Consider the following 99,975-nt stretch of genomic DNA (forward strand, 5'->3'; position numbering starts at 1 on the left):
AGGAACTGGCCGCGATCAAGGCGTCCGGCGAGTTCGCGAAGATCATCGAGCCCTACGGCTTCTCGGCCGCCGCCGCGATGTCGACGACGCGCGAGAAGCTTTGCGCCGCGCAGTGACCTGACGGAGGGGCGGCGGGGCGACGATCCCGTCGTCCCCGATGGCAAGGCGATCATGGACATCTGGTTCGGCTATCTCAGGCTCATTCTCGACGGCGCCCTCGTGACGGTACAACTCACCGTCTACGGCTGCGCCTTCGCGCTGGTCATGGCCTTTCTCGCCGGGCTCGGACGCACCTCAGCCATCGCGCCGGTGAAGTGGCTGGCGGTCGCCTATATCGAGTTCTTCCGCGGCACCTCGATCTTCGTCCAGCTCTTCTGGGCCTATTACGTGCTCCCGCTGATGGGGCTGGAACTCTCGCCGATGCAGGCGGGCGTCCTGGCGCTCGGCCTCAACGTCGGCGCCTACGGCGCCGAGGTGGTTCGCGGCGCCATCCAGGCGATCGGGCGCGAGCAGCGCGAGGCCTGCGTCGCCCTCAACCTGACGCGCGCGCAGTCGCTGCGCCACGTCATCCTGCCGCAGGCGGTCGTCGTGATGCTGCCCACCTTCGGCAACAACGCGATCGAACTCCTCAAGGCGACGGCGATCGTCTCCCTCGTCTCGCTCGGCGACATGACGTTCCAGGCCCAGGTCGTGCGCTCGCAGACCGGCTCGACGGCCTTTCCGTTCCTGACGATCCTGGTTCTCTACTTCCTGATGTCGTCCGTCATCACGCTCTTCGTGCGCGCAATGGAGCGCCGCATGTCCCGCGGCTTCGAAGGGACGCGCGCCTGATGGAATGGGATTGGGACTTCGTCTGGCAGATCATGCCGCAGCTTCTCGATGGCGCAAGGATCACGGTGCTCGCGACGCTGCTCGGCTTCGCCTTCGCCGCCGTGTTCGGCCTCGTTCTCGCCATGCTCCGTAGGTCGTCGAACCGGGTCCTTTCCTGGCCGACGGCGGCGTTCGCCGAGTTCGTGCGCGGCACGCCGCTTCTCGTGCAGCTCTACTTCCTGTTCTACATCCTGCCCGACCTCGGCCTCACCCTGTCGCCCCTGACGGCGGGCGTGATCGGCCTCGGCATTCACTACGGCACCTACACCGCCGAGGTGTATCGCGCCGGGATCGACAACGTGGCGCGCGGCCAGTGGGAAGCCGCCAAGGCCTGCAATCTCACCGCGGCCCAGACCTGGCGGCACATCGTCCTGCCGCAGGCGATCAAGCCCATGGTGCCGGCGCTCGCCAACTACTTCATCGCCATGTTCAAGGAGACGCCGCTCCTGTCGGCCATCACCGTCCTCGAACTCATGAACCAGGCGCGCTCCATCGCGAACTACAACTACCGCTACATCGAGCCCATCACGATGGTGGGCGCGTTCTTCCTCGCGATCAGTCTCGTCTCCGTGGTCGCGATCCGCCTCATGCAGCGCCACTGGGGCCGGCTCAGCCGCCTCGGCTCGGCCCGGCGCGAAACCGTGATGCCGTCATGACGCCCTCGCTCCTGTCCCTGCCGCTCGCGTTCGACGCGCGGGCGATCGAGAAGCGCGTCGGCCTGATCCTCCTGTCGACCGACCATTCGACGGAAGCGGACTTCGCCCGCCTCGTCGCCGGACCGCGGGTCGGCCTGTTCGCGACGCGCGTCGAATATGCCAACCCGGTGACGCCCGCCAATCTGCGCGCCATGGAACCGCGCCTTGGCGCCGCGGCGGCGTTGCTGCTGCCGGACGAGCCGCTCGATGCGATCTGTTTCTCCTGCACTTCCGCCTCCGTCGCGATCGGTGACGCGGCGGTGGAGGCGGCGATCGCGGCGGCCAAGCCCGGTGTGCCGATCGTCACACCGCCGGGCGCTGCGGCCCGTGCCCTCGCGCAGTTCGGAGCGCGGCGCATCAGCCTCCTGACGCCCTACACGGTCGAGACCACGGCCGGCATGGCCGACTATTTCGAAGCCCGGGGTTTCGATCTCGCCTCCGTTTCCTGCCTCGGGCTCGAGGACGACCGGGAGATGGCCCGCATCGCTCCGGCCTCGCTGGTCGAGGCGGCGGTCGCCGCGACGGATCCGCAGGCCGAGGCGCTCTTCGTGTCCTGCACCGCCCTGCGCTCCGCCCTGATCGTGTCGGCGGTCGAGGCGCGGATCGGGCGCCCGGTCGTGACCAGCAATCAGGCCACCGCCTGGGCCTGCCTTGGCCTCTGCGGCGTGGTCCCGGCGCCGGGGTTGAAGGCCGGGCGCCTGTTCGACATGCCCTACGACGTGGCGGGCTGATCCGATGCCGCTCGTGTCCCTTGCCGACATCCAGCTTGCCGCCGCGCGGATCGGCCCGGTGGTGGTTCGGACCGCGCTCGAACCCTCGCCGAGCCTGTCGCGGCTCGCGGGCGTCCCGGTCCATCTCAAGATGGAGCATCGCCAGCGCACCGGCGCCTTCAAGCTGCGGGGTGCGAGCAACGCCGTCCTGTCGCTGCCGCCCGGCACGCGCGGCGTCGTCGCGGCCTCCACGGGCAATCACGGCCGCGCGCTCGCCCATGCCGCGCGCGAGGCGGGGCTCGCCTGCACCATCTGCCTGTCGCGCCTCGTGCCCGCCAACAAGGTCGCGGCCGTGGAGGCGCTGGGAGCGCGGGTTCATATCCGAGGCGACAGCCAGGACGACGCGCAGCGCGAGGCCGATCGCCTTGCTGCCGCGGAAGGGCTCGTCGGCGTGCCGCCCTTCGACCATCCCGCGATCGTGGCGGGGCAGGGCACGATCGGCCTGGAGATCGTCGAGGATCTGCCGGATGTCGAAACGGTCCTCGTGCCCCTTTCCGGTGGCGGGCTGATCGCCGGGGTGGCAGCGGCGGTGAAGGCGCTTTCCCCCCGGGCGCGCGTCGTCGGCGTGTCCATGGAGCGCGGGGCCGCGATGGCCACGAGCCTCCAGGCCGGGCGCCCGATAGAGGTCGAGGAACTCCCGACGCTGGCCGATTCGCTGGGCGGCGGCATCGGCCTTTCCAACGATTGGACCTTTGAGGCAACCCGGCAACTGGTGGACGAGGTGGTGCTCGTCACCGAGGCCGAGATCGCCGCCGGCATCCGCCACGTCTACCAGGAGGAACGCGAGATCGTGGAAGGAGCGGCGGCCGTCGGCATCGCCGCGCTCCTGTCCGGTCGCGTTCGGCCGCGAGGGGCGACCGCGGTGCTCCTGACGGGTCGCAACATCGATCCGGGCCTTCATCTTCGCATCCTCAACGGCGCGGATGCGCTGGAGCAAGACGCCTGATGCCGACGATCCGCATCCTTACCGAGGCCGACCTGCGCGCGCTCGTGCCGCTCGATCTGGCGGCCGTCGCCTGCGTCGAGGAGGCCTTCGCGGCGCTGGCGACGAAGGCGGTCGCCATGCCTCCGGTCCTGCGGCTCGACATACCCGAGCATCGCGGTGAGGTGGACGTGAAGACCGCCTACGTGCCGGGTCTTTCGGGGTTCGCGATCAAGATCAGCCCCGGTTTCTTCGACAACCCAAAGCTGGGCCTGCCGAGCCTCAACGGCATGATGGTTCTGTTCTCGGCCTTCACCGGGCTCGTCGAGGCACTGCTCCTCGACAACGGCTACCTGACGGACGTTCGCACGGCGGCGGCGGGCGCGGTGGCAGCCCGGCACATGGCGCGCGAGGACGCGGCCGTTGCTGCGATCCTCGGAGCAGGCACCCAGGCTCGACTGCAGCTCAAGGCACTGGCGCTCGTTCGCCCCCTGCGGGAGGCGCGGATCTGGGCGCGCGATCATGCGAAGGCCGAAGGCGCGGCTGCGGAGCTGACAGCCGAACTCGGCATCGCGGTGTCCGCCGCGGCGGAGGCGAGCGCGGCCGTGCGTGGCGCCGACATCGTCGTCACCACGACGCCCGCCGAAAGCCCGATCCTCTGGGCCGACTGGATCGCACCGGGAACCCATGTCACCGCGATGGGCTCGGATGCCGAGCACAAGAACGAGATCGACCCGGCGCTGATCGCGGGCGCAGCGCCCTACGTCGCCGACCGTCTCTCGCAGACGCGCCGCCTCGGCGAACTGCGTGCGGCAATCGCGGCCGGTACGGTCGCCGACGCACAGGACTTCGCCGAACTCGGCGCCGTCGTCGCCGGCCTCGCGCCCGGCCGCGCCTCGGCGGCGGCGGTCACGCTGTGCGACCTGACCGGCACCGGCGTCCAGGACACCGCCATTGCGGCGCTCGCAGCCGCCCGCGCGGCTGAAAGCGGCGCCGGCACACCCTTCACCACCTGATCCACCACCCGGGAGACATTCCATGAGCGGACCCGCTCTGAACTTCACGCGCGAGGAATACGCCGCGCGCCTCGCCAAGACACGGGCTGCCATGCAGGCCAAGGGCGTCGAGCTGCTCTTCGTCTCCGACCCCTCGAACATGGCCTGGCTGACGGGCTACGACGGCTGGAGCTTCTACGTGCACCAGGGCGTGCTGGTCGGGCCCGAGGGCGAGCCGGTCTGGTGGGGCCGCGCCATGGACGGCCACGGCGCGCGCCGCACCGCCTATCTCGCGGAACACAACATCGTCGGCTATCCCGACCATTTCGTGCAGTCCACCGAGCGCCATCCGATGGACCACCTGTCCGGCGTCATCGCCGAGCGCGGCTGGGACAGGCTCTCGATCGGCGTCGAGATGGACAATTACTGGTTCTCGGCGGCGGCCTTCGCCTCGCTCCAGCGCCACCTGCCGAACGCCCGGTTCCAGGACGCGACGGCGCTCGTCAACTGGCAGCGCGCGATCAAGAGCCCGACCGAACTCGGCTACATGCGGATCGCCGGTCAGATCGTGACGAAGATGCACGAGCGGATCTTCGAGACGATCGAGCCGGGCATGCGCAAATGCGACCTTGTCGCCGAGATCTACGATGCCGGCATCCGGGGCACGGGCGAGCATGGCGGCGACTATCCCGCCATCGTGCCGATGCTTCCCTCGGGCGCGGACGCCGTCGCACCGCACCTCACCTGGGACGACAAGCCGATGCGCGCGGGCGAAGGCACGTTCTTCGAGATCGCCGGCGCCTACAAGCGCTACCACTGCCCGCTGTCGCGCACCGTCTTCCTCGGCACGCCGACGCAGGCCTTCCTCGACGCCGAGAAGGCGACGCTGGAGGGCATGGAGGCCGGTCTCGAAGCCGCTAAGCCCGGCAACACCTGCGAGGACATCGCGCTCGCCTATTTCGCGGTCCTCAAGAAGCACGGCATCGTCAAGGACAGCCGCACCGGCTACCCGATCGGCCTGTCCTATCCGCCGGACTGGGGCGAGCGCACCATGAGCCTGCGCCCCGGCGATAGGACCGAGCTGAAGCCCGGCATGACCTTCCACTTCATGACGGCGCTCTGGGCGGAGAACATGGGGCTGGAGATCACCGAGACGCTCGCCATCACCGACACGGGATACGAGCTTCTGGCCGACGTGCCGCGCAAGCTCCTGGTGAAGGGCTGAACCCATGACCGGGACCCTCAGGCCCTCGCCGATCGCGGCCACGATCGACTTCGAGGAGAACGGCGTCCGGCACGGCTTCCTGCGCCTGCCCTACAGCCGGGACGATTCGGCCTGGGGCTCGGTCATGATCCCGATCACCGTCGCGAAAAACGGGGAGGGGCCGACCGCGCTCCTCACCGGCGGTAACCACGGCGACGAGTACGAAGGGCCGATCGCGCTCTTCGATCTCGCGCGCTCGCTGAAAGCCGAGGACGTCTCGGGCCGCGTCATCGTCGTGCCGGCCATGAACTACCCTGCCTTTCGCGCGGGCACGCGCACCTCGCCGATCGACAAGGGCAACCTCAACCGAGCCTTTCCCGGCAGCCCGGACGGCACGGTCACGCAGAAGATCGCCGACTATTTCCAGCGTACCCTCCTGCCGATGGCCGACATCGTGCTCGACTTCCATTCGGGCGGGCGCACGCTCGACTTCGTGCCCTTCGCCGCCGCCCATATCCTACCGGACAAGGATCAGGAGGCGGCGAGCTTTGCGGCGGTCGCGGCCTTCGGCGCGCCCTTCTCCATGCGTATGCTGGAGATCGATGCCGTCGGCATGTACGACACCGCGGCGGAAGGGATGGGCAAGGTGTTCGTCACCACCGAGCTTGGTGGCGGCGGCACGGCAACAGCCAATACGGCGGGCATCGCCAAGCGCGGCGTCCGCAACGTCCTGCGGCATGCGGGCATTCTGAAAGGCGCGGTGGAGACGGCCGAGACGCGCTGGCTCGACATGCCCTCGGGCGACTGCTTCACCTTCGCCGAGGACGAAGGCCTGATCGAGCCCCTCGTGGACCTCGGCCAGCCGGTGCGCCGCGGCGACGTCCTCGCCCGGGTCCATTCCGTCGGGCGCACGGGCCTTGAGCCGATCGCCTTTCATGCCAAGCTCGACGGCATCCTCGCCGCCCGCCACTTTCCGGGCCTCGTGAAGGCGGGCGACTGCGTCGCCGTCGTCGGCGTGACCGAATAGTCGATGTCGATGAAGCCCGGCCCCGCTTCGAACACGTCCGCGAGCGGGCTTTCCCCGTCCCGGTCCGATCTCCTGGCGCGCGTCGCGCCGGTGATCTTCCTCCTGTTCTGGGCGTCGGGCTTCGGGGTCGCCAAGATCGGCCTCCGGCATGCCGAGCCATTGACCTTCCTCAGCCTGCGGTTCGGCCTCATCGTCGCGCTGTTCCTGCCGGTCTTCCTGGTTCAGCGCCCATCCGTGCCGACGAGCCGGGCCGGCTGGGGGCATCTTGCCATTGTCGGCTTCCTGATCCAGTCGGTCTATTTCGGACTGGCCTACCTCGGCATGAGCCTCGGCGTCTCGGCCGGCACCGCTGCCGTCATCGCCTCGCTCCAGCCGCTCGTCGTGGCCATTGCCGCGCCCATCGTCTCGCAGGAGCGGGTTCGGCCGCGCCACTGGGCCGGATTTCTCCTGGGCGCTGCGGGTGCGCTTCTGGTCGTATCGGCGGGCGAGGGGTTCGAGGCCTCTCTCGATGCGGGCGTGTGGCTCTGCGTCGGCTCCGCCATCGGCATGGCCGGCGCGGTGCTCTACCAGAGACGTTTTCCCGTGGCGGCCCACCCCGTCACCGTCAATCTCGTTCAGTATGCCGTGGGGCTCGCCACGATCGCACCGATGGCGATCTGGCTGGAAACGGGGCGGATCGACTGGACCGCCGAATTCGTCCTGTCGCTCGGCTGGCTGATCGTCGCCAACTCGATCATCGCCGTCTCGCTTCTGCTTTTCATGATCGGGCGCAGCGAGGCCGCCCGCGTCTCGGCGCTGTTCTTCCTCGTGCCGCCCGTCGCCGCCCTGTTCGGTTGGTTGCTTCTCCACGAAGACATCGGCGTTCAGGCTTGGTGTGGTATCGGCCTGGCGCTTGTCGGCGTGCGTCTCGTGTCTCTTTGACGGGAGTGCATTCGCCGTGCCGGACGGAGACGATCGAGACGCGACCGCTTGATTCAGACCGCTTTGATATACTGGAAAAAATGGAGCGGGCGATGGGATTCGAACCCACGACCCCAACCTTGGCAAGGGAAAAATTGCGGAGATGAAGCGGTTCATTCTGGTGCATATCACTGCACTCCATTGCCCGTAGCGTCGGTGCTCAGACCATTCGGAATAATGGACGCGCGTGGACTGCTCTGAACCGTTGTGGAGCGGTAGCGAGGTGAATGTCCGCAACCGTGCGGTAACCGGCGACGCGCCTCGGTTACCGGTAATGGGGCGAAACCTTCCGTAATTCACGAGCAATGGCCGCCACAAAAGCGAAACCCTACTCGCCTGTACGCAAACCTCCGCGTGTCATGTGTTCCATGAGGAGTGCGCGGTAGAGATCCATGCGCACATTTGGGGTGCCCTACCGCCGAAATGCACTTGCGCCGACCTCCCAGCATGGCACCACTTCTCAATGAGCATGAAGATCGAAGGTGAGTGCCGTGAAGGGAGCAACGCTAGGATCGCTTGTACGGATTTTGGCAATTTGCTCATGTATGCCCCTCCAATCGCCTTCCTGCATGATCACGAGGCCTTCCGAAATTTGAGTTGTCTTGAAACCAAAGGTGCCACTTTTCTCATTGTCGTATTCGTAAAGGTCGACGGAAGACGGCTCTACTGGGTTTCGCTGCAATCCCCAGAAGTATAATGGGCTTAAGGGTAGCGCTCGTCCACTGGATGGTTCTATAAGGTAAACGAGTTCATCGGAGAACTGCTGTACGCCCTCGTAGTCGAGGACATCCACGAACGTCTGAGACGGGCCATGTAGGGCTCGGAAGATTCCAGTATACGCGCCGGGGTAGAAACGCTTCGCGACTACTCCTTCAAAAACGCCTAATTTTTTACCATCAAACACGCGCGACAGCTGGTTAGCCAGCAAGCTCAGAAAGCCCACCCAGTCTACTATTTGTTTTCGCCCATGCTTCTCTGCATTTAACCCCGCTATCCAAGCGTCGATCTGCGTAGAATTCTCCGGCTTCAAAAGTGATGTAAGAGGCAAAGAGAAATCTAATTTTGATTCATTTCCCTTGATGCAGGCTTTAATCAGTCCCCAAAGAGGACCAGATGATCTGTGATTGAAGCCCTTGAACAGGAATCCACCATTTTTGATGATGCATAAATCCATATAAACTATATATGCCGACAAGGTGAGTAAGGCGTCCGCGGCATCGCGCCCTCTCTGCTGTCGTCTCTCAGTATCCATTTCGGATATAAAACGGGCCAGCGGTGCCGCAACCGGATACGGTAGATCGGACAGCAATTCCGAAAGCTCTCTCCACCCTTGTGAACGACTACGTTCTTGGATCATCTGAACATCGGTGCTGTCGACGAATGAACATGATGACGCGCTTGTACCAAAATCGACGCCGAGATAAGTCGAGCTACCCATCTCGTCCGATGCGAATGTCATGTCGATATGGAATGGTCTTCCCTCTGCAACGACTCCTTCGGAGCGATCATTGCGTCCATAGATGAATCTCGGGACTGCAGTCCCGTCTTCGCGAACTGTAAGTTCGACTTCGATTGCAGCCGCGAACCGTGCGTTGCGGGGTGTAACCACCCGAGTTTCGATGATGTTGTGACGGGCTTCCAGATCCTCGGGATCAAGGGATGATCGCATGAAAAAATACTCGAGAAGTCGCCGGGGTGGGCGATCGAGACGGACCTTCCATAGAAGAGGGGTGCCTACTAGTCCTCGAAGGCTGCTTGCAGATGGCAACAGGACTCCGGCATCCAAGCTGTCAGCTGCCATACTAGCAAGATCTGGGGTCAGCGGGCGAGCTCGCTTAACTTCGATCTCACCATCGTCCGGGCGCAGCGATAGGCAGAGCCTGTTATAGGTGACGGCACGAAAATCGCCTTCGCCCTCCGTATAGAACCGACGCGCGCATTCTGTTGCCAAGCCCTTAGCCACAATTTCTTGAAAGCTTTCGCTGAGCTGCAGTATTTCCGCTTCATGAAGGTCGGTCGCTCCCAGATCCCGCTCCAGCAGCTTACCAAGCCAGCGAATGTTCGATGACCCACCTGATAGGAGAACAACCGATATGTCTTGACCCTTAAGTTCTCTTGAGGCGCGTTCGATTGTTTTTTTGACAGCATCACGGATTTTTGCTGTCCATACGTTTGCTTCAAAAACTCGTCGAAGTAGTCCGGCGTCCAAGTTTATGTTTGCAAGCCGCGAGGCGGGATCATAGGGATTAGTCGGTACAGATATCGGGAATGGTGCGAGTCCAGATAGATCGGCGGATAGACTCCAGTTGGCAATAGAGTTGCAGACGGTGATTTTTGCAACCTCGATCGTTTGTAGGAGCTTGCGATAGTGTCTATAGAAGGCCTGCTGACGGTCATTGACCTCAGCGAGATCGTCTGGGGTCTTGATCTTTGCAGCGAGCTCTAGTGATTTTCTCACATCGCTCCGAATTGCTCTGTCAACAGATTTCATCAAAAGTTCCTCGACGAGGACGCGGTTGATATAAAAGCCGCCGACTTGAACGGATTTCGCGCCGAGAGGGCGGGAATTAGTGCCGGACTTGCTAACGTCTCCAGTCTTGGTTGTTTCAATTACCGAAATATCAAAGGTTCCACCCCCAAAGTCGAGAACCAATGCAATATGCTTGCGTTGCTCCGCAATGACAGGGTGCCGCAGGCCATACCTGTAGTACTGAAATACGGCAAATGGCTCCGGGAGGAAGTCGATCTGATCGAAGCGCCCATGCAGGATGCGGCGAATGGCTCGACGGTAATTGGAGAGCCAGTTTTCCTCCGCCATGTCTATGCCGCTAAGCGCGAGCGGTTCTGCAATCAAAATGCTTTTAGGTATTTGTCGTCCCTGACGTTCCAGCCAGACATTTACCTTGGCGAGAAGCTCATGAAGATAGTCCTGGGCGACGCCTACAACAGTAGTGCGTGGGGCATGGGACGTGCTTACGGTTCGCTTCGTGACTGCATCTGGATCGTGCTGACCGAGCTCGATCTTGAAGTCTTCAATCAACTGTTCCGGGGAACCGCACCGCTCGCGTGCATCGAATCCTATATGGGGCTTCTTGTCTGCACCATAAAAGATTGCGGTTGGTGCTACATTCCGGCCGTCAATCTGCGCAAGATTCACGGATGAGATGAAAGGCAGTTTTTTGACGGACAATTTCGCTCCCCACAAGGGCGCAATGGCAAGTTGCGCGGTCCTTATGCATCATAGATTGTGGGATCGATCAACATTCCGAGCGTCGAGCGTGCCCGCCATTCCAGCGCTGAATCTCCAGCCGTTTGAGCCGACGTCGATCGAAATGGGCGGAAGGCCGAACGGAATGAAAGTGTTTGATGCGAAGGATTGCTGGTCAGGCAGCACAACGTGGGGATCAGGGGTGCAAGTTGTGTCCTGTGGACTCACGGCGATGTGGTCAAGGCTCTTCTGAGCGCCCTCCAATGCGTTAGGCTCGCAGCCGACTCGAGGTAGCGCTGGAAGAGGGCAGGGATGCGGATCAGCCGAGAAGAACTCTATCAACTTGTCTCATCTATCCCGCTCAGCAAGCTCGCTCCCCGCTTCGGCGTCAGTGGTACGACGCTAGCTGCGCTGTGCCGGCAGCATGATGTGCCTTACCCAGGATCTGGGTACTGGACCAGAGTGGCTTTGGGGATACCGGTCGAATTGCGACCTCTTCCCGTCGGCGCCAATGAAGTGGCAATCGAAATTGAGCCTCACCGGCCGAAGCAGACATCGGTGGTCGAGAAGCCGCTCGACGAAGCGCTGCCCTTAAAGGTTGAGGCGAAGCCTGAGGAGCCGCATCGCTCGACAGAGCAACCGCCAAAAAAACGACCTGCTCAGCTGCATCCGATTGTCCGCGACTGGCTCGCACAGCACGAGAGGCGACGAGCGGAGGCCCGAAGCAGCCGCGGTTCGCTATGGGGTTCGCCGGCGCAACCACCGCTGTCCGGCATCAACCATCGACGACATCAATTTTGCGACGCATTGTTTCGAGCTTTGGAGGATCAAGGGGCGAAGCTGGAGCAGGTACCCAAAGGGGGCATCGCGGCGCACATCGGTGGCGAGACAATCAAGTTCACCGTCCGCGAGAAAATGCGGCAGGTTAAGCATGCCGCCGGCGTGGGCGGTTACCCATATGCTCGGACCGAACTTGTCGGCACCGACCGGTTGGTGCTGTGCTTTGATACGTACCTGCGCGGGCCTCACCATGAACAGGTCAACGAGACCCCCAAGTCGTCCTTGGAGGGCCGGATACCTCGGATCGCCGAGCGGTTTATCGAAGGAGCGGCGATCCTCCGCGACTGGCGTGCGGAACGGGAACGCGAGGAAGAGCGGTGGCGGCAGGAGGCTGTCCGACGAGCCGAACTGGAGCACCTCGCCAAACTCGAAGAAGGCCGCCGGCAGATGCTTTTTCGAGTGTCAGAGGATTTCGAGAAGGCTCAGCGCATCCGCGCGATGATGGCAGCGCTCCAATCGAGAGTCCCAGGCGGATATGTCGAGATCGGTGAGCGGAGTCTCGGCGACTGGTTCAAATGGGCCGAAGCGGTGGCCGCGGAGCTTGATGCCAGTGCTGGAGGAGCCGACACGCTGTTCGGGCGGATCGCGGAGGTGAGGGTCGATCGGTCTCCGTGGGGCTGAGGCGCCGACGTCTACCGACCGCTCAGGCCGGTCATCGCCATGACGTCCGCTACGGACCTACCCGCTCAACCCCCACAGCAGGCTACGCCAGCTTTTCTTTTTTCGCAGGGCCGGCGCTACGCGTGCGGGCGTGTGGGGCGGTGCCGCTTAACCCCTCCCCCTGCCGGTGCGCTGACTGCTGCCGCGCCGAAGCCGCTGTCACCAGCGGCACGCCGTCACGCGCTGTGTTGAACTCGGTTTACCCCGTGGCGGTGTGCCGGTGGTGACGGCAACTGGTAGCCGCACGGTGCCGGCCTGCGGTAGGGGGGGGGGGTCTTGTCGGTCAGAGGATGCAGATGCCCCGTAAACCAAAATCCGTCCCTGAATTGCTGCTTCCTCGAAACGAGCGTGCGCTCCGACTGTTGGCCAGATCGATCATCATGGCCCACCCCGACACAGAAGGGCGATCCGATGAGAACCGGGTTGGGCAGGTCGTTGCGCTGCTGCTTGGGCGTAAACCGCCGGCTGGGCCGTCCCAGGTAGATCGCGACGACCTTCTGGGAATGATGGCCTTTGATTACTCGGTGCAGGTCTATTCGGAAGGGCGAGATGACGTAACGCCGACGGAAATTGCCCGGAAACTTGTTGAATACCATCCAACGGCATCGAAGCTTGCACACAGGGATGCGATTGTTCGTAATCTCGTCCGAAAGTTCAAAGAAAACGCTGTCAACCTGCTTCGGGACCATTCCTATGATGCTGATGCCGGCCCAGATGTCGCGGAGATGATGTGGCCTGTTCTCGAAGGCTTGGAAAAGCTTGAGGTAAAGATTGAGCCGCACGTCATCCCGCCGGGATACCGTCAAGGAAAATAACTGCGCGATTTGAATCCGTCGCGATGGGCAGTGTGTATGGCTAATCAAAGGACCGTCTCAACCAAACGAGAGGGTCACCAATGCCTGAACACCTTCAGAAACCTGAAAAACTGCTCACACTCCAGGCTGCCGCCAAGGCGCTGGGCCTGCATTACTGGCAGCTCCAACGCGCGGTGAAGCGCGGCGACCTTCCGGCCTACCAGCCGTTCAACAGCCGTAAGCTCGTTAAGCTGTCGGACATCCAGGCTTCGATCGAAGCCTCGAAGATCGGCGGTGCAGCGTGAGCGGGAGCATTTTTGAAGAAGCAGCACCGAAGTTCTGGTTGCTCGGCCTGAAATGCGTTCCGCTGGAGCCGGGCTCGAAGCGCCCCGCTAAGGAGCTCAAAAGCTGGCAAGGGTACCTTGCCGCCGTTCCCAACGAGGTCAAGCGCAAGACTTGGCTTGAGACCTATGCCGACAACGGCATTGGCCTACTGATGGGCGGCGAGGCCAAACCCGGCCATGCTTTGATCGCCTTGGACGTCGACGACGACCGCTTGGTCGCGCCCGTTGAGCGATTTCTCAAGTCCAAGGGCGGCGTCATCTCCGGCAAGAAAGGCAAGAAGGGCGCCACCTACTTCGTTCAGACGCCGAAGGGCACCAAGTCGACCGTTCTGAAGGGCACGGACGGCTTGGGCGACATCGACGTGCTCGCTGGTGGCAAGATGACGGTCATGCCGCCTTCAATTCATCCGGAGACGCAAAAGCCGTATGTCGATTGGGGCGCGTCGCTTCTGGAAACGTCCTTAGACCAACTCCCCATCGTGACTCCAAGCGAACTGAAAATGCTCGGTGTCGCGCTTGGTTCAGCGGAGATCCTGGTGATCTTGGACGGCAAGGGAACACACGAAGCCGGGCTGCCGCTTGTCGGCCGTTTGGTCGCGAAGGGAGCGACGGACAACGAAATCACGGCCATCATCACTGCGTTTTTGCCAGAGGGCTACGAGGGTAACGCCTTGGACGAACTTCCCGGCTGGGTCGAGTCGGCCCGCGATAAGGGCTTCGATGCCGGCGGGGAGAAACAACGTCAGACCCTCGTGGAAACCCTCGTCAACATGACGTTCGCCACCGATTGCTCATACTTCAATGACGGCGATGGGACCGCTTACGTCACAATTCCCACCGGTGAGGGCGTGCTGACCTACGCGGTGCGCTCCAGCAGCTTTGAACAGTGGATTCGCCATCAGGCTTTCACCCGACTTGGTAAGCCGGCGAGCCGCAATCCCGTTTCGGAGGTGATCGACACGTTGGAGGCGAACGCTCTCTTCTCGTCTCCCACGCTTCCCGTCTTCCGGCGTGTAGGCGGTGACATGGACCAAGTGGAAATCGATCTCGGCCGCCCGGACGGAAACGTCGTCGCGGTGACAACGAACGGTTGGCGGATCGAAGCGGTGGCAAATCATCGGTTCATCCGCGGGGCCGGCTTCCGTGGTCTTCCCAACCCGAGAAATGGCACATCCCTAGCAAAGCTCCAGCGTCTGCTGGGCCTCGGGGACAATGTCTTCCGCCTCCTCTCGGCATTTCTCCTCAACGCCCTGAAGCCCTCCGGCCCCTACCTCGTCCTGCTGATTGAAGGCGAACAGGGCTCGGGCAAGAGCTTCCTGATGGATGTCATCAAGCGGATCATCGATCCCAATGCTGCGAAAGGTATCCGCCTCCCGGACAACGACCGGGACCTCATGATTCAGGCCAAAGAGTTCTGGTTGCTCAACTTTGACAACGCATCGGGGATGAAGGGCGATATCTCGGATGCGCTCTGCTCGCTGGCGACCGGTGGCGGTATCGCCATCCGCAAGCTCTATACCAACGGCGAGTTGAACATCATCTCCTACGCCCGCCCGTTCGTCATCAACGGCATATCCAACTTCGTCAGCCGTCCCGATCTGATGGAGCGGGCTATCCCCTTACGGTTGTCGCCGATGCTGGAAGGCGGCCGGAAGGAGGAGGCTGTCCTGCTGGCGGAGTTTGAGGAGATGCTGCCGGAAATTCTTGGTGTTCTCTACGACGCTGTGGCTTGCGCGATGCGTAACTCAGCTAACGTCACGCCGCCGACCAACGTCCGCATGGCGGACGCGGCCCGGTGGATTTTGGCAGGTGAGGAAGCTCTAGGCCTCGGCGGCTCTTCCACGATCGACGCGATCGTGGAAGCCCAGGACGATGTGATGATCGAACGTGTCAACGACGACCCCCTCGTCATCAAGCTGCGGGAGTCCACCCTCCTAGGCAAAGAATACGAAGGGACGATCGGTGAGCTATTCGTGGCATTGGGCTGCGATAACAATTCCATGCTACCCAAAACACCGTCGCAACTGTCGAAGGCACTTGCCCGTCTTCGGCCAATCATGGCGCGTGTTGGCATCAAGGTAGAAGAGTTGCCGAAGACAAATAAGGGCAAGCGTGTCCGCATCACGGTTGAGGCGAAGGGTCCTCCGCCGTTCACCAAGTTCTGACGTGACGCCCTGACGGCGGTGACGACGCTTGCGCGTCGTCACCGCACCTCGCCCCGGGGGAGGGGTAGTACCCTGGGCAGTGCTGGCCCGCGCGCCGGCCGGCTACCGTCACCAGCGGCACACCAGCACTCACCGCAGCCGTCTGCTCCGCGACTTCAACCCTGGCGGGGACGAATTCCGGAATATCGCGAGGCCCGCTCCGACGGGCATCGTCCTGCGCCAAAGCATCCTTGGTTACACGCGTGGTTTCTCGTCGGGCGTATACGTCGTCCGAGCAGGGCCGCTGCGATTAATTGTGTCGGTTGCTTCTGCGTGTTTTCCTTTTGCTTTTTGCCCTCATTCTGTTCCGGAAGTGATCTCTCCTATGGACTTCACCGTCAAGCTCACCAAGCGCACCCGCAAGCGCAAGCTGACCAGCGGCGCCATCGTCATGCAGGACCGCTACGTCCTGAACTACGTCGACCCGAAGTCGGGCGGGCGCAAGCAACTCTTCTTCGAGAAGAAGAAGGAGGCCGAAGCCCGCCAGCGCGAACTGCTGGCCCAGGTCGCCGAGGGGACCTACGTCGATCCGAAGGCTGTCCCGATGATCGGGGAGGCGATCGACCACTGGCTCGCCGACAAGGAGGGCAAGGTGAAACCCTCGACGTTGATGGGCTACAAGATAGTGGCGAACTGCATCCGGGGCCCACTGCTGGAGGGCTCGCCGCGCGAGCGCTTCGAGCTTACCGCCAACGGCAAGAAGCCGAAGAACGCCCAGTTCGTCGCGATGCTGGGCGCTCTGAAGCTCACCGACCTCACGACGGCGGCGATCCGGGCGTGGCACCGCACGCTGGTCGAGATGGTCGGCAACTACACCGCCAACCGCGCCAAGGCGCACCTGAAGTCGATCCTAGCGCTCGCCGAGGAGGACTTCGGCACCCGTGCCCCGTCGATGCCGACCGGCCTCGCCCGCGCCCGGCACAAGCCGAAGAAGACCATCCTTGCGTCCAAGGACATCCAGGCGCTGATCAAAGCTGCCAAGCTCGACGACGAGCACGGCATCTACTACGCCTTCCCCTTCCTCGCTGGCACGCGCCCCTCCGAGCAGTTGGGCCTTCTGTGGGAGGACGTCGACTTCGAGGCCAACGTCATCCGCATTTGCCGCATCCAGGAGCGGGACGGCTCGCTCACCGAGATGACCAAGACCGAGGCCGGCACACGCGACATCCCGATGGGGGCGACGCTCCGCGAGATGCTCCTGTCCTGGCGCCTGCGCTGCCCGCGCAAGGACAAGGCGCTGCACCGCGTCTTCCCCGGCCCCGGTCGCCTGCAGGAATGGCCGAAGCCCCGGATCGGCGGCGGTGGTCCGCTTCTCTACCAGAACTTCCGTCGGCGCTATTGGGAGCCCGCCTTCGAGCGACTGAAGCTGCCCTACGTCACGCCACACTCGGCCCGGCACTCCTTCATCTCGACGCTCCAGGCGGAGGGGATCGAGGTCGGGCTCGTGGCCCAGATCGCCGGCCATGCCAACCCGACGGTGACGCTAGGACACTACACCCAGGCTGTTCGCGGCGGCAGCGCGGCCGTGGCGGCGCTCGACCGCGCCTATGCGTCGTGAGGTAGAATGGCACTGGCTCGCTTGCATGTGCGGCCGGGGTGAGGGCAGGGGCATGCCGCCCTGCCTACCCATGGCTACGTCTCGAGGCGCCGTGCCTACGCGGGGCGCGGTGGCGGCCGGCGCCGCTATGGTAGCACCCACCGCGCCGCTGCGCGCGCCGGTGTGCCCCCCGTTCGCCTCGCCACATATGGCTCGCTTGCCACAATGCCGCCGCGCCCATGCGCCTCGCGCCATCCGATAAATTGTGCCGCCAGTTTCGCCGTGTTTCAATTTCTCTATTTCGAACATGGAGATAGCGCGATGAACTACCTGATGATCGAGGACCGCAACACCGGCGCCACCGAACTGGTCAGCCTGGAGGAGGCCGAGCGCCGCTCCGGGATCAGCGCCGACGAGATCGAATGGGCGCTGGAGGAATACGGCGTCTGCGACGGCATCGACCACACCATCACCGACACCCGGCCGGCCGAGGAGATCGTGGCGGACGATATGGAGGCCTGCCTCGCCGCCTGAGGGGCGGTAGAGCCCAACGTCCTGCGGCGCGGCCGGGACTCATCGCTCCGGTCGCGCATCGCTGTGTCTCTCTCCGGGGCGCCTTGCTGCCGCCTCCCCCACCTATGGTGGCGGCAGCGAAAGCGACGGGGGACCCGTCCGAACGTCGGAAGGGTATCGGATATCCTACCCTGGTGGGCATGACCTTTCGCGCTGGTCACTCAACGTGCCATTCTGGCAGCGCCGAAGCTGCTGACGGGCGACGCCGATGCCACTCCAGAACCGCGTGAACCCGTTCGGCAAGATTGTCGCCGTGGCCGCCAAGGGCGATCTCATGGGCAATCGCGGCTGTCTGCACAACGACCGCCGCGAGGTCGTGCGCAACTATCGCAGCAAGGCGTGGATCGCCTGCGTGACGTCGTGGCCGGGTGTCCGGCGCCAGCTCATGACGCCCGGCAGCTACACCGAATTGTTCTTCCGCGATGAGGCGACAGCATTGTCGGCCGGGCACCGCCCATGCGCCGAATGCCGACGCGACCGCTTCCGCGCTTTCCAGGCAGCATGGGTCCGCGCTGGTCTGTCGGGCGAGCCGCCGCGCGTCACGGTGATGGACGACCGTCTGCACCGGGAGCGTTCGGAGACCGAATGCCCCATCGTCGATACCGTTGCGGAGCCTGATGGCGTCATCCTCTCGCCGGTCGGCTCTGCGGATTGCTTCCTCAAGTGGAAGGGCCGTCTGCATCGTTGGTCGTTCGATGGTTATGGGCCGGCCGCACCTCCGCCGAACGAGGCAATGCGCCGACTCACGCCCGTGAGCATCGCGGCGGTCTTGGCTGCCGGCTATGTTCCTGGCGTCCACATCTCCGTGGACGCGAGCTGACACCGTGACGGAGAAGGCGCCGACGCTCCTTCAGTAGCAGCGTGTGACGTTGCCGTCCTGAATGCAGGTGAGCTTAGCCGGTGGAGGAGGGTTGAGGCCCTGGGCCATCATGGCAACGCCATCGGTGACCATTTTCTGCCGCCGCTGCTGCTCGACCTGAACCGCCACAGGCTTGAGTTGGCTCATGCAATAGTCGTGATAGCGCGTGCCTGGACCATGTCCGCCGCCCGTGCAGACCTCCAGCGTTCGTTTGGTTGCCGCTTCCTCGACCGTTTGGCACCCGGCCAGGGCGGCAGTCAACGGCAAGGCGAGAACGAGGACGTATGGTCTGCGGATCATCGGCGCGAACTCCAAAAGCACAACGAAAACATGTCGGTATGTCGCGCGCAATTATCTGAAGCAGCCGAGCAGACGACGGAGGAGGGAGGCAGGCTTAGGGTTCGCCGAGGCCCCACCGCCGCCGTTGTCGTTGGCGTCACCGACCGGTTCGTCCGTCATCGGATCGGGGTGGCTTGTGGAAGGGGTATTCCTCTCCGCGCCGGTGAGGAAACTCGTGTCCCATCGCGACGCTCCCGTCTTGGCGGCCTCCGCGAGCGTCGCTCTCGCGTCGGGATGAGCAACCAACAGGAACACGACGTGCTTCGTGCGGAACGCCCAGAGCGACGCGTCCGGAGCGACGGCGCGAAGCCGCTCGACGCAGGCCGAGACGAACGCCTCCCTCTCGACGCGGGGAAAGTGCTGGTAGATCAGGACGGACTTACCGGTCTCGTAGAAGGCGCGGATCTCGTCGAGAAAAACGTACTTCGACGAGTTCTTCCGGCCGGCCCGCAGCGAGGGGACCTCCAGCCCGTTGTCGGGGTCGAAAAACACGAGGTCGGTGTCCGCAAAGGCGACACGGCAGGCGTCCATGTAGGCCTGTCGCTCGTCGGCGTCGTCGCTGAGCGATCCGTTAAGGTAGCGCGCGCCGGGGATCGCGCCGCTCTCCTCGATCGTCTCCAACCGTCGCCGGTCGGGGTCGGCCGCCGCTTGCGCCAGAATGTCGAACAGCGCCGGGTCGAAGGCGCGGTGCTTCTCTGGCTGGGCAAGGTAGGCGAGCTTGTTACCGTCCGTAGTGCCGTCCGACGGGGTGAGCATCCAGCATACGCCAATGCGGTTGGCGCCGTCTGCCGCCAGGGCTCGCAATAGGGCGTACTTCCGGTAGTCGCTGATGTCGCCGACGTACTGCTCTTTCATGGCTGCCTCGAATCGAACCGATCGTGGCAGCACCATGAGCGAATACCCGAATTTGGGGTACTCTAAATTGGGGTTTCAATTGCGCGCTGGTCTCCAACCGGCACAGCGACGTGACATCCCTTCGTTCCAATCTCTATCGCCGCATTATCGAACGGCTCGTGCAAGCGCGGAGGGACGCTGGGATCACACAGGCTGAGCTTGGAGAGCGGATCGGCCAGCGTCAGACCTTCGTATCAAAGGTCGAGTTGCTGGAGCGACGAATCGACGTGGCTGAGTTTATCAGCGTTTGCAGAGCGATTGGCGCAGATCCAAACGTGCTGATTGCAGCGGCCGAAAACGACACCCTTTAGTGCGCTGCCGAGTCTCCGACATTGGCGTATGCCATGAGGCCGTCGTAGAAGGCCCTCATGAACATAAGCCAATTCATCTGGAACATCGCCGACGACGTGCTACGCGGCGTCTACACCCGCGGGAAGTACCGCGACATTATCCTGCCGATGACGGTCATTCGTCGGCTCGACGCCGTGCTCGAGGCGACGAAGCCTGCGGTGCTGGCCCGCAAAGTGGAGCTCGACGCGCTCGACCTGCCGCCCGCCGCTCAGGAGCCGGCGTTAAACAAGGCGGCGGCGCAGGCTTTCCACAACGGATCGCCCTTTACGCTGAAGCAGTTGCTTTCACGCCCGAACCCGGCGACGCAGAGGGCGGACTTCGAAAGTTATCTCGACGGCTTTTCGGCCAATGTCCGCGAGATCATCGAGCAATTCGGCTTTCGCAAGCAGCTCGACACGCTGGAGCGCGCCGCAATCCTCCACGCCCTGTTGGAGAAGTTCTGCGATGATCGGGTGAACCTGTCGCCCGCTCCGGTCCGCGATGACGATGGCCGCATCCGCCTGCCCGCGATGGACAATCACGCGATGGGCACGCTGTTCGAGGAACTGCTTCGCAAGTTCAACGAAGAGAATAACGAGGAAGCGGGGGAGCACTTCACGCCGCGCGACGTCATCGAACTGATGGCGGAACTGGTGTTCCGTCCCGTCGCCGACCGAATCGGAGATAGCACCTATCTGCTCTATGACGATGCCTGCGGCACCGGCGGGATGCTAACGGTTGGCGAAGCCAAGCTGGCGCGCCTTGCCGCAGGTGCGGGCAAGGCGGCGGAAATTCATCTCTATGGCCAAGAGAGCAATCCCGAGACCTACGCCATCTGCAAGGCCGACCTGCTAATCAAGGGCGAGGGTGCAGAGGCACGCAACATCGCACCGAACTCCACCTTGTCCGCCGACGCACATGGCCGTCAGGGGCTGCGCTTCGATTTCATGATGGCCAACCCGCCGTTCGGAAAGACCTGGAAGGTCGATCTCGCTGCGATGGGCGGCAAGGCAGGGGCGCTCGATCCTCGCTTTGTGGTCAAGCATCCCGGCCTTGAGGGAGACGACAAGCAGCTTCGCCTGTTCCCGCGCGTGTCGGACGGGCAGCTTCTGTTTCTTGTCAACAAGCTGAGCAAGATGAAGGATACGCCGCTCGGCAGCCGCATCGCCGACATTCACAACGGCTCCGCCCTGTTCACCGGCGAGGCGGGTTCAGGCGAAAGCAATGTCCGCCGCTGGATCATCGAGAATGACTGGCTGGAAGCGATCGTCGCGCTGCCGCTCAACATCTTCTATAACACCGGCATCGCGACCTATGTCTGGGTGCTGAGCAATCGCAAGGCCGAGCGTCGCAAGGGTAAGGTCCAGTTGATCGACGCGACCGGTTTGTTCCGGCCGCTCCGCCGCAACCTTGGCAAGCGCAATTGCGAGATGACGCCTGAGCATATCCAGGCGGTGCTCAATGCCTATGAGGCAATGGAACCGAGCGACACCTCGGTCGTGCTGCCCAACAGCGCGTTCGGCTACTGGAAGATCGTCGTCGAACGACCGCTGAGGCTGCGTTCGCGTTTCACGCGCGAGGCGATCGATGCGTTGCGTTTTCAAAGCGGCCACCGTTCTTTGCGCCAGGCGCTGCACGCCGAGTTCGGTGATGCCCTGTTCGATGATTTCGCCAGCGTGGCGGAACGTCTGAAAGCCCATCTCGATCCGCCCGAGGCGGAAATGGAAGAGGCAGCGGAGAGCGAGGACGAGGCCAGTGCGGAGGGCGAGGAGGTCGCCGCCGAAGCCGAGGACACCACGCCGAAGTTGCCGCGCAAGACGGTGAAGAAGCTTCTCGATCCAGCCACCTGGGTGCGCGACCGCCGCTTGCACCGCGCCGCCGAACGGCTGATGGCGGTGATCGGCGATGCCGAGCATGACGATTACGCCGTGTTCGAGGCGAAGGTGACGGGCGCGATTAGAGCCGAGCGATTGGTGATGAAACCCGCCGAGGCGCGGATGATCGCAAGAGCGATGAGCTGGCGCGCAGCTGATGCCAGGCCGATCGTGAAATCCGCATCGAAGAAAGTAGCCGATCCGCGCGGCGGGTTTTTCACAGCGACCGTGAAGGGCAAAGCGGCGATCGTCGTCTATGAGCCTGACAAGGCTCTGTCGGATACTGAGATCGTTGCGTTCGACGAGCCCGGCGGGATCGAGGCGTTCTTCGAGCGCGAAGTGCTGCCGCATGCGGACGATGCCTGGATCGACCGCGAAAAAACTAGGATCGGCTATGAAGTCTCGTTCGCGCGGCATTTCTACAAGCCCAAGCCGCCGCGCCCACTGGCCGAGATTAAGGCTGAGATCGACGCTCTGGAGCACCAGACCCAGGCGCTGCTTGATGCAGTGCTGGTCGAGGCGGACGCATGACCACGGCGTTGAACCCCTATCCCGAGTATCGCGACAGTGGCGTCGATTGGCTGCCGAAAGTGCCAGCGCATTGGGGCTTCGTCCGCAATGGGCGCCTATTTGCCGAGCGCAACGAGACCGGGTTTCCTGATTTGCCGATCTTGGAGGTCTCGCTGCGGACAGGTGTCCGGGTCCGCGACATGGACGGCGGGCGCAAGCAGCAGTTGGCCGACCGGGCCAAATACAAACGCGCTACCGAGGGCGATATCGCCTATAACATCATGCGGATGTGGCAGGGCGCGGTGGGCATTGCTCCCTGCGACGGACTGATCAGCCCCGCCTATGTCGTCGCCCGACCGCTCGATGATATCGACCCCCGCTTCTACACCTACTTGTTCCGAACGACCGCCTATATGCGCCAGGTCGATTTCGCCTCTCGCGGGATCGTGCCCGACCGCAATCGCCTTTATTGGCAGTATTTTAAGCCGCTGTTGTCGCCAGCGCCCCCGCCCACGGAGCAGCGGCGGATCGCCGATTTCCTTGACGCCTATACCGCCCAAGTCCACCGCCTCATCGCCGCCAAACGCCGCATCAGGAGCCTTCTGGTGGAGCGGCGTCAGGCTATAACCCGTGGTCTGGTTTTTTGCGGTATCGATGAACAGTCCGCACTCGTCGACTCGGGTGTAGATTGGGTTGGACTGGCTCCTGAGGCGTGGACAAGGGTCCATTTAGGGTCAGCCGCCAACATCATTCCCGGATATCCCTTTGACGCGAGGCTATTCGGTTCAGAGGATGGCGCACCGCTGATCAGGATTCGCGATCTTTTGCGCGGGCACACATTCCTCCGCGTTGGTGGCCAAGTCCCGGACGGCGCATGGGTGCGTGATGGCGACCTTCTTGTTGGGATGGACGGCGACTTCAATTCAGTGATCTGGGGCGGCGGCGAAGCAGCCCTGAATCAACGCTTATGCTGTCTGCGCCCCGGCTCACGTCTAACCACATCCTATCTCGCGCTCGTGCTGCCGTTCGCACTTCGATATATCAATGACCTCACCTTCTCGACGACGGTGAAGCACCTATCGACCTCTGACCTTAGGCGGTTGCGGTTTCCTGTGCCTGAAGTTGAGGAACAGGCAGCCATTGTTGCTGCGGTAGATGAGCGGACCAAAGATTTGAACTTTGCTCTGAGCCGCGTCGAAACTGAAATCGACCTCATCCTTGAGTACCGCGACAGCCTCACCGCCGCCGTCGTCACGGGAAGGCTCGATGTGCGCGATGCCACGATCCCGACCGTCGAAGGCGACGACTTCGCCGATGATATGGCAACCGACGACGAAGACATGGAGTATGCGCTCGATGCGGTCGACTGATGTGAGCGAGAGCGGACTGGAGGCGCTGATAGTCGCCGGGCTAACCGGCGCTCCGGCCCCGGTCGCGGGCACCCCGACCAGCGGCGCCGAAGAGCGCGCCCCTTTCGCCGGTCCCGACGACTATATCGAGGGTCATCGCGACGATTTCGACCGCGCTCATGCGCTCGACCTCGTCCAGCTCACTTCCTTCCTCCGCGCAACACAGCCTGAGCTGGTCGCCCTGCTGTCACTCGATGCCGACATGCCGCAGCGCCGCGCATTCCTTGCCCGCGTCCGCGACGAGATCACCAATCGCGGAATCATCGACGTGCTACGCTCGGGCGTCCGCCACGGCCCGCACGCGGTGACGCTCTATTTCCCACTGCCGTCGCCTGGCAACCCGCAAGCCGCCATCCGTTTCGGCCGGAATCGCTTTTCGGTCACGCGCCAGCTCGGCTATTCGCTCGATAACGCGCGCCGCGCGCTCGATCTTGCGCTGTTCGTCAACGGGCTGCCGCTCGCCACATTCGAGCTTAAGAACTCGCTGACCGGCCAAACCGCCGCCCATGCCGAGGCGCAATACAAGACCGACCGTGACGCTAAGGAATTGATCTTTCGCCCTACCCGCTGCGCCGTCCATTTCGCGATGGACGATCGCGAGGTGCGGATGTGCACCGCGCTCGCCGGGCAGAAGAGCTGGTTCCTGCCGTTCAACAAGGGCCACAACGACGGCGCGGGCAACCCGCCCAACTCAGACGGCATCCGCACTGACTATCTGTGGCGTGAGGTGCTGGCCAAGCGCAGCTTGAGCGACATCATCGAAAACTTTGCTGGCATCGTCGAGGAGCGCGACGCGCGCGGCCGCATCGTGGCGCGAAAGCCGATCTTCCCGCGCTATCACCAGCTCGATGTGGTGCGCGCGCTTTGCGCGAATGCGTCGGCGAATGGCGCAGGGCGGCGCTATCTGATTCAGCACTCGGCAGGCTCCGGCAAGTCGAACTCGATCGCTTGGACAGTCCACAAGCTGGTCGGGCTCGAAGTCAGCGGCGTTCCCGTGTTTGATACGGTAATCGTCGTCACCGACCGGCAGGTGCTCGACAAGAATCTGAAGGACACCATTGGCGGCTTTGCCCAGACGGCGCGATTGATGGGCCATGCCGAACGATCCGGCGATCTGCGCGACTTCATCGAAAGCGGCAAGAAGATCGTCGTCACTACCGTCCAGAAGTTCCCGTTCATCCTAGACGATATAGGCTCGGTCCATCGCGGCCGCCGCTTCGCCATCGTCATAGACGAAGCGCATTCGAGCCAAGGCGGTCGCGCGGCGGGTGCGCTGAACACGGCGCTCGGCGGCACGGAGATCGACGAAGAAGCGACGACCGAGGATCGCATACTGGCGGTGATCGAAGGTCGCCGGATGCTCGACAATGCGAGCTATCTCGCGTTCACCGCAACGCCCAAGAACAAGACTCTGCAGCTTTTCGGCGAGCGCTATGAGCAGGACGGCGAGGTGAAGCACTGCCCTTTCCACCTCTATTCGATGAAGCAAGCGATCGATGAGGGGTTCATCCTGGACGTGCTGGCAAATTACACGCCGGTATCGAGTTGGTATCGCCTCGCGAAAACGATTGGGGACGACCCCAACGTCGACGTGTCGCGCACGCTGAAAACGTTGCGCCGCTACGTCGAAGGGCATGACCACGCCATTGCCACCAAGGCCGGAATAATCGTCGACCACTTCCTCGACCAAGTAAGCGCGCGCAAAAAGGTTAGTGGTGAGGCGCGCGCCATGGTTGCGACTGACGGTATCGAACGCGCGATTGAATATTGGCGGGCGATCAACGCAGCGCTCGCCCAACGCGGATCACCCTACAAGGCGATGGTCGCTTTTTCGGGCGCAGTCGATGATGCTGGGGAGCAGCGGACGGAAGCGTCGTTCAATGGTTTTCCCAGTAGCGAGCTGGAGGACAAGTTCGACGCCGATCCCTATCGGTTCCTCGTTGTCGCGGACAAATATCTGACCGGGTTCGATCAGCCCAAGCTGTTCGCGATGTACGTCGACAAGACGATCGCAGGCGTCAAAGCCGTGCAGGCCTTGTCGCGGCTGAACCGTGCACGGCCCGGCAAAAGCGAGCCCGTGGTGCTGGACTTCCGCAACGATCCGGCAGTGGTCGAGGCGGCGTTCTCCGACTTCTACCGCGCCACTATCCTGTCGGGTGAGACTGATCCCAACATGCTGCACGATCTGAAGCGCGGGCTCGATGACGCTGAAGTCTATACCGCGGAGGATGTCGAAGCTGTTGTCTCCTTGTTCCTTGCCGCGGCACCGCGAGAGCGCCTCGACCCGATTCTCGACGCCTGTTCGACGCGCTACGAGGCGCAGACTGAGGCCGAGCAAATCGCGTTCAAAGGCGCTGCTAAGGCGTTCGTCCGCAACTACGCTTTTCTCGGCACGATCTTGCCTTACGCCGTTCCGGAGTGGGAGAAGCTTTCTACACTCTTAGCACTCTTGCTTCCGAAATTACCCAGCCCGGCCAGCGACGACGCACCGCTCGACGTGCTCGAGACCATCGACATGGAGAGCTACCGCGTCGAGATCGCAGCAGCGATGCAGATCGCACTAAACGACGCCAACGCGGAGATCGAGCCGGTGCCGACCGGGGCGGCGGGCGGCCCTCTAGAATCGGAAATAGATCAGCTCAGCTCCGTGGTCCGCGAATTCAACGAACGTTTCGGCACAACCGACTTTCGCGACCAGGACCGGGTTACCCGCTTTCTGTTTGAAGAGCTTCCCGAGAAGATCGGCGCGAATGGCCGCGTGCAGAACGCGCTGCGGAATAGCGATACGCAGAACGCTCGGATCGAGCACAACCGCGCTGTTGACGACGAGTTGCTCGGCCGCCTCGCGGACCACACCGACCTCTACGCACTCTACAACACTGATCAAGCGTTCAGAGTGTGGTTGCAAGAGCGCCTGTTTGCTGCTGCGACACAGACGAGTTCGCCAAGCATAACTAACCCGCCGCCAGCGTGAACGGTCTGGCCGTAGTGGTTTCCGAGCAGGCTTGGCAAAGGCATGCGAACGCGCACAATCGAGCGCAGACAGCTGAAGCGCCTGTCCGCGGTAACACACATGAACCTCTTTCCACCACTTCAACGCCGCGACGCCAAAACGCCTGCCGCGATCGCCGCCGTAACCCGGAAGTAACCACGCGCGTCTGATCGAGCAAAATTTCGTTGGAAAATACCGCGACTTCAACCGCAAAAAAACGTCGCAAGCCCTCGTCGGAACTGGCTTCGCGTCCTCGGTTACCGGAAGAAAAATGGAGCGGGCGATGGGATTCGAACCCACGACCCCAACCTTGGCAAGGTTGTGCTCTACCCCTGAGCTACGCCCGCCCGCTCCCCGCTGGAGGCCGTCGCTGCGGCGTCTGCGGTGAGCGGCTTATGGCCCAACGGCGGGAGGATTGCAACAGGGAAAATGACAAGGCCGCGACGATGGCCGGAGGGGGTCTGGAGACCCGGCCGGACTGGTCTGTGCCTCGTTGCGGGCGACGGCTTCGCGGAGCGGGCTTCCCTTCTTGATGGCGTGGCGCTTGCGCACGATATGGCGACCTGTCATCCCGAAAGGTGCCGGGCGGCCATGCCGGTCGCCCGAGACGATCTTCAGGCTCCATCCGAATGCGTTTCCCGAAGGGGCGCGTCCGGCGACGAGCCATCAGCGACGCGGACGGTCTCGATGAGCAACAATCCCTATGCTTCGCCGCTCGGCGGCTACGGCGCCCAGACGACGGCCGCAGGCGCCTCCGCCGCCCGGCCGGGCCCTTCCGCGCCGGGCGGCGATCTGGTGAAGGACACCACAACCGCCAGCTTCTCGGCCGACGTCGTGCGGGAATCGCGCAACCAGCCGGTGCTCGTCGACTTCTGGGCGCCGTGGTGCGGGCCGTGCAAGCAGCTGACGCCGGTGCTGGAGCGCGTGGTCCAGGCTGCGGGCGGGCGCGTCAAGCTGGTCAAGATGAACATCGACGAGCATCCGTCGATCGCCGGTCAGCTCGGTGTCCAGTCCATCCCGGCCGTGTTCGCCTTCGTGGACGGCCAGCCGGTGGACGGGTTCATGGGCGCGCTGCCCGAGAGCGAGGTCAAGGCCTTCATCGACAGGCTGACGGCCGGCCGTCCGGCTCCCGGCGGCGATCCGCTGGCCGAGGCTCTGGAGCAGGCCGGCGAGTTCCTGAAGGCCGGGAACGCGGCGCAGGCGTCGCAGCTCTTCGGCGCGGTGCTGCAGCACGATCCGGAAAACGCCAAGGCGGCCGCCGGCCTTGCCGAGTGCTATCTCCTGGCCGGCGATACGGCACGGGCGCAGTCGGTGGCGGATGCGATGCCGCCGGCGGTCCTGGACGATCCGGCCTTCGCGCCCGTGAAGGCGCGGCTGAAGCTTCTGGAGGAGATCGCGGGGCTCGGCGACGCCAAGGCGCTGCGGGCGCGGCTCGAGACGGACCCGGACGACCACCAGGCGCGTTTCGACCTCGCGCTGATCTCGCAGGCGGAGGGCGACCGGGCCGCCGCCGCGGACGGGCTTCTGGAAATCGTGCGGCGCGACCGTGCGTTCGAGGACGACGGCGCGCGGCGGAAGCTCCTCGAATTCTTCGAGGCCTGGGGCCCGATGGACCCCGCCACCAAGGACGGACGGCGCAAGCTGTCGTCGCTCCTGTTCCGCTAGGCCCGTCCGGGCGCAGCGCGGCGCCTCGCCGCCGGATCGGGAGGGCGGGCGCGGATCCGTCGCCCTTGGCGAGGCGGGCCGCTGCGCCAATTGGGCGGGAACGCACGAGAGAGGATCCAAGCCGTGGTTCAGGTCGGAAACGTCAACTACCGCACGGAAGCGGATCTGCCGGAAACCGTCCCCGTGTTTCCCCTGACGGGCGCCCTGCTTCTGCCGGGCGGCCAGATGCCCCTCAATATCTTCGAACCGCGCTACATCGCGCTGTTCGACAAGGCGATGACCGGCGATCGGGTGGTGGGCATGATCCAGCCTCGTCTCGACGGCGGCCTGCGGCCGGACGGCGAGCCCGAACTGTGCGCCGTCGGGTGCCTTGGACGGGTCACCTCGTTCTCGGAAAGCGGGGATGGCCGCTACATCATCAGCCTTCAGGGCATCGCACGCTTTCGCGTCCGCGAGGAGCTATCGGGGCCCGAGCCCTTCCGCACCTGCCGCATCGCGCCGTTCTCCGCCGATCTCGACCCCGGGGAGGGGGCCGACGAGGTCGACCGCGAGGGGCTACTCAAGGCGTTCCGCATGTACCTCGAGGCGAACCAGCTCCAGGCCGACTGGGATTCGGTCTCGAAGGCCTCCAACGAGACGCTGGTCAACGCGCTGTCGATGATGTCGCCCTATGGCGCGGCCGAGAAGCAGGCGCTGCTGGAAGCCCCCGATCTGCGCACGCGGGCCGAGACGCTGGTCGCCATCACCGAGATCTCGCTGGCCCGCGAGAATTCGGGCGACGGCGGCGGACAGATCCTGCAATAGGGCGGCCATGTCGGTTCAACGCGAAGGACGAGCCATGCCGGAGGAAGCCGAGCGCAATCGCCCGGACCCCAAGCTCCTGGAGCTTCTGGTCTGCCCCCTGACCAAGGCGCAGCTCACCTACGATGCTGAGCGCGGCGAACTCGTCTCCAAAGCCGCGCGGCTCGCCTATCCCATCCGCAACGGCATCCCGATCATGCTGCCGTCGGAAGCGCGTCCGCTGGACTGACGAAGGGGCGGGGAAGACCCCGCCCTTCCTGCGTGTCAGATGCCCATGCCGTCGCGAACGTCGGTCGGGTCGGTGGGAACCACTTCGGTTTCCGCCGGAACCATCAGGCGCCGGAGATAGGGCCGCAGCACGAAGTCGAGGATCCCGAGGATCAGCGCCTGCCAGACTTGGAGGCCGAGCAGCACCGCGATGATCGCCATCATCACGGCGGCCGCCGCGCGGAACAGGGTGACGCCGCGCGCGCGCTTCGCATCGCCGGCAAGCGAGGGGCCGAGCCATTCGGCTTTCGCCCGATCGAGCCCCGAGCGCGCCTCGGGCGGGCTGCCCTTGGGTGCGGGGTTGGCGGCGGGCATGCCGAGGAGCGTCGTCTGCGTCTCCGGCAGGCCGGTCACGGTGCCGAGCGCCACCGTCTCGTTGGTGAGCTGGTCGACGAGGATGAAGGCGCCGAGCTCCCGGCTCTCCGTGTAGGTCGTCGCCACGAGCGGCTTGTCGAGATGGAGCGTCACGCGCCCGATCTCGTTCATCAGAAGCGCGTTGGCGGTGCGCGGCTGGTAGGAGTGGATGTCGATCGCCTCGCGGAGCACACGCACCGTCGCGGGCGCCTGCGCCGAGGCGAGGCGGGCGATGAGGCGCGCACCGGCGATCAGCGGGCGATCCACCATCCAGAGGATGTCGGCGTCGAGCCGCGTCTGGGGCGCGATTGGATCGCCCTCGCGCACGAGGACGTCGCCGCGCGAGGCGTCGATCTCGTCGGTGAGCGTCAGCGATACGGCTTCGCCGTCCTCGGCCTCCTCGACCTCGCCGTTCGGGCCGAAGATCGCGCGCACATGGCTGCGCTGGCGGCTCGGCAGCGAGACGACGGCATCGCCCTTTGCAACGCGCCCGCCCGCGACCGTGCCGCAGAAGCCGCGGAAGTCGAGGTTGGGCCGGTTCACCCACTGCACCGGCAGGCGGAACTGGGGCGATCCGGCGGCGAGCGTCTCGGGCTCGGCGCGCTCCAGCGCCTCGAGCAGCGTCGGCCCGTCGTACCAGGGGGCGCGGGTCGAGCGCGAGGCGAGGTTGTCGCCGTTCTTGGCCGAGAGCGGGATATAGGTGACGCTGGTAAAGCCGAGGCTCGGGCGGATCGCCTCGTATCCCCTGACGATCTCGCGGAACGTCGCTTCGTCGAAGTCGACGAGATCCATCTTGTTGATCGCCACGATCACCGACTTGATGCCGACCATCGAGGTGATGAACGAGTGGCGCCGCGTCTGGGGCAGGATCCCTTTTCGCGCGTCGACCAGGATCACCGCGAGCTCGGCCTGGGAGGCGCCGGTCGCCATGTTGCGGGTGTACTGCTCGTGGCCCGGCGTGTCGGCGATGATGAAGGCGCGGGTTGCCGTGGAGAAATAGCGGTAGGCGACGTCGATCGTGATGCCCTGCTCGCGCTCGGCCGACAGCCCGTCGACCAGGAGCGCGAAGTCGAGGTCCTCGCCCGTCGTGCCGAACTTCTTCGAATCGCGCTTCAGCGTGTCGAGCTGGTCGTCGAAGACGGAGTTCGTGTCGTAGAGGAGGCGGCCGATCAGGGTCGACTTGCCGTCGTCCACCGACCCGCAGGTGATGAAGCGCAGGAGCGATTCGGCGGGCGAGGCCAGAAGCGGCATGTCGGCCTGGGGATCGACGATCTCGCTTTGCGCCTCGTCGGCCACGTTGCCGTCAGACGGGGTACCGTCGGGCGCGGGACCGGCGAAGGTCTCGTCCTCGGCGAGCACCCGCTCGTTGGCGGAGGCGGCCAGGATCTCGTCGCCGGCGGCGGCGGCCTGCGGGTCGGTCTTCAGCGCACCGCTCATCAGAAGTAGCCTTCCTGCTTCTTTTCTTCCATCGAGGCGCCGCCGTCCTTGTCGATCAGCCGGCCCTCCCGCTCCGACGACCGCGAGCCCCGCATTTCGGAGATGATCGCGGGCAGGTCGTCCGCCTCCGAGCGCACCGCGCCGGTGAGCGGGTAGCAGCCGAGCGTGCGGAAGCGAACCGTCATCTCCTCGACGCTCTCGCCGGGCAGAAGCTTCATGCGCTCGTCGTCGCGCATGATGATCATGCCGTCGCGCACCACGACCGGCCGCTTCTTGGCAAAGTAAAGGGGTACGACTGGGATGCTCTCCAGCGCGATGTAGTCCCAGACGTCGGCTTCCGTCCAATTGGAGAGCGGGAACACGCGGAAGCTCTCGCCTTGCCGCTTGCGGGTGTTGAAAAGGCGCCAGGGCTCGGGACGCTGGTTCTTGGGCTCCCAGCGGTGCTCGGCCGAGCGGAGCGAGAAGATGCGCTCCTTGGCTCTCGACTTCTCCTCGTCGCGGCGCGCCCCGCCGAAGGCGGCGTCGAACTTGTACTTGGCCAGCGCCTGCTTCAGCCCTTCCGTCTTCATCACGTCGGTGTGGAGGCGGCTGCCCGAATCGAACGGGTTGACGCCCGCCTTCACGCCCTCCTCGTTGATGTGGACGATGAGGTCGAGGCCGAGTTCCTTCGCCCGCCGGTCGCGGAACTCGATCATCTCGCGGAACTTCCAGGTCGTGTCGACATGGAGAAGCGGGAAGGGCGGCTTGCCCGGCGCGAAGGCCTTCATGGCCAGATGCAGCATCACGGCCGAGTCCTTGCCGATCGAATACAGCATGACCGGGTTCTCGGCGGTCGCCGCGACCTCCCGGATGATGAAGATCGATTCCGCTTCCAGGCGCTGCAGATGCGTCATGTGCTTCATGGCGGGGGCTTTCAGGTGGGCGGCTTGTCTGTGGGCCATCCGATTGGGGGATGTCCCGATGATCTCCGGCCGGCGACGTCCGGCCGGACGGTAGGCGTGTCAGATGTCCGCACGCTCGAACAGGGCGGCTTGCGCCTCCTCCGTGTCGCTCACGGCCACGGGGTCGTCGACATGGAGCCCGCATTCGCGCCGCGTCTCGTCCTCCCACCACCAGCGGCCGGCGCGCTCCACCTCGCCCGGCCGGATGGCGCGGGTGCAGGGGGCGCAGCCGATCGACAGGAAGCCCTGGCCGTGCAGCGCGTTGACGGGCACGCCGTGGCGCGCGGTGAAGGCGGCGATCTCGGGCCGGGTCCAGTCGAAGAGCGGGTTCGCCTTGACGAGTCCGCGCCCGACGTCGGCGCTCGCGAACTCCATGCTCTCGCGGTTGGCCGACTGGTCGCGGCGAAGGCCCGTGATCCAGGCGCTGGCGCCGGCGAGAGCGCGGTTCAGCGGCTCGACCTTGCGCACGCCGCAGCAGGCCTTGCGCAGCTCCGGCGCGAAGTAGAAGGCGTTGATGCCCTGGTCGTCGATCAGCTCTTCCAGCGCTTCCGCCTGCGGGTACTTCGCCTTGATGCGCCGGCCGTACTTGTCCTCGGTCTCCTGCCAGAGCGAATAGGTCTCGGGAAACAGGCGGCCGGTGTCGAGCGTGACGACCTCGATCTTCAGCTTCTCGGAGAAGATCAGGTGCGTCAGCATCTGGTCCTCGATTCCGAGCGAGGTGGTGAAGACGATGCGGCCGGGCACGGTCTCGCGAAGGTGCCGGAGCCGCTCCAGCGGGCTCAGCTGAGGAAAGGCGGCGTTCAGCGCCTCGACGGTGCCGTCGAGCGCGGTGCTCATGCCCGTTCCCGCTGGGCGGCGAGGCGCTTCTGGAGGATGCTCTCTCCCTCGCCGTAGCCCGTCTGGTAGTGGTCGCCCACGATGTCCTTCGCCGCCATCCACTGCTCAACCGGCTGGCGCGCGACTATTGCGTCGGGCAGCTCGATCTCGTCGAAGCCGCAGTCCAGCGCCTCGCGGAACTGGTCGGCGATCAGGGGACCGGAGGCGCGCAAGGTTCCGGCGAAGCCCGCCCGGCGAATGCGCTTTGCGAGCGACAAGCCGCGCCCGTCCGAGAAGGAGGGGAAGCCGACGGAGATGAGATCCACCGTCGAAAGATACCCCTCCAGCGCGCAGAGCGGCGTGTCGCCGCCGACATGGAGGCCGAGCGGCGTGTTGCGCCGGTCGGCGATCGCCTGGTCGATCACTGTCAGGGGCACGATCACCGCGCCGGCGGTCAGCGACAGGTCGGCGACCTCCTCGACACGTGCGAACGCGTCGGCCTTGGCACCGGTCTCGTCGAGAAGAAGGCTCATGCCGGCTCTCCCGCGGTCTCGCGCGCGACGTAGGCGGTGAAGCCTTCCTTGAAAGGCTCCAGCCCTGCGCGCTTCACCGTGTCGATGAAGGTCTCCGAGCCCTGCCGCTCGCGCTTGTAGACCGCGACCAGCGCCTCGATCGCGCCGGGCACCTGGTCGCCGTCGATGCCGGGGCCGACTCGCTCGCCGAGCGCGGCAAACTCCGAGGCGTCGCCGCCCACCGTGATCTGGTAGTTCTCGCGACCGGACTTCTCGAGGCCGAGAATGCCGATATGGCCGACATGGTGGTGGCCGCAGGCGTTGATGCAGCCCGAGATCTTGATCTGGAGGGGCCCCAAGTCCTTCTGGCGTTCTTCGGAGGCGAAGAGGTTGGAGATGTCCTGCGCGATCGGGATCGAGCGGGCGGTCGCGAGCGCGCAGTAGTCGAGGCCGGGGCAGGCGATGATGTCGGTCACGAGGCCCGCATTGGCCGTGGCGAGACCCGCCGCCTTGAGAGCCGCATGGACCGCCGGCACGTCGTCGAGCCTCACATGCGGCAGGACGAGGTTCTGGACGTGGGTGACGCGGAACTCGTCGAACGAATAGCGCTCCGCGATGTCGGCAAAGGCACGCATCTCGGCGTCCGACATGTCGCCTGGAACGCCGCCGATGGGCTTCAACGACACGGTGAGCGCGATGTAGCCGGGCTGGCGGTGCGGGAAGCCGTTCTGCTCCACGAAGCGGTCGAGTTCGGGATCGGCCGCACGGGCAGCGTCGAGCACTTCGGAGGTCGCGGGAAGCGTCTCGTAGGCCGGGGGTGCGAAGTAGCGGGCGATGCGCTCGACTTCGGCGGCCGGCGCGTTGATCGTCGGGCCGTTCAGCTGAGCGTATTCGTGCTCGACGCGCGCCTTGAACTCCTCCGTGCCGATCTCGTGGACGAGGATCTTCACGCGCGCCTTGTACTTGTTGTCGCGCCGGCCTTCCGCGTTGTAGACGCGCATCACGGCTTCGAGATAGGCGAGGAGTTCGTCCTTCGGCAGGAAGTCGCGGATCACCTTGCCGATCATCGGCGTGCGCCCGAGACCGCCGCCCACGATGATCTCGTAGCCGACTTCCTGGCTCTCCGGGTGTCGCAGGATCCGGATGCCGATGTCGTGCACCTTGATCGCCGCGCGGTCGTGCTCGGCGCCGGTCACGGCGATCTTGAACTTCCTCGGCAGCCAGGAAAATTCGGGATGGAGGCTCGACCACTGGCGGATCAACTCGCCGGTCGGGCGCGGGTCCTCGACCTCGTCGGCGGCAACCCCGGCGAACTGGTCGGCCGTGACGTTGCGGATGCAGTTTCCCGACGTCTGGATGCAGTGCATCTCGACATCGGCCAGGAGGTCGAGAATGTCGGGCACGTCCTTCAGCTTCGGCCAGTTGTACTGAAGGTTCTGGCGCGTCGTGAAATGCGCGTAGCCCTTGTCGTACTTCTCAGCGATCAGGGCGAGCTGGCGCATCTGCTTCGAATTCAGCGTGCCGTAGGGCACGGCGACGCGCAGCATGTAGGCGTGGAGCTGGAGGTAAAGACCGTTCTTCAGGCGCAGCGGCTTGAACTCGTCGTCCGACAGCGAGCCGTCGAGCCGGCGTTCCACCTGGTGGCGGAACTGGGCGACGCGCTCGCGCACGAAGCGCTCGTCGAATTCGTCGTAACGATACATGCCGCTGGTCCTTGTGCTTGCCGCGAGAGCCCCCCTCGACCCTCGCCCACCCGGCGTTGCGGGCGCGTCCGCCCTCGCCGGAACCTTTCTAGAATTCCGCCTGCTTGCCGTACTGCGTCAGCATGGTCGGGCCCTTCTGGCGGATCGCCTCGCGGAAATGGCTGGCGACGGGCAGGCCGGCCTCGTCGCGCGTCACCTCGACGAGATAGGGATCGACGATGCGGTTCTCGGTGAAGCCGCGGCGCCCTTCGGCTTCCATCCAGGCGGCCAGCTCGGCGTCGTCGGCGATCAGCGCCGCCTTCGGGTCGAGGCTCCAGCCGTCGCGGGTCAGGAAGACGACCTCGCCCTCGAGCAGGTCGTTGGCGGTCATGATGACCGGAAGCTTCGGCCCCTTGGCCTTCGCGCTCGCCTTGACGTCACCCGCCATGTTCTTCGTCCCGATGCCTGATCCGTGAACGCCGCCCGCGGGCGGATCGCGATCCGCCGCGGCATGGCTGTCATGGTTCTAAATAGGCCAAGGCGCAAGCGGTTGCGCCGATGGGCGTTCCAATCGGGAGCGGGGGAGGGGAAGGATTTTGCGCGCCCGTCCGCGCCTGTCGCAATTCAGATCGCCTCGCCGCGCAGGAGACGCGGTGAGGCGCCCCCGGACAGCCCCGAGGCCTGGGCGATGAAATGGCGCTTGGCGAAGGGCGCACGGTCGACGAGCGACAATCCGAAGGAGCGCACCGTTCGCAGGAGGCCATTGTCGTTGGAGAAGAGACGGTTCAGGACATCGGTGGTGACGCCCATCTGCACCGTGTCGAAGCGGCGCCAGCGCTGGTAGAGCTCCAGCGTGTCCAGCGCGCCGATGTCGCGGCCGAGGCGGGCGGCGTCCACCACGACTTCCGCAAGCGCCGCCGCGTCCTTGAAGCCGAGGTTCAGCCCCTGGCCGGCAATCGGATGGATGCCGTGCGCGGCATCGCCCGCCAGCGCGATGCGCGGCTTCACGAAGTCGCGCGCCAGCGTCAGGCCGAGCGGAAAGGCGCGCGGGCGCCCCTCGACGGTCAGGCGGCCGAGCTTCAAGCCGAAGCGCTGCTCCAGCTCCAGCTCGAACACCATCTCGTCGGCGCGCAGGAGACGCTCGGCCTCGGCGGTCGGCTCGGTCCAGACGAGCGAGGAGCGGTTCCCCTTCAGCGGCAGGATGGCGAAGGGGCCGGCGGGCAGGAAATGCTCCTCCGCCCGGCCCCCGTGCGGCCGCTCGTGGTGGACCGTCACCACGATGCCGCTCTGGCCGTAGTCGGTGTGGACCGTGCGAATGCCGGCCATGTCGCGGATCTTGGAGCGCACGCCGTCGGCGGCCACCAGCAGGCGCGCCTCGACGGTCTCCTGCCCGAGCTCCACCGCAATGGCGGCCGGGCGCTCCGCGATGCCGGTGACGGGGGCGCCCGCCCGGATGGCGACGCCGAGCTCGGCCGCGCGCTGGCGCAGGGCCCCGTTCAGCGCGACGTTCGGCACCATGTGGGCGAAGGGCTCGCCGGGCTCGGCTTCGCCCCCGAAGGTGAGGAACACCGGGCGGACCGGATCTCCCGTCTTGGAATCGGTGACGATCATCTCGCGGATCGGCTCCGCCTCTTCCCGGATCGCCTCCCAGGTGCCGAGGTGCGTCAGCATGCGGATCGCGGCCGCCGCGATCGCCGAGGCGCGCGTGTCGCGCTCCCAGACGCCGTCGGGCGCCGCATCGACGAGGAGGATGTCGAGTTCGGGCGCGGCCTGCTTGATCGCCACCGCCGTGACGAGACCGACATAGCCGGCGCCCGCCACCACGATGTCGGCCTGACGGGACGGGGAAGGCGTCGCTGGGGTGTCGGACATGAAGCCAAGCTTTCCGTTGCGGGACGTGCCGGCGGCGGCGCGTCGTCGGCCTTGATCTAGGCGCCCGGCGGCGATGGGGCAACACGGTGCCTCACCTTGCGGGCCCGGCGGTTTTGCCGGACAAGGCGCGCGAGATGGCGGAAGGGACGCGCGCATGGACGAGACGATGAACCGGCTGATCCGCGCGCTCGACCTCGAGAAGCTGGAGGAGAACCTGTATCGCGGGGTCTCCTCCTCCGTCGGCTGGCAGCGCACCTTCGGCGGCGAGGTGATCGCGCAGGCGCTGGTGGCCGCCCAGCGCACGGTCGATCCCGAGCGCCCCGTCCATTCGCTCCATGGCTATTTCCTGCGCCCCGGAAACCCGAAGGCGCCGGTGATCTACGAGGTCGCACGCATCCGCGACGGCGGCTCCTTCACCACGCGCATCGTCCACGGCATCCAGCACGGCGAGGCGATCTTCACCCTGTCCGCCTCCTTCCAGCGGCGGGAGGAGGGGTTCGACCATCAGGTGCCGATGCCTGACGTGCCGCGTCCGGACGACCTGCCGTCGGCCGCCGACCTCACGGCGGAGATCCTCCAGCGCGCGCCCGAGCCGATCCGGCGCTTCTGGAGCCGGCCCCGGCCGATCGAGTTCCGCCCCGTCTCCTTCGACCACTATCTCACCCGCGACCCCCTGCCGCCGCGCCAGCAGATCTGGGTGCGCACGGTGGCGCCGCTCGGGTCCGATCCGGCCCTCAACGCGGCGGCGCTCGCCTATCTTTCGGACATGACGCTGCTCGACACGGCGCTCTTCGCCCACGGCCTGTCGGTCTTCGACGAGCGGATCCAGGCGGCGAGCCTCGATCATGCCATGTGGTTCCATCGGCCCGCGCATGTCGGCGACTGGCATCTCTACTCGCAGGACTCGCCCTCCTCGTCGGGCGGACGCGGGCTGACGCGCGGCTCGCTCTTCGCCCTCGACGGAACCCTCGTCGCCTCCGTGGCGCAGGAAGGCCTGATCCGCCCGCGTCGCACTTCCGGCGGCTGATCTGCCCGCTCTTTCGGCATCTGCCGCGGTTTTCGGCAGATTGCTCGCCGGCCGGTCGCCGATGCTGATCAACAGACCGGCACATGCCCCTTTCGCGCCGCACAATCCGGGCGAAACCGAGGCTGGCGGCCATTTGGCACGCATCTTGATTCCTGTTTGGGCGTGACCCTTCGGACGCCGTGCCGAAAGGGTCGCCCAATCCAGCGGAGCGCCCGGGGGCGCGCCACCGCACGAAGGTTCGAGGTGCACATGAAAATCGTGATGGCGATCATCAAGCCATTCAAGCTCGACGAGGTGCGTGAAGCACTGACGGCTGTCGGAATCCAGGGCCTCACCGTGACCGAGGTGAAGGGCTACGGGCGCCAGAAGGGTCATACCGAGATCTACCGCGGTACCGAATATGCCGTCAGCTTCCTGCCCAAGCTGAAGATCGAGATGGCCGTGCCCACCGACATGGCCGACCGCGCGGTCGAGGTCATCGCGGCCGCCGCCAAGACCGGCCAGATCGGCGACGGCAAGATCTTCGTCTACGGCATCGACCAGGCGGTTCGCATCCGCACCGGCGAAACCGACACGAACGCGCTCTGAGGGGATTTGAAACGATCATGCGCCTTCTGAAGACTTCCCTCGCGACCCTTGCCCTCACGGGCCTCACGACGGTCGCAGCGCTCGCCCAGGAAACGGGCGTCGCGCCTGCGCCCGAGACCGTGCCCGCGGATGCCGCGGCCGCGGTCGCCGACGTCATGGACAAGGGCGACGTCGCCTGGATGCTGGTCTCGACCCTCCTCGTCCTGTTCATGATCCTGCCGGGCCTCGGCCTGTTCTACGGCGGCCTCGTGCGCGCCAAGAACATGCTGTCGGTGCTGATGCAGTGCGTGACGATCACCGCGGTCGTCATGATCATCTACGTGACCTACGGCTATTCCTTCGCCTTCGGCGGCTCCACCAGCGCCTTCTGGGGCGGCACGGCCAAGATGTTCCTGGCCGGCATCACCAAGGACACGATGGCCGCGACCTTCACCAAGGGCGTCGTGATCCCCGAATACGTGTTCATCGCCTTCCAGATGACCTTCGCCTGCATCACGCCGGCGCTGATCGTCGGGGCGTTCGCCGAGCGCATCAAGTTCGGCGCCGTGGTGCTGTTCACCGTGCTCTGGGTCACGATCGTCTACTTCCCCGTCGCCCACATGGTGTGGGACGCCAACGGCCTGATCTTCACCGGCGCCCATGCCGGCGGCGTCGCGGCCCTCGATTTCGCGGGCGGCACGGTGGTGCACATCAACGCCGGCATCGCGGCGCTCGTCGGCTCGTTCCTCGTCGGCAAGCGCACGGGCCTCGGGCGTGACAACATGGCGCCGCACTCGATGACGCTGACCATGGTCGGCGCGTCGATCCTTTGGGTCGGCTGGTTCGGCTTCAACGCCGGCTCCAACCTCGAGGCCAACGGCGGCGCGGCGCTCGCCATGATCAACACCTTCACCGCGACGGCCGGCGCCACGGTCGCCTGGGTGCTCATCGAAGCCTTCGCCCGGGGCAAGGCCTCGATGCTGGGCGCCGTCTCCGGCATCATCGCCGGCCTCGTCGCCGTGACGCCCGCGGCGGGTGCCGTCGGCCCCATCGGCGGCATCTTCCTCGGCGCGATCGCCTCGGCCGCCTGCTACTTCTTCGTGGCGGTGGTGAAGCCGAAGTTCGGCTACGACGACTCGCTCGACGTCTTCGGCATCCACGGCATCGGCGGCATCGTCGGCGCCATCGGCACCGGCGTCTTCGCCTCCACCGCGCTTGGCGGCGGCGGCTATCTCGACGGCGTCACCATGGGCTCGCAGGTCTACAGCCAGGTCGTCGCGGTGCTGATCACCGTGGTCTATTGCGGCATCGTCTCCGCGATCCTCTACAAGATCGTCGACGCCGTGGTGGGCCTGCGCCCGACCGTGGAAGCCGAGCGCGAAGGCCTCGACATCACCTCGCACGGCGAGGCGGCCTACCACTCGTCCTGATCTCCCCTTCGGGACCAGGCGAATTTGAGAAGGGCAGGCGGAGCGATCCGCCTGCCCTTTTTCATGAGCAAGGAAACGAGGCGCTCAGGCGCGGACGTCGCCCAGGGACCAGGGCAGCGGCTCGCCGCCCCGGAACACCACGACGTCCTCCTCCTCCACGCTGACCGCGGCGAGCACCGTGGCGGGCTTGCGAAGAAGCGTGATCGTGCCCTCGTTCACGGGCAGTCCATGGAAGCGGGCGCCGTTCAGGCTGGCGAAGGCCTCGAAGCGATCCAGCGCGCCGTCCTCGTCGAAGACCTGCACATAGGTCTGCAGCGCCGTCGCCCCGCCGAACACGCCGGCCGAGCAGCACTCCGCCTCCTTGGCGCCGCGCCGGTGCGGCGCGGTGTCGGTGCCCAGCATGAAGCAGGCCTCGCCCGAGGTCGCCGCCTGCCGCAGGGCCAGCCGATGCCGCTCGCGCTTGGCGACGGGGAGGCAGTAGAGATGGGGGCGCAGGCCCCCCTGGAAGATCGAGGTCCGGTTGATCACAAGGTGGTGCGGCGTGATCGTGCAGGCGGCGCGGCCGGCATGCGCGCGCACGAGGTCCACCGTCTCGGCGGTGGTCGCGTGCTCCACCACGACCTTCAGCCCCTCGTGGCGCTTCAGAAGCGGCAGCATCTCCGCTTCCATGAACGCCGCCTCGCGGTCGAAGATGTCGATGGCGGGGTCGGTCGCCTCGCCGTGGACGAGGACGGCCATTCCGATCCGCTCCATGCGCTCGAGGACGGGCGCAAGCTTCGCGATGTCGGTGACGCCGGCATGGGAATTGGTGGTGGCGCCCGCCGGATAGAGCTTGGCGGCCAGCCACACGCCGTCGCGGTAGCCGCGCTCGATCTCGTCGGGGTCGGTGTGATCGGTGAGGTAGCAGGTCATCAGCGGCTCGAAGTCCGAGCCGTTGGGAAGGGCCGCGAGGATGCGCGTCCGGTAGTTCTTCGCCATCTCCACCGTGGTGACCGGCGGCACGAGGTTCGGCATCACGATGGCGCGGCGGAACTGGTTGGCCGTGAACGGCAGCACCGCCTCCAGCATCGCCCCGTCGCGCAGGTGGACATGCCAGTCGTCCGGCCGGCGGATGGTGAGCGAGGGGACGGTGTCGGCCGGGGCGTGGCCGGAAAAGAGGGTGTCGGTGGACAAGGGGCGGCCTCCGGGCGAGCGGGGTGTTGCCCGGAACGAGAACGGGCGGCGGGGCCCTTGGATAGCCGCGCCGCCCGTCGATTTCCAGAAGGCTCGGTGCCTACTCCGCCGCCGGCTGCATCTGCGGCGGGGGCCGTCGCTCGTCGCCCGCATCCTTGCTGGCGGAGCGTCCGCCGAACTCGGTGACGCGCTTCCAGGTCGGTCCCTGGCCGAGGTCCTGCGGCTGGACGGGCGCGAGCGGAGGCCCGTGATGGGCTGCGACCGGGGCACCCTGCGCGCTCTCCTCGCCGGCGTTCGGCTTCAGCGCCCAGCGGAACACGCGGCCCGTCACGTGGCTGAGATCGTCCATCAGCGTGTAGAGCGAGGGGATGAAGACGAGCGACAGCACCGTCGAGACGAGAAGGCCGCCGATCACCGCGATCGCCATCGGCGCACGGAACTCGCCGCCCTCGCCGGTGGCCATCGCCGCCGGCACCATGCCCGCCGCCATCGCGAGCGTCGTCATGATGATCGGGCGCGCGCGCTTGCGACCGGCGTCGATAATCGCGTCGCGCTGAGGCATGCCATGCTTCTCCTGCTCCACCGCGAAGTCGACCAGCATGATCGAGTTCTTCGTGACGATGCCCATCAGCATCAGGATGCCGATGACGACCGGCATCGAGATGGCGTTGTGCGTGAGGAGCAGCGCGCCCACCACGCCGCCGACCGAAAGCGGCAGCGAGGCCAGAATGGTTAGCGGCAGGAACACCGAGCCGAAGAGCAGGATCAGCACCACCAGCACCATCATGATCCCGGCGCCCATGGCCGAGGCGAAGCCGGCGAAGACCTCACCCTGGATTTCGGCGTCGCCGACCTGCTGGAGGCGCACGCCCGGCGGCATGGTCTTCACGGCGTCCGACGCCATGATGTGCTCGGAGCCCTCGCCGATCTCGTGACCGGGCGCCATGGAGGTGCCGACCTTGACGAGGCGCTCGCGGTCGTAGCGCTCGATCGTGGACGGGCCTTGGCCGAAGCCGATGTCGGCGACGGCCTCCAGCGGCACGGAGGCGCCGGACGCGGTGTTGACGCGAAGGGAGCTGACGGTCGACAGGTCGCGTCGCGCATCCTCCGTGATCTGCACGCGGATCGGAACCTGGCGGGTGTCGACGTTGAACTTGGCGAGATTGGCGTCGAGGTCGCCGATCGTGGCCACCCGCACGGTCTGCGAGATCGCGTCGGGCGCGATGCCGAGATCGGACGCCTCGTCGAGGCGCGGCCGGATCCGGATTTCCGGTCGCTCGAACGAGGCCATGGCGCTCGGATTGGCGAAGATCGCGTCGCGTCGCATCTCGGCTTCGAGCTTGGAGGCGGCCTCAGACACCGCCCGGCCGTCCTGGCCGAGGATGCCGACCGACAGCTCGCGCTCGCCCCGGTCGTTGACGAAGAAGGAGCGCAGGTCCGGGATCTCCTGCAGCTTGGCGGTGATCACCGGCTCGAGTTCACCTTGCGAGCGGGTGCGTTCGAACTTGCGCGTCAAGGCGACGGTCATCGACGCGCGGCGCACCTCCAGCGTGCCGGTCGGCGAGGAGCCGCCGATCACCAGAACCGAGCGCACTTCGGGGAGTTCCTGCACGCTGGCCGCCGCCTCGTCGGTGATCCGGCGCGTGGTTTCCAGCGTCGCACCGGGCGGCAGCTCCAAGGAGACGACGATGCGCGAGGCGTCCTCCTTCGGGATGAAGCCGGTCGGCAGGTACTGGATCGAGTGGATCGACAGCGCGAAGAGCCCGATGCCGACGATGAGGGTCAGCCAGCGCCAGCGCACGGTCAGCCCGAGGAAGCCGGTATAGGCGCGCATCAGCGGCCCGTCGTGCTGCTCGGCAGGGTGCGGCCGGTTGAGATAGGCCAGAAGCGCCGACAGGATCAGCGCGCCGGCGAGAATCTCCACCGCCACGCGGCCCGCCGCGTCCCAGGAGACGGGCGGCAGCGCCCCGACATAGGGCTGGAGGGCGCGGGCGAGGCCGTTGCCGGCGGCAGCCGCCTCCGGCAGGGCCGCGAGGCCGAACACGCCGCCGATGGCGAGCCCAGCCAGCGGCAGGAGGCGCAGGAGGTAGCGCTTGAGCAGACGTCCGAAGCCCGGCCCCTCGTGGCGAGGCGCGCGGAAGAAGTAGGCCGCCAGCATCGGCGTGATCAGGCGCGCGACCAGCAGCGAGAAGAACACGGCGACGGCGACCGTCAGGCCGAACTGCTTGAAGTACTGGCCGGCGACGCCGCCCATGAACGAGACCGGCGCGAAGACCGCCATGATCGTCAGCGTGATCGCGATGACGGCAAGGCCGATCTCGTCGGCGGCTTCCATCGCGGCGCGATAGGGCTTCTTGCCCATCTGCATGTGCCGCTCGATGTTTTCGATCTCGACGATCGCGTCGTCGACGAGGATGCCGGTGACGAGCGTGATCGCCAGGAGGCTGACGAGGTTCAGCGAGAAGCCGAGCATGCTCATCGCCCAGAAGGTGGGGATGGCCGCGAGCGGCAGGGTGATGGCCGCGACCGCGGTCGCGCGCCAGTCGCGCAGGAAGAGAAGAACCACGATGACGGCGAGCGCGGCGCCCTCGCCGAGCGTCTCCATCGCCGATTCGAAGTTGCCGTAGGTGTAGGTGACGCTGTCGTCGATGCGCGAGAAGCGCACGTCCGGGTGCTGCGCGCCGAGTTCAGTGACGCGGGCTTCCACGGCCGATGCCACGGTCGTGTCGCTCGCGCCCTTGGCGCGGAAGATCGAGAAGGCGACGACCGGCTCGCCGTTGAGCCGTGCGAAGGAGCGCGGCTCCTGCCAGCGGTCGAGAACCGCTCCGAGTTCGTCGAGCCGCACCTCGCGCCCGCCGGGCAGCGCAATACGGGTGGAGGCGAGGCCGGAGACGGTGGCCGCCGAGGACAGCGTGCGGATCGCCTGTTCCTGGCCGCCGAACTCGCCGCGCCCGCCCGACAGGTCGACGTTGGTGGAGCGCAGCTGGGCGTTGACGGCGGCCGCCGTGATGCCGAGCGAGGCGAGGCGGTCGGGGTCGAGTCGGACCTGGATCTCGCGCTCGACGCCGCCCATGCGGTCGACGCGCCCGACGCCCTTGAGGCCCTGCAGGGCCCGGATCACGGTGTCGTCCACGAACCACGACAGCTGCTCGGGCGTCTTGCCCGGCGAGGATGCGGCGTAGGTCACGATCGACTGGTTCTCGACCTCGAAGCGCTGGATCACCGGCTCCTCGATCGTGCGCGGCAGGTCGCCGCGGATCTTGGCGATCGCGTCCTTGACGTCGTTGACGGCGCGGTCGGTGTTGATCTCCAGTCGGAACTCGGCCGCCGTGACCGACTGGCCGTCGGTGATCGTGGAGGTGATGTGCTTGATGCCGGAGACGCCGGCCACCGCGTCCTCGACGCGCTTGGTGATCTGGGTCTCCATCTCGGACGGGGCCGAGCCCTGTTCGAGGATGGTGACGGAGACCACCGGCACGTCGATGTTGGGGAAGCGGGTGATGGGCAGCGTCATGAACGAGACGAGCCCGAGCGCCACCAGCACCACGAAGAGGAGGATGGGGGGAACCGGGTTGCGGATCGCCCAGGCCGAGATGTTCCAGTTCATCGGGCAGCCTCCGCAGTCCGGGTCGCCGCGTCAGCGGTGATCGGCGTCACCGCGTCGCCATCGCGCACGAAGGTGCCGGCGAGCGACACGACGTCCTCGCCGGCCGCAAGATTCTCGGTGATCTCGACAACGTCGCCGGCCACGAGCCCGGTCTTCACCGTGCGGGTCTCGACATGTCCGTTCCTGACCACCTGGACGCGGGCGACGCCTTCGTCGGTGAGAACGGCCGTGCGCGCGATGACGACGCCTTCGGAGCGGGCCGTCTCGACGCTGCCGCGCGCAAACGAGCCCGAGCGCAGGTCGGGGGAGGGGGGAAGCGCCACGCGCACCCGGCCGAGCCGCGTCGCCTGATCGACCTTGGGCGAGACGAGGCGCACCTCGCCGGCAACCTCCGCCTCGCCGCCGGGCAGGCGGACGGTGGCGGGCTGGCCTTTCCGGATGCGGCCGAGCTGGGTCTCGCTGACCTCGGCGTCGAGCTCGATCAGCCCGTCGCGCGCGATCTCGAACAGGGGGCCGCCGGCGGCCGAGACGACGGCGCCGAGGCGCGCGTCGCGGGTGAGCACCAGCCCGTCGGTCGGCGCCTTGATCTCGGCCTTGGATCGGCGGAGATCGAGCGAGCGCTTGTCGGCCTCGGCCGCCGCGCGGTCGGCCTCGGCGAGCGCGATGCCCTGGCGCGCGGACGCAAGGCGCGCCGTCGCGGCGGAGGCCGCCGAGACGCGCTGGTCGAGGATGTCCTGGCCGACGATGCCCTTGGCCGAAAGCGCGCGCGTGCGCTGAAGGGCGTTGGCCGCTTCCGTCGCCGCCGACTGCGCTTCCTCCACCAGGGCACCTGCCTGCGTGATCGCGGCGTCGGCGCGCGCGATCTGCGCGGTGGCGCGCACGAGATCGGCATCCACGAGATCGGTCGCGAGACGGGCGAGGACCTGGCCGGCCTTCACCCGGTCGCCCTCGTCCACCTCGAGCGACTCGATGCGCAGGCCCTCGACGTCGGCACCGACGCTCACCGTCTCGCGCGGGGTCAGCGTGCCCGTCACCGGGACGCTCGCGACGATGGATCGCCGCTCGGCCTTCACGACGCTGATCGAGGGAGGCGCCACGGCGGGCGCAACGGCGGGCGCCGGCTCCTGTGCGAAGGCGAGCTGCGCGGCGATCAGGGTCAGCGCGACGCCGAGAAGAAGGGAACGGGCGGACATGGCGGGCCTCCGGAAGGACGGGGCGGAATGGGGGAGGGAGCGGAGAAGGGCGCGCACGGGCTTAGACCTCGTCCATGCGAAGAAGCGCACGCACCACGCGCAGGAGATGCGGCTCGATACTGTCCAGCGCGACCTCGCGTTCGAACTGGAGCCGCATCATCAGTCCGTCGCCGAAGGCGAAGATCATGGTGAGGGCCACGGCGACATCGAGATCGGCCGGCACCTCGCCGCGCTCGCGCGCTTCCTCGATGGCCGTGCGCATGACGTCGCGCACCATGGTCTCGAGCTCGCAGAAGCGTTTGCCGACCGCCGTGTTGCGAAGGGATTCGGAGCAGATCTCGACCATCAGCCCGCCGCTCTCCGGGTCGCGGGCGGAGGCGAGATACTCCATGGCGGTCGCGACCAGCCTGTCGGCGATGGAGCCGGGGCCGCGCATGCGCTCCATGCAGGCCACCGCGCCGACGCGCTCCTCGTCGGCGATCGCCTCGATGATCGCGTCCTTCGATGGAAAGTAGCGATAGAGCGCGCCGGGGCTCATCTGGGCCTCGGCGCAGATCTGCCCCATGGACGCACCATGGAACCCGGCCCGGGCGAAGCAGATCCGCGCCGCCGCGAGAATCTGGCGGCGTCGATCGTCGCTGGGTTGGGCGACCTGGACTGCGATGGCGGGAAGGGTCACGAACAGCCTCGGGCGTGTGAGAGCGAACGATCGTTCTCATACGGTGCCACGTTCAATTTGTCGAGAGCCTCGTCCGATCCGAACCATCAATGGGACGGGTTCTAGGTATTGGCCACGTCGTTGGCCGGGCGCGGCATGCGAAGCCGCGGAGGGGTCCATTCCGCCCGGAAGGCAGCCAGCACGTCCTGTGCCCGTGGGCGGCGACTCACCACCGCCTCGAGAATCGGCCGGTTCAGGACCGACAGCGATTGAAGGATGCGAGCATCCGGCACGGCGTGGGCGGCTTCGCCTTTCGCGTCCGCGTACGGCATCTCGGCCGGACCGCTGGTGCGGTCCTCGGTCCGGGACGTGTCGGGGAAGCGCAGGATGTTCATCGGGCCGTCGACTGCATTGCCGCCAGGCCGGAGGGTGGTGGCCTGGGTCTTCACCCTCAGCCTTACGCGAGGATGCTGAAGAGAGTGTTGGGAAAGGTGCTTAACGGAATGCTTTTGCGGGGCTTTCCGCGCCCCGCGACAGGTGCGGGCGCTTGACATGGCGCCGCCGGACTGTTTCAAGCACCCGATCCAGCGTTCGATCTTCCGTCCGCGACCCGCCGACCGTGCCCCTTGGCTCCCAAGCCGCACGGAGGTCACCATCCGCCAGCGAGTGTCGCCCGCGGATGCGTTTCCGTTTGGCGCCGCGGTTCGGCTTGGATCGGATGCGACGAGTTCCCATTCTTTCGGGCGACCGGAAGGACAAGGAAGACGCCTGATGTTTGAATCCCTCCAGGACCGCCTCGGGTCCATCCTGAACGGCCTTACCGGCCGCGGTGCCTTGTCCGACGGCGACGTCGCGGCGGCGCTGCGCGAGGTGCGTCGCGCGCTTCTGGAGGCGGACGTCTCGCTGGAGGTCGTGCGCTCCTTCACCGACCGCGTGCGCGAGAAGGCGGTGGGCGCCCAGATCGTCAAGTCGATCAAGCCCGGCCAGATGGTCGTCAAGATCGTCCACGACGAGCTGGTGGCGACGCTGGGCTCGGAAGGGGTCGCGATCGACCTCAACGCGCCCGCCCCCGTCACGATCATGATGGTCGGCCTCCAGGGGTCGGGCAAGACCACGACCACCGGCAAGATCGCCAAGCGGCTGACGGAGCGCCAGAAGAAGCGCGTCCTCATGGCCTCGCTCGACACGCGCCGCCCGGCCGCGCAGGAACAGCTGCGCGTTCTCGGCGAGCAGACCGGCGTCGCGACGCTGCCGATCATCGCCGGCCAGGGTCCGGTCGAGATCGCGAGCCGCGCCTCCCAGGCCGCCAAGCTCGGCGGCTACGACGTCCTGATCCTCGACACGGCCGGCCGCACGCATATCGACGAGCCGCTGATGCAGGAGATGGCGGAGATCAAGGCCGCCACCCGCCCGCACGAGATCCTGCTCGTTGCCGACAGCCTCACCGGTCAGGACGCCGTCAACCTCGCCCGCTCCTTCGACGAGCGCGTCGGCATCTCCGGCCTCGTCCTTACCCGCGTCGACGGCGACGGGCGCGGCGGCGCGGCGCTGTCCATGCGCGCCGTCACCGGCAAGCCGATCAAGCTGATCGGCACCGGCGAGAAGATGGACGCGCTGGAGGAATTCCATCCCGGCCGCATCGCCGACCGCATCCTCGGCATGGGCGACATCGTCAGCCTCGTCGAGAAGGCGGCCGAGAACATCGACGCGGAACAGGCCGCGGCGATGGCCAAGAAGATGCAGTCGGGCAAGTTCGACCTCGACGATCTCGCCGCTCAGATCGGCCAGATGCAGAAGCTCGGCGGCATGGGCGGCGTGATGGGCATGATGCCCGGCATGGCCAAGATGAAGGACCAGATCGCCGCCGCCGGCATGGACGACAAGCTCCTGAAGCGCCAGCTCGCGATCATCTCCTCGATGACGAAGTGGGAACGCGCCAACCCGGACCAACTGAAGCATTCGCGGAAAAAACGGATCGCGGCCGGCTCGGGGACCGATTCCGCCGACATCAACAAGCTCCTCAAGATGCATCGCCAGATGGCCGATATGATGAAGGCGATGGGCGGCAAGGGCGGCAAGGGCGCCGGCATCATGGGCAAGCTCATGGGGGGGCTTGGGCAGAAGATGGGCCTGCCCGGCGGCATGGGCGGCGGGATGCCGGACCTGTCGAAGATGGACCCCAAGCAACTCGAGGAGATGGCCAAAGCCATGCAGAAGGGCGGGCTCGGCAGCCTGCCCGGCGGCCTGCCGCCCGGCCTTGGGAACGGCGGGCTTCCGGGCCTTCCCGGCGGCGGCTTCCCCGGACTTCCCGGCCTCGGCCGGAAGAAATAAGGGCCTCGGCCCGGACCACCTGAAACCCGACGGCGCGACACTCCAAGAAGGCGCCGCGACAAGACAAGAACCAGAAGGAAGACCAAGATGCCCCTGAAGATGCGCCTTGCCCGTGCCGGCTCCAAGAAGCGCCCCTACTACCACGTCGTCGTCGCCGACGCCCGCTCGCCGCGCGACGGCCGCTTCATCGAGACGGTCGGCTCGTGGAACCCGATGCTCCCGAAGGATGCCGAGCGCGTCACGCTGAAGGAAGACCGCATCAAGCATTGGCTCGGCGAGGGCGCGCAGCCCACCGACCGCGTGCTCCGCTTCCTCGACAAGGCCGGCATCGCGAACCGTCCGACCCGCGCCAACCCGACCAAGGGCCTGCCGGGCAAGAAGGCGCAGGAGCGCGAGGCCGAGCGCAAGCAGCGCGAGGAAGACGCCCGCGAGGCGGCCGAGAAGGCCGCTGCCGAGAAGGCCGGCGCGCAGGACGAGGGCACCGAGGCCTCGGCCGAGTAAGGCCTTCCCCTCGTATCATGCGAAATCGGAAGCGGCGTCCCGAATGTTCCGGGGCGCCGTTTTCGTGTCGGCGGTTCCCACCCGCTTGACGGAACCCTCCGTACGGGCGACTGACGCCCTGGCAACAGCCTTGGCCCATCTCTTCACGACTGGAACCTCGATCGTGACCGACCCGACCGACGACCGCGTTCTCCTTGCCGTCATCGGCGGTGCCCACGGCATCAAGGGCGAGGTGCGGGTGCGCTCCTTCACGGCCGATCCGGAGGATGTCGGAGCCTACGGCCCGCTCGTCGATGCGATGGGCCGTCGCTACACGGTCGCCTCGGCCCGGCTTCAGAAGAACGTCGTCGTGGTCCGGTTCAAGGAGGTCGCGGACCGCAACGCCGCCGAGCTTCTCAACGGAACCGAACTCTTCGTGGACCGTGCCGCCCTTCCCGCGGAAGGGGAGGACGAGTTCTACCAGGCCGACCTCGTGGGGCTCGTCGCCCGGCTCTTGGACGGCACCGTGATCGGCGAGGTGGTGGCCTTTCACGATTTCGGCGCGGGCGACATCCTGGAAATCGCGCCCGACGGGGGCGCCAGCGTCATGATTCCCTTCACCGAAGCCGCGGTGCCGGAAGTCGATCTCGACCTCGGCTTCATCCTCGTGGAGCCCACGGCGGCGGGGCTCGTGCCGGCTGACGCGGACGCGCCGCGCGAGGAATGAGGCGCCGACGGACTCCTGCCCTGTTTGAAGGATAGAGGGATCCGAATCGCCTGAACCTGCCGGGCCTTGGAAGGAGCGACGCGCATGACGCACGGCACCGACGACCCGGCCGAACGGAAGGCGGGTGGCGAGGTCCCCGAAACGCCAGCGGAGCCGGAAGGGGACACCGCCCCGCCACCCATCCCGCCGCCCGCACCCGCGACACAGGCGGAGACGGGCGTGGAGCCGCCCGCCGAATCGGACGCCGCACCGGCCGTCGAGGCGTCGCCGTCCGCACCGTCGCGATGGGACGCGGCGAGCGAAGCGGCGAACCTCGATCGATCCGTCCGGCGCGCGGAATACGGCGAGGGCGGGGTTACCGGCGCCCTGCGCGTCGTGGTCCTCGTTCTCCTTGCCGGTGGGGCGCTCTATGCCGGGCTCATGGCGGTCCGGCCCGATGGCGAGGAGCCGTTGGTCACCGTTCGCGCGCCGCGTGTGGTGGAAACACGATCCGTGCCGGCGGAGCCCGTCCCCACACCCCAGGCGCTCACCGTGCAGCGGTTCGCCGGCCTGCGCGATCTCGATCTGCGCGGTCACCAGCCCCGTTTCGTGCGTCTCGTGCCGGAGGCGCCGGAGGCTGTGTGCGAAACGTTCCGCCAGGCGGGATGGTCGACCGACGGCTGGCAGGCGAGCCCGCTCGGCGAGATGCAGGAGTGCGTCGCCGAGCGCTCTTTCGGGGACTCGCGGAAGGTGGGAGGCTTTGCCGTCCTGCGCGGCGGCGAGACGCTTTCGGAACTTCGCGTCAAGCTGAACTTCGTCGACCCCAGCGGTCGCGACGCAGCGGCCCGCGATGTCGCCAAGCTGATCACGACGCTGTTCGACCGTTGGCGCTGGGACGGTGGGCAGGCCCTCGGAGACCGGATCGCGGCCCTTGAGCCGTTCAAGGCGACCATGCTCGACACGAGGGTGATCCTCATGCGCGAGCACGGGGATGTCGAGCGCTGGAACCTGTCCTTGCGCTTCCCCAGCCCACCGAAGCCGCCGGAAGCCGAACCACCGGCCCGCACCCTCGCCGACATCGGCGCGATGGCCGGCGAGCCGTCCGCGGGGAGCCGAACCCCTCGTTGATCACCGAAGGCTGACGCCGGCTAACCCAGCCGCACCGTGTCGGCTGACGGGGGCGGCTGTCGGCGCCGTTGCCGTTCCGCCGGCCGGTGGCAGGACACCTGTTCTACAGGGTGTTGCGGCGCCCGAGCGCTTCTTCCCAGTCCAACGCATGGCGCACGATCAGGGGCAGGTCGTCGTAGCGGGGCTCCCACCCGAAGCGCTGCCGGGCAAGGGTCGCATCGGCGACGATGGCGCTGGCGTCGCCCGGCCGACGGCCGGTCATTCGCACGTCGAAGTCGCGACCCACGACCTGCCGCACCGTATCCAGCACCTCGAGCACCGAATAGCCGTGGCCATAGCCGCAATTGGCGATCACGGACGTGCCGCCGGCGCGCAGGTAGTCGAGGGCCCGGCGATGGGCGGCGGCGAGATCGGAGACGTGGATGTAGTCGCGCACGCAGGTGCCGTCCGGCGTGTCGTAGTCGTTGCCGAAGACCTGGAGGAAGGGTCGCTTGCCGAGCGCCGTCTCGCTCGCGACCTTGATGAGATGCGTCGCCCCCTTGGTGGATTGTCCGGCGCGCCCCTTCGGATCGGCGCCCGCCACGTTGAAGTAGCGCAGCGCCGCGAAGGTGAGGGGATGGGCGGCCGCCGTGTCGCGCAGCATCAGCTCCGTCATCCACTTCGACGTGCCGTAGGGTGATTCCGGAGCGGGAGCTTGAGTCTCGGGCACCGGCATGGTCTTCGGCGAGCCGTAGACCGCGGCCGTGGACGAGAAGATGAAATGCTTCACCCCGCCTGTCACCGCCGCCTCGATGAGCGCGCGCGAGGCCACGGTGTTGTTGAGATAGTATCCGAGCGGGTCGGCGACCGATTCCGGCACCACGATCGAGCCGGCGAAATGGATGATCTCGCTGATGCCTTTCTCGGCGATCAGCCGGGAGACGAGAGCCGTGTCGGCGATGTCGCCGACCACGAGTTCCGCCTCGGGCGCCACCGCCCATTCGAAGCCGGTGGACAGGCGATCGAGCACGACCACGCGTTCGCCGGCGTCGACGAGGTCCCAAACCATGTGGCTGCCGATATAGCCGGCGCCGCCGGTGACGAGTACCGTCATGAATGATCCCTCTGCGATCCTGGGGCCGAACGGGCCCGAGCGCGGCGGATGCTACCTCCCGCAGATTGTTTCGCAAGTGCGAAAGCGTCCAGCCTTCTCGATCCCATGCGGTATGGAAACCGAACCCTTCCGGCGGCGATGCCGTTGGACGACGCGATGGCGCCAACGCGGTTTCATGATTCAACCGCGCAACGACCGCGGAGCGCAGGTACACCGGCCCTTGCCGTCTTCGGGTGCACCCCCTGTCGCTGATGGTCGAGACAGCGAGGCTTGTTCGAGGACTTCTTCAAGGGGCGTCACGTTTGCCCACCTTGCAGAGTGCGTGTCGGTGTGAAGGGAAAGGCCCGGAAAGCCCACCCAGGAGTTTGCGGAGGTGCAGGGAACGGCGAGAACGACCGTTCCCCGTGCACGCAACCGCATTCGGCCGCGAGCGGGGGACAACCGGGTCCTGCCAAGTCGCCGTTCGCGCAGACTGACAGTGTGGGGGGGGCATCGGCGCTGTCGCCCGCGACATCATCGCGTCGATGACTGCTGCGCATCAGATGGTCCGAAGGGCCTTCGCCACGGGCAGAAAACACCGACGGACGACCGGGCTTCCCAGCCCTCAGCCGTCCGTCCACTGCAGTGTCATTCGCCCGTCGGGGATCCGATCAGTTCGATCCGAGGCAAAGGACCGGGTAGATCGAGTCCTGCACCTTGGCGGTGGCGTCGGGCACGCTCTCCAGCGCGAGCGACGCGTCTGCGGTCTCGAAGGCGACGTGGTGGGCGTGAAGGAAACGCGCCGCCGCGTCCGGGCGGATGGCGAAGTTGATCGACTGCGGAATGTCGCCCGTCAGATCCGCGACGGCCACGGCGTTCAGCTTGGCAGTGACGACGCCTACGACCCGCCCGGCGAGATCGACCAGCGGGCCGCCGGAATTGCCGGGCTGCACGGGGGCCGAGATCTGCAGGTAGTTCGCGTCGTTCATCAGGCCCATCAGCGACGACACGTTGCCGCGCGTGACGTTCAGGCTGTCGGCGAGGATCGAGCGAAGCGGGAAGCCGAGCGCGAGGATGTCCTCGCCGAGGCGCGGCTTGCCGGCGACGATCGGCAGGGGCTTGCCGACCTTGGCGTCGACCTTCAGAAGCGCCAAATCCTGGTTCTCGTCGACGACCACCTTCGAGGCGGGCCCGAGTTCACCGACCAGGACCGTCTTGCAGGCCTTGGCGACGTGGGCGTTGGTGAGGAGCCAGCCGTCCTTGGAGACCACGAAACCGGTGCCCGACGAATCGAAGCCGGGCGCGGGGCTCGCAAGCGACGGCGTGGCCTCTTTCGTCGCCGGCGCGCGCTCGCCCTCGCCGAAGGCGACGCCTTCGGCCCGGCCGCTCTCGAACAGGCGCGCCATCGGGCCGACGTCGCCCGAACGGGGCTCGCCCGCAAAGGGCTCGACCGACTGCGCGGCGACCTCGGCATAAGGGGCGATCGCGTCGGCATGGTCGGCATTCCATGCGACCGAGAAGCCGCGAAGGTCCGCGCCCCGGCCGGAAAAGCGGATAAGGAACTCGCGACCGTCTTCGTGACCCCGGATGGTGAAGCCGCCGTTCGCCTGTTCCGCCTGGCTCACGGTCTTGCCGGGTCCGGTCTGGGAGAGGACGCCGAACACGCCGTCCAGCGTGTAGCCTTCCTTGGAGAAGCGGACGGTCTCGATCTCGATGCCGCCGTCGTCGGAGCGCCACAGGCTGCCGACCTCGGTCTCGCCCATCGGCGCGACGAGCGCGCCGGGCAGACCGAGGCGCACGCCCGTCGCCTCGTCCGTCACCTGGGTGAAGCCGACCGCGTCACGTGCCGCATCGCTCTTGCTGATCACGAGCTTCAGGAACGCGTCGTCCATGATCCCGTCGGCCGCAAGGCCGTTGCGAGCCTGGAAGTCGCGCACCGCACGCAGGGTCTGGGGGCCGATGCGCCCGTCGAACGGACCGGCGTAGTCGCCCGTCCACGTCAGGCGGTGCTGCAGCCCGGTGCGGAAGGCGAGGTCGGTGTTCTGGTTGTAGAGGGCCGCGAGGTCCTGCGATGCGTCCGACGCGGCGGCTGCCGGAGCCGAAACAGCAACCGGAGCGGCACAAAGAAGCAGACCCGCGAGAACCGCCGTCGTCACGCCGCGCATGTTGTTGCCCCCGTTCATTCAGTCCCGGGAGAAACGCGGCAGGTCCGGTTTCGATCCCATTCGTTAAAGATTTGTCAAGCTTTAGCCCGGGTCTTTTTCCGCTTGGTTTCGTGAAGGTGTGGAAAACCGTTCGATTCGACCGGAATGTTTCGGGACCGTGTGCTGGACCCTCACGGCCGGGGGAGGTGCGCCGCGCCGTCTTCCGCACCGAGTTCGGCGGCCGCGATCTTCTCGCCGCGCCGGATCAGCTTCTCGGTGGAGATGAGGATCTGGTCGATGTCGCGCCCCGTCTGGCCGAAATGGGTCTTGAGCGCGGATACGCGCGCGTCGAGCCGCTGGAGATCTTCCGCCAGGAGCACGACCTCGCGCTGGATGAGACCGGCCTCGCGGCGCATGCGCTGGTCCTTCAGAAGTGCCTTCACCACCTCGATCGAGAGCATCAGCAGCGAGGGGGAGACGATGACCACCCGGGCGCGGTGCGCGCGCTGGATGATGTCGCCGAAATGCTCGTTGATCTCGGCGAAGACCGATTCCGAAGGTACGAAGATAAAGGCGGTGTCCTGCGTCTCTCCGGGCAGGAGATACTTCTCCGCCACCGCCCGCACATGCACCTCCATGTCGCGGCGAAGGCGCGTGGCGGCGATGTCGCGCGCCTCGTCGCTCGGGGCCTCGCGAAACGCGGTCCAGGCTTCCAGCGGGAACTTGGCGTCCACCACGAGGGCCGGCGCGCCGTTCGGCATCAGGATCAGGCAGTCCGGCCGCTTGCCGTTGGAGAGCGTCGCCTGGAACGAGTAGGCGCCGGGCGGCAGGGCGTCCATCACGATCGCCTCCATCCGCGCCTGGCCGAAGGCGCCGCGCGCCTGCTTGTTGGCGAGAATGTCCTGAAGCCGCACCACCTCGCCGGCCAGCCCCTGGATCTGCCCCTGCGCCCGGTCGATCACCGCCAGCCGCTCGGCGAGCCGCGACAGGGTCTCGCCGGTGCGGACCTGCGCCTCGTTCAGCGAGTGACCGACCCGGTGGCCCATCCCGTCCAGGCGTTCCGAGACGGTGCGCGCGAGCTCGGCCTGGCGCGCGCCCAGCATCTCGCCCATCGACTGGAGGCGTCCGGCCAGCTCGGCCTGCGCCTGCAGAAGCTCGTCGCGCGCATCGCCCTGCGCCCCGCCGGCCCGGCGCCGGACGAGACGCACGAGAAGGGCGAGGATCGCAAGCGTGAGCAGCGCCTCGCCCCAGCTCACGGTGAAACCGAAGGGCGCGGCGAGCGGGCGGTCCAGAAAGGCGGCGAGGGCGGAGAAGTCCATGCGCCGAGGCTAGCCGATTCCCTCGGACACGGCCAGATCAAAACGGGAACATCTGCGGCCGGTTGACCGTTTCGCGCTGTGCGATTACCTGACGGACATGACCGTCAAGCCCCTTGTCATCCTGCCCGATCCGATCCTGCGCCGCGCGTCCGAGAAGGTGGTGCGCGTCGACGATGCCCTGCGCCGTTTCACGGACGACATGCTGGAGACGATGTACGACGCACCCGGCATCGGGCTGGCGGCGATCCAGGTCGGCGAGCCGCTGCGCATCGTCACCATCGATCTGTCCAAGGAGGACGACGAGGAGAAGGCGCCGCAGGTCTTTCTCAACCCGGAGATCCTGGCGTCCTCGGACGAGCGCTCGACCTACGAGGAGGGGTGCCTTTCCATCCCGGACTACTATGCCGAGGTGGAGCGGCCGGCCACGGTCACCGTGCGCTATCTCGGTCTCGACGGGGAGACGCACGAGGTCGTGGCCGACGGGTTGCTCGCGACCTGCCTGCAGCACGAGATCGACCATCTCAACGGCGTGCTCTTCATCGACTACATTTCCAAGCTGAAGCGCGACATGGTGATCCGCAAGTTCTCCAAGGCGACCAAGCGCGGCGCGGTCTGACCGCATGACCCTTCGCGTCGTCTTCATGGGCACGCCGGAATTCTCCGTTCCGACCCTGCGTGCGCTGCACGAGGCCGGTCACGAGATCCCTGCGGTCTATACCCAGCCGCCACGGCCCGCCGGCCGGCGCGGGTTGGAAACCGTGCCCTCGCCGGTGGAAAACGAGGCACGGCGGCTGGGGCTCGACGTGCGCGCGCCCGTCTCGCTGAAGGGGGCGGACGAGCAGGCGGCCTTTGCCGCGCTCGGCGCCGACGTCGCCGTCGTGGTGGCCTACGGCCTTCTTCTGCCCGGACCCATCCTCGAGGCGCCGCGCCTCGGCGCGTTGAACGGACATGGTTCACTCCTGCCGCGCTGGCGGGGCGCCGCCCCGATCCAGCGCGCGATCGAGGCGGGTGATGCCGTCACCGGCATGATGGTGATGGGCATGGAACTCGGGCTCGACACCGGACCGGTGGCGCTCACCCGCGAAGTTCCCATCGGCGAGACGGACACGGCGCGGGAGCTCCACGACCGCCTATCGGAGGCATCGGCCGCACTGATGGTCGAGGCGATGGCGAAGCTCGAAGCCGGCACGCTTCGTTTCGAATCCCAGGATGCCATTGCCGCCCGCACTGGTCGCGCGGTCGCCTACGCCGCCAAGATCGAGAAGAGCGAGGCTGCGGTCGACTGGTCGCGTCCCGCCGGCGAGATCGCGCGCCGCATCAACGCCTTCTCGCCCTTTCCCGGAGCCTGGACGACGCTGGGCGGCGAGCGGCTGAAGCTTCTGCGCGCGGTGGCGGAGGAGGCAACCGGCACGCTCGGCACGGCGCTCGACGACAGGCTTCTGATCGCTTCGGGCGAGGGGGCCGTGCGGCTTCTCGAGGTGCAGAAGGCCGGGGGGCGACCGTCTTCCGCCGACCAGTTCCTGCGCGGCACCCAGGTGCCGGCCGGCACGCGCCTCGGCGCCTGACGCGATGCCGCGCTACAAGCTGACCATCGAATACGACGGCACGACCTATTGCGGCTGGCAACGCCAGAAGAACGGCATCTCGGTGCAGGAAACGGTGGAGCGCGCGCTCCTTGCCTTCTGCGGCGAGGCGGTGACGCTGTTCGGCGCGGGGCGCACGGATGCCGGCGTCCATGCCACGGGGCAGGTCGCCCATGTCGACATCGCCCGCGAGTGGAAGACGGACACGGTGCGGGACGCGCTCAACGCCTACCTGCGCGAGGAAGGAGGCGTCGCGATCCTCTCTGCCGAGCGGGTGCCGGACGGGTTCGACGCGCGCTTCTCGGCCCGCAAGCGGCATTATCTCTACCGCATCCTCAATCGCCGCCCGCCGCCCTCGATCCTCAAGGGCCAGGTCTGGTGGGTCTGGCGATCGCTGGACGTCGCGGCGATGGACCGCGCCGCCAAGCGTCTCCTCGGCACCCACGACTTCAACACGTTCCGCTCGGTGAACTGCCAGGCGAAGAACCCGGTGCGCACGCTGGAGCGGCTCGACGTCGTGCAGGGGCCGGGCGGCGAGGTGCATATCCACGCCTCCGCCCAGTCCTTTCTCCACAACCAGATCCGCTCCTTCGCCGGCTCGCTGAAGCTCGTCGGCGAGGGCCGCTGGACGGAGGGCGATCTCGTCTCGGCGCTGGAATCGCGCGATCGCAAGCGCTGCGGCCCGGTCGCGCCGCCCGACGGGCTCTACCTCACGCGCGTCGACTACGCCTCAGCCGATGACCAGGCCGAACAGGTCGGAGACGGCGGCGTAGGAGAGGAGTGAGACGAAGACCATCATGGTGACGATGGCGATCGCGAGGGGATAGTCGCAGGCGGTCGACACCGCGATCAGCCGAACGGTCAGCACGATCGAGGCCAGCGCGATTAGGAGGCCGAGCGCCTGCGTCAGATCGCTCTGACCGCCGACGAGCAGGAGCACGAAGAAGGGCGAGAAGACCCATGTCAGGAGCGCCCCGCCCCAGTTGACCGCCACGACGAAGGGCACCATGCGCTTGCCGAAGCCGATGTGCCGGGCGGCGATCCCGACGAGAAGAAGCGGCAGGAGCCAGGCCGTGAGATCGGCGAGGGCGTGGGCTGCAAGCGCCATCACCGGGCTGACCGCCGCCCGTCCGCGTTCGATGCGCTCGAACTCCAGCCAGGACAGGGCGGTCGGCGGCAGCGCCACGACGAGCGCTGCGAAGGACCGCCAGAACCCGTCGGCCGACAGGTCGAGCCGATCGAGACCCCGCCGGTCGCCGGCCATCAGCTGCCATGCGCCGGTGAAATAGCGTCCGATTTCCGGAAGGGTCGGGAGGAAATCAGGACTGGGCGGCGAACCAGCGGGCAATGAAGGTTTCATAGATGGCCGTCAGCGTTTCGAGGTCCGAGAGGGCGACCCTCTCATTGGCCATATGCATGGTGGCACCTACAAGGCCGAATTCCACCACCGGGCAATGGTTCTTGATGAAACGGGCGTCCGACGTGCCCCCCGAGGTGGAGAGTGCGGGTCTACGGCCGGTCACCGCCTCGACGGCCGCGGAGAGCGCGGCGGTGAGGGGGCCCCCGGCCGTGACGAACACGTCCGAAACGGGCTCGCGCCAGACGATCTCGTAGGGCTTGCCTCCGAGCGCCGCTTCGATCCGCCGCACCAGCTCGGCCCTCAGGGTCTCGGGCGTCCAACGGTCGTTGAAGCGGATGTTGAAGGCGACGTCGATGCGCGCCGCAATGACGTTGGTCGCCGCATTGCCGGTGTCGACGCTCGTCACTTCGAGATTGGACGGCTGGAAGGCCTCGCTGCCCTCGTCCAACGGCGGGTGGTGCAGGGCGTCGAGGACGGCCGCCAGCCGGCGTGCCGGGTTGTCGGCGAGATGGGGATAGGCGACGTGGCCCTGAGTGCCGGCAAGCGCCAGCCGCCCCGACAGCGAGCCGCGCCGACCGATCTTGATCATGTCGCCGAGGCTCTGCGGGTTCGTCGGCTCGCCGACAAGGCAGGCGTCGAAGCGCTCGCCTGCCGCTTCGGCGAAGGCCAGGAGCTTCACCGTGCCGTTGATCGCCGGCCCTTCCTCGTCGCCGGTGATCAGGAGCGAGATGCACCCCTCCGGCAGGGCGCCCCGGTCCGCAAGGCGCGCCACGGCCGCCACGAAGCAGGCGATGCCGCCCTTCATGTCCACGGCGCCGCGCCCGAACATCTCGCCCGCTTCCACCGCGCCGGAAAAGGGGGGATGGCGCCAGTCCGCCTCGGCCCCCGGCGGCACGACGTCCGTATGGCCGGCAAAGCACAGGTGCGGACCACTCGTGCCGCGTGTGGCGAGGAGGTTTTCCACGTCAGGCGTGCCCGGTTCGCGAAAGGTCGGACGCTGGATGGCAAATCCCAATGGCTCAACCATCGCTGCCAACTCGCCGAGCGCTCCGCCCTCCGTCGGCGTCACGGACGGGCAGCGCAGGAGGCGCTGGAGAATCGCGGCGGGGTCGGTCGCAAAGGGTGTCATGGAGATCGGTTTAACCTCGGGTGGCGCGTTCTGGAACGATTTTTCCACCACGCTGGGAACCATTCGTCGCATCTCGAACGGCTCGAATCGTCCCGTGGATTCAGTTGGATAGTGTGGCCGGACGATGTTTGGAATCTGTCAAGCTTGCTCCAAGCCGGCAAATCCAACTTCGACGGGGTGGTGTTTTTCGGTCACGTTGCGCTAACCTTCGTGAACGCTTCGTAACCTTTCCCCCATTCCTGCCACGTTTCGGCCGGGTTTGGAGGGGCAAGGACGAGGTCGAGGGAAACGGCTGTGGGGACCTTGCATGACTGAACAGCGGGCCGAAGGAGCCCGGGGCGCGTGTGTGCGTTCCGGCCGGATGGTTTCAGTCGCCGGACTGGCGCTCCTTGCACCGCTGATCCTGTCAGCCTGCGTTTCGGACGGGGACCGGATGGCCGGCACCGCCGACATGACCCCGAAGACGGCCCAGGACATCAAGGCCGCCGACGCCGCGGCGGCTCCCGCCCAGAAGGTGGTCGAGATCGCGTCGAACGACGCAGGCCCCACGCGGGTGATCCTGCCGACCGGTCGTCCCAAGGCAGCGCCCTTGCTGGTGGCTGAGGCCAAGGGCGAGCGCGTCATCCACTCCGCCGCGCAGCCGAGGACGGAGGCCGGCGCGGCCGCTTCCGAGACGAAGGCGGAAGCCGGACTTGCCGCAAAGGCCCTCGGCACCGCCGTGGCCGCGCGTGACAGCGTCAAGGGCGGGGTCGTCGCCGCAAAGGACACCGTGGTCGCCAGCGCCTCGGCCGTCGGCTCGGGCGCGGTGGCCGTGGCCTCCGCCGGGGCGCGCACGGTGCGCGAGGCGGCTCGCGCCGTCGGCGACACGATCACCGGCGATCCCAAGATCGACCAACTCATCGAGAAGGCCGCCGACGAGAACGACATTCCCCGCGAACTGGCCTATGCGGTGGTGCGGGTGGAAAGCCACTACAACCCGCGCGCCCGCGGTTCCGGCGTCTACGGACTGTCCCAGATCAAGCCGGCCACCGCGCGCGGCCTCGGCTTCCAGGGCTCGGCCGAAGCCCTTCTCGATCCCGAGACCAATCTTCGCTACGGCATGCGCTACCTGAAAGGCGCCTACGAGCAGGGCAACGGCGACGTCTGCCAGACGGCCATGAAATATAAGGGTGGCCACCGCACCACGGTGATGTCGAAGTCCGCTAGCGTCTACTGCTCCAACGTCAAGCGCCACATGGCCGCGATCCGCGCCCGCAAGTCGCCGGCGATGGGCGGCGAGGCGCCGACCCTGGTGGCTGCCGTCGAGCCCACCGTGCGCTCCGGCCTGATCGCCCGCGAAGTCTCGGCGCAGCCCGCTGCCGCCCGAAAGGACGGGGCGCCCGCAGCCGTCGCCATGGCGCCGGCGGAGGCCCCGGTTGCCACGGCGACCGCCGCGGTCCTGTCCGTTCCCGCTTCCGCCGCGCCGCTGCCCGTCGCCCGTCCCGTGCGCGTTGCCGACAACATGCCCCGTGCCGCGGCAAAGCGCGCCGACGGCTCGATCGGCGTCGGCTCGATGGTCGGCGGACGCGTCGTGCGCCACGAGGCCCCCGACGTCGGTCGCTTCGGCGATGCCTTCGATGCCGGCACCCCGGCGAGCCCGGCTCCGGCCGGCGGCCTCGGCTTCAACTGAGCTTCGACGTTCGTTCAGAAAAAAGCCCGGAGCGGTGTGCGCTCCGGGCTTTTTTCGTCTCTGTATCGGGTCGGCGTCTCAGGCCCGCAGGAGGTCGTTGATCGAGGTTTTCGAGCGGGTGCGCTCGTCCACCCGCTTCACGATCACCGCGCAGTAGAGGGCGGGAGCCGGCTCGCCGTTGCCCATCGCCTTCGCGGAGGCGAGCGAACCCGCCACCACCACCGAATAGGGCGGCACCTCGCCATAGGTGATGGCGCCGGTCTCGCGGTCGACGATGCGGGTGGACTGGCCGATGAAGACCCCCATCCCGAGCACCGAGCCCTCGCGCACGATGCAGCCCTCGACGACCTCGGAGCGGGCGCCGATGAAGCAATTGTCCTCGATGATCGTCGGGCCCGCCTGGAGCGGCTCCAGGACACCACCGATGCCGACACCGCCCGACAGGTGCACGTGCGCGCCGATCTGCGCGCAGGAGCCCACCGTCGCCCAGGTATCCACCATCGTGCCTTCGCCGACCGAGGCGCCGAGATTGACGAAGCTCGGCATCAGGATGGCGTTGCGGCCGATATGAGCGGAGCGGCGCACGATGGCGCCCGGCACCGCCCGGAAGCCGGCCTCGCGGAACCGGCCCTCGTCCCAACCGTCGAACTTCGAGGGGACCTTGTCCCACCACGGCGCGCCGCCGGGGCCGCCCGGAATCGTCTCCATGTCGTTGAGGCGGAACGACAGGAGCACGGCCTTCTTCAGCCACTGATGGACGGTCCAGGCGCCGTCGCCTCCACGCGTCGCGACCTTGGCCTCGCCGCGGTCGAGAAGGCCGAGCGCGGTGTCCACCGCCTCGCGCACCGCGCCCCCCGTCGTCGCGGAAACGGTGTCGCGGGCGTCGAAGGCGGCTTCGATCGTGCGTTCGAGGTCGGCGTGGGGGGCGGCGGACATGGGCGATCGTCTCCGGTTGGGCGGCCAAAGGGGGGTCGCGCATCCTCTAGAGGCACTCCACGGGGGGCACAAGGCTTGCCCCTGTCCGGCAACTGTCTCTAAACCCGTCGCTCCAGACACATGGCAGGACGCTGGCGATGATGGACGACGAACCGAAGAGCGGCGGCGCAAGCCCGGCTGCGCCCGAAGGGACCTGGGTGCCGTTTCCCTCCGCCGGCGACGACCAGCGGCGCCAGGCGGCGAAGCCACGTACGCCCCAGACACTGTCGCCGACCTACCGGCTCGCCTACGACGACCCGGACTTCCTGACCGCCGAGGCAACACGCGGCGTGCGGCTGCAGCTCGAACTGATGAAGCCGGAACTGGCGCTGATCGAGGCGGGCATCCTGTCCACGGTCGTCCTGTTCGGTGGCGCGCGCATCCCGGAGCCCGGCCAGGCGGCCTGGGCGGCGCGCAACGCGGGGCAGAAGGCGCGGCTCGAGGCCAACAGCCGCTACTACGAGGAGGCCCGGCGCTTCGCGCAGGTCGCCTCGCAGCACTCGGCCAACACTTCGGGCGGCAAGGAGTTCGTGATCGTCACCGGGGGTGGGCCCGGCGTGATGGAGGCCGGCAACCGGGGCGCGGCGGATGTCGGCGCGGTGTCGATCGCCCTCAACATCACCCTGCCGCACGAACAGGCGCCCAACCCTTACGCGACCCCCGAGCTCTGCTTCAACTTCCACTACTTCGCCACGCGCAAGATGCACTTCCTCTTCCGGGCAAAGGCGATGGCGATTTTCCCCGGCGGCTTCGGCACGCTGGACGAGCTCTTCGAGGCGCTGACCCTGATCCAGACCGGACGCATGGCGCGCATTCCGGTGCTGCTCTTCGGCCGGGAGTTCTGGCGGCGCCTCGTGGATTTCGAGTTCCTGGCGGAAGAAGGCACCATCGCCCCGGACGACCTTGATCTCTTCCGCATGGTCGACACGGCCGAGGAAGGCTGGGAAACGATCCGCGCCTTCTACCGGTTCTGAACGCAGGAACCTCGTCAGCGCCGCTTCCGTTTCGCCCCGACACCTTTCTCGCAGGAGCGGATCCATGGGCGGCGAAGACACCGATTCGGACATGATGCGGCGGCAGCAGGCGATGGACGTGGCCGAGAGCATTCCCGCCGACGAGACGCGCGAGCGTCGGCCGCCGTCGGACAGCGACCCGGAGAGCGCCGCCGCGCGCGCCGCCGCCAAGGCCGGGCAGGGCGCTGACGGTGAATGGACGGAGGACGCGGTGCTGCGCCAGAACCGGGCGGGCCTCGACGCCGCGCCCTCCGATCGCAGCGCACCTCCGCGGAGCGGTTCCACTCCCGCCGGCTCCCTCGCCAGCCCCGGCCGCTCGCTTCTGGGCGACTGATCGATCCCTGCGGCCTCCGGTGGAACGACGCGCCGCGACGCTTCGTTAGCCATGCCTACAGCCTGCTCGCCCGGCGTTTCGCGTCGGTGCAGGCGTTCATGGGAGAGATCGGATGAGCGACCACAGGACACCGGGAGATCGCGGCCGTGCGCGCAACGAGGACGAGCGGAGCGGGCGCATGGGAGAGCGCGACGCACGTCGCCGTGCCTTTTATGGCGAGCGCGACGCCTATGGCGAATGGGACCGCGAGGCCTATGGGCGGACCGGTTCGGAAAGCGGCTACGGGCGCGACCAGTCCGACTCGGGCCGCTATGCTTCGCGCGACACGCGAGGCTACGGCCCGTCGTTTTCCAGCGGCGCCTTCGACGATCGCTTCGGGCGCGGCGACCATCGCGACACGCGCGGCAGCTATGGCGGCGACCGATACGGCCGGCGCAGCGAGTACGGGGCCGGCGGATCGTCCTACGACGACTACGGCGCGCGCGACCGCTCCCGGCAGACCAGCGGCTACGATCAGGGCGAGCGCAACTTCGGTGACGAGCGCTATCGCGGCGAAGAGCGCGGTTTCGTGGAGCGGGCGGGCGACGAGATCGCCTCCTGGTTCGGCGATCGCGACGCCGAGCGCCGACGCGAGGCGGATCGTCAGTTCGGCGGGCGGGGGCCGAAGGGCTACACCCGGTCCGACGAGCGCATCCGCGACGACGTCAACGACCGCCTGACCGACGATCATTACATCGACGCCTCGGACGTCGAGGTCGGCGTGAAGGATCGCGAAGTGACGCTGTCGGGTCATGTGCCGACCCGCGACCAGAAGCGGCGCGCCGAGGACCTCGCCGAACGCGTGTCCGGCGTGACGCATGTCCAGAACAACCTTCGCGTCCAGTCCGGCACCGGTTCCTATGCCGGCACCGGGGCGACCGACACGACCGGCGTCGGATCGGCGGCGGGCGAGATCGGCGGGTCGCGCAGCTGGGGCACCGATACCACGGGCAGGACGACGTCCTGATCCTCATCTGGCCGGACGATCGGCACGAGGAATCGTTGAAGGCCCCGGCGCTCCTCGCGCCGGGGCCTTCTCCCATCCTGCGATCGCCGAGACGATAGCTCGTTTCAGGCGCCGCGCACGCGGGCGAGGAAGCCGGCGAGATCGTCGGTGACGAAGTCGATATGCTCGCCCTCGCGGCCCTCGTGCTCCCAGGCGTCGCCGAGCGTCGTCTCGAAATTCTCCGGCACGATCAGGACGGTGCGCATGCCGAGCCGCTTGGGAACCTCGAGATTGCGCGCGAGATCCTCGAACATGGCAGCGCGCGTCGTGTCGATCCGGTGCAGGCCCATGAACTTGTCGTAGGTCTCGGCCGCGGGCTTGGGAACGAGGCCGGCGGCGACGATGTCGAAGATGTCCTCGAAATGCTCGAAGATGCCGAGCTGGCGCGCCGTGCGCTCGGCATGGCCCCGGTCGCCGTTGGTGAAGATGAACTTGCGGCCCGGCAGCGCGGCGATCTCGTCCCCGAGCTTCGGGTCGGGCGTGAGCCAGGAATAGTCGATGTTGTGGACATAGGAGAGGAAGGCGTCCGGGTCGATCCGGTGCACCTCCATCAAGCCTCGCAGCGTCGTGCCGTACTGCCGGTAGAAGTCCTTCTGGACGACCCGGGCCTCCTCGCGCGGCACGGCAAGGAGCTCGGCCACGTAGTCCGTCATCCGCGCATCGATCTGCGAGAACAGGTCGGTGCGGCGCGGATAGAGCGTGTTGTCGAGGTCGAACACCCATGTGTCGACATGGGCGAAGTCGGCGGGGTTGGCGTCGCGGGTGCGTTGGATCGTCGGGTTCGCGGTCATGGCTCCTTTGCGCATGCGAAGGGCCGCGACGTCAACCGGACGATCCCTGCAGAACCCGGACCGTCTCCGCTCAAGCGCCTTCGAACTCGGCGCGGCGGGGCGTCGCGAAGAGGGCGAGCGCTGTGAGGACGGCCGCCGCCGAGAGATAGTATCCAACCGCCGCGAGCCCATGGTCCGTGGCGAGGCGCGTGGCGAGATAGGGCGCCAGCGACGCACCCACGATGCCCCCGAAGTTGAAGGTGAGCGAGGCGCCGGTGTAGCGCACGGCGGTAGGGAAGAGATCGGACAGCGCCGTGCCCAGTGGGCCGTAGGTCATCCCCATCAGGGCGAAGCCGATGATCTGGAAGGCGACCACGCTGCCGACGCTGCCGACGCCGAACAGCGGCTCGAACAGGAAGCCGAAGAGGCCGATGCCGAGTGTCGCCAGGAGCAGCGTCGCGCGCGAGCCGATGCGGTCGGCCATCACGGCCGAGACCGGGATCGCCAGCCCGAAGAACACGACGCCGAGCATCTGGATCGGCAGGAAGCCGGTGCGCGAAAAGCCGAGCGCCGAGGTGCCCCAGGACAGGACGAAGGTCGTCATCAGATAGAACAGGACGAAGGTCGCGAGCGCCGCGAAGGTGCCGGCGAGGAGCCGACCCTTGTGCTCGCCGAGCACCGCGAGGAGCGGGACCTTGACGCGCTCGTGCCGCTCGATCGCCTTCTGGAAGGCCGGTGTCTCGTGGATCTTGAGGCGCACCCACAGGCCCACGAAGACCAGAAGCGCCGAGGCCACGAAGGGGATGCGCCAGCCCCAGGCGAAGAACTGCGCGTCGGAGAGGACCTCGGACAGGATCAGAAACGAGCCGGTGGCGCAGATGAAGCCGATCGGCGCGCCGAGCTGGGGGAACATGCCGTACCACGCGCGCTTGCCGGGCGGCGCATTCTCGGTCGCCAGCAGCACCGCACCGCCCCATTCGCCGCCGAGCCCGAGACCTTGGCCGAGGCGGCAGAGCGCGAGAAGCAACGGCGCGAGGACCCCGGCGCTCGCATAGGTCGGCAGGAGACCGATCGCCACCGTCGAGACGCCCATCGTCATCAGCGCCGCGACCAGCGTCGCCTTGCGCCCGATGCGGTCGCCGAAATGGCCGAACACGGCCGCGCCGACGGGCCGGGCGAAGAAGGCGATGGCGAAGGTCGCAAAGCTCTGCAGCGTCGCCGAGGTCGGATCCGCCGACGGGAAGAAGAGCTGCGGAAAGATCAGAACGGCGGCGGTGGCGTAGATATAGAAGTCGAAGAACTCGATCGTGGTGCCGATGAGGCTGGCGAACAGGATGCGGGCGCGCGAGTTGACGGGCGCGGAGCCTTCGGCGGATGCGGGGACGGCGGTCAAGGCAGTGGCTTTCGGTGCTGCGGGAAGGCGTAACGAGCGTTACGCTTGGGCCCCGCAGTACCCGACGCGGCGATGACAGACAAGGTGAAAGATATGCCTGACTGACGATCCGCCGGCGAGCGAGGGCTGTTCCCTCGCATGCGCCGGCCGCCTGGCCGGCGTCCCCGGTTGCCGCCGGAATGCCGTCAGGGAACGATCAGCGTTCCCGCGCCGTGCTCGGTCAGGAGTTCCAGAAGCACGGCGTGCAGCACCTTGCCGTTCAGGATGACGACGCCCTGCACCCCCCGGTCGATCGCCTCGATGCAGGTCTCGACCTTCGGGATCATCCCGCCGGAGATCGTGCCATCGGCGATCAGCGCGCGGGCCTGCGCCACCGACAGTTCCTTGATCAGCTCGCCGTTGCGGTCGAGGACGCCCGGCACGTCCGTCAGGAACAGGAGCCGCGCGGCCTGGACGGCGCCGGCGATCGCGCCCGCGAACGTGTCGGCGTTGATGTTGTAGGTCGCCCCGTCGCGGCCGGGCGCAACGGGCGCGATCACCGGGATCATCTCCGAGCGGGCCAGGAGATCGAGAAGCGTGCGATCCACTTCCACCGGTTCGCCGACATAGCCGAGGTCGAGCACGCGCTCGATGCGCGAATCCGGGTCGACATAGGTCTTCTTGGCCTTCTCGGCGAAGACCATGTTGCCGTCCTTGCCGCACAGGCCGATGGCCCATTCGCCCTCGGCGTTGATCAGGGCGACGATCTCCTTGTTGATGGAGCCGGCCAGAACCATCTCGACGATTTCGACGGTGCTCTGGTCGGTCACCCTGAGCCCCCCCTCGAACCGGCTTTCGATGCCCATCTTGGCCAGCATCGCGCCGATCTGCGGTCCCCCGCCGTGGACCACGATCGGGTTGATGCCCGACTGCTTGAGAAGGGCGATGTCGCGGGCGAAGGCGCGGCCGAGCGCCTGGTCGCCCATGGCATGGCCACCGTACTTCACCACCACGGTCTTGTTCTCGTAGGCCTGCATGAAGGGCAGGGCCTCGGCGAGAAGATTGGCCTGCATGGCGGCGGTGTCGGTCATGGCGGCGGCTCCCGGCGCGTGTCGAGGATCGGTCGGCGGAACGCCTGACCGCGATTCGTGACAGCCTCTAGACCAGGACGCCGCGCAAAAGAAGGGCATGCCGCCGGTGCGGCGCGCCTTGTGCGGCAGGCTCAACGAAGGATTAAACTTCTGATTGCAATTCTATGTGCAATTTTGACGGTTCGGGGAAGCCGACAGTGCCGACGATGTATCGTACACCGGGGTTTCGCGATGTCCTGCGCACTTTAGCCGTTGTCGCCTGTTTTCAACTCCTGGGCGTGACCCCGGCTGCGGCCGGTGCCTGGACCCTCGGCCAGGGGGAGGGCCTCGCCATCGTCACCGTCGGCGGATCGGAGGCGCGCGGCGCTTTCGCGGACAACCGCCGACGCGCGCCCGTCTCCGGCTTCCGAAAGGCGGAAATCCAGGTTCTGGCGGAGTACGGCATCACCGATCGGTTCACGCTGCGCGGCCGAACCGAGTTGCGGCACCTCAGCTTCGAGACGCAGGACGACGAAACGGGGCTCGGCGTGTCGGAGATCGGCGGACGCTTCCGCCTCCTGCAGCGCGGCGGCTTCGTCGCTTCCGCCGAAGCCAACCTTCGGATCGCCGAGGCCGATCCGGCGCTCGATCCAGGCGGTGCCGGACTTCTGGTCGGCGAGATCGAGGGTCGCCTTCTCGCCGGCTACGGCTTCACGCTCGCCGGCCTGCCCGCCTATGTCGATGCGCAGGGCGCCTACCGCGCGGCGGGTGCGACCTCGGCGGACGAGGTGCGGGGCGACCTGACGCTCGGGCTTCGTCCCCGACCGGACCTCCTCGTCCTCGCGCAGAGCTTCTCGGTGGTCGGCCTGCCGACGGACGGGCTGGAAGGGTATGACCAGCACAAGCTGCAACTCAGCGCCGTCTACGACCTGACGCCGGCCGTCGCCGTGCAGGCGGGCGGCTGGGGTGCGGTCGCCGGCCGCAACGCACTCGACGAGCGCGGCCTCATCGCCGCGCTCTGGCTGAAGTTCTGAGGGGGGGGCCGCCCTCAGGCAGCCCGGTCCCGCACCACCGACAGGGCAGCCCGCCCCCGCGTCTCGCCCGCCGCCCGTTCCAGCACCGCGAGCGCGATCCGCCGCTCGGCACCGGCCGCCTCCTCCGGCGCGCAGAACAGGACGATGTCGAGGCGCGGCTTGCCGAACTCCGTGGTGGCGAGCGCGACCGACGGGGCGGGCGCGCCGGATGGGGTGCACTCGGTCGCTTCCCCATGCGCCAGCGCGAGGAGGTCGCGCAGGGGAACCGTCGCCTCCAGCGTGAGCGAGAACGCATGGTGCCGGACGCCGGGCGTGCGAGCCTCCACATGGATGCCGCCGGCGAAGATGCGGCTGTTGGGGACCACCAGCCGGCGACCGGTCTGCCGCGAGCCGTGCGCGCGCGCATCGCTCTCCGCAATCGTCGTGGTCAGCCAGTTCACGGCGAGGACCCGTCCCGACACGCCGTCGAGCTGCACCTGGTCGCCGACGGCGTAGCTTCGGCCGATCCGTCCGGCCACGGCCCCGGTCGCGCACTGGATGAGTTCCTTCGTCGCCAGAACGACCGCCATCGCCACCGCGGTCAGGGACAGAAGCAGCGACTGCAACTCGCCGATCCACACGAGGCCGAGCACCAGCGCCGCGCCGAGCCCGCACAGCCGTCTCGCCCGGTCCTGTCCGGCCGGCACGAGGCGGCGGGCGAGGGACGCGAGGAGAAGGGTCAGCGCGCTGGCCCCGATCTGAGGCGACAGGGCAAGAGCGGTTTCGAACGACGAGGTCACGGCAGGCAGCTCCAAGCGGGAGACGCGGCAGGCCCGGCGTCTCTAAGTGGAGGCAGGTCTAGGGACGACCCGTTGCGTCGCGATGCCGCCGATGTTGCGAGCGAAAGCGATCTCGTTTCGCTTGATCCTTCGTTTCCCTCGCGGTTGGTCGGCTCGCTCCGTTGGATGCCGTCGACGACGCATCCGGGCCGGGTAAAGCGCAAAAGGCGAAACAATCGCGAAACACCGTTCCTGTTCCCGACCGACGCCCGAAACATCGCCCCCTTATCCAGCACCACCACCGGGGCGTGCAGGACGTACGCCCCATGGCTTCCGGGGGCCGGCCATGATCCGCAACGTCTACTGTCGTCTTGCACGCCCGTTTCGCGTCGCCCGCTGGATGGAACGGCATGTGTCACAGGGCTCGCCGAGTGCGGAGCCTTCGCGCCGGACCGGTGCGAGCTTGGCTTCCGCTTGCGAATTCGACTACGCTTTCTACGCGCATCTGGCGGCATGCCGGCGTGGACCGGCGCGCCGCTGACCGATGCCCCTGGGGAACCCATGCCGCCGCGGAGGGGCGATGACGGGCGAGTGGATGAGCTTCGATTCGGGCGAGCGCGCGCCGGCGCTGCCCGCGCCTGCGCCGTGGAAGCTCCTCGTCGTCGACGACGACCGCGCGGTCCACGATGGCACGCGTTTCGCGCTCGATGCCTTCCGTCTGCACGGGCGGGGTCTCGAGCTCCTCGGCGCGCGTTCCGGGGCGGAAGGGTTGGCGCAGATGCGCGCCCATCCGGACGTCGCGATCGTGCTTCTCGACGTCGTCATGGAGAGCGACGACGCTGGGCTCCGGCTGGCCCGGGCCATCCGCGAGGAACTCGGCAACGAACTCGTGCGCATCATCCTGCGCACCGGCCAACCGGGGCAGGCGCCCGAACACGACGTCGTCGTCGATTTCGACATCAACGACTACAAGGCCAAGACCGAACTCACCGCGGACCGCCTGTTCACCACCATCACCGCAGCACTGCGCTCCTTCGAGCAGCTCAAGAAGCTCGACGATATGCGCGCCGGGCTGGAACTGATCGTCGGAGCGTCGAGCGACCTCTTCAGCGAACGCTCCCTCACCCATCTCGCGCGCGGCGTCCTCCTGCAGCTCAATGCCCTTCTGTCGCTGGAATCGGAGGGCATGCTGGTGCTGCGCGAGGAAGGCGGTGGCGAGCCGACCGTGCTCGCCCGCCTCGGCAGCTTCGAGGCAGGGCAGGGGCTCGACCTCGCCGCCCTCATCGCGGAAGGAGCCGAATGGCACCAGCCGGAACACCGCGACGGGCGCGTCCATCTCTACGTGCGCACCGCCGGCGGGGCGGAGATCCTCGTCGTGCTCGACACCGAGAAGCCGCTCGACCCGACGCAAGGCGCGCTCGTGTCGGTCTATTGCGCCAAGCTCGCCGCCGCCTTCGACAACGCCCGCATGCACGGCGCGGTTCTCGCCGCCAACGAGGGGCTGGAGAGCGAGATCGCCAAGCGCACACACGAGCTTCGCACCGCGGTCGAGCGGCTGGAGATCCAGAGCGGGCAGCTGAAGCGGGTCAACGCCTTCAAGAACGAGATCCTCGGCACCGTCGCGCACGATCTGAAGAACCCGCTCGCCGTGATCCTCGGTCGGGCCGAGATGCTGGCGGCGCTCGCCGCCGACCTTCCCGAGGACATCCGCGGGCCGATCGACACGCAGACCGAGCACCTTCGCACCGCCGCGCGTCGCATGGCCCGCATCGTTGATCTCTCCGTATCCGACGCCATGGCCGACGCCATGGACGTGCGCGTCAATCCGCGCCTCACCGAACTCGCCGCCGTGGTGCGCGCGGCGGCCGAGATGAACGCGCCGCTGGCCGCCTCCAAGGATCAGGTCCTCGCCGTGTCCGTGCCCGACGGGCTGGCGCTGGAGTGCGACCCCGATCGCCTGGGCGAGGCGATCGACAACCTCGTCAGCAATGCCGTGAAATACACCCCGGCCGGCGGTCGGATCGAGCTGACGGCGGGCCGCGAGGGCGATGCGGCCTTCGTGCGCGTCTGCGATTCGGGACCGGGCCTTAGGCCGGAGGACCTCGTGCGCCTGTTCGGCCGCTTCCAGCGCCTGTCCGCCCAGCCGACGGCCGGAGAAAGCTCCACCGGGCTCGGTCTCTCCATCGTGCGCAAGATCGTCGATCTGCACGGCGGCGCGATCGACGTCGCCGAAACCGGTCCGCTCGGCGGCGCCGCCTTCACCATCACCCTTCCCCTCAGCCCCCTTCCTGGACGCCCTTGAGAGATGCCGATGAGCGAACCCCTGATCGCAGTGGTCGACGACGAGGAGCCGACGCGCGCGATGATCGGCGACTACCTCGCCATGAACGGGCTTCGCGTCGCGTCCTGCGACGGGGGTGCCGCGTTCCGGGACCTCCTGATGCGCGAGACGCCCGACCTCGTGGTGCTCGATCTCAACATGCCCGGCGAGGACGGACTGTCGATCGTGCGCTTCCTGAAGACGGAAACGCGCATTCCGGTGATCATGCTGACGGCGACCGCCAGCCTCGTCGATCGCGTGGTGGGGCTCGAGCTCGGCGCCGACGACTACCTCGCCAAGCCCTGCGAGCTGCGCGAACTTTTGGCGCGCATCCGCTCCGTGCTGCGCCGCGCCGCCAGCGTCGCCGCGTCGCCCGCCGCCGAGGCGGACGCGGCGCGGCGCGTGCGCTTCGGCACCAAGTGGCTGGATCTCGACGCACAGCTCCTGTGGGACGAGGCGGGAGGTTCGGTGCAGCTCGTCCAGAGCGAGTTCAGCCTGCTCAAGGCCTTCGCCGAGAACCCGCGCCGCGTGCTCACGCGCGAACGGCTGCTGGATCTGGCGAGCGCCCGGGACAGCGACCCGTTCGACCGGGCGATCGACGTGCGCATCACCCGCATCCGCCGCAAGGTGGAGCCGGATCCCGCCCATCCCACCGTGATCCGCACGGTGCGCGGGGCGGGATACATCTTCTCGCCGGAAGCGGCGCCCCAGGCGTCGGCCGGAACGAAATCGGCATGAAACGAAACGCCCCCATGGTCCGCCCGTCTCGACGCCACCCGGATCTCGCATGGACCACGTCTCCCCCAGCTGCCTGACACCGGTCCGATCCGGAACGGCGTCCGGCGTCTGGCCGGCCCGCCGGCTCCATTCGCGATTGCGTTTCGGCGGACCGACGATCGCCCAGCGCGTGTTTCTGGTCGGTGCGATCCCGATCGCGCTGATCGCGCTGATCGGCTTCCTGTCCGTGGTGCTGCTCGACCGCGCCGACCTTGCGCGGGCCGGCGCGCTCGAGGCCGCCAACATCTATCGTCAGGTCGTTTCGGGCATGAGCGCGCAGGACGCCTACGTGTCGGGCGCACGCACGGGCCGCGAGCGCCAAGCCGCCGCCTTTTCGGCGTCCGTCACCGGCGCGTCGGCGGGCCTGCGCGAGCTGGCGGCAAGGACGCGCGATCCCGTCCAGGCGAGCTCCATCGTGCAGACGCGTGCCACGCTCGGGCGATACCAGTCGCTGATGGCCGATCTGACGAGGGCGACGCGCGAAAGCGATCGCCTGGTGGCCGAGATGGACGAACGCCTCCAGACGCTCTTGCGGCTGACCGACGAGGCACGCGCCCGCCAGACACGCTCCAACCGCGGCCTCGTCGGCACGCTGACGGCGCGCGATCGATCATTGAGCCTGACGCGCGACGTGGTTGACAGCGCCTTGGCGCTGCGAGCGGCGATCGCCGACGGCATGCTGGTTCTCGTCAGCGGCCGTTCGCCCTCCGAGACCAGCGTCTCGGCGTCCTTCGAGATGGCGCGGGTGCGCAACGCCGCCGCGCGCCTCACGGAAGCGATCGAGGTGGCGCGGGCCGGCGGGGCAGGCGAGCGCGCCCCGCCCGATCTGGGTTCCGAAGGCCCGCGGGCGCTTCGCGACGCGCTGGATCGCGTGGACCGCCAGCTGAAGGTCGACATATCCGCCCAGCGCACCCTGCAGGGCGAGATTTCCAGCCTTCTCGCCTACACGGTGGATGCGCACGAGACCGAGCAGGCGACGCAGAACATCGCGGTCGACACGCTGAAGCTCGCCCGCCACAGCCGCGAGGTGATCGAGGCGCGATCGGCCGATGCCATTCCCGCGATCGACGCGCAGGGGCGCGCGATCGGCGAGAAGGTCGAGGGACTTCCCATCTCGCCGCTGATCCAGAGCGAGATGATCGACGCGCTGGAGAAATGGCGCTCGGGCCTTCGCGCCGTGCGCCAGGGGCTGGAGGAACAGTCGCGCCTCCTGGTCGACATGTCCGACACGGCGGGGATCATGCTGCTCCAGGTTTCCGGCCTCAACAACGACCTCTCCAGAAATGCCGACGCCATCGGCTCGACCGTGCGCCAGATCCTGTTTGCGGGCGGCGGCATGGCGTTTCTCCTGGCCTCGGGCGCCGGGGTCCTCGTCGCCCGATCCATCACCAAGCCGCTGCGGCGGCTGGAGCGCGGCATGATCGCGCGCGCCAGCCGCACCGATGCCGGTCTCCTGCCCGAGGCCGATCGCCTCGACGAGCTCGGCTCCATGGCACGCGCCACCAACAACGTGCTCCTGGAACGCGACATGCGCGAGGCGGCGCTGCGCCGCGCGAAGGAGCAATCGGACGAGACGCTCTCGCGCCTGCGCGAGACGCAGGCCGACCTGATCCAGGCCGAGAAGCTCGCCTCGCTCGGTCAGCTCGTCGCGGGCGTCGCCCACGAGATCAACACGCCGCTCGGCGTGGCGCTGACCACCGCCACGACCATGGCGGGCGACGTGCGCCGCTTCGAGGCGGCGACCGCCGACGGGCGCGTGACGCGCGAGGCGTTCGCCGCCTTCGTCGCACGCATGGCGGAAGGCGCACGCCTCACCACCACCAATGTCGAGCGCGCCGCCGGCCTCGTCCATTCCTTCAAGCAGGTGGCGGCCGACCAGGCGAGCGGCGAGCGGCGCGAGTTCGAGTTCGGCGAGTTCGCGCGCGACCTCTTCACCAGCCTCGGCCCCTTGCGCAAGCGCGCCGGCCACGAGCTGGAGGTGGTGTGCGAGCCGGGCCTGCGCCTCAACTCCTATCCCGGCGCGCTGGCGCAGGTGCTGACCAACCTCCTGTCCAACGCCTATGCCCATGCCTACGGACCGGGGCAGACGGGGACGATCCGCGTCGAGGCGCAGCGACGGGGGGCGAACGCCTTGCGCATCGCCTTCTCCGACGACGGGCGCGGCATCGCGCGCGAGGACCGCTTGCGCGTCTTCGATCCGTTCTTCACCACCGGGCGCGCCACCGGCTCCACCGGCCTCGGCCTCCACATCGTCTTCAATCTCGTGACCGCGACGCTCGGCGGCAGCGTGTCGCTTGCCGGCGGATCCGACGGGGGCACGACCTTTCTCCTCGACCTGCCGCTCGACGCGCCGCGCCACGACGCGCCCGCGCACCTGCCCGGTCTCGAAGGTCCTGCGCCATGACGCTTGCCCGCCTCGTTCTCGTCCTTTTCGTCCTTCTCGCCCTGCCGGCCACGGCCGGCGCCAAGACCTTCGTGTTCTGTTCGGAGGGCGATCCGGAATCCATCAGCCCGCAGCTCGCCATCACCGGAACGGCGATGGACGCCTCGAAACCCATGTTCAACACGCTAGTCGAGTTCCGCCCCGGATCGACCGAGATCCGCCCGGCGCTCGCCACCAGCTGGACCGTTTCGCCCGACGGGCTCGACTACACCTTCACCTTGCGGAGCGACGTCGCCTTCCATGCCAACGACGACTTCACGCCGACACGCCCCATGGAGGCGCGCGACGTGATCTTTTCGCTGGAGCGCCAATGGAAGCCCGACCATCCGTTCCATGCCGTGTCGGGCGCGCGCTTCGACTATTTCCAGGATTCGGGCTTTCCCGACCTCATCTCGTCGATCGAGGCGCCCGATCCGCATCACGTGCGCATCCGCCTGACGCGGCCCGAGGCGCCGTTCCTCGCCAACCTCGCCATGCCCTTCATGTCGATCCTGTCGGCCGAATATGCGGATCATCTTCTGGCCGCGGGACGGCCGGAAGCGCTCGACACCGCGCCCGTCGGCACCGGGCCGTTCCAGTTCGTCGGCTTCAAGCCGGGCGTCGCCATCCGCTTCCGCGCCTTCGAGGGCTATTGGCGCGGTCGCCAGCCGATCGACACCCTGGTCTTCTCGATCACGCCCACGACCTCGGCCCGGCTCGCCAAGCTGTCGGCGGGCGAGTGCCACATGAGCGCCTTCCCGGACGCCGCCGATCTGCCGGCCCTGCGCGCGAGCCCCGACCTCAAGGTCTACGAAACCGAAGGTTTGAACGTCGGCTACCTCGCCATGAACACGCACGTGAAACCGTTCGACGACGTGCGGGTGCGCCGGGCGATCAACATGGCGATCGACCGGCAGGCGATCCTCTCGGCCGTCTATGTCAGCGGCGCGGTGGCCGCCAAGAACCCGATCCCGCCGACGCTCTGGGCCTTCGACAACGACATCCGGCCCTACCCCTACAACGTCGCGATGGCGCGCAAGCTTCTGATCGAGGCGGGGCTGGAGAACGGGCTCGATGCCGACATCTGGTACATGCCGGTCTCGCGCCCCTACAATCCCAACGCCCGGCGCGTCGCCGAGATGATCGCGGCCGACCTCGAGAAGCTCGGCATCCGCCTCCACCTGCGGACCACCGAGTGGAACGCCTACCGCGTCGCCATCATGGGCAACGAGGACGTGCCGCTCGTGCTCTACGGCTGGGCGGGGGACAACGGTGATCCCGACAACTTCCTTCACACGCTGCTCGGCTGCACCGCGGCACGGCCCGGCGGCAACAACGTGGCGCGGTGGTGCGACCCGGACTACGACCGGCTGGTGCGCGAGGCCAAGACCGTCTCGGACGTGCCGACGCGCAAGCGCCTCTACGCCGAAGCCCAGGAAATCTTTCACCGCGAGGCGCCCTGGGTGCCGCTCGCCCATTCGATCTTCTCGGTGGCGGCGCGGCGCGAGGTGACCGGCTATGTCGCCGATCCCTTGTTCTACCATTCGTTCGAGGGCGTCGATCTCGCTCCGGAAGCGGACATGCCGCCGGAGTGAGGGCGCTCGATCAGGCCAGCGCGCGCTCGCTCGCAAGGACGCGCAGGATCGCGCCTTCCAGGTCCTCCATGCCGTAGGGCTTCGACAGCACCGTGACGCGCGGGTCCGCGCCCGGCGTGACGCCCGCCACGTGGCGATCGCCGGTCGCGAACACGATGCCGACCTCCGGCTTCACCTGCCGCGCCTCGTCCGCCAGTTCGGTGCCCGACATGCCCGGCAGGTTGACGTCGGTGACCAGCGCGTCGAACGGCAGGGTCTGGATCGCGGTGAGGGCGTCCTCGGCGCGGCCGGCCTCGACCACGACATAGCCGAGGTCCTTCAGCATGTCGGCGGTGTTCATGCGGATCAGGCCGTCGTCCTCGACGAGGAGGATGGTGCCCTTGCCCACTGGTTCCGGGACGGTGGCTCCGGCCCCGGCTCCGGTTCCGCCGCTCTTGGCTGGCGTCGCCGGTCCCGGCGCGGCGGGCGCGAGGGAGGGGCCGTGCAACGCCTTGCGCGCGCCGTTCGCCTGCGCCTCGTTGGCATGGACGTGGCGAATCTTCCGAGCCAGAGCCTCGCGGGTATAGGGCTTGGGCAGAAGCTGGACCCCGGCGTCGAGCCGGCCGCCGTGGACGATGGAGTTCTCGGTGTAGCCGGAGGTGAAGAGCACGGCGAGGCCGGGCAGGCGCTCCTTGGCCTTGCGGGCAAGCTCCGGACTTTTCAGCTTCCCGGGCATGACGACGTCGGTGAACAGGATGTCGATCGGGATGCCGCTCTCGACGACGTTGAGCGCCGACTGGGCGTCCACCGCCTTGAGAACGCGGTAGCCGAGGTCGGTCAGCATCTCGACCGCAGTCGCGCGCACCTCCTCGTCGTCCTCCACCACGAGCACGGTCTCCGTGCCGCCCGCGACGGGACCGGTGTCGACCTCGACCTCCTGGTCCTCGCGCTCGGTGGAGCGCGGCAGGTAGAGCCGGATCGTGGTGCCATGCCCGACTTCGGAGTAGATGTTCACATGGCCGCCGGACTGCTTCACGAAGCCGTAGACCATGGAAAGGCCGAGGCCGGAGCCCTTGCCCTCGGCCTTGGTGGTGAAGAAGGGCTCGAACACGCGCTCGATCACCTCCGGGCTCATGCCCGAACCCGTGTCGCTCACCGCCAGCATGACGTATTGCCCGGCCGCGACCTCGTGGCGGCGGGCGTAGTCGTCGTCGAGATGGGCGTTGGAGAGTTCGATCGTCAGCTTGCCCTGGCTCTCCATCGCGTCGCGCGCGTTGATCGCGAGGTTGAGAAGCGCGTTCTCGATCTGGTTCGGGTCGATGAACGTGTTCCACAACCCGCCGCCGAACACGGTCTCGACCTCGACGCCCTCGCCGATCGCCCGGCGCAGCATGTCGTCCATGCCGCGCACGAAGCGCGTGACGTTGACGACCTTGGGCTCGAGTGCCTGGCGACGGCCGAAGGCGAGAAGCTGGGCGGCGAGCCTCGCCCCGCGCGAGACCCCGGCCAGGGCGTTGCGCACGCGCGTCTCGGCGCGGTCGTTGCCGGCGATGTCCTTGAGGAGGAGCTGGAGGTTGCCGGAGACGACCTGAAGAAGGTTGTTGAAGTCGTGCGCGACGCCGCCCGTCAGCTTGCCCACCGTTTCCAGGCGTTGCGAGCGGTTGAGCGCCGCCTCGGCCGCGCGCCGCTCGTCCACCGCCTGCGCCACGCGCTGCTCCAGCGTCTCGTTCAGCTGGCGGAGCTGCTCCTCCGCGCGCTCGCGATGGCGGATCTGCCGCTCCAGGACGCCGGCATGCTCGCGCATGCGCTCCTGCGCGAGACGCTCGTCGGTGACGTCGGTGTGGACGCCGACCCACTCGCGCAAGGCTCCCGCCTCGTCGATGATCGGCACCGCCCGAATGGAGAAGGTGCGCCATTCGCCGGAGGCGACGCGGACCCGGTGCTCGAACACGAAGGTGGATCGCGCCGCGACCGCCTCGTTCCAGGCGACCACCGTGGCGTCGGCATCCTCGGGATGTACGGCGGCGGCCCAGCCGAAGCCTTCGTATTCCTCGCGGGTCTGGCCCGTGAGCGCGGCCCAGCCCGGCTGGTCGCCGCTCATCCGCCCTTCGGCGGAGTTCGTCCAGAGCGTCGAGTGGATGGCGGCGACGGCGGCCCGGAACCGCTCGTTCGACTGGCGCAGGCCGCTGCGCGCGGCCTCGCGCTCGGTGTGCTCGATCACCGTGCACAGGACGCCGCCGATCGCTCCCTCGCTGTTGCGGATCGGTGTGTAGAACAGATCGAACACGACGTAGCGGAAAGCCCCGTTGCGAAACAGGCGCATCGGCTGGTCGCGGTAGGTTTCCGCCTGGCCGGCGAGGCCGGTCTCGATGACCTTGCGGTTCCAGTCCCAGATCTCGGGCCAGACGTCCGGCACGGTGCCGCCGAAGGCCGCCGGATGCTTGTCCCCGGCGATCTCGCGGTAACCGTCGTTGTAGATCATCACATGATCGGGTCCCCACATGAGGACCTTGGGGATCTGCGAATCCAGAACCGTGTCGAGCACGATCGCCAGAGCCGGCGCCCAGTTCTCGCGGGGGCCGAGCGAGGTGGCCGACCAGTCGGTCGTCTCCAGAAGCGCGCGCGCCGAAACCGGTGGCTCCGGCTGAAGGTCGAGCGCTGCGCTCATGCGTATGGTCCCCCGGGTCTGGCGCGGCCGATGCGCGCCCTGAAGCTAACGCATCGGCATGCCTTCAAATTGCGACTTCGGCAAGGCCTCGTCGGCAACATGCCTCGCGGCTTCAGGCCCCCCGGCCGATCAACCCGCGCCGGGCCAGATAGTGCATCAGCTCGGTGATGCCAGAGCGCCAGGGCTGCGCCTCGTCGGTGTGCGTGACGATGTTCTCCAGACGGCCGAGGCGCGGCGAGGCGATCGTGACACGGTCGCCGACCTTGTGGGTGAAGCCCTTGCCCGGCGCGTCGCGGTCCTCCACCGGGGCGAACAGCGTGCCGAGATAGAGCATCATCCCGTCGGGATACTGGTGATGGCGGCCGAGCGCCTGGCCCGCGAGGTCGGCGGGATCACGGCTGATTTCGCGCATGGAGGAATGGCCCTCGAGACGATAGCCGTCGGTGGCGCCCTCCACGGTCAGCGTCAGCTCGGCCGCGCGCACGTCGTCGAGCGTGAAGCGCTCGTCGAAGAGGCGCACGAAGGGGCCGATGGCGCTCGAGGCGTTGTTGTCCTTGGCCTTGCCGAGGAGAAGCGCCGAGCGCCCCTCGACGTCGCGAAGGTTGACGTCGTTGCCGAGCGTCGCGCCGCGGATCTCGCCGCGCGAGTTGACGGCGAGCACCACTTCCGGCTCCGGATTGTTCCACTCGGACGAGGGCAGGATGCCGATCTCGGAGCCCCAGCCGACGCTGGACAGCACCGGCGCCTTGGTGAACACCTCGGCGTCCGGCCCGATGCCGACCTCCAGATACTGCGACCAGTATCCGCGCTCCTGCAGGATGCGCTTGACCTCCGCGGCCTTCTCGGACCCCGCCACGACATCGGTCAGCGCGCCGCCGATCACCTCCGCGATCTCGCCGCGTATCGAGGCGGCGAGCGAGAGATCGCCCTTGGCGCGCTCCTCGATCACGCGCTCGATCATGGAGCGGGCGAAGGTGACGCCGCAGGCCTTCACCGCCTGGAGGTCGCAAGGGGCGAGGAGCACAGGGCTCGTCTCGCGGGTCGCGCCGTTGCGACGGCTCGCCTCGATCACGGCCGAAAGCTCCCATTCGCGCGCGTCGGCAACGCCGGCCAGCGCCCCGACGGGATCGGCGAGTTCCAGAAGCTGCGACAGCGTCGGCGCGGCAGCACTCGCCTCCACGAGACGCTCGCCGCGCAAGGTGACGAGGACGGGCCCGCCGGTCTCGGGATCGAACAGGCGGCCGACCAGGACGGCGTCGGCGGCATCGTCGGGAAGAAGGGAAATCGGGCTCATGGCGTCGGTCCTCGGATCAAGGAGCGAATCGCCCCGTCGGCCGGCAGAGGACTTCAGAACCGACCGCGAGCGCAAGCAAAGGTCGTGCTGCGCTGCGTCATTACGGGTTGCGTGGCTGGCGTTCGATGCGAGACCTGTTCGGCCGCCGCGGCGGGGAAGGGCAGGTTCCACGGCACGCCGCGGTTTCCAGAAGCACTCTGCGTTCCCGTGCCCACTGGAGCCATCCGTTGCCAGATCCTCCCTACTCGCTTCCGCCGAACCGTGGACCGGCAAAAACTCGGCGCGTTAGACCTTTGTTCAATCTCGGCCGCTAGAAACGTCCCTGCAGCAGCGAACAACACGGCCACGCGCCAAGGTTCGCCAGGCATGATGCCGATGCTGACCGACGGTTCGACCGTCATGTCCCACGAGTATCTTTTTCGGGACAAGTTCACATGTCTTCCATCAACTTCAATTCCGCTGCGACCCAGGCTCTGCGCACGCTGCAGACGTCCAACACGCAGCTCGACGCCACGCAGAAGCGCATCTCGACCGGTCTCGCCATCGGCGAAGCCAAGGACAACGCCGCCTACTGGTCGATCTCCACGACCATGAAGTCGGACAACAAGGCGCTCTCGACCGTCACCGACGCGCTCGGCCTCGGCGCCGCTACGCTCGACACCGCCTACCAGGGCCTGTCGGCTTCCAAGGACGTCCTTGACGAAATCAAGTCGAAGCTGACCGCCGCTCTCGGCTCCAATGTCGACCGCACGGCCATCCAGGCCGAGATCGAGTCGCTGCAGGAGCAGCTCAAGTCGATCGCCAACTCCTCGACCTTCTCGGGCGAGAACTGGCTGTCGGTGAACTCCGGCCTCAGCTCTTATGACTCGGACAAGACGATCGTCTCCTCGTTCACCCGCGACATCTCGGGCAACGTCACAGTCGGCGAAATCCAGATCGACACCCGCAACACGGTGCTGCTCGACTCGAACACCGCCGCTGCCGCGACCAAGAAGGGCATTCTCGACTCCGAGATCGGCCTGTCGGCCAAGGTCGGTGGCGTCGAGACGGCTCTGACGTTCGGCGGCACGGCTGGCACGGGCAACAGCACCAACGCTGGTGGTCTCACGACGACGGCTGGTGTGGCTCAGAACGGTGTTGACGCCGTAGCTTCTGCCACCAAGGCTAAGCTGGATCCGCAGACCTTCGCCTTCACGAAAGGTACGATGGTCGACGGCGACGACATTCAGCTGACGTTTACCGTTGACGGGACTCCTAGCGTCAACGTTACAGTCGACGTCGCTGACGCCGATGATTTTGACATTGACGACTTCCTCACGGCTTTTGCAACTGGTGCGACGGCTGCTTCCGCCACCATCGCCGCGAGTAAGGATGCGGATGGCAAACTGGTGTTCACGAACACCTCATCGAATACCGGCGCGGCATCAACTCTTCAGTTGACGGCTGTGATCACTCACCAGGATGCGACTCCCGCTACCACACGTACTGGTACCATCGGTTTCACCACGGCGGCTTCCCGTGCAGGTCTTCCGGTCAGCGCAGCGAAGGGTGCTGAGGTCACGGTTGGTGCCTTTGGCGGCTCGACGGCGGTCACGCTCGATGAGAACGACACGATCAAGTTCGACGTTACTCTCGGCTCGACGACGACCAAGGTCACGGTCAACCAGGCCATCGTCAACGAAGCCCTCAGTGTGCCGGGTACGCCTGTCACCGACGGAAAGATCGATGACGTTGCCGACTACCAGAAGGTTGTCGCGCTGGCTCTGACCAAGGCGGGTATCCCGGCCTCGACGTTGACCGTGGAAGTCAGCACGAACTCGGGCGATACCGACAAGCTGCTGTTCAAGACTGTGGCCACGGGTGCTGCACAGAGCCTGACCATTGGTAATGCGGTTGCTTCCAACGGTGGTTCGACTATCTCAGTCACGGGCATGGACATCACGGACGATGCTCTGAACGGTCTGGGGGCGATCACCGCCGAGCAGCGCGTCCAGGCGATCACGGCCTACATCAACGTCGTCAACGGCGCGATCAATAAGGTCACCGCTGCTGCTTCGTCGATCGGCGCCGTCTCCAAGCGCGTCGAACTGCAGCAGACCTTCGTGCAGAACCTCATGGACACGATCGAGCAGGGTATCTCGGGTCTCGTCGACGCCGATATGAACGAAGAGTCCACCAAGCTCCAGGCTCTGCAGGTCAAGCAGCAGCTCGGCGTGCAGGCTCTGTCGATCGCCAACCAGTCGGCTCAGAACGTCCTGCGTCTGTTCCAGTAAGAACGGGGACCCGGAACGGGCCGGCGCCCCAGGGCGCCGGTTCCCGAACGGGGAAAAGGCCCCCGGACCTCATGGGTCCGGGGGCCTTTTTGCGCTCGGGATCAGCGGGCGTTCAGGAACTCGCCGGCCTCGATCAGCACGAACTCGTTGTCGTCGGCCCGGTTGACCTCGCGGCCGGCCGAGAACGGGAAGTTATTGTCGTTGGCGACGACGATGTGGGTGTCGTCCACCCGGTCAACGTTCTCGATCGTCACGAACGGCATGTCGTAGACGCCGTCCTTCGTGCCCTGCCGGGCGACGCCCTTCGGGTCCTTCACGTCCATGAGGTCGAGATAGCCGATCTTGCGGACCGGGCCGCCCGCATTGGCCTCGTTCATCTCGATCTTGTAGATGCGCTTCAGCTTGGCGGGCGTCGCGAAACAGTCGTCCTTCGGCTCGCCATGGCAGGCCTCCGACGGGCGTCCAGCCCCGTTGTCGCGCTCGATCACCAGCGCGGTGGTGTCGTCGAGCATATTGAAGTCGCCGATGGCGACGCCCGCCTCACCCAGCGGATAGATCCACGAACGGCCGGTCCAGTCACCCTTGCCCATGTCGAACTCGATCACCCGCAAGCCCGTGCGCCCGTCCTCGACGGTCTCCACCTTGCCGTCGGCGTAGAGCGGCCCTTCGAGGAGTGCATAGAGATGCGCGCCGTCCGGCGAGCGGGCGAGGCCCTCGAAGCCGCCGGAGCGCTTGAGGTTGAAGGCGGGCAGGGGCTTGGCGGGATCGGCGGGCAGTTGCAGCGTCGGATTGTCGGGCGACAGCACCTTCGTGCCGCCGACGCGCGTCTCGTGCACGGACTGCAGCTTGCCGGCCTGGTCGAACTTCAGGAGCCAGGGGCCGAACTCCTCGCCGACCCAGAAGCCGTCCGCCACCGGCTGGATCGATTCGACGTCGAAGTCGGCGCCGGTCAGGTAGCGCGTGTTCGTGCCTTCGAGCGCGATGGGGAAGGGGGCCTTCTTGCCCGGGTCGGACAGGAACACCGTCTCGCGGCGGTCCACCGTGCCGGCCGTCCAGTCGATCGCGATGTGATGCAGCATCAGCGCCGCGTCGCTGGAGTTCGCCTTGGAGCCGAAGCCGTTGTCGGACAGCGTCCAGAACGTGCCGTCCTCCATGCGGCGGATGCCGGAGAAGCCCTGCACGGCCTGGCCGTCGATCGGCAGCCCGGTGCCCGTCGGCCGAAGGCCGTCCTTGCCCGGCACGGTGCCGAGCGCGTCGGTGCGGTGGCGGTCGGGCGTCGTGAACTTGCCGGCCTGACGCAGATGCTCGGGCGCATCCTGCGGCGCGGGCACGCGCGTGTCGGCCGGCAGGATGGCCTGATGCGCCAGCGTCGCGGTGAACTGCCGGCCTTCCGTGCTTTCAGCGAGAGCGGACGAGCCGATGGCGAGCAGCGCGAGGCCGCCGGTGAGAAGCGTCTTCATGTGGTCGGTTTCCTGTTGGCCGGACGGAGCGAAACCAACCCAGAAGCGTAACAGGCGCGCGACGCCCGGATGACGCGACGGTGACCGTCCTCAGGAAGTGGTGGCCGCACCTGCGCCCTTGTCGCGATCCGTCTCGTCGCCCGGCCGATCGGTCCGGGAGGGCGAGCCGGGGCACGGCATCACAGTGTCCCGCGGGGCACTCGGCTTCAGGCGCAGGCGGCGCAAAGACCCTTGATCTCGACCGTGGTGCGGCGAGGAACGAAACCCGTCCCCCCGGCCCATGCGTCGAGGCGCGCCTCCACCACCTCGTCGGCGAACTCGGCGACCGTGCCGCACTTCTCGCAGATCGCGAACGCCGTCAGCGCGTGGGCGCAGGCGTGCGGGTGGGCGCAGGCGACGAAGGCGTTGAGGCTCTCCAGGCGGTGGACGAGACCGGTTTCCAGAAGCTTCTCGAGCGCCCGGTAGACCTGGGGCGGCGCGCGCAGGCCCTCGCCGCGCAGGGCGTCGAGGATGGAATAGGCGCTGAGCGGCCCGTCGGCCCGCTCCAGCGCGTCGAAGACGAGCTTCTGGTTGCGGGTCAGCCCCTTGTCCGGGACGTCGCCATGGTCGTGGTCGTGATGGTGCGGGCTCATCCCTTGGCATCTTTCCCGGAAAGCTCGGAGCGGCGCGACGGGTCGCGCCGCTCCTTCCATATGGCTGCGACCCGGCCCTTGCGGAAGGGCGCCGGTCGCCTGGATGTCAGCTCGTCTTCAGCGCCTTGGCGAGTTCCGCGGCGTTGTGGCGGAACATGTCGAGATAGGTCGCGGCCGGGCCGCCCGGCTCCGACAGGCTGTCGGAGAACAGCGAGCCGCCGATCTCGGCGCCGGTCTCGGCGGCGATGCGCTGGACGAGGCGCGGGTCCGAGACGGTTTCCACAAAGACGGCGCGGATCGCCTCTGCGCGGATCTGGTCGATGATGCGGGCGACGTCGGCGGCCGAAGCCTCCGATTCGGTGGACACGCCGTTCGGGGCGATGAACTGGATGCCGTAGGCCTTGCCGAAATAGCCGAAGGCGTCGTGCGAGGTGACGACCTTGCGCTCGGGGGCCGGGATGGCGTCGAGCTCGCGACGGATCGTGTCGTCCAGCGCCTTCATCTCGGCGATATAGGTCTCGCCGTTGCGCTCGTAGTCGGCGGCGTTGGCGGGGTCCGCGCTCTTCAGCGCCTCGGTGATGTTGCGCGCGTAGATCTGGCCGTTGGCGAGGTCCTGCCAGGCGTGCGGATCGTTCGGCCCATGGTCATGATCCTCGTGCGCATGGTCCTCATGCGCGTGGTCCGCTTCGGCATGGTCGTGCCCGTCATGCTCCTCGTGCTCCTCCTCGTCGAAGCGCAGCGGCGTCACGCCCGTCGAGGCCACCGCCGTCGCGCCCCGGAAGCCCGCCGTCGAGACGAGGCGCGGCAGCCAGCCCTCGAACTCGAGGCCGTTGGTGACGAGGAGCCTGGCCTGTCCGAGGGCGCGCGCATCGGCCGGGGTCGGCTCGAAGACGTGGGCGTCGCCGCCAGGGCCGACGAGCGACGAGACCGCGACGTGGCTGCCCCCGATGCGGCTCGTCATGTCGGCGAGGATCGAGAAGGAGGCGACGACGGGCAGGGGCTCGTCCGCCCGCGCGCCGGCGAGGGTGAGAAGGACTGCGGCACCGGCCACGAGGCCCGCGAAGTGACGGCGATGGATCATGGGGAAGTCTCCTTGGGGGAGGGGGTCAGCCGGCGGCCAGCCCGCCTCTGAAGGCGCGCGCGGCGAGGCTGTCGACGCGCCCGACGAGAACCGACAGGGCGTAGATCGCGCTCGCCGACAGGATGATCGCCGGCGAGGCGGGAAGGCTGAGGTGGTAGGAGGCGAGAAGCCCGGCGACGGAGGAGAGGAGGCCCACAAGGACCGCGACCGCCATCTGTCCCGGCACGCTTTCCGCCCAGAATCTCGCGGCCGTCGCCGGCAGCATCATGATGCCGACCACCATGAGCGTGCCGAGCGCCTGGAAGCCGCCGACGAGGTTGAGGACGACGAGCGCGACGAAGCCCATGTGGACGACGCCCCCCCAGCCGCCGACGGCGCGCAGGAAACCCGGGTCGAGGCATTCCACGATCAGCGGCCGGTAGATCGCGGCGAGCGCCAGCATGGTGAGCGTGCCGATCGAGGCCATCAGAAGGAGCGCGGCGTCGTCGAGCCCGAGCACGGTGCCGAAGAGCACGTGGAGAAGGTCGATGTTCGAGCCGCGCACGGAGACGAGGAGGACGCCGAGGCCGAGCGAGAAGAGATAGAAGGCGGCAAAGCTCGCGTCCTCGCGAAGCGTCGTGTAGCGCGATACGAGACCGGCGAGGAAGGCGACGGCGAGCCCGGTCAGGATGCCGCCGAGCGTCATCGCGAAGAGCGAGAAGCCGGCGACCAGGAAGCCGACGGCCGCGCCCGGCAGGATCGCGTGCGCCATCGCGTCGCCGACGAGGCTCATGCGCCGCAGGACCAGGATCACGCCGAGCGGACAGGCGCCGAGGCACAGCGCCAGGCACCCCGCGAGCGCCCGGCGCATGAAGGCGTAGTCGGAGAACGGCGCGAGGACGAGATCGTGAAAGGTCATGCGGCGCGGGCCCGCTCGCTCGGCGCCTGGCTGTCGAGGCCCTCGCTCAGGGCCTGCGCGCGCGCGAGATTGAGGCGCGACAGGGCATCGGGCGTGCCGCTCCAGGCCACGGTCTCGCGGGCGAGCAGTAGCGTGTCGGGAAAGTATTCGCGCACCAGTTCCATGTCGTGGAGAACGGCGATCACCGTGCGCCCCTCGCCGTTCCAGCGCTTCACGAGATCCATCAGTTCGCGTGTCGTGCGGGCGTCGATGGCGGTGAAGGGCTCGTCGAGGAGTAGGAGGCGGGCGTCCTGCAGCAGCAGGCGCGCGAAGAGGGCGCGCTGGAGCTGGCCGCCGGACAGGGTGCCGACCAGTCGGTCGCCGAGGCCCTCGAGGCCCACCGCTGCGAGCGCCGCGTCCACTTGCGTTCCCAAGGCGCGGCCGATCCGCCCGAACGGTCCGGTACGCCGCCAGAGGCCGAGCGAGACGAGGTCGAGGACGCTGATCGGGAAGGAACGGTCGAGATCGCCCGCCTGGGGCAGATAGCCGATGTCGCGATGCCGGATCCCGTCGATCCGAATCTTGCCGCCGCTCGGGCGCACGCTGCCCATGATGCCTTTGAGAAGAGTGGACTTGCCCGCGCCGTTGGGTCCGACCACGGCCGTCATCGAGCCGGGTGCGAACCGCCCGGTGACCCCGGTCACCGCGGGCCGGCGCCGATAGGCGAGCGTCAGGTCGCGCAGCTCGACGGCCGGGCAGGGAAGCGGCACGTTCGCCTTCACGCCTGAATCGCCCATAGCACCACGGCCCAGAGCACCAGCGCGCCGGCGAGCGCGAGGCCGAGACGTTCGGCGGCCGAGCGCCGGAGCATGGAAGGGGGACGGGGGCGAACGGGGGACATGGGCTCACGCAGGCGATGGGGCTCGGGTGCGAGTGATATAACATTACATTGGTCTGGGGCAAGCCGTCGTCGTCGAGCCGTCCTTGGCGGTCGTCGACCCCCCTCCTTCTGGGGACTAGCCCCTGCATAGCCCCGCGCCACATTGAGGACGCGATGACAAGCGAGGCAGCAGCGGCTATGAGGCAGCGCACGCGCTGCGGCGTGGCATGATCGAACTTCCCGTGCCGGGATCGGAACACGATGGTTTTGGGCAGACTTCTCTTCGCGCTGACAGCCATTGTATTGGCGGCGCTGGCCGGCGTCCTGTTCGCGGTGGTGATCACGGCGAACGGCACGACATGGCTTCACGTCATCCAGATCGTGCTGCTTGCCATCTGCTGCGTCTGGCTTGCCTGGGGTTTCAACACGGCGGTGACGGGCATCCTGTTCGGCCGCACCCGCAAGCGCGAGCGCAAGGCCGGCACGCTGCCGCCCCCCTCCCCGCACAAGACCGCGATCCTGGTGCCCGTCTACAACGAGGACGCCTCGGCGGTGATGGCGCGCGTCGCGGCCATGATCGAAGGCCTGCGCTTCATCCGCCGCATGGACAACTTCGTGTTCTTCGTCCTGTCGGATTCCACCAAGGCGGAATGCGTCAGCGATGAGAAGCGCACGATCCTGAAGCTTGCGGGAGAACTCGAGACCGGCTCGATCCTGTTCTATCGCAACCGCGTCAAGAACGTGAACCGCAAGGCCGGCAACATCGAGGACTACGTCACCAATTACGGGGGCGCCTACGAGTACATGATCGCGCTGGACGCAGACAGCCTGATGCGGCCCGAGACGCTGGTCGAGATGGTGGCGCGCATGGACGCCGACCCCGAGCTCGCCCTGCTCCAGACCCAGCCGCTGATCATCGGCCGCAAGACGCTGTTCGGCCGCGCGCTGCAGTTCTCGGCGGCGCTCTACTCGCCGGTCTTCTCGCGCGGGATCGCCGCCCTTCAGGGGCGCGAGGGACCGTTCTGGGGTCACAACACGATCATCCGCACGAAGGCCTTCGCCGACTGTTGCGGCATGCCGAAGCTCTCCGGGAGCCCTCCCTTCGGCGGCCTGATCCTGTCCCACGACTTCGTCGAAGCCGCACTCCTGTCGCGCTCCGGCTGGAAGGTGCGGCTCGATCCCGATCTCGAAGGCTCGTTCGAGGAAGCGCCCGCCAACATCATCGAATACGCCAAGCGCGACCGGCGCTGGTGCCAGGGCAATCTCCAGCACGGGCGGCTGCTCCGGGCGCCGAACCTCAAGCTCTGGAGCAAGGTCTCCATGATCTCCGGGATCATGGCCTACGCGGCCTCGCCGATCTGGCTCCTGTTCCTCATCGCCTCGATGCTGGACCCCGTGCTCGCGCCGGCGCCCAACTACTTCCCCGCCGACAGCCTGTTTCCCGTCTTCCCGACGCCGGAGACCGGCAAGGCGTTGCTGTTGCTGCTCGGCATCTTCCTGCTTCTCCTGCTGCCGAAGACGCTGATCGCCTTCCGCACGGCCATGTCGCGCCGCGCCTCGCGGTTCGGCGGCGGCTGGGCGGTGCTGCTCGGCGCCACGTGCGAGCTGGTCCTGACCAGCGCGCTCGCGCCGATCATGATGCTGTTCCAGTCCAAGGCGGTGGCCGAGATCCTGATGGCGCGCGACAGCGGCTGGCCGGCGACCGAGCGCGAGGACGAGGGCCTTCCGCTCTCGGCAGCGTTCGCGGCCAGTTGGTGGATGATGATCGCGGGGGCGGTGCTGGGTGCGGTGGGCTATGTCTATTCGCTGCAGCTCTTCCTGTGGATCTGCCCGATCGCCATCCCCCTGTTCTTCGCGCCCTTCTTCATCTCGCTGACGGGCGATCCGGTGCTGGGCGAGAAGGCGCGCAAGCTGTCGATCTTCAACACGCCCTTCGAGACCGATCCCGAGCCCGTGATCCGTGCCGCCGATGTCTGGCACCGGCGCCTGGCCGGCGAGCCGGAGCCGCGGCAGGCTGCGGCCGAGACGGTCGGCGTGCCGCAGCCGGCCTGAGGGGGACGCGATGACCGCGAACAAGCGACGCTACCACACCGTCACCGGCGGACTGCCGCCGCAGACCCAGCGCACCAGCCAGCACGCCGTCTTTACCGACGCCTATGCCGTGATCCCCAAGGGCACCTTGTCCGACATCACGGCGAGCTACCTGCCGTTCTGGGAGGGAACGCGCGCCTGGATCATCGCCCGGCCCCTGTCGGGCTTCGCCGAGACCTTCTCGCAATACGTGATGGAGGTTCAGCCGGGCGGCGGCAGCGATCGGCCGGAGCCGGACGCGGGCGCCGAAGGCGTGCTCTTCGTGGTCGAGGGCGAGGCCACGGTGAGCGTGGACGGCGCCGAGCATGCGCTGTCGCGCGGCAGCTTCGCCTATCTGCCCGCCGGCCGGGCCTGGACCTTCCGCAACCGGGGCACCGCCCCCGTGCGCTTCCACTGGGTCCGCAAGGCCTACGAGGCGGTCGAGGGGCTTGGCAGCCCCGACCCGGTGTTCTCCAGCGATTTCAGCGTCGCGCCGTCCGTGATGCCGGATTGCGGCGGCGTCTGGGCGACGACGCGCTTCGTGGATCCCGCCGACCTTCGCCACGACATGCACGTGACCATCGTCACGCTCCAGCCGGGCGGCGTCATCCCCTTCCCGGAGACCCACGTCATGGAGCACGGGCTCTATGTCCTCGAGGGCAAGGGGGTCTATCTCCTCAACCAGACCTGGGTCGAGGTCGAGGCCGGCGACTTCATGTGGCTGCGCGCCTTCTGCCCGCAGGCCTGCTATGCCGGCGGTCCGGGTCCGTTCCGCTATCTGCTCTACAAGGACGTCAACCGGCATCCGAAGCTGCGCTGGCGCTAAGACCGCAACATCGCATGGGGCGGCCGGGGGGCCGCCGAGGGGAGGGATCACATGAAAGCATCCGACAAGCGCCTTTTGAAGCGAGCGGGCATCGAGGTGACGGCGCTCGGCATGGGCACGGCACCGCTCGGCGGGCTCTACGCGCCGGTGCCGCTCGAAGACGCGCGCGGCGCGCTCAAGGCCGCCTGGGACGCCGGCATCCGGCATTTCGACACCGCGCCAATGTATGGCCTGACGCGCTGCGAGCACCTGACCGGCGAACTCTTGCGCGAGGAGGATCCGTCCGCCTTCACCGTCTCGACGAAGGTCGGACGCCTGATGAGCTTCGAGCGTCCCGGCCGCACGCTGCCGCCCGAGCCCCCGAAGAACGAGTTCGATTCCGGCTGGAACAACGGCCTCTCGTTCCGCGAGGTCTTCGACTATTCCTACGACGCCATCCTGCGCTCCTACGACGACTCGCGCCAGCGCACCGGCCTGTCCAAGCTCGACATCCTCTTCGTCCACGACATCGGCCGCGTCACCCATGGGGATCTGCACGAGCACCACTGGAACGCCCTGACGAAGGGCGGCGGCTTCCGCGCGCTGGAGGAACTGCGGGCCGCCAGGCTTATCGCGGGCTTCGGCCTCGGCGTGAACGAGACGCAAGCCATCCTCGACGCGATGGAGGAGACCGATCTCGACGTGTGCCTGCTCGCCGGTCGCTACACGCTGCTCGACGGCTCGGCCGCGGAGAAGCTCCTGCCGAAAGCGCTGGAGCGCGAGGTCGCGCTGGTGGTGGGCGGCGTGTTCAACTCCGGCATCCTGGCGTCCTCGTCGGGGCGCCGGAAGTTCAACTACGTCGACGCCCCTGCGGAGATCGTCGCCAAGGCCGATGCGCTCAAGGCGGTGTGCGAGGAGTTCGGCGTAGCCCTGCCCGCCGCCGCGATCCAGTTCCCGATGCGCCATCCCGCCACTGGCAACGTCGTGATCGGGGTGAAGTCGGCGGAGCAGCTCCGGCAGAACGTCGAATGGTTCGAGACCGCCATCCCCGACGCGCTCTGGCGAACGCTGGAAGACAAGGGCCTCATTCCCGCGGCATGAGACGCCGGTGCCCGGCTGGCCGAACGACCGGCCGGGCCCGCCTCGATAGAACCCCGATTCCCGCGGGCGCACGGATACGCTAAGGAGCGGGAAACCGCGGCCGGGAAGGGTGTCATGGAAATCGAACAGGCACCCGGCCCGACCCGGCGCGACGAACTGGCCTACCGGCTGAAGCAGCAGAAGCTGCTTGCCGAATTCGCTCGGCTGACCCTTCAGGTCAACGACATTCCGGCGCTCTTTGCGGGCGCGACGGAGCTCTGCGCGCGCGGCCTCGAAGCGCCGTACTGCAAGGTTCTGGAGTACCGTCCGCAGGACAACGATCTCCTGATGCGCGGCGGCTGGGGCTGGGCGCCCGGCGAAGTCGGGACCGCGACGCTCGGAGCCGACCTCGAGTCGCCGGCCGGCTACGCCTTTCATACCGGCGAATCGGTGCTGTCCAACCACCTGTCGGACGAGACGCGCTTCCGCACGCCCAAGCTTCTGGCCGACTACGGCATCCGCCGCGCGGTCAACGTCCTGATCGACCGCGGCGGCCGCAGCCAGCGGGCCTTCGGCGTTCTCGAGGTGGACAGTCCGGACGCAGGCGACTTCGACGTCTCCGACGTCGATTTCCTGTCCGGCTGCGCGCGCATCCTCGGCGCGGCGATCGAGCGCGTCGACACCGACCGGCACCTCAAGGAGGCGCTGGAAACGCAGGCGATGCTGACGCGCGAGATGAACCACCGCGTCAAGAACAGCCTCGGCGTCGTGGCCGGGCTGCTGCGGGTCAACTCCAACGTCGTCGCCGACCCCAAGGCGAAGGCCGCGCTGGTCGACGCCGAGGCGCGGATCATGACCATCGCCCGCGTCCACGATCACCTGTGGAAGGGCGCCAGCGTCACGGAGGTGGACCTCTCGACCTTTCTCGACGACCTGTGCTCGCAGCTCGTCTTCGCGACGGTGGGTCTGGAGATCCAATGCCGCGCCGACCCGGTCGTGGTCAGCGCCGACAAGGCCATTCCGGTCGGGCTGATCGTCAACGAACTCGTCACCAACGCGGTGAAGTATGCCTATGACGAGGGCGAGCCGGGCCTCATCGAGGTGGCGCTCTGGCAAAAGGGCGAACGCGCCATGGTGCGCGTGCGCGACGCGGGGCGAGGCCTGCCCGAAGGCTTCGATCTCGAAACCTCGCGCAAGAGCTTCGGCATCCGCGTGATCCTCAGCCTCGTGCGCCAGCTCGACGCCGAGCTGACGGTCGAGAGTGTCCCACGCGGCGCCTCGTTCCTCCTCGCCTTCGACCCCGTCACCAGCTCCTGACGACGGGGCCGGGCAAGGTCAGAGGACGGGCAGCGCGCCGACGATGCGCAGAGACAGGCCCTCCCAGGGGTCGAGCACGATGCGCAGCTCGCCGTTCTCCGTGAGGTCGCCCTCCACCGTCTCGGCGATCATGTCCACGACCGGGCCGGAGCGCACGTTCGGCAGGATCACCGTCTCGTCCACATGCTCGCGGCCGAAGTTGAGGGCGGTGACCTGCGTGCCGCGCCCGTCGGGCAGCTCGTGCACCATCAGGAGAAGGCCGGGCGTCGTGACGTCCGGGATCATCGTCTGGCGGCTCGCCGCGATGCCGTAGGCCTCGCGCACGGCGAGGAGGCGCTTGAGCTGCGAGGCGAAGGAGCCGGGCTCGTTCAGCTGCTCGTTGATCGGCCCGTAGAGCGCGCGCGCCTTCGGCAGGCCCTCGGCCGATACCGCCGCCTCCGGGTTGAGCCCGGTGAGGTCGTAGGCGCCGCGCTCGATCCAGCGCGTGTCGCCGTCTTCCATGTGCTCGGCGACGGCCTCGGGCGGCAGCGGCAGGGCGCCCACGAGGTCCCAGCCCGAAAGCGCGAAGATCCCCGGCTGGAAGGCGTTGTACATGGCGAGGAGGAGATGGCCGCGCTGGATCTCGGCCTTGTCCTCGTCGGTGATGGCCGAAAGGTCGGAGATCCCGAGCGCGGCGGTGACGACGCTCGCCGTGGTGCAGGCGATGCCGTTGGTCACGAAGCGCAGGTTGTAGGGCGCGTTGGTGCCCGACAGCTTCTCGTACATCGTCTCGCGGATATGGGTGCGCAGCGTGCGGCCCTGCCAGGTCTGGCCGCCGAACGTGTAGATATCCTCGGCATGCAGCGTCCAGAAATGGACGAGTTCGGTGGTCAGCTCGTCGTGGTTCTGGAGCGCGTGGATCAGCGAGGCCGGGTCGATGCCGAACTCGTGCACCGTGCGCAGCATCATGCGCAGGAACTCGGTGTCCCCGGTGAGCAGCGCGTGCTGGTAGGCCGGCCGCGTGATGAAGTCGTAGGAAAGGTCCGCGCCGCCCTTCGACATGGAGGCGATGTCGTCGACCGTGAGGTTCAGCTCCTGGAAGGAGAAGCCGCCGGCCTTGCGGATCATGCCGGCGAGAAGCGCGTTTCCGACCACCGACAGCGGGTGGCTTTCCGACCATGCCGGCCCATCGAGCCGCTTCTCGACGCCCAGGAACCCGTTGGCGTCCAGCCGCAGACCGCGTGCGCCCATCTGGTCGATCGAATGCAGCGCGTCGCCGACGATCATCTGCTGGGCCGCGAAGGAGGGGTCCAGCCAGTTGAGGCTCGGCTGGCCTTCCTTGAAGTAGTGGAGATAGACCCAGCGCCGCGTCACGCCGTCGACGCCGACCACCGGACCGGTGGCGCTCCAGTCGGTTTCCTTGACGCCCGGCTCGAAGAAGATGACGCGCTGCAGCTGGCCGACGATGTGACCCCGGTCGCGCAGCGCGTCGACGGTCGGGGGCGACAGGTTCACCGCGTCGCGCCCTTCCGGCACGTCGGGCAGCAGCGCCCAGTCCTCCTCCGGGATCGCCACCATGTGGTAGAGGCCGGGATAGGTCGTGTGGTTCATCTCGGCGAGGCGGAAATCGGCGCCCTTTCCGGTATGGGCGGGGATGACGTCGTCGATCACCACCGAATTGTGGGCGGCCGCCATGCGAGAGATGGCGACGAACTCCTCGGCCGTGCCGTAGGACGGGTCGATGTCGAAGCCGATCCGGTCGAAGTTGCCGTCGATCGTCGGCGTGAAGGTTCCGTCGCGCCAGCCGCCGGACCGCTTGGTCGGGCCGGTGTGGATGCCGCGCACGCCGATCGAGGAGAGGGCCGCCCATAGCCGCTGGTCGCCGAGCGTCGCCAGCACGGATTCGCCCGGCCGCGTGACGATCGAGGCGGGATAGGCGGTGAACCAGACGGGCGCGACGGCCGACGCGATGCGCGGGCGCGTTTCGGCATAGGGGCGCTGCCAGAACCGGCCTTGGCCGCCATAGGACGCGGCGAAGCGGCGCGCCTGATGCAGCATCGAGGTCTCGACCATCTGGTCGATCGTGTCGGTGTCCGGTGCGCTCATGAACGCTTGGCCCTTCTCGTCTTGTCGCAAGGGTTGCACGAGGTCCTGCCGGACCCCGCCCCCCGAGAGGCCCCATCTAAGGGCGAGGAGCGGAAGGGCCAGACCTGAACCCTATCGCCGGCCGCCCGTATCCGAGAGGACGCGCCGGATCGCGAAGGAGGAGTTGATCCGGGAAACCGCCGGCAAACGCGACAGGATCTCCTTGTGGATGCGCTCGTAGTCGCCCGCGCCGTCCGCCTCGACGCGCAGGAGATAATCCTCCGCGCCCGTCATTAGGTAGCACTCGCGGATCTCGGGATGCTTCAGCACCTCCGCCTCGAAGCGGTTGAGGACGTCCTCGGTCTGGCGCTCGAGCGTGATGCGCACGATCACGACGTGGGCGTCCTCGCCCCCGGGGCCGGCGACGATCGCGGTATAGCCCCGGATCGCGCCTGACTCCTCCAGCATCTGCACCCGTCGCAGGCAGGCCGAGGCGGACAGGCCCACTTCGGCGGCGAGCGCCACGTTGGTGACGCGCGCGTTGCGGCGAAGCGCCCGGACGAGGGCGCGATCGATTCGATCCATCGGAACACCGTTGCGTCGGTTCGAACGAAATGTCGCCGACTGTCTGAAAATAGCAGGATCGACGGCCCTTCGGTATGTTCTTCGACGATCCTTCGATCAGTATGGACGGGCAACGGCCGAGGGTTTTGCCATGAACGCCGCCTCTCATTCTCACGCCGAACGGGTTGGGCCGGGCGCCGCCACGGGGGGCGTCCTGCGGGTGGACCTTGGGGCGCTCGCGCGCAACTATCGCCGTCTTGTCGCCCAAGCCGCCGGCGCGGCGGTCGCGGGCGTCGTCAAGGCGGACGCCTACGGGCTCGGGATGGACGCGGTCGCGCCCGCCCTCCTCGATGCCGGCTGCCGCACCTTCTTCGTCGCCCATCTCGGGGAAGCCCTGTCGCTCCGCACCATCCTGCCGGGCGACGCCGAAATCTTCGTCCTCAACGGGCTGGTGCCCGGAGACGAGCGCCTGTGCGCCGAGGCGGCGATCCGGCCCGTCCTCAACTCCCTGGCCCAGCTGGATGCCTGGGGGGCGCTCGGGCGCTCCCTCGGTCGGGCGCTGCCGGCCGCGATCCAGGTGGATTCGGGCATGTCGCGTCTCGGCCTCGCGCCGGACGACGTCGCTGCGCTGGCCGACGATCCCGCGCGCCTCTGCGGCGTCGAAACGGTGCTCGTCATGAGCCACCTCGCCTGCGCCGACGAGCCGGATCATCCGGCCAACGCGGCGCAGCTTTCCGCCTTCGAGGCGTTGGCGGCGCGGTTGCCGCAGGCGCGCCGCTCGCTCGCCAACTCGGCAGGCCTGTTCCTGGGCGAGCGCTTCCGCTTCGATCTCGCGCGCCCCGGGATCGCCCTCTACGGCGGCGCGCCGACGGCAGGGCGGCCCAATCCGATGGAGCCCGTGGTCGGGCTCGACGCGCGGGTGATCCAGCTGCGCGAGGTGCCGGCGGGGGCGGGCATCGGCTACGGGTTCACGGTGGTGGCCGAGCGGGCGATGCGGTTGGCGACCCTGTCCGTCGGCTATGCCGACGGCTGGCTGCGCTCCGCCTCCAACCGCGGCGCGGCGTTCTTAGAAGGGCGGCGCCTGCCGATCGTCGGGCGCGTGTCGATGGATTCGGTCATCGTGGACGCAGGCGACGCCCCGCTCCGGGCCGGCGATCTCGTGGAACTGATCGGCGGCGATGCGACCCTGGATTCGGCGGCCGCGGCCGCCGGCACCATACCCTACGAGATCCTCACCGCGCTCGGGTCCCGCTACGAGCGCCGCTTCGTCTCGACCACGAACCTGGGAGACCGGCCATGAAGGTCGTCGTGCTCGGCGCGGGCATCATCGGCGTCACCTCCGCCTGGTACCTGATGAAGGCCGGCCACGAGGTCGTGGTGGTGGACAGGCAGGAGGGCGCCGCGCTGGAGACGAGCTTCGCCAACGCGGGCGAGGTGTCGTTCGGCTATTGCAGCCCCTGGGCGGCGCCCGGCATCCCGCAGAAGGCAGTGAAGTGGCTGATGATGCAGCACGCGCCGCTGATCCTGCGCCCGAAGCTCGACCGCGCCATGCTGTCCTGGCTCGCACGGATGCTCGCCAACTGCACGGCCGAACGGTACGCGGTCAACAAGAGCCGGATGCTGCGCCTGTCGGACTACAGTCGCGTGTCGCTCGCCGAGCTTCGCCGCGACACCAACATCGCCTACGACCAGCGCATGGCCGGCACGCTGCAGCTCTTCCGGACTCAAGGGCAGCTCGACGCCTCCGCCAAGGACGTCAAGGCGCTGGCGGCCGACGGCATCCCCTACGAGGTGCTGGACCGCGAGGGCTGCATCCGCGCCGAGCCGGCGCTGGCGCACGCGCGCGACAAGATCGTCGGCGGGCTGCAGACGCCGCAGGACGAGACGGGCGACTGCTTCAAGTTCGCCGCTGCCCTCGCCGAGATCGTCGCGGCGCGCGGCGTCTCGTTCCGCTGGGGCCGCACGGTTCGGCGCCTCCTGGTCGAGGGCGGACGGGCGATCGGCGTCGACACCGACGCCGGCGAGATCCGGGCCGACGCGGTGGTGGTCGCGATGGGCTCCTATTCGCCGCTTCTGGTGCGCCCGCACGGGATCGAGCTGCCGGTCTATCCGGTGAAGGGCTATTCGCTGACGATCCCGATCGTGGACGCGTCGCGCGCGCCCGAATCCACCGTGATGGACGAGACATACAAGATCGCCCTGACGCGGCTCGGCGACCGCATCCGCGTCGGCGGCATGGCCGAGATATCCGGTTTCACCAACGACCGGTCGGAGCGCCGGCGGCGGACGCTGGAGCACTCCGTCACCGACCTGTTTCCCGGCGGCGACCTGGGCGCCGCGAGCTTCTGGTCGGGCCTGCGCCCGATGACGCCGGACGGCACGCCGGTGATCGGCCCGACGAAGGTGAAGGGCCTCTTCCTCAACACCGGCCACGGCACGCTGGGATGGACCATGAGCTCGGGCTCGGGCCGGCTTCTGGCCGACCTCGTGTCGGGGCGTGCCCCCGACATCGACGCGCGCGACCTGTCGGTCGCGCGCTACGCCTGAGGAGCGTCAGATCCGGCCGACCGGCTTCTCCTCCCGGGCGCGAATGTCGCCGTAGCGCTCGGGATGGCGGTCGAACAGGGCGCGGACGTAGGAGCAGGCCGGCACCACGGTCTTACCCTGGCTGCGCGCATAGGCGACGGCATGATCGACGAGCTGCTCGGCGATCCCCTGGCCGCGCATGTGCTCGGGCACATAGGTGTGGTCGAAGATCAGCGAATCCTGGATGCCGGCCGGCGCGTAGGTCAGTTCCGCCCGGTCCGTGCCTTCGCCTGCGGCAAAGACGCCGGTCCGGCCCTGGTCCTCGTGAACGATCTTCATCGTGGAACTCCTGCATCGGGTTGCGTTCGCGGGGATGACGCCGGCAACCGCAGCCGGTTCCATCAAGCCGGCGCGAGCCGGACGTCATCGAGCCGGTGCGCAGGGTTAAACGACCCTTAACCCCGTTTCTTTACCTTGACCGCAAACAGCCGGAGCGCGGGAGGCTCGCCGTCGAATGACGCGCGCGCGGTCCCGTGCCGACCGGCGAGAGTGGAAATCGGACGGTGCGGCAGGCACCGTTCCGGGCAGGCAGAACGCTAGGGGCAGCGACATGGCATCGATCGAGGCGCGGGACGAGGGAACGGGATCGATGGCACGACCGGCGCGCTTGGGTCTGGGTGTCGGCCTCGTCGGCCTCGCCTTGTGGCTGGCCACGGCCTTCGCGACCTGGGCGGTGGACGACCCCTCGCTCAGCTATTCCAACGACAACCCCGTGCGCAACATGGCGGGCGCGGGCGGGGCGGTCGTCGCCGACCTCGCCATGCAGGTCTTCGGCCTCGCCGCGGTCCTCATCCCGATGGTGCTGGCGATCCGCGGTATCCTGTGCCTCGTCGGCCGCCGGGCCGGACGCGCGGGACAGCGCGCCTGGATCGCGCTCGGGGGCCTCGCGCTCGCCAGCGCCGCGCTCGGCTCGCTCGAGGCCCCCGCCGGCTGGCCGCTGCCGATCGGGCTCGGCGGCATCGTCGGCGATCTCCTCCTGAAGATCCCGGCGCTCGCCACCGGCGCCTATCCGACGGGCGCCTGGAGCTGGCTCGCCGCGGCGCTCTTCGCCGCGCCCGCGCTTCTTTGCATCCTCAACGGCGCGGGGATCGTCGGTGCGCCGGACGAGCCGGTGGCGCTCAGCGCCC

The 99,975-nt window shown here is 67.4% G+C and carries 85 protein-coding genes, 1 tRNA gene and 1 pseudogene (1 of these 87 only partly in view); 50 read left to right on the forward strand and 37 right to left on the reverse strand.

The window, feature by feature from the left end; translation table 11 throughout:
• The 9 genes in view from ehuB to AUL34_RS11220 are tightly spaced (at most 55 nt apart) and all read left to right on the forward strand, a layout consistent with a single transcriptional unit that may run on beyond the window.
• On the forward strand, positions 1-116 hold the 3' end of the coding sequence (gene ehuB / locus AUL34_RS11180) for an ectoine/hydroxyectoine ABC transporter substrate-binding protein EhuB (protein ID WP_061933790.1). Its footprint begins 730 nt before the window's first position; only the last 116 of its 846 coding nucleotides appear in the window; its start codon lies beyond the left edge, outside the window; it ends in the stop codon at positions 114-116.
• Between the two features lie 55 nt (positions 117-171).
• Positions 172-831: an ectoine/hydroxyectoine ABC transporter permease subunit EhuC gene (gene ehuC / locus AUL34_RS11185; protein ID WP_061933791.1), complete on the forward strand. Its 660-nt coding sequence runs from the start codon at positions 172-174 to the stop codon at positions 829-831.
• Positions 831-1,526 carry an ectoine/hydroxyectoine ABC transporter permease subunit EhuD gene (gene ehuD, locus AUL34_RS11190; protein ID WP_061933792.1) on the forward strand — a complete coding sequence of 232 codons (696 nt, stop codon included), beginning with the start codon at positions 831-833 and terminating at the stop codon, positions 1,524-1,526. The genes ehuC and ehuD overlap by 1 nt, the downstream gene beginning before the upstream one ends.
• Complete coding sequence (eutA, locus tag AUL34_RS11195; protein WP_061933793.1) at positions 1,523-2,296, forward strand: ectoine utilization protein EutA; 774 nt, start codon at positions 1,523-1,525, stop codon at positions 2,294-2,296. Before ehuD ends, eutA begins: the two co-directional genes overlap by 4 nt.
• A gap of 4 nt (positions 2,297-2,300) precedes the next feature.
• On the forward strand, positions 2,301-3,281 hold the full coding sequence (eutB, locus tag AUL34_RS11200; RefSeq protein WP_061933794.1) for a hydroxyectoine utilization dehydratase EutB: 981 nt from the start codon (positions 2,301-2,303) through the stop codon (positions 3,279-3,281).
• A complete protein-coding gene (eutC, locus tag AUL34_RS11205; protein WP_061933795.1) occupies positions 3,281-4,273 on the forward strand; it encodes an ectoine utilization protein EutC in 993 nt (330 codons plus the stop codon). The genes eutB and eutC overlap by 1 nt, the downstream gene beginning before the upstream one ends.
• A gap of 22 nt (positions 4,274-4,295) precedes the next feature.
• Entirely contained in the window at positions 4,296-5,477 is a 1,182-nt protein-coding gene (gene doeA / locus AUL34_RS11210) for an ectoine hydrolase DoeA (protein ID WP_061933796.1), read from the forward strand.
• A gap of 4 nt (positions 5,478-5,481) precedes the next feature.
• Positions 5,482-6,483: a N(2)-acetyl-L-2,4-diaminobutanoate deacetylase DoeB gene (gene doeB / locus AUL34_RS11215; protein ID WP_061933797.1), complete on the forward strand. Its 1,002-nt coding sequence runs from the start codon at positions 5,482-5,484 to the stop codon at positions 6,481-6,483.
• A 3-nt stretch (positions 6,484-6,486) separates the two neighbouring features.
• Positions 6,487-7,404 (forward strand): DMT family transporter, encoded by a 918-nt coding sequence (locus AUL34_RS11220; protein ID WP_082653312.1) that lies wholly within the window; start codon positions 6,487-6,489, stop codon positions 7,402-7,404.
• A gap of 499 nt (positions 7,405-7,903) precedes the next feature.
• Here AUL34_RS11220 and AUL34_RS22245 read toward each other — a convergent pair whose 3' ends face one another.
• On the reverse strand, positions 7,904-10,633 hold the full coding sequence (locus AUL34_RS22245; protein ID WP_156420885.1) for a molecular chaperone: 2,730 nt from the start codon (positions 10,631-10,633) through the stop codon (positions 7,904-7,906).
• A 330-nt stretch (positions 10,634-10,963) separates the two neighbouring features.
• On the opposite strand from AUL34_RS22245, the gene AUL34_RS22250 reads away from it, so the two are divergent.
• From AUL34_RS22250 to AUL34_RS11255, 7 genes are all read left to right on the forward strand, one after another.
• Positions 10,964-12,112 carry a hypothetical protein gene (locus tag AUL34_RS22250; protein ID WP_156420886.1) on the forward strand — a complete coding sequence of 383 codons (1,149 nt, stop codon included), beginning with the start codon at positions 10,964-10,966 and terminating at the stop codon, positions 12,110-12,112.
• A gap of 335 nt (positions 12,113-12,447) precedes the next feature.
• On the forward strand, positions 12,448-12,966 hold the full coding sequence (locus tag AUL34_RS22255) for a hypothetical protein (protein WP_192845734.1): 519 nt from the start codon (positions 12,448-12,450) through the stop codon (positions 12,964-12,966).
• A gap of 80 nt (positions 12,967-13,046) precedes the next feature.
• Positions 13,047-13,250: a helix-turn-helix domain-containing protein gene (locus AUL34_RS11235; RefSeq protein ID WP_061933800.1), complete on the forward strand. Its 204-nt coding sequence runs from the start codon at positions 13,047-13,049 to the stop codon at positions 13,248-13,250.
• Positions 13,247-15,454, forward strand: a complete 2,208-nt coding sequence (locus tag AUL34_RS11240; protein WP_082653313.1) for a bifunctional DNA primase/polymerase — start codon at positions 13,247-13,249, stop codon at positions 15,452-15,454. The genes AUL34_RS11235 and AUL34_RS11240 overlap by 4 nt, the downstream gene beginning before the upstream one ends.
• 364 nt (positions 15,455-15,818) lie before the next feature.
• A complete protein-coding gene (locus AUL34_RS11245; RefSeq protein WP_061933802.1) occupies positions 15,819-17,051 on the forward strand; it encodes a site-specific integrase in 1,233 nt (410 codons plus the stop codon).
• A gap of 300 nt (positions 17,052-17,351) precedes the next feature.
• Positions 17,352-17,564: a hypothetical protein gene (locus AUL34_RS11250; protein WP_061933803.1), complete on the forward strand. Its 213-nt coding sequence runs from the start codon at positions 17,352-17,354 to the stop codon at positions 17,562-17,564.
• A gap of 265 nt (positions 17,565-17,829) precedes the next feature.
• Entirely contained in the window at positions 17,830-18,423 is a 594-nt protein-coding gene (locus AUL34_RS11255) for a hypothetical protein (protein WP_202814949.1), read from the forward strand.
• 30 nt (positions 18,424-18,453) lie between these two features.
• Here the strand turns inward: AUL34_RS11255 and AUL34_RS11260 are convergent, their stop codons facing one another.
• The gene (locus AUL34_RS11260) at positions 18,454-18,762 is read right to left on the reverse strand and encodes a hypothetical protein (protein ID WP_156420888.1); all 309 of its coding nucleotides are present in this window, start codon (positions 18,760-18,762) and stop codon (positions 18,454-18,456) included.
• Between the two features lie 51 nt (positions 18,763-18,813).
• Entirely contained in the window at positions 18,814-19,656 is an 843-nt protein-coding gene (locus AUL34_RS11265) for a hypothetical protein (RefSeq protein ID WP_061933806.1), read from the reverse strand.
• A gap of 110 nt (positions 19,657-19,766) precedes the next feature.
• Between AUL34_RS11265 and AUL34_RS11270 the strand changes: the two genes are divergently transcribed.
• Genes AUL34_RS11270 through AUL34_RS11285 form a run of 4 tightly spaced genes read left to right on the forward strand, consistent with a single transcriptional unit; the run spans position 19,767 to position 26,792 of the window.
• Complete coding sequence (locus AUL34_RS11270) at positions 19,767-20,006, forward strand: helix-turn-helix domain-containing protein (protein WP_061933807.1); 240 nt, start codon at positions 19,767-19,769, stop codon at positions 20,004-20,006.
• Positions 20,007-20,063: 57 nt separating this feature from the next.
• Positions 20,064-22,430: a class I SAM-dependent DNA methyltransferase gene (locus AUL34_RS22830; RefSeq protein ID WP_061933808.1), complete on the forward strand. Its 2,367-nt coding sequence runs from the start codon at positions 20,064-20,066 to the stop codon at positions 22,428-22,430.
• A complete protein-coding gene (locus AUL34_RS11280; RefSeq protein WP_061933809.1) occupies positions 22,427-23,779 on the forward strand; it encodes a restriction endonuclease subunit S in 1,353 nt (450 codons plus the stop codon). The genes AUL34_RS22830 and AUL34_RS11280 overlap by 4 nt, the downstream gene beginning before the upstream one ends.
• Position 23,780: 1 nt before the next feature.
• Positions 23,781-26,792 carry a type I restriction endonuclease subunit R gene (locus tag AUL34_RS11285; protein ID WP_202814950.1) on the forward strand — a complete coding sequence of 1,004 codons (3,012 nt, stop codon included), beginning with the start codon at positions 23,781-23,783 and terminating at the stop codon, positions 26,790-26,792.
• A gap of 290 nt (positions 26,793-27,082) precedes the next feature.
• Here AUL34_RS11285 and AUL34_RS11290 read toward each other — a convergent pair.
• Positions 27,083-27,157 (reverse strand) — tRNA-Gly (locus AUL34_RS11290).
• 340 nt (positions 27,158-27,497) lie between these two features.
• Here AUL34_RS11290 and trxA point away from each other — a divergent pair.
• The 3 genes from trxA to AUL34_RS11305 all read left to right on the forward strand — a co-directional run bounded on the left by trxA (position 27,498) and on the right by AUL34_RS11305 (position 29,505).
• A complete protein-coding gene (gene trxA / locus AUL34_RS11295) occupies positions 27,498-28,475 on the forward strand; it encodes a thioredoxin (RefSeq protein ID WP_061933810.1) in 978 nt (325 codons plus the stop codon).
• Positions 28,476-28,598: 123 nt separating this feature from the next.
• The gene (locus AUL34_RS11300; RefSeq protein WP_061933811.1) at positions 28,599-29,279 is read left to right on the forward strand and encodes an LON peptidase substrate-binding domain-containing protein; all 681 of its coding nucleotides are present in this window, start codon (positions 28,599-28,601) and stop codon (positions 29,277-29,279) included.
• Between the two features lie 34 nt (positions 29,280-29,313).
• Complete coding sequence (locus AUL34_RS11305) at positions 29,314-29,505, forward strand: Trm112 family protein (RefSeq protein WP_061933812.1); 192 nt, start codon at positions 29,314-29,316, stop codon at positions 29,503-29,505.
• 35 nt (positions 29,506-29,540) lie between these two features.
• On the opposite strand, the gene AUL34_RS11310 is transcribed toward AUL34_RS11305, so the two are convergent.
• From AUL34_RS11310 to AUL34_RS11340, 7 genes are all read right to left on the reverse strand, one after another.
• Positions 29,541-31,148 carry a sulfate adenylyltransferase subunit 1 gene (locus tag AUL34_RS11310; protein ID WP_370539044.1) on the reverse strand — a complete coding sequence of 536 codons (1,608 nt, stop codon included), beginning with the start codon at positions 31,146-31,148 and terminating at the stop codon, positions 29,541-29,543.
• A 185-nt stretch (positions 31,149-31,333) separates the two neighbouring features.
• Positions 31,334-32,275, reverse strand: a complete 942-nt coding sequence (gene cysD, locus AUL34_RS11315; protein ID WP_082653314.1) for a sulfate adenylyltransferase subunit CysD — start codon at positions 32,273-32,275, stop codon at positions 31,334-31,336.
• A gap of 60 nt (positions 32,276-32,335) precedes the next feature.
• On the reverse strand, positions 32,336-33,112 hold the full coding sequence (locus AUL34_RS11320) for a phosphoadenylyl-sulfate reductase (RefSeq protein ID WP_061933815.1): 777 nt from the start codon (positions 33,110-33,112) through the stop codon (positions 32,336-32,338).
• Positions 33,109-33,624, reverse strand: coding sequence for a DUF934 domain-containing protein (locus AUL34_RS11325; RefSeq protein WP_061933816.1), 516 nt, complete (start codon positions 33,622-33,624; stop codon positions 33,109-33,111). Before AUL34_RS11325 ends, AUL34_RS11320 begins: the two co-directional genes overlap by 4 nt.
• Positions 33,621-35,306 (reverse strand): nitrite/sulfite reductase, encoded by a 1,686-nt coding sequence (locus AUL34_RS11330; protein ID WP_061933817.1) that lies wholly within the window; start codon positions 35,304-35,306, stop codon positions 33,621-33,623. Before AUL34_RS11330 ends, AUL34_RS11325 begins: the two co-directional genes overlap by 4 nt.
• A gap of 88 nt (positions 35,307-35,394) precedes the next feature.
• Positions 35,395-35,733 carry a DUF2849 domain-containing protein gene (locus AUL34_RS11335; protein WP_061933818.1) on the reverse strand — a complete coding sequence of 113 codons (339 nt, stop codon included), beginning with the start codon at positions 35,731-35,733 and terminating at the stop codon, positions 35,395-35,397.
• 176 nt (positions 35,734-35,909) lie between these two features.
• Positions 35,910-37,157, reverse strand: a complete 1,248-nt coding sequence (locus AUL34_RS11340) for a ubiquinone biosynthesis hydroxylase (RefSeq protein WP_061933819.1) — start codon at positions 37,155-37,157, stop codon at positions 35,910-35,912.
• A 154-nt stretch (positions 37,158-37,311) separates the two neighbouring features.
• Between AUL34_RS11340 and AUL34_RS11345 the strand changes: the two genes are divergently transcribed.
• From AUL34_RS11345 to AUL34_RS11355, 3 genes are all read left to right on the forward strand, one after another.
• The gene (locus AUL34_RS11345; RefSeq protein ID WP_061933820.1) at positions 37,312-38,184 is read left to right on the forward strand and encodes an acyl-CoA thioesterase II; all 873 of its coding nucleotides are present in this window, start codon (positions 37,312-37,314) and stop codon (positions 38,182-38,184) included.
• 249 nt (positions 38,185-38,433) lie between these two features.
• Positions 38,434-38,772 (forward strand): P-II family nitrogen regulator, encoded by a 339-nt coding sequence (locus tag AUL34_RS11350; protein ID WP_061933821.1) that lies wholly within the window; start codon positions 38,434-38,436, stop codon positions 38,770-38,772.
• Between the two features lie 17 nt (positions 38,773-38,789).
• The gene (locus tag AUL34_RS11355; protein ID WP_061933822.1) at positions 38,790-40,181 is read left to right on the forward strand and encodes an ammonium transporter; all 1,392 of its coding nucleotides are present in this window, start codon (positions 38,790-38,792) and stop codon (positions 40,179-40,181) included.
• 84 nt (positions 40,182-40,265) lie between these two features.
• Here the strand turns inward: AUL34_RS11355 and pyrC are convergent, their stop codons facing one another.
• From pyrC to AUL34_RS11380, 5 genes are all read right to left on the reverse strand, one after another.
• Positions 40,266-41,354 carry a dihydroorotase gene (gene pyrC, locus AUL34_RS11360; protein WP_061933823.1) on the reverse strand — a complete coding sequence of 363 codons (1,089 nt, stop codon included), beginning with the start codon at positions 41,352-41,354 and terminating at the stop codon, positions 40,266-40,268.
• Between the two features lie 100 nt (positions 41,355-41,454).
• A complete protein-coding gene (locus tag AUL34_RS11365; RefSeq protein WP_061933824.1) occupies positions 41,455-44,961 on the reverse strand; it encodes an efflux RND transporter permease subunit in 3,507 nt (1,168 codons plus the stop codon).
• Positions 44,958-46,154, reverse strand: coding sequence for an efflux RND transporter periplasmic adaptor subunit (locus tag AUL34_RS11370; RefSeq protein WP_061933825.1), 1,197 nt, complete (start codon positions 46,152-46,154; stop codon positions 44,958-44,960). The genes AUL34_RS11365 and AUL34_RS11370 overlap by 4 nt, the downstream gene beginning before the upstream one ends.
• 61 nt (positions 46,155-46,215) lie before the next feature.
• Positions 46,216-46,833 (reverse strand): TetR/AcrR family transcriptional regulator, encoded by a 618-nt coding sequence (locus AUL34_RS11375; RefSeq protein WP_244492535.1) that lies wholly within the window; start codon positions 46,831-46,833, stop codon positions 46,216-46,218.
• A gap of 101 nt (positions 46,834-46,934) precedes the next feature.
• Positions 46,935-47,261, reverse strand: coding sequence for a hypothetical protein (locus AUL34_RS11380; protein WP_156420889.1), 327 nt, complete (start codon positions 47,259-47,261; stop codon positions 46,935-46,937).
• A 322-nt stretch (positions 47,262-47,583) separates the two neighbouring features.
• Here AUL34_RS11380 and ffh point away from each other — a divergent pair, with 322 nt between their 5' ends.
• From ffh to AUL34_RS11400, 4 genes are all read left to right on the forward strand, one after another.
• Positions 47,584-49,143, forward strand: a complete 1,560-nt coding sequence (ffh, locus tag AUL34_RS11385) for a signal recognition particle protein (RefSeq protein ID WP_061933828.1) — start codon at positions 47,584-47,586, stop codon at positions 49,141-49,143.
• An 87-nt stretch (positions 49,144-49,230) separates the two neighbouring features.
• Positions 49,231-49,644, forward strand: coding sequence for a 30S ribosomal protein S16 (gene rpsP, locus AUL34_RS11390; RefSeq protein ID WP_061933829.1), 414 nt, complete (start codon positions 49,231-49,233; stop codon positions 49,642-49,644).
• 163 nt (positions 49,645-49,807) lie between these two features.
• Entirely contained in the window at positions 49,808-50,350 is a 543-nt protein-coding gene (rimM, locus tag AUL34_RS11395) for a ribosome maturation factor RimM (RefSeq protein ID WP_061933921.1), read from the forward strand.
• An 84-nt stretch (positions 50,351-50,434) separates the two neighbouring features.
• Positions 50,435-51,457, forward strand: a complete 1,023-nt coding sequence (locus AUL34_RS11400; RefSeq protein ID WP_061933830.1) for a DUF6030 family protein — start codon at positions 50,435-50,437, stop codon at positions 51,455-51,457.
• A gap of 103 nt (positions 51,458-51,560) precedes the next feature.
• Here AUL34_RS11400 and galE read toward each other — a convergent pair whose 3' ends face one another.
• From galE to AUL34_RS11415, 3 genes are all read right to left on the reverse strand, one after another.
• Positions 51,561-52,550, reverse strand: coding sequence for a UDP-glucose 4-epimerase GalE (gene galE / locus AUL34_RS11405; protein WP_061933831.1), 990 nt, complete (start codon positions 52,548-52,550; stop codon positions 51,561-51,563).
• A gap of 650 nt (positions 52,551-53,200) precedes the next feature.
• Positions 53,201-54,712, reverse strand: coding sequence for a serine protease (locus AUL34_RS11410; RefSeq protein ID WP_244492536.1), 1,512 nt, complete (start codon positions 54,710-54,712; stop codon positions 53,201-53,203).
• A gap of 152 nt (positions 54,713-54,864) precedes the next feature.
• Positions 54,865-55,992 (reverse strand): DNA recombination protein RmuC, encoded by a 1,128-nt coding sequence (locus AUL34_RS11415; RefSeq protein WP_061933832.1) that lies wholly within the window; start codon positions 55,990-55,992, stop codon positions 54,865-54,867.
• A gap of 97 nt (positions 55,993-56,089) precedes the next feature.
• On the opposite strand from AUL34_RS11415, the gene def reads away from it, so the two are divergent.
• The 3 genes from def to truA are packed head-to-tail and all read left to right on the forward strand — an operon-like array spanning position 56,090 to position 58,359.
• On the forward strand, positions 56,090-56,608 hold the full coding sequence (gene def / locus AUL34_RS11420; protein WP_061933833.1) for a peptide deformylase: 519 nt from the start codon (positions 56,090-56,092) through the stop codon (positions 56,606-56,608).
• Between the two features lie 4 nt (positions 56,609-56,612).
• Positions 56,613-57,557, forward strand: coding sequence for a methionyl-tRNA formyltransferase (gene fmt / locus AUL34_RS11425; RefSeq protein WP_061933834.1), 945 nt, complete (start codon positions 56,613-56,615; stop codon positions 57,555-57,557).
• A 4-nt stretch (positions 57,558-57,561) separates the two neighbouring features.
• A complete protein-coding gene (gene truA / locus AUL34_RS11430; RefSeq protein ID WP_061933835.1) occupies positions 57,562-58,359 on the forward strand; it encodes a tRNA pseudouridine(38-40) synthase TruA in 798 nt (265 codons plus the stop codon).
• Here truA and AUL34_RS11435 read toward each other — a convergent pair.
• Positions 58,306-58,839: a hypothetical protein gene (locus AUL34_RS11435; RefSeq protein WP_192845735.1), complete on the reverse strand. Its 534-nt coding sequence runs from the start codon at positions 58,837-58,839 to the stop codon at positions 58,306-58,308. The genes truA and AUL34_RS11435 overlap by 54 nt on opposite strands.
• 55 nt (positions 58,840-58,894) lie before the next feature.
• Positions 58,895-60,064, reverse strand: coding sequence for a succinyl-diaminopimelate desuccinylase (dapE, locus tag AUL34_RS11440; protein WP_061933925.1), 1,170 nt, complete (start codon positions 60,062-60,064; stop codon positions 58,895-58,897).
• 361 nt (positions 60,065-60,425) lie between these two features.
• Between dapE and AUL34_RS22580 the strand changes: the two genes are divergently transcribed.
• Entirely contained in the window at positions 60,426-61,733 is a 1,308-nt protein-coding gene (locus AUL34_RS22580; RefSeq protein ID WP_061933839.1) for a lytic transglycosylase domain-containing protein, read from the forward strand.
• A gap of 78 nt (positions 61,734-61,811) precedes the next feature.
• On the opposite strand, the gene dapD is transcribed toward AUL34_RS22580, so the two are convergent.
• The gene (gene dapD, locus AUL34_RS11450; RefSeq protein ID WP_061933841.1) at positions 61,812-62,669 is read right to left on the reverse strand and encodes a 2,3,4,5-tetrahydropyridine-2,6-dicarboxylate N-succinyltransferase; all 858 of its coding nucleotides are present in this window, start codon (positions 62,667-62,669) and stop codon (positions 61,812-61,814) included.
• Positions 62,670-62,806: 137 nt separating this feature from the next.
• Between dapD and AUL34_RS11455 the strand changes: the two genes are divergently transcribed.
• From AUL34_RS11455 to AUL34_RS11465, 3 genes are all read left to right on the forward strand, one after another.
• Complete coding sequence (locus tag AUL34_RS11455; protein ID WP_370539041.1) at positions 62,807-63,682, forward strand: LOG family protein; 876 nt, start codon at positions 62,807-62,809, stop codon at positions 63,680-63,682.
• 64 nt (positions 63,683-63,746) lie between these two features.
• Positions 63,747-64,055, forward strand: a complete 309-nt coding sequence (locus AUL34_RS11460) for a hypothetical protein (protein ID WP_061933843.1) — start codon at positions 63,747-63,749, stop codon at positions 64,053-64,055.
• 112 nt (positions 64,056-64,167) lie between these two features.
• Positions 64,168-65,061 (forward strand): BON domain-containing protein, encoded by an 894-nt coding sequence (locus tag AUL34_RS11465; protein WP_156420890.1) that lies wholly within the window; start codon positions 64,168-64,170, stop codon positions 65,059-65,061.
• A 104-nt stretch (positions 65,062-65,165) separates the two neighbouring features.
• Here AUL34_RS11465 and AUL34_RS11470 read toward each other — a convergent pair whose 3' ends face one another.
• The 3 genes from AUL34_RS11470 to argB all read right to left on the reverse strand — a co-directional run bounded on the left by AUL34_RS11470 (position 65,166) and on the right by argB (position 68,333).
• Positions 65,166-65,891: a pyrimidine 5'-nucleotidase gene (locus tag AUL34_RS11470; protein WP_061933929.1), complete on the reverse strand. Its 726-nt coding sequence runs from the start codon at positions 65,889-65,891 to the stop codon at positions 65,166-65,168.
• A 70-nt stretch (positions 65,892-65,961) separates the two neighbouring features.
• Positions 65,962-67,263 (reverse strand): MFS transporter, encoded by a 1,302-nt coding sequence (locus tag AUL34_RS11475; protein WP_061933847.1) that lies wholly within the window; start codon positions 67,261-67,263, stop codon positions 65,962-65,964.
• A 185-nt stretch (positions 67,264-67,448) separates the two neighbouring features.
• Entirely contained in the window at positions 67,449-68,333 is an 885-nt protein-coding gene (gene argB / locus AUL34_RS11480; RefSeq protein WP_061933849.1) for an acetylglutamate kinase, read from the reverse strand.
• 206 nt (positions 68,334-68,539) lie between these two features.
• On the opposite strand from argB, the gene AUL34_RS11485 reads away from it, so the two are divergent.
• Positions 68,540-69,346, forward strand: coding sequence for a hypothetical protein (locus AUL34_RS11485; RefSeq protein WP_061933850.1), 807 nt, complete (start codon positions 68,540-68,542; stop codon positions 69,344-69,346).
• 14 nt (positions 69,347-69,360) lie between these two features.
• On the opposite strand, the gene AUL34_RS11490 is transcribed toward AUL34_RS11485, so the two are convergent.
• Complete coding sequence (locus tag AUL34_RS11490; protein WP_061933852.1) at positions 69,361-70,125, reverse strand: mechanosensitive ion channel family protein; 765 nt, start codon at positions 70,123-70,125, stop codon at positions 69,361-69,363.
• 559 nt (positions 70,126-70,684) lie between these two features.
• On the opposite strand from AUL34_RS11490, the gene AUL34_RS11495 reads away from it, so the two are divergent.
• The 4 genes from AUL34_RS11495 to AUL34_RS11510 are packed head-to-tail and all read left to right on the forward strand — an operon-like array spanning position 70,685 to position 77,218.
• Positions 70,685-72,406 carry a DUF3369 domain-containing protein gene (locus AUL34_RS11495; RefSeq protein ID WP_061933854.1) on the forward strand — a complete coding sequence of 574 codons (1,722 nt, stop codon included), beginning with the start codon at positions 70,685-70,687 and terminating at the stop codon, positions 72,404-72,406.
• 3 nt (positions 72,407-72,409) lie between these two features.
• On the forward strand, positions 72,410-73,162 hold the full coding sequence (locus AUL34_RS11500; RefSeq protein ID WP_061933856.1) for a response regulator: 753 nt from the start codon (positions 72,410-72,412) through the stop codon (positions 73,160-73,162).
• A 49-nt stretch (positions 73,163-73,211) separates the two neighbouring features.
• A complete protein-coding gene (locus tag AUL34_RS11505; protein ID WP_061933858.1) occupies positions 73,212-75,605 on the forward strand; it encodes a sensor histidine kinase in 2,394 nt (797 codons plus the stop codon).
• Complete coding sequence (locus AUL34_RS11510; RefSeq protein ID WP_061933860.1) at positions 75,602-77,218, forward strand: ABC transporter substrate-binding protein; 1,617 nt, start codon at positions 75,602-75,604, stop codon at positions 77,216-77,218. The genes AUL34_RS11505 and AUL34_RS11510 overlap by 4 nt, the downstream gene beginning before the upstream one ends.
• Positions 77,219-77,228: 10 nt before the next feature.
• On the opposite strand, the gene AUL34_RS11515 is transcribed toward AUL34_RS11510, so the two are convergent.
• Together AUL34_RS11515 and AUL34_RS11520 are read right to left on the reverse strand one after the other, a co-directional pair.
• Positions 77,229-79,865 carry a response regulator gene (locus AUL34_RS11515; protein ID WP_061933862.1) on the reverse strand — a complete coding sequence of 879 codons (2,637 nt, stop codon included), beginning with the start codon at positions 79,863-79,865 and terminating at the stop codon, positions 77,229-77,231.
• A 112-nt stretch (positions 79,866-79,977) separates the two neighbouring features.
• Positions 79,978-81,159 carry a fumarylacetoacetate hydrolase family protein gene (locus AUL34_RS11520; protein ID WP_061933864.1) on the reverse strand — a complete coding sequence of 394 codons (1,182 nt, stop codon included), beginning with the start codon at positions 81,157-81,159 and terminating at the stop codon, positions 79,978-79,980.
• 434 nt (positions 81,160-81,593) lie between these two features.
• Between AUL34_RS11520 and AUL34_RS11525 the strand changes: the two genes are divergently transcribed.
• Complete coding sequence (locus AUL34_RS11525; protein ID WP_061933866.1) at positions 81,594-83,432, forward strand: flagellin; 1,839 nt, start codon at positions 81,594-81,596, stop codon at positions 83,430-83,432.
• 101 nt (positions 83,433-83,533) lie between these two features.
• Here the strand turns inward: AUL34_RS11525 and AUL34_RS11530 are convergent, their stop codons facing one another.
• From AUL34_RS11530 to AUL34_RS23010, 6 genes are all read right to left on the reverse strand, one after another.
• A complete protein-coding gene (locus AUL34_RS11530; protein ID WP_061933868.1) occupies positions 83,534-84,892 on the reverse strand; it encodes an esterase-like activity of phytase family protein in 1,359 nt (452 codons plus the stop codon).
• 206 nt (positions 84,893-85,098) lie between these two features.
• Positions 85,099-85,524, reverse strand: coding sequence for a Fur family transcriptional regulator (locus AUL34_RS11535; protein ID WP_061933870.1), 426 nt, complete (start codon positions 85,522-85,524; stop codon positions 85,099-85,101).
• Between the two features lie 106 nt (positions 85,525-85,630).
• Positions 85,631-86,605: a metal ABC transporter substrate-binding protein gene (locus AUL34_RS11540; RefSeq protein WP_061933872.1), complete on the reverse strand. Its 975-nt coding sequence runs from the start codon at positions 86,603-86,605 to the stop codon at positions 85,631-85,633.
• A gap of 25 nt (positions 86,606-86,630) precedes the next feature.
• Positions 86,631-87,503, reverse strand: coding sequence for a metal ABC transporter permease (locus AUL34_RS11545; protein WP_061933874.1), 873 nt, complete (start codon positions 87,501-87,503; stop codon positions 86,631-86,633).
• A complete protein-coding gene (locus AUL34_RS11550) occupies positions 87,500-88,264 on the reverse strand; it encodes a metal ABC transporter ATP-binding protein (RefSeq protein ID WP_244492537.1) in 765 nt (254 codons plus the stop codon). Before AUL34_RS11550 ends, AUL34_RS11545 begins: the two co-directional genes overlap by 4 nt.
• Entirely contained in the window at positions 88,261-88,383 is a 123-nt protein-coding gene (locus tag AUL34_RS23010) for a hypothetical protein (protein ID WP_274532654.1), read from the reverse strand. The genes AUL34_RS11550 and AUL34_RS23010 overlap by 4 nt, the downstream gene beginning before the upstream one ends.
• Before the next feature lie 237 nt (positions 88,384-88,620).
• Here AUL34_RS23010 and mdoH point away from each other — a divergent pair.
• The 4 genes and pseudogenes from mdoH to AUL34_RS11570 form a co-directional block, all read left to right on the forward strand.
• Positions 88,621-90,414, forward strand: a pseudogene (gene mdoH / locus AUL34_RS11555) (glucans biosynthesis glucosyltransferase MdoH); the annotation flags it as partial.
• Positions 90,415-90,424: 10 nt separating this feature from the next.
• On the forward strand, positions 90,425-91,258 hold the full coding sequence (locus tag AUL34_RS11560; RefSeq protein ID WP_061933880.1) for a bifunctional allantoicase/(S)-ureidoglycine aminohydrolase: 834 nt from the start codon (positions 90,425-90,427) through the stop codon (positions 91,256-91,258).
• Positions 91,259-91,309: 51 nt separating this feature from the next.
• Positions 91,310-92,338 carry an aldo/keto reductase gene (locus tag AUL34_RS11565; protein ID WP_061933882.1) on the forward strand — a complete coding sequence of 343 codons (1,029 nt, stop codon included), beginning with the start codon at positions 91,310-91,312 and terminating at the stop codon, positions 92,336-92,338.
• A gap of 114 nt (positions 92,339-92,452) precedes the next feature.
• Complete coding sequence (locus AUL34_RS11570; RefSeq protein ID WP_061933884.1) at positions 92,453-93,634, forward strand: sensor histidine kinase; 1,182 nt, start codon at positions 92,453-92,455, stop codon at positions 93,632-93,634.
• An 18-nt stretch (positions 93,635-93,652) separates the two neighbouring features.
• Here AUL34_RS11570 and treS read toward each other — a convergent pair whose 3' ends face one another.
• Positions 93,653-95,719 carry a maltose alpha-D-glucosyltransferase gene (treS, locus tag AUL34_RS11575; protein ID WP_061933886.1) on the reverse strand — a complete coding sequence of 689 codons (2,067 nt, stop codon included), beginning with the start codon at positions 95,717-95,719 and terminating at the stop codon, positions 93,653-93,655.
• 111 nt (positions 95,720-95,830) lie between these two features.
• Positions 95,831-96,283: an Lrp/AsnC family transcriptional regulator gene (locus tag AUL34_RS11580; RefSeq protein WP_061933888.1), complete on the reverse strand. Its 453-nt coding sequence runs from the start codon at positions 96,281-96,283 to the stop codon at positions 95,831-95,833.
• A gap of 130 nt (positions 96,284-96,413) precedes the next feature.
• Here AUL34_RS11580 and alr point away from each other — a divergent pair, with 130 nt between their 5' ends.
• Together alr and AUL34_RS11590 are read left to right on the forward strand one after the other, a co-directional pair.
• Entirely contained in the window at positions 96,414-97,562 is a 1,149-nt protein-coding gene (alr, locus tag AUL34_RS11585; RefSeq protein ID WP_061933889.1) for an alanine racemase, read from the forward strand.
• Positions 97,559-98,809 (forward strand): D-amino acid dehydrogenase, encoded by a 1,251-nt coding sequence (locus AUL34_RS11590; protein ID WP_061933891.1) that lies wholly within the window; start codon positions 97,559-97,561, stop codon positions 98,807-98,809. The genes alr and AUL34_RS11590 overlap by 4 nt, the downstream gene beginning before the upstream one ends.
• A gap of 6 nt (positions 98,810-98,815) precedes the next feature.
• On the opposite strand, the gene AUL34_RS11595 is transcribed toward AUL34_RS11590, so the two are convergent.
• Positions 98,816-99,127: a GNAT family N-acetyltransferase gene (locus tag AUL34_RS11595; protein WP_082653318.1), complete on the reverse strand. Its 312-nt coding sequence runs from the start codon at positions 99,125-99,127 to the stop codon at positions 98,816-98,818.
• Positions 99,128-99,398: 271 nt separating this feature from the next.
• Here AUL34_RS11595 and AUL34_RS11600 point away from each other — a divergent pair.
• Positions 99,399-99,975 (forward strand): DNA translocase FtsK 4TM domain-containing protein (locus AUL34_RS11600; protein ID WP_192845736.1); only part of this gene is annotated, 577 nt, incomplete at its 3' end.

The sequence above is a fragment of the Aureimonas sp. AU22 genome, assembly GCF_001463745.1.
Lineage (GTDB): Bacteria > Pseudomonadota > Alphaproteobacteria > Rhizobiales > Rhizobiaceae > Aureimonas.

What these genes read in the sequence shown, in the direction of transcription:
- AUL34_RS11235 (WP_061933800.1), top strand. Translation starts at nt 13,047, where the DNA reads ATGCCTGAACACCTTCAGAAACCTGAAAAACTGCTCACACTCCAGGCT.
- AUL34_RS11415 (WP_061933832.1), bottom strand. Translation starts at nt 55,992, where the DNA reads ATGGACTTCTCCGCCCTCGCCGCCTTTCTGGACCGCCCGCTCGCCGCG.
- treS (WP_061933886.1), bottom strand. Translation starts at nt 95,719, where the DNA reads ATGAGCGCACCGGACACCGACACGATCGACCAGATGGTCGAGACCTCG.
- rpsP (WP_061933829.1), top strand. Translation starts at nt 49,231, where the DNA reads ATGCCCCTGAAGATGCGCCTTGCCCGTGCCGGCTCCAAGAAGCGCCCC.
- galE (WP_061933831.1), bottom strand. Translation starts at nt 52,550, where the DNA reads ATGACGGTACTCGTCACCGGCGGCGCCGGCTATATCGGCAGCCACATG.
- AUL34_RS11505 (WP_061933858.1), top strand. Translation starts at nt 73,212, where the DNA reads ATGGACCACGTCTCCCCCAGCTGCCTGACACCGGTCCGATCCGGAACG.
- AUL34_RS11515 (WP_061933862.1), bottom strand. Translation starts at nt 79,865, where the DNA reads ATGAGCGCAGCGCTCGACCTTCAGCCGGAGCCACCGGTTTCGGCGCGC.
- AUL34_RS22830 (WP_061933808.1), top strand. Translation starts at nt 20,064, where the DNA reads ATGAACATAAGCCAATTCATCTGGAACATCGCCGACGACGTGCTACGC.
- AUL34_RS11570 (WP_061933884.1), top strand. Translation starts at nt 92,453, where the DNA reads ATGGAAATCGAACAGGCACCCGGCCCGACCCGGCGCGACGAACTGGCC.
- eutC (WP_061933795.1), top strand. Translation starts at nt 3,281, where the DNA reads ATGCCGACGATCCGCATCCTTACCGAGGCCGACCTGCGCGCGCTCGTG.
- AUL34_RS11265 (WP_061933806.1), bottom strand. Translation starts at nt 19,656, where the DNA reads ATGAAAGAGCAGTACGTCGGCGACATCAGCGACTACCGGAAGTACGCC.
- AUL34_RS11355 (WP_061933822.1), top strand. Translation starts at nt 38,790, where the DNA reads ATGCGCCTTCTGAAGACTTCCCTCGCGACCCTTGCCCTCACGGGCCTC.
- AUL34_RS11350 (WP_061933821.1), top strand. Translation starts at nt 38,434, where the DNA reads ATGAAAATCGTGATGGCGATCATCAAGCCATTCAAGCTCGACGAGGTG.
- AUL34_RS22250 (WP_156420886.1), top strand. Translation starts at nt 10,964, where the DNA reads ATGCGGATCAGCCGAGAAGAACTCTATCAACTTGTCTCATCTATCCCG.
- fmt (WP_061933834.1), top strand. Translation starts at nt 56,613, where the DNA reads ATGACCCTTCGCGTCGTCTTCATGGGCACGCCGGAATTCTCCGTTCCG.
- AUL34_RS11565 (WP_061933882.1), top strand. Translation starts at nt 91,310, where the DNA reads ATGAAAGCATCCGACAAGCGCCTTTTGAAGCGAGCGGGCATCGAGGTG.
- AUL34_RS11525 (WP_061933866.1), top strand. Translation starts at nt 81,594, where the DNA reads ATGTCTTCCATCAACTTCAATTCCGCTGCGACCCAGGCTCTGCGCACG.
- AUL34_RS11435 (WP_192845735.1), bottom strand. Translation starts at nt 58,839, where the DNA reads ATGGCCGGCGACCGGCGGGGTCTCGATCGGCTCGACCTGTCGGCCGAC.
- AUL34_RS11335 (WP_061933818.1), bottom strand. Translation starts at nt 35,733, where the DNA reads ATGGCGGGTGACGTCAAGGCGAGCGCGAAGGCCAAGGGGCCGAAGCTT.
- AUL34_RS22255 (WP_192845734.1), top strand. Translation starts at nt 12,448, where the DNA reads ATGCCCCGTAAACCAAAATCCGTCCCTGAATTGCTGCTTCCTCGAAAC.
- AUL34_RS11370 (WP_061933825.1), bottom strand. Translation starts at nt 46,154, where the DNA reads ATGTCCGCCCGTTCCCTTCTTCTCGGCGTCGCGCTGACCCTGATCGCC.
- AUL34_RS11400 (WP_061933830.1), top strand. Translation starts at nt 50,435, where the DNA reads ATGACGCACGGCACCGACGACCCGGCCGAACGGAAGGCGGGTGGCGAG.
- AUL34_RS11530 (WP_061933868.1), bottom strand. Translation starts at nt 84,892, where the DNA reads ATGAAGACGCTTCTCACCGGCGGCCTCGCGCTGCTCGCCATCGGCTCG.
- AUL34_RS11560 (WP_061933880.1), top strand. Translation starts at nt 90,425, where the DNA reads ATGACCGCGAACAAGCGACGCTACCACACCGTCACCGGCGGACTGCCG.
- AUL34_RS11245 (WP_061933802.1), top strand. Translation starts at nt 15,819, where the DNA reads ATGGACTTCACCGTCAAGCTCACCAAGCGCACCCGCAAGCGCAAGCTG.
- AUL34_RS22580 (WP_061933839.1), top strand. Translation starts at nt 60,426, where the DNA reads ATGGTTTCAGTCGCCGGACTGGCGCTCCTTGCACCGCTGATCCTGTCA.
- ehuD (WP_061933792.1), top strand. Translation starts at nt 831, where the DNA reads ATGGAATGGGATTGGGACTTCGTCTGGCAGATCATGCCGCAGCTTCTC.
- dapD (WP_061933841.1), bottom strand. Translation starts at nt 62,669, where the DNA reads ATGTCCGCCGCCCCCCACGCCGACCTCGAACGCACGATCGAAGCCGCC.
- AUL34_RS11495 (WP_061933854.1), top strand. Translation starts at nt 70,685, where the DNA reads ATGACGGGCGAGTGGATGAGCTTCGATTCGGGCGAGCGCGCGCCGGCG.
- dapE (WP_061933925.1), bottom strand. Translation starts at nt 60,064, where the DNA reads ATGACACCCTTTGCGACCGACCCCGCCGCGATTCTCCAGCGCCTCCTG.
- AUL34_RS11330 (WP_061933817.1), bottom strand. Translation starts at nt 35,306, where the DNA reads ATGTATCGTTACGACGAATTCGACGAGCGCTTCGTGCGCGAGCGCGTC.
- AUL34_RS11580 (WP_061933888.1), bottom strand. Translation starts at nt 96,283, where the DNA reads ATGGATCGAATCGATCGCGCCCTCGTCCGGGCGCTTCGCCGCAACGCG.
- argB (WP_061933849.1), bottom strand. Translation starts at nt 68,333, where the DNA reads ATGACCGACACCGCCGCCATGCAGGCCAATCTTCTCGCCGAGGCCCTG.
- eutB (WP_061933794.1), top strand. Translation starts at nt 2,301, where the DNA reads ATGCCGCTCGTGTCCCTTGCCGACATCCAGCTTGCCGCCGCGCGGATC.
- eutA (WP_061933793.1), top strand. Translation starts at nt 1,523, where the DNA reads ATGACGCCCTCGCTCCTGTCCCTGCCGCTCGCGTTCGACGCGCGGGCG.
- AUL34_RS11260 (WP_156420888.1), bottom strand. Translation starts at nt 18,762, where the DNA reads ATGATCCGCAGACCATACGTCCTCGTTCTCGCCTTGCCGTTGACTGCC.
- AUL34_RS11590 (WP_061933891.1), top strand. Translation starts at nt 97,559, where the DNA reads ATGAAGGTCGTCGTGCTCGGCGCGGGCATCATCGGCGTCACCTCCGCC.
- AUL34_RS11500 (WP_061933856.1), top strand. Translation starts at nt 72,410, where the DNA reads ATGCCGATGAGCGAACCCCTGATCGCAGTGGTCGACGACGAGGAGCCG.
- doeB (WP_061933797.1), top strand. Translation starts at nt 5,482, where the DNA reads ATGACCGGGACCCTCAGGCCCTCGCCGATCGCGGCCACGATCGACTTC.
- AUL34_RS11540 (WP_061933872.1), bottom strand. Translation starts at nt 86,605, where the DNA reads ATGATCCATCGCCGTCACTTCGCGGGCCTCGTGGCCGGTGCCGCAGTC.
- AUL34_RS11340 (WP_061933819.1), bottom strand. Translation starts at nt 37,157, where the DNA reads ATGTCCGACACCCCAGCGACGCCTTCCCCGTCCCGTCAGGCCGACATC.
- AUL34_RS11280 (WP_061933809.1), top strand. Translation starts at nt 22,427, where the DNA reads ATGACCACGGCGTTGAACCCCTATCCCGAGTATCGCGACAGTGGCGTC.
- AUL34_RS11465 (WP_156420890.1), top strand. Translation starts at nt 64,168, where the DNA reads ATGAGCGACCACAGGACACCGGGAGATCGCGGCCGTGCGCGCAACGAG.
- AUL34_RS11250 (WP_061933803.1), top strand. Translation starts at nt 17,352, where the DNA reads ATGAACTACCTGATGATCGAGGACCGCAACACCGGCGCCACCGAACTG.
- AUL34_RS11410 (WP_244492536.1), bottom strand. Translation starts at nt 54,712, where the DNA reads ATGAACGGGGGCAACAACATGCGCGGCGTGACGACGGCGGTTCTCGCG.
- def (WP_061933833.1), top strand. Translation starts at nt 56,090, where the DNA reads ATGACCGTCAAGCCCCTTGTCATCCTGCCCGATCCGATCCTGCGCCGC.
- doeA (WP_061933796.1), top strand. Translation starts at nt 4,296, where the DNA reads ATGAGCGGACCCGCTCTGAACTTCACGCGCGAGGAATACGCCGCGCGC.
- AUL34_RS11485 (WP_061933850.1), top strand. Translation starts at nt 68,540, where the DNA reads ATGTATCGTACACCGGGGTTTCGCGATGTCCTGCGCACTTTAGCCGTT.
- AUL34_RS23010 (WP_274532654.1), bottom strand. Translation starts at nt 88,383, where the DNA reads ATGTCCCCCGTTCGCCCCCGTCCCCCTTCCATGCTCCGGCGCTCGGCC.
- AUL34_RS11545 (WP_061933874.1), bottom strand. Translation starts at nt 87,503, where the DNA reads ATGACCTTTCACGATCTCGTCCTCGCGCCGTTCTCCGACTACGCCTTC.
- AUL34_RS11595 (WP_082653318.1), bottom strand. Translation starts at nt 99,127, where the DNA reads ATGAAGATCGTTCACGAGGACCAGGGCCGGACCGGCGTCTTTGCCGCA.
- ffh (WP_061933828.1), top strand. Translation starts at nt 47,584, where the DNA reads ATGTTTGAATCCCTCCAGGACCGCCTCGGGTCCATCCTGAACGGCCTT.
- AUL34_RS11520 (WP_061933864.1), bottom strand. Translation starts at nt 81,159, where the DNA reads ATGAGCCCGATTTCCCTTCTTCCCGACGATGCCGCCGACGCCGTCCTG.
- AUL34_RS11320 (WP_061933815.1), bottom strand. Translation starts at nt 33,112, where the DNA reads ATGAGCACCGCGCTCGACGGCACCGTCGAGGCGCTGAACGCCGCCTTT.
- AUL34_RS11460 (WP_061933843.1), top strand. Translation starts at nt 63,747, where the DNA reads ATGGGCGGCGAAGACACCGATTCGGACATGATGCGGCGGCAGCAGGCG.
- AUL34_RS11510 (WP_061933860.1), top strand. Translation starts at nt 75,602, where the DNA reads ATGACGCTTGCCCGCCTCGTTCTCGTCCTTTTCGTCCTTCTCGCCCTG.
- AUL34_RS11365 (WP_061933824.1), bottom strand. Translation starts at nt 44,961, where the DNA reads ATGAACTGGAACATCTCGGCCTGGGCGATCCGCAACCCGGTTCCCCCC.
- cysD (WP_082653314.1), bottom strand. Translation starts at nt 32,275, where the DNA reads ATGGCCCACAGACAAGCCGCCCACCTGAAAGCCCCCGCCATGAAGCAC.
- AUL34_RS11220 (WP_082653312.1), top strand. Translation starts at nt 6,487, where the DNA reads ATGTCGATGAAGCCCGGCCCCGCTTCGAACACGTCCGCGAGCGGGCTT.
- truA (WP_061933835.1), top strand. Translation starts at nt 57,562, where the DNA reads ATGCCGCGCTACAAGCTGACCATCGAATACGACGGCACGACCTATTGC.
- AUL34_RS11455 (WP_370539041.1), top strand. Translation starts at nt 62,807, where the DNA reads ATGATGGACGACGAACCGAAGAGCGGCGGCGCAAGCCCGGCTGCGCCC.
- AUL34_RS11470 (WP_061933929.1), bottom strand. Translation starts at nt 65,891, where the DNA reads ATGACCGCGAACCCGACGATCCAACGCACCCGCGACGCCAACCCCGCC.
- AUL34_RS11325 (WP_061933816.1), bottom strand. Translation starts at nt 33,624, where the DNA reads ATGAGCCTTCTTCTCGACGAGACCGGTGCCAAGGCCGACGCGTTCGCA.
- alr (WP_061933889.1), top strand. Translation starts at nt 96,414, where the DNA reads ATGAACGCCGCCTCTCATTCTCACGCCGAACGGGTTGGGCCGGGCGCC.
- trxA (WP_061933810.1), top strand. Translation starts at nt 27,498, where the DNA reads ATGAGCAACAATCCCTATGCTTCGCCGCTCGGCGGCTACGGCGCCCAG.
- ehuC (WP_061933791.1), top strand. Translation starts at nt 172, where the DNA reads ATGGACATCTGGTTCGGCTATCTCAGGCTCATTCTCGACGGCGCCCTC.
- AUL34_RS11535 (WP_061933870.1), bottom strand. Translation starts at nt 85,524, where the DNA reads ATGAGCCCGCACCATCACGACCACGACCATGGCGACGTCCCGGACAAG.
- AUL34_RS11305 (WP_061933812.1), top strand. Translation starts at nt 29,314, where the DNA reads ATGCCGGAGGAAGCCGAGCGCAATCGCCCGGACCCCAAGCTCCTGGAG.
- AUL34_RS11310 (WP_370539044.1), bottom strand. Translation starts at nt 31,148, where the DNA reads ATGCCGCTTCTGGCCTCGCCCGCCGAATCGCTCCTGCGCTTCATCACC.
- AUL34_RS11345 (WP_061933820.1), top strand. Translation starts at nt 37,312, where the DNA reads ATGGACGAGACGATGAACCGGCTGATCCGCGCGCTCGACCTCGAGAAG.